114 protein-coding genes and 3 pseudogenes (1 of these 117 running past the window's edge) are annotated in these 115,343 nt (G+C 38.9%); 64 read left to right on the forward strand and 53 right to left on the reverse strand.

The annotated features are described in order from the left end of the window. Nucleotides 1-309: 309 nt before the first annotated feature. The 10 genes from POF51_RS25755 to POF51_RS25800 form a co-directional block, all read right to left on the reverse strand. A complete protein-coding gene (locus tag POF51_RS25755) occupies nucleotides 310-1,422 on the reverse strand; it encodes a hypothetical protein (protein ID WP_271756297.1) in 1,113 nt (370 codons plus the stop codon). A 90-nt stretch (nucleotides 1,423-1,512) separates the two neighbouring features. Then, entirely contained in the window at nucleotides 1,513-1,998 is a 486-nt protein-coding gene (locus tag POF51_RS25760; protein ID WP_271756298.1) for a hypothetical protein, read from the reverse strand. A 27-nt stretch (nucleotides 1,999-2,025) separates the two neighbouring features. After that, nucleotides 2,026-2,889, reverse strand: a complete 864-nt coding sequence (locus POF51_RS25765) for a hypothetical protein (protein ID WP_271756299.1) — start codon at nucleotides 2,887-2,889, stop codon at nucleotides 2,026-2,028. A 66-nt stretch (nucleotides 2,890-2,955) separates the two neighbouring features. Next, nucleotides 2,956-3,519, reverse strand: coding sequence for a hypothetical protein (locus tag POF51_RS25770; protein WP_271756300.1), 564 nt, complete (start codon nucleotides 3,517-3,519; stop codon nucleotides 2,956-2,958). 96 nt (nucleotides 3,520-3,615) lie between these two features. After that, nucleotides 3,616-3,963 carry a hypothetical protein gene (locus tag POF51_RS25775; protein ID WP_271756301.1) on the reverse strand — a complete coding sequence of 116 codons (348 nt, stop codon included), beginning with the start codon at nucleotides 3,961-3,963 and terminating at the stop codon, nucleotides 3,616-3,618. A gap of 63 nt (nucleotides 3,964-4,026) precedes the next feature. Continuing rightward, on the reverse strand, nucleotides 4,027-4,584 hold the full coding sequence (locus POF51_RS25780) for a 4Fe-4S single cluster domain-containing protein (protein WP_271756302.1): 558 nt from the start codon (nucleotides 4,582-4,584) through the stop codon (nucleotides 4,027-4,029). After that, complete coding sequence (locus POF51_RS25785) at nucleotides 4,584-4,790, reverse strand: DUF2997 domain-containing protein (RefSeq protein ID WP_271756303.1); 207 nt, start codon at nucleotides 4,788-4,790, stop codon at nucleotides 4,584-4,586. The genes POF51_RS25780 and POF51_RS25785 overlap by 1 nt, the downstream gene beginning before the upstream one ends. Nucleotides 4,791-4,808: 18 nt before the next feature. Then, nucleotides 4,809-5,513, reverse strand: a complete 705-nt coding sequence (locus tag POF51_RS25790; RefSeq protein WP_271756304.1) for a hypothetical protein — start codon at nucleotides 5,511-5,513, stop codon at nucleotides 4,809-4,811. Nucleotides 5,514-5,543: 30 nt separating this feature from the next. Further along, on the reverse strand, nucleotides 5,544-5,957 hold the full coding sequence (locus POF51_RS25795) for a DUF1257 domain-containing protein (RefSeq protein ID WP_271756305.1): 414 nt from the start codon (nucleotides 5,955-5,957) through the stop codon (nucleotides 5,544-5,546). Nucleotides 5,958-5,982: 25 nt separating this feature from the next. Further along, on the reverse strand, nucleotides 5,983-7,536 hold the full coding sequence (locus tag POF51_RS25800; RefSeq protein WP_271756307.1) for an AAA family ATPase: 1,554 nt from the start codon (nucleotides 7,534-7,536) through the stop codon (nucleotides 5,983-5,985). Between the two features lie 270 nt (nucleotides 7,537-7,806). Between POF51_RS25800 and POF51_RS25805 the strand changes: the two genes are divergently transcribed. Beyond that, entirely contained in the window at nucleotides 7,807-8,832 is a 1,026-nt protein-coding gene (locus POF51_RS25805; RefSeq protein ID WP_271756309.1) for an RES family NAD+ phosphorylase, read from the forward strand. A gap of 26 nt (nucleotides 8,833-8,858) precedes the next feature. Here POF51_RS25805 and POF51_RS25810 read toward each other — a convergent pair whose 3' ends face one another. The 3 genes from POF51_RS25810 to POF51_RS25820 all read right to left on the reverse strand — a co-directional run bounded on the left by POF51_RS25810 (nucleotide 8,859) and on the right by POF51_RS25820 (nucleotide 13,912). After that, the gene (locus tag POF51_RS25810; RefSeq protein WP_271756310.1) at nucleotides 8,859-9,977 is read right to left on the reverse strand and encodes a hypothetical protein; all 1,119 of its coding nucleotides are present in this window, start codon (nucleotides 9,975-9,977) and stop codon (nucleotides 8,859-8,861) included. A gap of 96 nt (nucleotides 9,978-10,073) precedes the next feature. Then, entirely contained in the window at nucleotides 10,074-13,100 is a 3,027-nt protein-coding gene (locus POF51_RS25815) for a helicase-related protein (RefSeq protein WP_271756311.1), read from the reverse strand. Continuing rightward, nucleotides 13,097-13,912 carry a hypothetical protein gene (locus tag POF51_RS25820; protein ID WP_271756312.1) on the reverse strand — a complete coding sequence of 272 codons (816 nt, stop codon included), beginning with the start codon at nucleotides 13,910-13,912 and terminating at the stop codon, nucleotides 13,097-13,099. The genes POF51_RS25815 and POF51_RS25820 overlap by 4 nt, the downstream gene beginning before the upstream one ends. A 1,127-nt stretch (nucleotides 13,913-15,039) precedes the next feature. On the opposite strand from POF51_RS25820, the gene POF51_RS25825 reads away from it, so the two are divergent. Continuing rightward, nucleotides 15,040-15,522, forward strand: a complete 483-nt coding sequence (locus tag POF51_RS25825) for a hypothetical protein (protein WP_271756313.1) — start codon at nucleotides 15,040-15,042, stop codon at nucleotides 15,520-15,522. A gap of 18 nt (nucleotides 15,523-15,540) precedes the next feature. Here the strand turns inward: POF51_RS25825 and POF51_RS25830 are convergent, their stop codons facing one another. The 30 genes from POF51_RS25830 to POF51_RS25975 form a co-directional block, all read right to left on the reverse strand. After that, nucleotides 15,541-16,194: a hypothetical protein gene (locus POF51_RS25830; protein WP_271756315.1), complete on the reverse strand. Its 654-nt coding sequence runs from the start codon at nucleotides 16,192-16,194 to the stop codon at nucleotides 15,541-15,543. 92 nt (nucleotides 16,195-16,286) lie between these two features. Continuing rightward, nucleotides 16,287-16,601, reverse strand: a complete 315-nt coding sequence (locus POF51_RS25835; RefSeq protein ID WP_271756317.1) for a hypothetical protein — start codon at nucleotides 16,599-16,601, stop codon at nucleotides 16,287-16,289. A 100-nt stretch (nucleotides 16,602-16,701) separates the two neighbouring features. Further along, nucleotides 16,702-17,535 (reverse strand): hypothetical protein, encoded by an 834-nt coding sequence (locus POF51_RS25840; protein WP_271756319.1) that lies wholly within the window; start codon nucleotides 17,533-17,535, stop codon nucleotides 16,702-16,704. A gap of 129 nt (nucleotides 17,536-17,664) precedes the next feature. Beyond that, nucleotides 17,665-18,312 (reverse strand): hypothetical protein, encoded by a 648-nt coding sequence (locus tag POF51_RS25845; protein ID WP_271756320.1) that lies wholly within the window; start codon nucleotides 18,310-18,312, stop codon nucleotides 17,665-17,667. Between the two features lie 216 nt (nucleotides 18,313-18,528). Beyond that, nucleotides 18,529-19,884, reverse strand: coding sequence for a tetratricopeptide repeat protein (locus POF51_RS25850; RefSeq protein WP_271756321.1), 1,356 nt, complete (start codon nucleotides 19,882-19,884; stop codon nucleotides 18,529-18,531). Between the two features lie 60 nt (nucleotides 19,885-19,944). Further along, the gene (locus POF51_RS25855; RefSeq protein WP_271756322.1) at nucleotides 19,945-20,310 is read right to left on the reverse strand and encodes a hypothetical protein; all 366 of its coding nucleotides are present in this window, start codon (nucleotides 20,308-20,310) and stop codon (nucleotides 19,945-19,947) included. After that, a complete protein-coding gene (locus POF51_RS25860) occupies nucleotides 20,307-20,879 on the reverse strand; it encodes a hypothetical protein (protein WP_271756324.1) in 573 nt (190 codons plus the stop codon). Before POF51_RS25860 ends, POF51_RS25855 begins: the two co-directional genes overlap by 4 nt. A 207-nt stretch (nucleotides 20,880-21,086) precedes the next feature. After that, nucleotides 21,087-22,091 (reverse strand): hypothetical protein, encoded by a 1,005-nt coding sequence (locus POF51_RS25865; RefSeq protein ID WP_271756325.1) that lies wholly within the window; start codon nucleotides 22,089-22,091, stop codon nucleotides 21,087-21,089. Between the two features lie 1,058 nt (nucleotides 22,092-23,149). Beyond that, a complete protein-coding gene (locus POF51_RS25870) occupies nucleotides 23,150-24,697 on the reverse strand; it encodes a DNA sulfur modification protein DndB (RefSeq protein ID WP_271756326.1) in 1,548 nt (515 codons plus the stop codon). 327 nt (nucleotides 24,698-25,024) lie between these two features. Next, nucleotides 25,025-26,260 (reverse strand): hypothetical protein, encoded by a 1,236-nt coding sequence (locus POF51_RS25875; protein WP_271756328.1) that lies wholly within the window; start codon nucleotides 26,258-26,260, stop codon nucleotides 25,025-25,027. A 191-nt stretch (nucleotides 26,261-26,451) separates the two neighbouring features. Continuing rightward, nucleotides 26,452-27,999: a DNA cytosine methyltransferase gene (locus tag POF51_RS25880; RefSeq protein ID WP_271756329.1), complete on the reverse strand. Its 1,548-nt coding sequence runs from the start codon at nucleotides 27,997-27,999 to the stop codon at nucleotides 26,452-26,454. Between the two features lie 100 nt (nucleotides 28,000-28,099). Next, a protein-coding gene (locus POF51_RS25885) for an IS3 family transposase (RefSeq protein ID WP_271756330.1) occupies nucleotides 28,100-29,448 on the reverse strand; the annotation gives its coding sequence in 2 pieces (ribosomal slippage) (nucleotides 28,100-29,004 and nucleotides 29,004-29,448; 1,350 coding nt in all). Nucleotides 29,449-29,656: 208 nt separating this feature from the next. Continuing rightward, entirely contained in the window at nucleotides 29,657-31,078 is a 1,422-nt protein-coding gene (locus POF51_RS25890) for a hypothetical protein (RefSeq protein WP_271756331.1), read from the reverse strand. Between the two features lie 201 nt (nucleotides 31,079-31,279). Continuing rightward, nucleotides 31,280-31,885 carry a hypothetical protein gene (locus tag POF51_RS25895; protein WP_271756332.1) on the reverse strand — a complete coding sequence of 202 codons (606 nt, stop codon included), beginning with the start codon at nucleotides 31,883-31,885 and terminating at the stop codon, nucleotides 31,280-31,282. Nucleotides 31,886-31,993: 108 nt separating this feature from the next. Continuing rightward, nucleotides 31,994-32,293, reverse strand: a complete 300-nt coding sequence (locus POF51_RS25900) for a hypothetical protein (RefSeq protein WP_271756333.1) — start codon at nucleotides 32,291-32,293, stop codon at nucleotides 31,994-31,996. A gap of 39 nt (nucleotides 32,294-32,332) precedes the next feature. After that, nucleotides 32,333-32,608 (reverse strand): LysM peptidoglycan-binding domain-containing protein, encoded by a 276-nt coding sequence (locus tag POF51_RS25905; RefSeq protein WP_271756335.1) that lies wholly within the window; start codon nucleotides 32,606-32,608, stop codon nucleotides 32,333-32,335. Nucleotides 32,609-32,978: 370 nt separating this feature from the next. Continuing rightward, a complete protein-coding gene (locus POF51_RS25910) occupies nucleotides 32,979-33,365 on the reverse strand; it encodes a hypothetical protein (RefSeq protein ID WP_271756336.1) in 387 nt (128 codons plus the stop codon). Beyond that, nucleotides 33,340-34,290, reverse strand: a complete 951-nt coding sequence (locus tag POF51_RS25915; protein ID WP_271756337.1) for a S16 family serine protease — start codon at nucleotides 34,288-34,290, stop codon at nucleotides 33,340-33,342. Before POF51_RS25915 ends, POF51_RS25910 begins: the two co-directional genes overlap by 26 nt. A gap of 296 nt (nucleotides 34,291-34,586) precedes the next feature. Beyond that, entirely contained in the window at nucleotides 34,587-35,153 is a 567-nt protein-coding gene (locus tag POF51_RS25920) for a ribonuclease HI family protein (RefSeq protein WP_271756338.1), read from the reverse strand. Between the two features lie 25 nt (nucleotides 35,154-35,178). Next, nucleotides 35,179-36,192, reverse strand: a complete 1,014-nt coding sequence (locus tag POF51_RS25925; protein WP_271756339.1) for a hypothetical protein — start codon at nucleotides 36,190-36,192, stop codon at nucleotides 35,179-35,181. A 136-nt stretch (nucleotides 36,193-36,328) separates the two neighbouring features. Continuing rightward, complete coding sequence (locus POF51_RS25930; protein ID WP_271756340.1) at nucleotides 36,329-36,793, reverse strand: hypothetical protein; 465 nt, start codon at nucleotides 36,791-36,793, stop codon at nucleotides 36,329-36,331. Nucleotides 36,794-36,854: 61 nt separating this feature from the next. Further along, nucleotides 36,855-37,466, reverse strand: a complete 612-nt coding sequence (locus tag POF51_RS25935) for a hypothetical protein (protein ID WP_271756342.1) — start codon at nucleotides 37,464-37,466, stop codon at nucleotides 36,855-36,857. A gap of 347 nt (nucleotides 37,467-37,813) precedes the next feature. Beyond that, nucleotides 37,814-38,413 carry a hypothetical protein gene (locus tag POF51_RS25940; protein ID WP_271756343.1) on the reverse strand — a complete coding sequence of 200 codons (600 nt, stop codon included), beginning with the start codon at nucleotides 38,411-38,413 and terminating at the stop codon, nucleotides 37,814-37,816. A gap of 52 nt (nucleotides 38,414-38,465) precedes the next feature. Next, nucleotides 38,466-39,944, reverse strand: coding sequence for a M23 family metallopeptidase (locus POF51_RS25945; RefSeq protein ID WP_271756345.1), 1,479 nt, complete (start codon nucleotides 39,942-39,944; stop codon nucleotides 38,466-38,468). Then, the gene (locus POF51_RS25950; protein ID WP_271756346.1) at nucleotides 39,944-41,974 is read right to left on the reverse strand and encodes a type IV secretion system protein; all 2,031 of its coding nucleotides are present in this window, start codon (nucleotides 41,972-41,974) and stop codon (nucleotides 39,944-39,946) included. Before POF51_RS25950 ends, POF51_RS25945 begins: the two co-directional genes overlap by 1 nt. 20 nt (nucleotides 41,975-41,994) lie before the next feature. After that, a complete protein-coding gene (locus tag POF51_RS25955) occupies nucleotides 41,995-44,118 on the reverse strand; it encodes a VirB4 family type IV secretion system protein (RefSeq protein ID WP_271756348.1) in 2,124 nt (707 codons plus the stop codon). Continuing rightward, nucleotides 44,087-45,007, reverse strand: coding sequence for a hypothetical protein (locus POF51_RS25960; RefSeq protein WP_271756349.1), 921 nt, complete (start codon nucleotides 45,005-45,007; stop codon nucleotides 44,087-44,089). Before POF51_RS25960 ends, POF51_RS25955 begins: the two co-directional genes overlap by 32 nt. Then, nucleotides 45,007-45,336, reverse strand: a complete 330-nt coding sequence (locus POF51_RS25965) for a PrgI family mobile element protein (RefSeq protein ID WP_271756351.1) — start codon at nucleotides 45,334-45,336, stop codon at nucleotides 45,007-45,009. Before POF51_RS25965 ends, POF51_RS25960 begins: the two co-directional genes overlap by 1 nt. A 14-nt stretch (nucleotides 45,337-45,350) precedes the next feature. Then, on the reverse strand, nucleotides 45,351-45,815 hold the full coding sequence (locus tag POF51_RS25970) for a thermonuclease family protein (protein WP_271756352.1): 465 nt from the start codon (nucleotides 45,813-45,815) through the stop codon (nucleotides 45,351-45,353). A 155-nt stretch (nucleotides 45,816-45,970) separates the two neighbouring features. Further along, nucleotides 45,971-46,357 carry a hypothetical protein gene (locus POF51_RS25975; RefSeq protein ID WP_271756467.1) on the reverse strand — a complete coding sequence of 129 codons (387 nt, stop codon included), beginning with the start codon at nucleotides 46,355-46,357 and terminating at the stop codon, nucleotides 45,971-45,973. Nucleotides 46,358-46,602: 245 nt separating this feature from the next. Here POF51_RS25975 and POF51_RS25980 point away from each other — a divergent pair, with 245 nt between their 5' ends. Continuing rightward, nucleotides 46,603-47,046, forward strand: a complete 444-nt coding sequence (locus POF51_RS25980; protein ID WP_271756353.1) for a hypothetical protein — start codon at nucleotides 46,603-46,605, stop codon at nucleotides 47,044-47,046. 53 nt (nucleotides 47,047-47,099) lie between these two features. Here POF51_RS25980 and POF51_RS25985 read toward each other — a convergent pair whose 3' ends face one another. Next, the gene (locus tag POF51_RS25985) at nucleotides 47,100-47,828 is read right to left on the reverse strand and encodes a hypothetical protein (protein WP_271756355.1); all 729 of its coding nucleotides are present in this window, start codon (nucleotides 47,826-47,828) and stop codon (nucleotides 47,100-47,102) included. A gap of 1,407 nt (nucleotides 47,829-49,235) precedes the next feature. On the opposite strand from POF51_RS25985, the gene POF51_RS25990 reads away from it, so the two are divergent. Then, nucleotides 49,236-49,652, forward strand: coding sequence for a GNAT family N-acetyltransferase (locus tag POF51_RS25990; RefSeq protein WP_271756468.1), 417 nt, complete (start codon nucleotides 49,236-49,238; stop codon nucleotides 49,650-49,652). A gap of 217 nt (nucleotides 49,653-49,869) precedes the next feature. After that, a complete protein-coding gene (locus POF51_RS25995) occupies nucleotides 49,870-50,349 on the forward strand; it encodes a GNAT family N-acetyltransferase (RefSeq protein ID WP_271756357.1) in 480 nt (159 codons plus the stop codon). A 503-nt stretch (nucleotides 50,350-50,852) separates the two neighbouring features. On the opposite strand, the gene POF51_RS26000 is transcribed toward POF51_RS25995, so the two are convergent. Beyond that, entirely contained in the window at nucleotides 50,853-51,470 is a 618-nt protein-coding gene (locus POF51_RS26000) for a hypothetical protein (protein WP_271756358.1), read from the reverse strand. 28 nt (nucleotides 51,471-51,498) lie between these two features. Then, complete coding sequence (locus tag POF51_RS26005; protein WP_271756359.1) at nucleotides 51,499-52,839, reverse strand: hypothetical protein; 1,341 nt, start codon at nucleotides 52,837-52,839, stop codon at nucleotides 51,499-51,501. 924 nt (nucleotides 52,840-53,763) lie between these two features. Between POF51_RS26005 and POF51_RS26010 the strand changes: the two genes are divergently transcribed. From POF51_RS26010 to POF51_RS26030, 5 genes are all read left to right on the forward strand, one after another. Beyond that, on the forward strand, nucleotides 53,764-55,068 hold the full coding sequence (locus tag POF51_RS26010) for a replication-relaxation family protein (RefSeq protein ID WP_271756360.1): 1,305 nt from the start codon (nucleotides 53,764-53,766) through the stop codon (nucleotides 55,066-55,068). After that, nucleotides 55,065-58,397, forward strand: coding sequence for a type IV secretory system conjugative DNA transfer family protein (locus tag POF51_RS26015; RefSeq protein ID WP_271756361.1), 3,333 nt, complete (start codon nucleotides 55,065-55,067; stop codon nucleotides 58,395-58,397). The genes POF51_RS26010 and POF51_RS26015 overlap by 4 nt, the downstream gene beginning before the upstream one ends. Then, nucleotides 58,394-59,338, forward strand: coding sequence for a hypothetical protein (locus POF51_RS26020; RefSeq protein ID WP_271756362.1), 945 nt, complete (start codon nucleotides 58,394-58,396; stop codon nucleotides 59,336-59,338). Before POF51_RS26015 ends, POF51_RS26020 begins: the two co-directional genes overlap by 4 nt. Before the next feature lie 43 nt (nucleotides 59,339-59,381). After that, nucleotides 59,382-60,347, forward strand: a complete 966-nt coding sequence (locus POF51_RS26025) for a MarR family winged helix-turn-helix transcriptional regulator (protein WP_271756363.1) — start codon at nucleotides 59,382-59,384, stop codon at nucleotides 60,345-60,347. Between the two features lie 373 nt (nucleotides 60,348-60,720). Then, complete coding sequence (locus tag POF51_RS26030; RefSeq protein ID WP_271756364.1) at nucleotides 60,721-62,238, forward strand: hypothetical protein; 1,518 nt, start codon at nucleotides 60,721-60,723, stop codon at nucleotides 62,236-62,238. A 345-nt stretch (nucleotides 62,239-62,583) separates the two neighbouring features. Here the strand turns inward: POF51_RS26030 and POF51_RS26035 are convergent, their stop codons facing one another. Continuing rightward, the gene (locus POF51_RS26035) at nucleotides 62,584-62,955 is read right to left on the reverse strand and encodes a hypothetical protein (RefSeq protein ID WP_271756365.1); all 372 of its coding nucleotides are present in this window, start codon (nucleotides 62,953-62,955) and stop codon (nucleotides 62,584-62,586) included. A 72-nt stretch (nucleotides 62,956-63,027) separates the two neighbouring features. Between POF51_RS26035 and POF51_RS26040 the strand changes: the two genes are divergently transcribed. The 8 genes from POF51_RS26040 (at nucleotide 63,028) to POF51_RS26075 (ending at nucleotide 71,791) form a co-directional block, all read left to right on the forward strand. Further along, nucleotides 63,028-63,246, forward strand: a complete 219-nt coding sequence (locus POF51_RS26040) for a hypothetical protein (protein WP_271756366.1) — start codon at nucleotides 63,028-63,030, stop codon at nucleotides 63,244-63,246. An 830-nt stretch (nucleotides 63,247-64,076) separates the two neighbouring features. Next, the gene (locus tag POF51_RS26045; protein ID WP_271756367.1) at nucleotides 64,077-64,706 is read left to right on the forward strand and encodes a hypothetical protein; all 630 of its coding nucleotides are present in this window, start codon (nucleotides 64,077-64,079) and stop codon (nucleotides 64,704-64,706) included. Between the two features lie 85 nt (nucleotides 64,707-64,791). Further along, entirely contained in the window at nucleotides 64,792-66,207 is a 1,416-nt protein-coding gene (locus POF51_RS26050; RefSeq protein WP_271756368.1) for a fused MFS/spermidine synthase, read from the forward strand. Between the two features lie 117 nt (nucleotides 66,208-66,324). Further along, nucleotides 66,325-67,146: a hypothetical protein gene (locus tag POF51_RS26055; protein WP_271756369.1), complete on the forward strand. Its 822-nt coding sequence runs from the start codon at nucleotides 66,325-66,327 to the stop codon at nucleotides 67,144-67,146. Between the two features lie 156 nt (nucleotides 67,147-67,302). Beyond that, the gene (locus POF51_RS26060) at nucleotides 67,303-68,139 is read left to right on the forward strand and encodes a hypothetical protein (RefSeq protein WP_271756370.1); all 837 of its coding nucleotides are present in this window, start codon (nucleotides 67,303-67,305) and stop codon (nucleotides 68,137-68,139) included. A 122-nt stretch (nucleotides 68,140-68,261) separates the two neighbouring features. Next, a complete protein-coding gene (locus POF51_RS26065) occupies nucleotides 68,262-69,467 on the forward strand; it encodes a hypothetical protein (protein ID WP_271756371.1) in 1,206 nt (401 codons plus the stop codon). 195 nt (nucleotides 69,468-69,662) lie between these two features. Next, the gene (locus POF51_RS26070; protein ID WP_271756372.1) at nucleotides 69,663-70,667 is read left to right on the forward strand and encodes a hypothetical protein; all 1,005 of its coding nucleotides are present in this window, start codon (nucleotides 69,663-69,665) and stop codon (nucleotides 70,665-70,667) included. Nucleotides 70,668-70,879: 212 nt separating this feature from the next. Continuing rightward, nucleotides 70,880-71,791 (forward strand): hypothetical protein, encoded by a 912-nt coding sequence (locus tag POF51_RS26075; protein ID WP_271756373.1) that lies wholly within the window; start codon nucleotides 70,880-70,882, stop codon nucleotides 71,789-71,791. A gap of 1,090 nt (nucleotides 71,792-72,881) precedes the next feature. Here the strand turns inward: POF51_RS26075 and POF51_RS32225 are convergent. Beyond that, nucleotides 72,882-72,971 carry a putative holin-like toxin gene (locus POF51_RS32225; protein WP_442869617.1) on the reverse strand — a complete coding sequence of 30 codons (90 nt, stop codon included), beginning with the start codon at nucleotides 72,969-72,971 and terminating at the stop codon, nucleotides 72,882-72,884. Nucleotides 72,972-73,534: 563 nt separating this feature from the next. On the opposite strand from POF51_RS32225, the gene POF51_RS26080 reads away from it, so the two are divergent. Together POF51_RS26080 and POF51_RS26085 are read left to right on the forward strand one after the other, a co-directional pair. Next, nucleotides 73,535-73,813 carry a hypothetical protein gene (locus tag POF51_RS26080; RefSeq protein WP_271756374.1) on the forward strand — a complete coding sequence of 93 codons (279 nt, stop codon included), beginning with the start codon at nucleotides 73,535-73,537 and terminating at the stop codon, nucleotides 73,811-73,813. A gap of 320 nt (nucleotides 73,814-74,133) precedes the next feature. Continuing rightward, on the forward strand, nucleotides 74,134-74,706 hold the full coding sequence (locus tag POF51_RS26085) for a hypothetical protein (RefSeq protein ID WP_271756375.1): 573 nt from the start codon (nucleotides 74,134-74,136) through the stop codon (nucleotides 74,704-74,706). A gap of 70 nt (nucleotides 74,707-74,776) precedes the next feature. On the opposite strand, the gene POF51_RS26090 is transcribed toward POF51_RS26085, so the two are convergent. Next, a complete protein-coding gene (locus tag POF51_RS26090) occupies nucleotides 74,777-75,292 on the reverse strand; it encodes an SOS response-associated peptidase (RefSeq protein WP_334312681.1) in 516 nt (171 codons plus the stop codon). Further along, nucleotides 75,274-75,444, reverse strand: coding sequence for a hypothetical protein (locus POF51_RS32125; RefSeq protein WP_334312682.1), 171 nt, complete (start codon nucleotides 75,442-75,444; stop codon nucleotides 75,274-75,276). The genes POF51_RS26090 and POF51_RS32125 overlap by 19 nt, the downstream gene beginning before the upstream one ends. Before the next feature lie 321 nt (nucleotides 75,445-75,765). On the opposite strand from POF51_RS32125, the gene POF51_RS26095 reads away from it, so the two are divergent. The 7 genes from POF51_RS26095 to POF51_RS26125 all read left to right on the forward strand — a co-directional run bounded on the left by POF51_RS26095 (nucleotide 75,766) and on the right by POF51_RS26125 (nucleotide 80,514). After that, nucleotides 75,766-76,047 (forward strand): hypothetical protein, encoded by a 282-nt coding sequence (locus tag POF51_RS26095; RefSeq protein ID WP_271756376.1) that lies wholly within the window; start codon nucleotides 75,766-75,768, stop codon nucleotides 76,045-76,047. 488 nt (nucleotides 76,048-76,535) lie between these two features. After that, nucleotides 76,536-77,744, forward strand: coding sequence for a replication initiator protein A (locus tag POF51_RS26100; protein WP_271756377.1), 1,209 nt, complete (start codon nucleotides 76,536-76,538; stop codon nucleotides 77,742-77,744). Between the two features lie 271 nt (nucleotides 77,745-78,015). Further along, complete coding sequence (locus POF51_RS26105; protein ID WP_271756378.1) at nucleotides 78,016-78,594, forward strand: protein kinase domain-containing protein; 579 nt, start codon at nucleotides 78,016-78,018, stop codon at nucleotides 78,592-78,594. A gap of 588 nt (nucleotides 78,595-79,182) precedes the next feature. After that, a complete protein-coding gene (locus POF51_RS26110; RefSeq protein ID WP_271756379.1) occupies nucleotides 79,183-79,443 on the forward strand; it encodes a hypothetical protein in 261 nt (86 codons plus the stop codon). Between the two features lie 86 nt (nucleotides 79,444-79,529). Then, nucleotides 79,530-79,910, forward strand: a complete 381-nt coding sequence (locus POF51_RS26115; RefSeq protein ID WP_271756380.1) for a hypothetical protein — start codon at nucleotides 79,530-79,532, stop codon at nucleotides 79,908-79,910. A gap of 39 nt (nucleotides 79,911-79,949) precedes the next feature. Next, nucleotides 79,950-80,171, forward strand: a complete 222-nt coding sequence (locus POF51_RS26120) for a hypothetical protein (RefSeq protein ID WP_271756381.1) — start codon at nucleotides 79,950-79,952, stop codon at nucleotides 80,169-80,171. A gap of 22 nt (nucleotides 80,172-80,193) precedes the next feature. Further along, a complete protein-coding gene (locus POF51_RS26125) occupies nucleotides 80,194-80,514 on the forward strand; it encodes a hypothetical protein (RefSeq protein WP_271756382.1) in 321 nt (106 codons plus the stop codon). A 67-nt stretch (nucleotides 80,515-80,581) separates the two neighbouring features. Here POF51_RS26125 and POF51_RS26130 read toward each other — a convergent pair whose 3' ends face one another. Then, nucleotides 80,582-80,989: a DUF7674 family protein gene (locus POF51_RS26130; RefSeq protein ID WP_271756383.1), complete on the reverse strand. Its 408-nt coding sequence runs from the start codon at nucleotides 80,987-80,989 to the stop codon at nucleotides 80,582-80,584. A gap of 284 nt (nucleotides 80,990-81,273) precedes the next feature. On the opposite strand from POF51_RS26130, the gene POF51_RS26135 reads away from it, so the two are divergent. The 7 genes from POF51_RS26135 to POF51_RS26165 all read left to right on the forward strand — a co-directional run bounded on the left by POF51_RS26135 (nucleotide 81,274) and on the right by POF51_RS26165 (nucleotide 89,019). Then, nucleotides 81,274-81,528 (forward strand): hypothetical protein, encoded by a 255-nt coding sequence (locus POF51_RS26135; protein ID WP_271756384.1) that lies wholly within the window; start codon nucleotides 81,274-81,276, stop codon nucleotides 81,526-81,528. A gap of 98 nt (nucleotides 81,529-81,626) precedes the next feature. After that, nucleotides 81,627-82,757, forward strand: coding sequence for a putative phage abortive infection protein (locus tag POF51_RS26140; protein ID WP_271756385.1), 1,131 nt, complete (start codon nucleotides 81,627-81,629; stop codon nucleotides 82,755-82,757). 1,166 nt (nucleotides 82,758-83,923) lie between these two features. Next, nucleotides 83,924-85,450: a hypothetical protein gene (locus tag POF51_RS26145; RefSeq protein WP_271756386.1), complete on the forward strand. Its 1,527-nt coding sequence runs from the start codon at nucleotides 83,924-83,926 to the stop codon at nucleotides 85,448-85,450. Nucleotides 85,451-86,215: 765 nt separating this feature from the next. Then, complete coding sequence (locus POF51_RS26150; protein ID WP_271756387.1) at nucleotides 86,216-86,677, forward strand: hypothetical protein; 462 nt, start codon at nucleotides 86,216-86,218, stop codon at nucleotides 86,675-86,677. Between the two features lie 30 nt (nucleotides 86,678-86,707). Further along, the gene (locus POF51_RS26155) at nucleotides 86,708-87,265 is read left to right on the forward strand and encodes a hypothetical protein (protein WP_271756388.1); all 558 of its coding nucleotides are present in this window, start codon (nucleotides 86,708-86,710) and stop codon (nucleotides 87,263-87,265) included. 27 nt (nucleotides 87,266-87,292) lie between these two features. Continuing rightward, on the forward strand, nucleotides 87,293-88,495 hold the full coding sequence (locus POF51_RS26160) for a hypothetical protein (protein ID WP_271756389.1): 1,203 nt from the start codon (nucleotides 87,293-87,295) through the stop codon (nucleotides 88,493-88,495). A gap of 281 nt (nucleotides 88,496-88,776) precedes the next feature. Continuing rightward, on the forward strand, nucleotides 88,777-89,019 hold the full coding sequence (locus POF51_RS26165) for a hypothetical protein (protein WP_271756390.1): 243 nt from the start codon (nucleotides 88,777-88,779) through the stop codon (nucleotides 89,017-89,019). A 132-nt stretch (nucleotides 89,020-89,151) separates the two neighbouring features. Here POF51_RS26165 and POF51_RS26170 read toward each other — a convergent pair whose 3' ends face one another. Then, nucleotides 89,152-89,355, reverse strand: a complete 204-nt coding sequence (locus tag POF51_RS26170) for an alpha/beta-type small acid-soluble spore protein (protein WP_271756391.1) — start codon at nucleotides 89,353-89,355, stop codon at nucleotides 89,152-89,154. 292 nt (nucleotides 89,356-89,647) lie between these two features. On the opposite strand from POF51_RS26170, the gene POF51_RS26175 reads away from it, so the two are divergent. The 4 genes from POF51_RS26175 to POF51_RS26190 all read left to right on the forward strand — a co-directional run bounded on the left by POF51_RS26175 (nucleotide 89,648) and on the right by POF51_RS26190 (nucleotide 93,464). Further along, nucleotides 89,648-90,304: a hypothetical protein gene (locus tag POF51_RS26175; protein ID WP_271756392.1), complete on the forward strand. Its 657-nt coding sequence runs from the start codon at nucleotides 89,648-89,650 to the stop codon at nucleotides 90,302-90,304. A 421-nt stretch (nucleotides 90,305-90,725) separates the two neighbouring features. Beyond that, nucleotides 90,726-91,979 carry a helix-turn-helix domain-containing protein gene (locus POF51_RS26180; RefSeq protein WP_271756393.1) on the forward strand — a complete coding sequence of 418 codons (1,254 nt, stop codon included), beginning with the start codon at nucleotides 90,726-90,728 and terminating at the stop codon, nucleotides 91,977-91,979. A 442-nt stretch (nucleotides 91,980-92,421) separates the two neighbouring features. Beyond that, nucleotides 92,422-92,829 (forward strand): hypothetical protein, encoded by a 408-nt coding sequence (locus POF51_RS26185; RefSeq protein WP_271756394.1) that lies wholly within the window; start codon nucleotides 92,422-92,424, stop codon nucleotides 92,827-92,829. A 119-nt stretch (nucleotides 92,830-92,948) separates the two neighbouring features. Beyond that, nucleotides 92,949-93,464 carry a GrpB family protein gene (locus tag POF51_RS26190; RefSeq protein ID WP_271756395.1) on the forward strand — a complete coding sequence of 172 codons (516 nt, stop codon included), beginning with the start codon at nucleotides 92,949-92,951 and terminating at the stop codon, nucleotides 93,462-93,464. A gap of 312 nt (nucleotides 93,465-93,776) precedes the next feature. Here the strand turns inward: POF51_RS26190 and POF51_RS32230 are convergent. After that, nucleotides 93,777-93,953 (reverse strand): annotated as a pseudogene (locus POF51_RS32230) (DUF4097 family beta strand repeat-containing protein); the annotation flags it as partial. Nucleotides 93,954-94,243: 290 nt separating this feature from the next. Here POF51_RS32230 and POF51_RS26195 point away from each other — a divergent pair. The 26 genes and pseudogenes from POF51_RS26195 to POF51_RS26315 all read left to right on the forward strand — a co-directional run. Then, nucleotides 94,244-94,711, forward strand: a complete 468-nt coding sequence (locus POF51_RS26195; protein WP_271756396.1) for a MarR family winged helix-turn-helix transcriptional regulator — start codon at nucleotides 94,244-94,246, stop codon at nucleotides 94,709-94,711. A 16-nt stretch (nucleotides 94,712-94,727) separates the two neighbouring features. Continuing rightward, nucleotides 94,728-95,699 carry an acetyl-CoA carboxylase carboxyltransferase subunit alpha gene (locus POF51_RS26200; RefSeq protein ID WP_271756397.1) on the forward strand — a complete coding sequence of 324 codons (972 nt, stop codon included), beginning with the start codon at nucleotides 94,728-94,730 and terminating at the stop codon, nucleotides 95,697-95,699. A gap of 628 nt (nucleotides 95,700-96,327) precedes the next feature. Further along, nucleotides 96,328-97,812 (forward strand): hypothetical protein, encoded by a 1,485-nt coding sequence (locus POF51_RS26205; protein ID WP_271756398.1) that lies wholly within the window; start codon nucleotides 96,328-96,330, stop codon nucleotides 97,810-97,812. A gap of 17 nt (nucleotides 97,813-97,829) precedes the next feature. Next, nucleotides 97,830-98,366: a helix-turn-helix domain-containing protein gene (locus POF51_RS26210; protein ID WP_271756399.1), complete on the forward strand. Its 537-nt coding sequence runs from the start codon at nucleotides 97,830-97,832 to the stop codon at nucleotides 98,364-98,366. 138 nt (nucleotides 98,367-98,504) lie between these two features. Next, nucleotides 98,505-99,062 (forward strand): HD-GYP domain-containing protein, encoded by a 558-nt coding sequence (locus POF51_RS26215; RefSeq protein ID WP_271756469.1) that lies wholly within the window; start codon nucleotides 98,505-98,507, stop codon nucleotides 99,060-99,062. Nucleotides 99,063-99,231: 169 nt separating this feature from the next. Then, nucleotides 99,232-99,495, forward strand: a complete 264-nt coding sequence (locus tag POF51_RS26220; RefSeq protein ID WP_271756400.1) for a hypothetical protein — start codon at nucleotides 99,232-99,234, stop codon at nucleotides 99,493-99,495. 149 nt (nucleotides 99,496-99,644) lie between these two features. Next, nucleotides 99,645-100,005: pseudogene (gene tnpA, locus POF51_RS26225) on the forward strand (IS200/IS605 family transposase). A 4-nt stretch (nucleotides 100,006-100,009) separates the two neighbouring features. After that, a complete protein-coding gene (locus POF51_RS26230; protein ID WP_271756401.1) occupies nucleotides 100,010-101,065 on the forward strand; it encodes an RNA-guided endonuclease InsQ/TnpB family protein in 1,056 nt (351 codons plus the stop codon). A 647-nt stretch (nucleotides 101,066-101,712) separates the two neighbouring features. Continuing rightward, nucleotides 101,713-102,309, forward strand: coding sequence for a hypothetical protein (locus POF51_RS26235; protein ID WP_271756402.1), 597 nt, complete (start codon nucleotides 101,713-101,715; stop codon nucleotides 102,307-102,309). Nucleotides 102,310-103,029: 720 nt separating this feature from the next. Beyond that, nucleotides 103,030-103,335: a hypothetical protein gene (locus POF51_RS26240; RefSeq protein ID WP_271756403.1), complete on the forward strand. Its 306-nt coding sequence runs from the start codon at nucleotides 103,030-103,032 to the stop codon at nucleotides 103,333-103,335. A 73-nt stretch (nucleotides 103,336-103,408) separates the two neighbouring features. Then, complete coding sequence (locus POF51_RS26245) at nucleotides 103,409-103,852, forward strand: hypothetical protein (RefSeq protein WP_271756404.1); 444 nt, start codon at nucleotides 103,409-103,411, stop codon at nucleotides 103,850-103,852. 431 nt (nucleotides 103,853-104,283) lie between these two features. After that, nucleotides 104,284-104,472: a hypothetical protein gene (locus POF51_RS26250; RefSeq protein ID WP_271756405.1), complete on the forward strand. Its 189-nt coding sequence runs from the start codon at nucleotides 104,284-104,286 to the stop codon at nucleotides 104,470-104,472. Beyond that, nucleotides 104,444-104,740 (forward strand): hypothetical protein, encoded by a 297-nt coding sequence (locus POF51_RS26255; RefSeq protein ID WP_271756406.1) that lies wholly within the window; start codon nucleotides 104,444-104,446, stop codon nucleotides 104,738-104,740. The genes POF51_RS26250 and POF51_RS26255 overlap by 29 nt, the downstream gene beginning before the upstream one ends. A 57-nt stretch (nucleotides 104,741-104,797) precedes the next feature. Continuing rightward, nucleotides 104,798-104,867 (forward strand): annotated as a pseudogene (locus tag POF51_RS32235) (IS200/IS605 family transposase); the annotation flags it as partial. Nucleotides 104,868-105,003: 136 nt separating this feature from the next. Further along, the gene (locus POF51_RS26260) at nucleotides 105,004-105,462 is read left to right on the forward strand and encodes a hypothetical protein (protein WP_271756407.1); all 459 of its coding nucleotides are present in this window, start codon (nucleotides 105,004-105,006) and stop codon (nucleotides 105,460-105,462) included. 72 nt (nucleotides 105,463-105,534) lie between these two features. Then, complete coding sequence (locus POF51_RS26265; RefSeq protein ID WP_271756408.1) at nucleotides 105,535-106,740, forward strand: MBL fold metallo-hydrolase; 1,206 nt, start codon at nucleotides 105,535-105,537, stop codon at nucleotides 106,738-106,740. A gap of 13 nt (nucleotides 106,741-106,753) precedes the next feature. Then, nucleotides 106,754-106,966, forward strand: coding sequence for a DUF3006 domain-containing protein (locus tag POF51_RS26270; RefSeq protein ID WP_271756409.1), 213 nt, complete (start codon nucleotides 106,754-106,756; stop codon nucleotides 106,964-106,966). A gap of 98 nt (nucleotides 106,967-107,064) precedes the next feature. Then, nucleotides 107,065-107,526, forward strand: coding sequence for a hypothetical protein (locus POF51_RS26275; RefSeq protein WP_271756410.1), 462 nt, complete (start codon nucleotides 107,065-107,067; stop codon nucleotides 107,524-107,526). Between the two features lie 197 nt (nucleotides 107,527-107,723). Further along, on the forward strand, nucleotides 107,724-107,981 hold the full coding sequence (locus tag POF51_RS26280; RefSeq protein ID WP_271756411.1) for a hypothetical protein: 258 nt from the start codon (nucleotides 107,724-107,726) through the stop codon (nucleotides 107,979-107,981). A 79-nt stretch (nucleotides 107,982-108,060) separates the two neighbouring features. Then, on the forward strand, nucleotides 108,061-108,543 hold the full coding sequence (locus POF51_RS26285) for a hypothetical protein (protein WP_271756412.1): 483 nt from the start codon (nucleotides 108,061-108,063) through the stop codon (nucleotides 108,541-108,543). A 546-nt stretch (nucleotides 108,544-109,089) separates the two neighbouring features. Further along, nucleotides 109,090-109,992, forward strand: coding sequence for an SAF domain-containing protein (locus POF51_RS26290; protein WP_271756413.1), 903 nt, complete (start codon nucleotides 109,090-109,092; stop codon nucleotides 109,990-109,992). A gap of 31 nt (nucleotides 109,993-110,023) precedes the next feature. Further along, nucleotides 110,024-111,262, forward strand: a complete 1,239-nt coding sequence (locus POF51_RS26295) for a hypothetical protein (RefSeq protein ID WP_271756414.1) — start codon at nucleotides 110,024-110,026, stop codon at nucleotides 111,260-111,262. A gap of 247 nt (nucleotides 111,263-111,509) precedes the next feature. Further along, complete coding sequence (locus POF51_RS26300; RefSeq protein ID WP_271756415.1) at nucleotides 111,510-112,865, forward strand: ATPase, T2SS/T4P/T4SS family; 1,356 nt, start codon at nucleotides 111,510-111,512, stop codon at nucleotides 112,863-112,865. Nucleotides 112,866-112,867: 2 nt separating this feature from the next. Then, nucleotides 112,868-113,848: a hypothetical protein gene (locus POF51_RS26305; protein WP_271756416.1), complete on the forward strand. Its 981-nt coding sequence runs from the start codon at nucleotides 112,868-112,870 to the stop codon at nucleotides 113,846-113,848. Then, on the forward strand, nucleotides 113,848-114,804 hold the full coding sequence (locus POF51_RS26310) for a hypothetical protein (protein WP_271756417.1): 957 nt from the start codon (nucleotides 113,848-113,850) through the stop codon (nucleotides 114,802-114,804). The genes POF51_RS26305 and POF51_RS26310 overlap by 1 nt, the downstream gene beginning before the upstream one ends. A 492-nt stretch (nucleotides 114,805-115,296) precedes the next feature. Next, nucleotides 115,297-115,343 carry the start of a hypothetical protein gene (locus POF51_RS26315; RefSeq protein ID WP_271756418.1) on the forward strand. Its footprint extends 124 nt past the window's final position, so 47 of the gene's 171 nt are visible here — the first part of the coding sequence; it begins with the start codon at nucleotides 115,297-115,299; its stop codon lies off the right edge, out of view.

Here is a 115,343-nt window from a genome sequence, read left to right on the forward strand (position 1 = left end):
CACAACACTCCTATTTTAGATTCGGCGTAATTTTGACCGGTCATCATTTCGCCTTCACTATCTAGGTAAAAAAAAGAAGGGTTTGCTCACCCTTCTAAAAAGATTTTTGGATTCAAATTAATTATTCTAACTTTGAAATTGGTTATTGGTTTACGCATTCAATTCTAGAAAAACAATTGGGTATTGCGTTATGCAGCAAAAATGAAGCCACTATCATTTGAAAATTTCAATAATAATTTTATCAAAAGGATAAGAAAGCCAGTGCAAAAAATAAGATCTTCTATATATAAACCTCTAAAAAATTCATCGTTACACTCCCTCCGATTTAGGTATAGCAGCTGCTCGTAAAATTGAACCCAAACCATCTTTGTGCACACGAGTAAAAGGTACTTTAAGATTTTTGCATATATTAGGTGTAAATTCTCCTGTCCTAGTTCGGATCGCACAAATGACAATAACCACAACGTCCGCTTTTGCAACTTGGGTACGAACTTTATCTGGGGTGGAATCTCCTTTTAATCCAATGAAGTTTGCACCTTGTGAAGCGAATGCATCGCGATAATCTGCATGTCGATCATCTCCCCCAACTACAAGTACTGTTTTATCCCTTAGTTCCTTATAGTATTCCGGAAGTATTCTTTCTGTTGCAGTAGGTAATGACGACCTTTTATAAGATGACGCAGGGAGCGGGGGTGTTTGCGGTATCACATCCGTAGCGTGTTTCCAAATGACCTGTATGTAATGTGGTTGTTGTTCCAAATATGCCAGGTCAACTATGTCACCCGGACGAATTTCTTTTTTTCTAATTTCGTCTTCAGAGATCACAAATTCACCAATAGGGAGAGGCACAAGGTCAAATCCTTCGCGATGGTGCCTGATTAAAAGCACTCCCTTCTCCTCTTCAACATAACAAAATTTAAATTCTACACGATCCGCTCTTGGGATTCCTGGGCCTTTCTTGATGAGCTTAACATGGAAGTTATCATTGTTGCTTGTGACTTTAACTATGTCATGGTGCTCTAAATTTAATACTCTGATAAGCTTCTCACTAATGTACTTGTCATCTGCCTTTGCGCCTTGGATTTCACGAATAAGTAATTCTCCCTGATCCTCTCCTAAATCAGATTGAATTGCCAGAGGTTTCAAAGGTATGGTCTCATTCGTTGTATCTTCACGGGAGTCTGGACAATCTGAAGGTATGTCCGACAAATTAAGTTGATCAACAGTTGAATAATCATGGTCTGTACCATCAACTATTTGATGATGAGCGTCACTTAAATTCGGTATTTCTTCTAGCATACGAATAGCTGCTTTCATAATTGATAGGCGGTCTTTAAGGTTATGTACGGATAGATCCTTCAACTGAATCTGAAGCTCCTTGCTTAGCTCCGCGATGATTTTATTTTGAGTATCTATATTCACGCGATCAACTCCAATTTAATGAGTAATGTGCTGATCATATAGAGAGATGCATGTTGCAAACAATAGCGATATCCAACTCTGTCGACCTGTTTAATTATTCTCCCAATAGAAGCAAAGAACTTTACCTTGCTTTACTTCTTTGACATTTGGAAGGTTCTTTGCCACTTTCTTGATCGTAATATACGGGTTAGATAACCTTATATTCAGTTTTTCTTCTACTGACTTTTGAATATCTTTTAATGAAACTGGTTTGGGAGCCTGAAACATTAACAGCGACAGTTCGCTTTCTATTTCCTGATAGTTAATCCGCGATCGATTTTGTTTTCTGATCTGCTCAACCTCATCCTTTATTATCGGAGGATGCTCATTATCTCCAGGTAATCCCTGATTCATGATATTCAAATCGCTCGGACTCGTTTGATCTAACAATCGTACTTGTCTAATCACTTCATTGATATCTGAAGCAATTACTTTTTCGCGCTCTACAAATTCAGTTCGAAGATCAAATCTCAATTTTAATAATGATTCCAGTTGCATTTGTAGAGCCTTCCGTTCGTTAAAGAGAGTATTGCTCATCTACCTCTTCCTTTCAATTGATGACTGTCAATATACTTCTAAGGTTGTATAATCATGAGGCAGCTGGTATGGCAGCAGTTTCTTTTCAAATTGTATTTTTTCATATTTCGAACTGTTATTATTATACCACTCTACTAAATATTTATATCTTTCTTCCTTTTCTTTAACCACCTCCACTACATTATTGAAACGTCTTTCATCATTGCTACCCCAGTTACTTGGATCTCCAGTATTTCGAGTTTTGAGAACTTTCACTTCGTTTACTAATTTTACAACTTCTTCCGCAATTGTTCTCGCTTCTACGTAAACATTACGAAAATCCCCCATCACTCTCGAATTGAATAAGAAATCGGTCACTTGAGATTGATATTCGACACGTTTCTTCTCTTCTGTTTCATCAACTTTCCCGGTTACCATCAAACCAGTTTTGTTATCGATTTCATAAGGTTTTCCTGAGACGTGGTACTCTCCATTGAACTGATGATACTCTCCATTTGGAGTAAACCAGTACACGTAATCACTCGTTAATTGATAGGTTCTTAATTCATTAGGGAGATCCCCACTATTATCCTCAAAATTAGCTGTTGCCACTTTATCACTGGTCATTACATTCCCTGCTACTGGAAAACGAGCCATGATTCTACCGTTCGATTCTAAGTATATCCACATAATGTTTGTGGGTTCATTTGTAAGATACATTCGTTCTGTAACCAGGATTCTATCTAAGCTCTTAAACAGCTTAGGTCCATCATTGGTGCTATTGCTCACGAAAGCGCTATGACTATTCCCAGTTGTTGAAAATGAAGGAGCATCATTTAAGTTGATATCGCCACAGCCAGAACTGATCAGGATAAAGAAACCTGCTGTAACAGGATAAAGCACGCGTTTCATAATCATTAACCACCTCTGATGGAGTTTTAGCAATCAAGATTGAATTCTTTCCAGTACTGGAATAACCTAAAGACGAATAATGCGTTTGGATGACTCTTCTTTATTTTTTGACGGAATGTTACTTGTTTCATCCCGTATTACACGATTTTTTGGTGGGTCAGCAATTACTTTTACTTGTTGGCTCTCATTCTTTTGAGAGTTTGAATGATTCATTGTTTCAGAAGTTTCACGTCTCGGTGGGAGGCTATTGATTTGTTCTTCCATTCTCTCTTGAAGAGTTTGAACAGACGATTCTCTCCCTCGGCTCTCTCGCCTGAGAGTAGTGAAGATCATATTTACGAGCGTTAAACCGAAGATAATAGAAATACATATTGTAAGGAGCCAATGTAGTTGGTTTCTTATATTATCAGTAGATCCTTCGAAATTAGTTTCTTTGAGAATGTGCTCTTGATTCTCTAGTTGTTTACTTTCATTTTTGGAAGACTCGTCACTGGAATGGCTCTCCTGTCTTTTGCTATCACTCAAGACATCTGATATGACTTTTGGAACCTCCACGTGTGCATAGCTTACAGAAGAGAGAAGAAGCATACATCCTAAGAAAAAAACCATCGAGGCACTATGTTTTCTCAAACTTCCTTCACCCTCATCAACAATTTTGAAAGCTAGACGCTATGTTTGATTTAAACCACTTTCACATCATCTCTATACCTGTTAGGTCTTTTCATTTCAATTTCCCTGTAATGTAGTTCTCAATTTACCCCATGTCTTGAATTGCAGAGACAAGACCAATTCAATTGGTACATCGAATTCTTGATTGTCACTCCTGATGAAACGTTCTAAGAGCTGAGCATTAACTTGTGTTGTGATATGTTCAGAATTAGGGAATTCTTTTATGAGGGTGCACTCCTGGTATCTATCCTCACCTTTTTTCCTGATTGAAAAATGTCCAGATGCAATTGGTTTTATACGACCAAGGTTATTGTGCTGCATATCATCTGAGAATAAATAACTAACTGTAAATTGTAGGTCAACCTCCCCCCAACTTTCCTGTTCCTGAATGATAATACTTTTCATGAATTCATCTCCAAATCATTGGGAGAATTTCTTCGATCTCCCTACTGATACAACAACTTACCTTTATTTCACCTTACTTAATGTGCTGTTGGCAGGAAACCCTGTTATCTGTATGTCTCCATTGAGATCTATTGTAAATTCCACTTCGCGTTTATTAAAATCGCTTCGCTTATATCGATTGGTAAGTAAATGGATGTTTTGATTATCTGATCCATGAAGCGATGATTGCGAAATCCTTTCCTCGTCAAACCGCCCGTCGATCAGTACATCGACGTATGACAGAATATCTAGGCCATATTCTAATTTTTGGATCTCGCGTAGATAGTAGCCACTGAAAACAACAACTGTATAGCCCTTTTCTTTGATCGAAGAAACCAGCTGCAAAAGTGCTTCTCGTTGCAGAAAAGGTTCACCTCCGCTTATCGTGACCCCTTCCACATCTACTGGAATCCAGTTGAGCACACTATCAATGCTTACAACTCGTCCTTGATCCAGCGCGTGCGTTTCGGGATTAAAGCACCCGGCACACGAAAAACGGCATCCCTGAAAATGAAGGACCGAGCGTTCACCCGGTCCATTTACGCTTGAATAAGGAGTAAAGGCATGAATACGCATGTCCATTAGAATCTACTCCTAATTCTATTTTCCTCAGCAGTCAACTCCTCGTTGTAAAACTCTGGTTTGCGTTCTCGACTTTCAACAGTTCCGAGTGCATCTTCAAAGGGAGCGGTTGCACTTTCGCATGTATTTCCCTGAAAACCAATTGCCTCTATTAATGCATTTCCCTTTATGTCTATCTGTATTTCAATGTATTTGCCGTTACTCATTGATATCTACCTCCACCTTTAAGTTCTTTCTCCTCCAGTAGCATCTATATCTTCTACATTGAATTTGAATTGCGGTTTTGGAAGCTCCTCTTGTTTGAGATCCACAAAGACTTTCTTAACGTATGATTGTATCGCCTCGTTAATCGGAACACCTGAATGGATAAGGATACCTACAGCAAGAGTCCATGTGCCAACTGTTTTTATTACATCATAAATGGCGCTTTGAATAATTGGATTTTTTTTAATGCTGTTCGCATCTTCTTTCGACTCTTTAAGACTATTGATTATTTCGTCATATCGTTGTAAGGATAGATCAAGCTGTTCTTGGATCTTCAAAAGATCACCCTTCGTAGGTGGAAGCATCTGATTACGGAGGGATTCGGGCATTTGAGTAATCATTAGATTTGCGATGTCAGAAAATCCATCTTCAGGAATATGAACAATAACAGAAAGTGGCACCGTAATTGAGCTCGCCAGGTCTGCATGTCCAGTTTTCAGCTGTACCTGTTCCGGCTCCGTAGGTGGAAAATACATACCTAGTCCCTGAAGGGCCTCTGTAATTGAGTTAAGTCCCAGTTTAAAGCCCTCTGAAAATATGATTTTTGCATTCTCTATCAGATCTCTACTATTCAGCTGCTCATCCCAATATTGAATTAAGCCTCCTAATTCCTCGATAGAAAGCTGTGCACTTGTTGGTCCTTCGTTCAAAGTGTGGGTGTTCATTTGTCGTATCCTCCCTATTCGTTCTTAAGCTTAATACCGCAATCTTTCGTATTGCCCTTCATCCTCTTGATAGAGACGAAATCGTAATTTTCCATCTTGCATGACTGTCTCTTCCACCTTCATACCTTGTCGTTCCGCTTCCAAATGTACGATAGACGCACCGTACATTTGAAGTAAACGCCCCCCGTTTGGGCCTATTTCTCTTTCTATATTGGTTCCCATCGACCAATCTGCTACGAGGTCAAACGTTCCGTCTGCATTTTTTTCGAGAGCAACGTCGTAGGCTCCCTTTAATTTGATCACATAGGGTGCTTTTAATCGGTTTCCCATCCAGCCACGAGCGATTCCATTTGGTACAAGGTCAACCCCTAAGCGATCGCATGCCATTTTGATTGCCTGTACATCTTTTAATTGTGCCGGTACTTTTGTATAATGCGACATCATTACTTTCTCCCTTCACTACTGGATATTAAGAATGAATGACTCGATTACCTGATACCGTGTCAGGAATGGGAACAAGCACTTGCTGACCACTTGCATTTCTTGCTCTTTCTTCTGCCCATTTTCTTAAGTTCTCGATCTGTTCCTTTCTACTAGTGGAGAGCGGGATAGACTCATTGAATGCTTGTACAATGTCCTCAGTCGTTAATTCACGCATGTCCTGGTCAAAGGCATTTGATAGGGCACTCTCGATTGCCTCTTCTATTTCTGCACCACTGTAACCCTGACTTTCTCTCACAAGTTCCGGTAGATCAAAATAATCTGGTTTTTTCTTCCTTTTTGTCAAGTGAATTTCAACAATTGCTTTTCTCTCATCATCATTAGGCAGATCTACGAAGAAAACTTCATCGAATCTTCCCTTACGCGTGAACTCAGGAGGCATTGCTTCGATATTATTGGCTGTAGCAAACAAGAATACAGGGTGTTCTTTCTCTTGCATCCAGGTTAAAAAGAAACCAAACACACGTTGTGTAACCCCTGAGTCTCCGTTATTACCTCCTCCAACCCCTGCGAACATCTTTTCGATCTCATCGAACCACAAAATGCAAGGGCTGATTGCTTCAGCTGTTTTTAGTGCCATCCTCATTTGTTCTTCTGATTCTCCAACAAGCGAACCAAAGATTCTACCGATATCAAAACGAAGCAATGGCATTTGCCATGCAGCAGCAAGTGCTTTTGCAGTTAACGACTTCCCGCAACCAGGAACACCTGTTACTAATACCCCTTTAGGAGGACGGAGACCAAAATTGCTTGCGATCGGAAGGAAGTGATTTTTCCTTTTCAAAGCCCACTCTTTCAAATAGTTTAATCCCCCGATATCTTCCAGTTGAAACTTAGGAGGGATAAATTCCAATATTCCTGTGTTATTGACAAACTGCGCTTTCAGTTTTTGAACCGTCTCTATCGCTGCGTGATTAAACTCTTTATGTTTGACGTACGCAAGCGCAAATGCATTTTCCGCTTCAGCTAAAGTTAACCCTAAAGTTGATTGAAGCAGTTTATCACGATCAAGAATTGCTGGCTTCGATCCAATCGAAATTAAGACTGAATCAAGGACCTTATCTAATTCCTCAACATTTGGCAATCCAAATTCCAGTAGTGTTATATCTTTTTGAAGTTCGATGGGGAGTTTTACGATTGGAGATACAAAAATGAGGTGACGCTCATTTCCCTTAGCAATAGGAATCAACTCTTTGATTTTCTGGATGATATGAAAATCTTCGAACCATTGCTTCTTATGAAAATTTTGAAAGATGTATACACACGGCTCATCTATTTTCTCCTTTCCGTTATACTCACTTTCTACGAAATTCAAGGCAGCGTAGGGATCTGCTGTCTTCTCAAAAACCTTTTTTGTATCAGGATCAACGAAACCTCTGGTGCAGCTCCATATTCTCTTTTTTGTTTTTGTCTTCCCTTTTTGTACCCGTTTTAATTCATTTACAACTCGATCTACTTCCCAATCTTTTATCCAAAGAGCGGGGTATCCTGCATTGAGGTACTCCATGATATGGCTAATCACACACGTTCCTCCTCTTACCCAGTTCTTTCGCACACATATACTGCTTGCGTCATCTATTTCCATACGCGCAAGAAAGTGGATATGTAACATTTACCATTTAACTTTACTATATATTTAAGAGATAGTAAATGTTAAATGACTTATTCATCCTTGTAGCTTGGTTGTTGCACTTTTACTTTACGCGCATTCTTCTATTTCAAATGGTAGAATATTGGTATTCTTATATAATGGTAGAATATTGGTATTCTTATATTTTTGGGGGAGAATCGATTGAGGGATGTAGATCCGGATTGGTGGAAAGAAGGATTATCTAGAGAAGAGTTACTACAGGCATTTGAAGAATTATTCTATCGGGCTTTAGAGAAATGGTATAACGTGGATTCTTTCTATTGTGGCAGCTGTGTCGGTAATTTCATTAAAAGCTGGCCAGGTATATACAATCGGGATATGGATTTCCAATGTAGCGCTATCCCACTTGACGTATTTTATGCTGGTTCCATTGTTCAAGATATGTTTTCACAAGAGGAATTCGCTGATTTGACTAAAGAAATGAAGTGTCCCAATTGCGGAGACAGGGCAACCGCTGACGGCTTTATATGGCCATATGAATTGAAATTTGATAAACCGGATTTCTTCGATGATTATCTTATTGAAATAGCATCGATCGCAGAGAAAACTCCATTCTTGATGTTAAGTCATGAATTTGCCCAACGAGTTTATCACGAAATACACTCTATCTCAGCTTCAATAAGCAATTCTAGTGTTCCTACCCCTCTTTTTAGAGCTAGAACATACGATGCTGATCACAAACCATACGAACCAAAAGATTTTAAAGCAAACAAAAAGGAAAAAATTCGTGAAGGTAGGTACAATCATGCAGGCAATCAGGTTCTCTATTTATCAGAGGAAGACATCACCGTTTTTTACGAAGTGAGGTTGCCTGAAGACGGAATTATGATTGCTCAAATTGAGATTCCAAACGAGCTAAAAGTTCTCGACTTAATGGATGAGAGATTTGAAGAGAATAGTATAATTCAAGCTATTCAATGGTCCTCTTTACTTAGTGCTCCTGCTATAGGTGATGGCTGGCATAGGCCTCAATATGTTTTTACTCGATTTGTAGCTGATGTTGCAAAATCTGCTGGTTTTGATGCCATTCGCTACCCCAGCGTTCAATTCAATAAAGGATACAATATCGCTGTTCTTAATTATGAAAAAGTCGAACAAACTCTACGGGTAATCGACTTTAAGTATTTATCCAAAGACAAGATCCTCTCTAAAGAAAAAGCGCTATAGTCTGAATATTAATCATTAAAAAAACGTTACCCCAAAAGGGTAACGTTTTTATTATCATTTTCGCGAGAAGCAGCAATCTGTCTCTTATGGGCTTTATCGTATAGCCTAGCTGTAACTTGTATATGGTCCTCAATGCTCATACGTCTTTGCCCTGGAGTCCAGTTATCATCCATCGAGGCTTTTAATATGCTTTGCATTACGGCGAAGTCCGTTACCTCACCTTCATACGTACCTGATTTACGTTTTATGTTCTCATCTTCCAAAGCAGGTCGTAACATGCGCTGCATAATTTCCACCCCTTCACTTAATAAATCTGGAACTCGTAAGTCTGCACCATAAGTGTACTTCCCTGGTAGTATAAACATACCATCATTACTAGCCATATTCAAGGAAATGCGGTAGTCTTCAACCAAACACTCCTTCAACAACCAAAGCTTTTGCTCATCAGTAAAGGCATCTTTAAAGCCTGGAATACGACCTTCAAGCGATTGAGCATACCCATTATGAAGAAACCAATGGTAGGCTTCGCCTTCGTTATAAAATGGGTCAAACCGATCAAATATCCTCCAATGTAGGATATGGCCAAATTCGTGTATGAGTGTCTGTGCACAACGCTCATGTAGATTCAGCATTCTTAAATTCTCGAATATATAGCTTACATCTTCATCTGAAGTAATTTTACCGCTCTCCCTATACAATCTCGTGATATCTTGATATCGCTTTATCTCAAGATTGATCGTTTGCGCTGTATCATCTGGTAGCAATACAATCCATTCCTGATTTGTTTTCTTGGGCCTATACATAAATGCCAAAGCTTCGGAAGTATCGAATCTAGAGTTTCGAAAACGAACGACTAAATTAAACACATTGACCTCATCTAGACGAGCACCTTTGCTTCTAGCAATTTTATAACCGCCTTCTACTTCCACCCGTCTTCTAAATGGATGACCATAAATATACTCAGTATCAGGATCAAAAAGTTCAGCAAACAAGCTTGCATTTGCTCTAACTTTTTGTACCATTTTACGTTCCATCTCAATATGTTGTAAGTCTTCGAAACTAGGAGAATCATGCTCGTCGAAGAATTCTATCTGTAATTCTCCTGAATCTGGTTCATATTTTTCAACGATTCGATGTAGGTACACTTTTACCTCCAGCTTTCTGAACATTTCATTCCTATTAACACATTCAATATTTTTTAGCATTTCCCTTTCAGTGAGCAGCCTTTTATCTGGTAAACATTAACTTACATGCTGCTGACCCCAAGTTATTTTCACGTTTCCTTCGCTATCAATCTCCTTCTCCATGATGTTTTCAAAGATGTCGAGATCAATGCCATAATCCTCGAAGATTTCTGCTTCCTCTTTAAACTCTCTTGTTTTAATAAATTCATTTACCCTCTCTTTAACCATTAATAAGGCAAGCAAGTTTTGTTCGATCGTATAGTCATACGTGACAAAATGAACTTCCTTAAAATCCTTACTGTTGTACCGAATGAAGCGGAAATAGTATTGTTCAATCTTTGGAATATTCCACTGCATAGACTCAATGATTACCTTGTTGCAACTTGGGATATTCACACTACTTTTCAAGCTTTGTTGCGTGCTCACCAGGACACCGTTTCTGGTCTCTTCAAATTCTCGGATGATCCCTTTGCGTTCTTCAAACGGAATTTGCCCATGAATTAAGAAAACTGGTCGATCGGGAAACTCTTTCTTTAAAAATTGTTGGTATGCAAACGCAGCCGGACGAAAGACTGTTCCAATCGCCACTTTTTCACTTGAAAAGGTATGGACCATTTCTGCTATTTTGTAAAACTTAGCAGGCAACACATCTTCTGTGTACTCATTCAAGAGCTGGGGAACTGAGGTCGCTTTTATCAATAATTGAATCTGGCGTATGATTCTCAACATAGATTCTTTTCTCTCGTTACCCGTATGTTGATAGTAGCCCCTTACAATTTGGTAGAAGTCTTTGATGATCGTGTTGTACACTCTAACTTCTTCAGCGTTCTGAAGTATACGATGAGTGGACACTTTATACTTGTCCTCCCCAACTATTTCAGCAAACTTCCTTGTGATGATAGTCTTATCAATTAAACTACGCAGGGCTTCGATATTATAGATATCCTGATTGTGCTTTGCAATACCAAACACTGTTGCTTTATGTGGTGAAAAGCATTCTTTGAATAGGGTTAACCCTCGAAAAGCGGGGAATGGCTTGAAATAAAACGGGTTTTCAACTTTTTGCAACTCACCATCTTTGTTTCGTTTGTGTATAAAACTACACTCGCAAAGCATGTTAACTGAATTGTTATAAAGCAGCTCTAATTGCGGGTAAAGTTCGGAAATGTTATTCCTGGTTGTCGTCCCTGTTGTTAGTAGCTTGTACTTTGCTTTACGAAAACAGTTCAATGCAGCTCTTGTGCGCTTCGAATAGTTTGTCATCTCATCTGATTCATCATAAAGGAGGGCAATCTTCTGACCCTGCTTTCTCACGTGCTTTTTGATGTGTCTTTGTAACTTAATGAGGAAGTCGCTCGTAATGATTACAATTTGACCGTCCCGAATGGATTCAATATCCTTAATGGATGTTATTCTGATAAAATCCTCGTTAAAGTCTCTCAGAACCGGCTCCCACGTTAAATTAATGGCAAGAGCTGCACTAACGACAAACACATTCCGGACCTTCTTTTCTTTCAGCAACATGTTGTACCAAAACATACCCGCGATGGTTTTTCCGCTTCCTTGTTGCCAATTCAATATGCCGTATCGTTTTCGGAAGAGTCTCCGTAGGTCCTCTTTTTGCATTTTATTTAGTGATACGACCTCAAAAAGCAATCCATTAGCTGAGTTATAGTTGGTTAGGGTATGAGCATCACAATAACGATCGACTTTCTGATCTGCACTCATCAATTCTAGTTGCTGCGATTGAAGCAGATAGTCTTTTTTCTTTCTATTAAAAAGACCTAAGTATCGAGTATCTTCGAAAGGGTACTGATCATTTACGATCATATCCGTAAAAGTGATTTCTTTCGTACCTTTATATTTTGATAACTGTAACTTCATTTTTTGACTGTATACCTTCAACCGAAGGCCATAGTTTGTCTTCACAAGGCGTATAGCGTGTTCTTGTTGCTCTTGTTGCTTTCTTAGTGTTCTACGCAAAGTGAAAAGCACTTTATTCTTCGTTAATCGTTTCTTTTCCCATTCTTCCAACTTCATTTCTGGAGGTTTCGTTTGTGTAAGATACTGTTCTACTAATTGAGAGCATTTTGCGTAATGCTGACGTAGTTTTGGGTGACGTTGAATATCAAATAACAACTTCTTTACGTCATAGGCAAAGTTATCAGTATCCTTTTGATGTAGTCCATCTAGAAACAACTTAGCCTTCAGATCATATTTTTCGTTTTTAGCCGGTTGAATATATTCGGTGTATAACATATGGGAGTACTCCTCGGTTATCGAAATAACCGTGTAATGATCAACTTTGTAATCACGAGGTGTTAAATGCTCACTTTTCTTACGGAAGAACATGAGCTTAGTCGGAAACGATTCAACACCGATATCTCTAAACGCTTTTTCAGGTAAATGACATTGTGTGATGAAATCAAAACGTTCGTTAACCTCTATTATGTAGCCAGCATGCATAAACTCATCTGCAAGAAAACTACTCGGTACAATTAAAGCCAGTAGTCCTCCGGGCTTTAATAGGCTGTGAGCCTTCACACAATAATACATCTGGCTTAAATACTCTTCTTTCCCCACCTTCCATTTAAGATTAAAAGGGGGATTCCCTAAAATGAGATCAAAAGTAATTTTCGGATCATAGAGCCGAATATCTTCACTTTGTAAATTCGCATTAGGATAAAGGTACTTTGCAACCTTGTAGGCTTTAATATCAATTTCGTTCCCATAGACAAGTTCTTGCGTTGGAAGATAGTTAAAAAAGTTTCCCATGCCACACGTTAGATCCGCTACGAGTTCCTGACTATTCGGTCGAATGCAATCGATAACAAATTTACATAGTTGATGGGGAGTAAAAAACTGGCCAACTTCAATTTCCTTTTTGGCCTCAGAGTATTCATGGAAGTTGTTATAGTCTTTCATTGATAGCCCATGAAGCCCTCCATCACCAGTGTAAGCATTAAAAACATCGGACCTGGAGATATTACTCTCCAGGCCCGCATCGATTAAGTATAGTATTTTCTCATTAATCTCTTTACGTTGTTCTTGTGGTATCGCTACAGATTGGATAGGGTAAATCATGCTACACCCTCCATAATACCGCAGTATTCTCTAACGAATTTCATAGCAAGATCATTAGTTGCAAATTCAATTTCTATTTTCCGATTCTTAAATGCTTTAAAAGATTTTACCTTATTTAAATGGTCCAGCTCATATCGTTCAAACTGATCAAAATTGTACGAATTATATGTTTTAGCTATCGAATCAAAAGTGTTCAATACGCTAATCTCCCCACATTCAATATGGGATAATACAGAAAAGAGACAAATTAAACTTTCTCTATAATCGAAACTCATACTATACTTAGTTTTTCCCCCATAGCTCCAATCTTGCCAGGATATATATTTAGGAATATGTACCTTTTTATTCTTAACTACAATCTCAGATCTCCAATTTATATTGTTTTGAAATTTTGCTTTCAATTGATTGACAGCTACTTGCTTAAAAGAAAAACCATCCATCTGTGTATAGATCTCCGTAATAATATCATCATAAGTAACGCTCAGATCGTACTTGTTACAAATATTTTCACTATCAATACTAACCTCGTATTTTTTCTCAAAATAGTACACTGTTTTCCGAATGAATTTCACCTTCAATGACTCTAACTCTTCATTCATGTTCTTAGAAAGTGATGACGAATTAAGCCATTCATTCTTAATTTTGTGACTCTCCACATATTCTATATAGCTAATCATGAATGCTTTTGTTTCATTGAATTGTTGTTCCAAGCGCTTACACTCTTGTGTATCTTCTTCAGGTAACCGATCCTCATTCGAAATAGAAATTTGAGCAAACTTATCTAGTAAATTCCCTGTCAACAAAGTATTCATTTTAACTCCACCTTCACTAGTAGTATATTCAAACGATGTTATAGGATCTAAGGTTTTCTGTATCAAGAATCTGACATTCGGCTTACAACTCCTTCAAAGTATGCTTACATCCACTGTGGCTTATTTCTAGGACTCTCCCCTGAGCTCAACGCAAAAAAGGCCAGTAAGCAAGGGTAAGTCTACAACAAGGGTAGTCTTACTCAAGCCAACTGGCCTATAAAATCGCGTCTGAGAAACTTCTCAGTTGAGAAAGGTCACGTAATTAAATGACTTAGAATAGAAATAAGTAGCAGCAAAAGTAATACCAGTATACACATTCAAAAGAAGATAATTCAAGTAAAACTATATGTAACCAATTCAAGTTACGTAACAAATATTATGTAACCTAAATTAAAAGAAAAAATAGTATTGCATTTCTTCCAGTCTTTAACCTATACTTAAATCAGAAATCCTCTTTTCTGAATTTTATCAACCATTCTTCTTGTTGGCGAGGTTGACGCTGTATACACTTACTATCCGAGAGAACTCGGTTTTTGAAAGAACGAGCCGTTCGGCTTACACATCCTTATTAGGGTGTGTGTGCCAAACGGCTTTTTTGTTTATAAAAACGGAGGTGCAAATCAGATGAATCGGAATCAATTTATCGTGGCCCTTTCTAAAATTCAGCGAATGCAAGCATTCAAAAACAAGTACGCCTATGGAAAACTCATTCTCAAATAGTAAAACAAGGAGTTGGCTACAAAATGGTCCTAGCTGCTAAAAAGATTCAAGAGCATAATGTAATAGAATCAAACAAGATCCGAGGCATAGTCCCCTGCCCCCCTTTTTTCCTAACTGGATAGTATTTGAGCTTTTATTGCAATGGATGATTGTTTTATACAAACATAAATCTGAAATGCTATTTTGATATCTATTCCTTTTTGTTGTAGAATGTAAATTAAGTTAATAATTTGCGCTACGGAAATACCGTGGGTAGGCCTTCTTATACGAGATGGCCTACCCTTTTATTATTTCTGAAGACCGCGCCAGGATTACTGTGATCCAGTTGGCCAACTTTTATTAGAAGACTGGAGTTAGCTTGGTCACTACTAAAGAATCGAGATACCGGTATAAGAGAGGAGCTCATTATGACACTTTGTTATGCAATGCTAATTACTCCAAGTAATTTAACTGGGCACAAAAAATCTATCTTCTTTCTAAATGATAGAAGTCTCAACGAAATGGATACGAATAATTTACGAGAATTTGCTAATTTCATCGGATTCTCAATGGGTGCTTACATTAACGGTTCAATTATTACTCAAGGTGGTTCAGTTATAACCAATAGTGCAAATGAATCAAACGGCTTCGCTGTCCCCTTTTTGTATGATGAATATTCGTACTATACAGTTGTAGTTTTTGCTTACCTTTGTTATCAAGCCAAATTAACAACTTCAGCTAAGATTCAACCTAACATCAATAGAATTGCAGCCCGTTTTAAATTGAGTAAGACCAAAGTAAAGGAAGCCTTAGCTGAAATGCTCGTGCGCAACCTAATCCATATAGAAACTCAAAATGATGTAAAAACATACTCCATAACCGGTTTAATGGATTATTATAAGAATGAATAACCACCTATCAATAGGTGGTTATTCATTTTGATCAACGTATAAAAACACATCAATCATCACAAGTAATAGATACTGTTCGAAGATTGCCAATCGACCATCTACATTCATTCCATAGTTCTCAACAAAGGTTCGGATCGATTCAATACCTCTCTCTAGATCGTTCACTACTGCAAATTTCAAACAAGAAAAGAAAGCAGCACGTTGTCCTTCTGTTAACTCATTAAGATCGATCATTAAAGAATTCACTAGACCTCCATCGGTAAACCTCTCGGGTAATTCCCCAATGTTTAAATTTTCATGCGTTATGCATGCTTTGATATTCCGTAATTTATGCAAATGTATTGGCTGCGATTCGTTCATTACTTTTAAGAGCTCAACCCGATTAGGAAAGCTGTTTCGTTTAGAATCTTCTTCTTTAATAAGCCTCAAATTCCGTTCAAGTAGACTTATTTTTTGCATTGTATATTCCCGATCATAGATATCTTTACTGGTACGTTTCAGCATTTCGATGTCCTCTTCAATAACTTGCGTGAGTGTTTCTAGGACAGATGATTTCACATTATCTCTTTTTAGTTGGTGTAAATCTTTCATTCTACTGATAACCTGGTCGAAAATCTCTTTCCATATTTTCTTGTTACTTTCGTTAGACATCCACTTCAATAACAACTGCATACGCAATCATCCTCCAGTTCAGTAAATAAAAAGGCGCAAGCTTCCCTTGTATCAAAGGAAAGCTTGCGCGGTATTTCCGAGCATTTTAACTATTAATGAGTGTTTTGGCTACTATTATTTACTAATTCTTTAAACCATTGGTCATCAAATAACGACTTCTCCTGTACATCTTTTTCATCTAGTAAGACTACAATATCAATAAGTGATGGATAGTCCTTTAGTTCCTCTTTATTGATAACTCTTCGTTCTCTTTGTACACATTTTTTGTATGGGGCCTCACCAACATCCTTAATATGAACCATTTCATCCTTAGATAAAGTGCGAAATATCATCGTTTTATCTGAGTCATTATCCATATCATGTTCTAATTGAGTAAGATAATATTTATTAGGTTTCAGAGCTGACATAAGAGCTCTCCTCCTGACAACTTGTAAAATAGATGTTCCTTGCCCCATGTTTCTAACAAACTGATTATAACACGTTCTTTGACTTATTAGTTACCGTTGCTTACTGTTCATTAATAATTGAATTTAAAACTTCACTATGTAACGGAAGAAATATTCTCAAATGCGAGCCTAACTGGGGTAAGATTTGGTCCTCGCTTATACCCGAAATTATAAGTCTCTTTAAGTAGGTCATATTTAAACTTTCAATAGATACAATAATGCCTCCCAGGTCTGAGATCAAATTCATCCACTTGAATAATACGTAGTTTTTTATCGGTTTTGATAAATCCTTAAGGGTTGTTATTATGTATGTTTCCGGATAACACTTGGTTCTCTCATAAACGATATCTTTCCATAAATCATAGTACTTTTTAATATTACTTACATCTAAAATCATAACTTCTCTATCAGATAATTTAATTAAATTATTCTTAAAATCTAATTGTTCGTCAGTAATTGTAGTGATTTCTTTTAACGATAAGCCATGAAGTGCTAACTCAATTAGTAATAAATTTCTGTACCTGGTAACGTTGTTTCCGGCAGCCATCATAATCGTTTGTAAAAATTCTAATTCATTATTGGTATAGGGCCTAATCTTAAGATCTGCATCTTCAACATTAGTAAGCCCTTTTTGTCTAAGGAATTCCTTAAATGAATTTATAGCTGATTTCTTCTTCTGATAAACAGAGTGAGTGTGTTTTGCTTCAATATATCTGTCATAATCCTCTATGTGAGACATCTCTATTTTATCTATGTTATTCTCTGTAGCCCATAGGATGACTTTTCTCGCTTCTGCTATGTAAAAATTAGATGTTTCTTTACTTAACTTCTTTAAATTCATCAAATATGTTTTATATAACTCTAATCTGTCATCGCTCAAGGGCTTTACTGGCATTTTAACATTTACTCCCATCCCATCGGATTCATCTAAAATACTACCATGCTTTTGTAATTATAGGCAAACATTACAACCTGACGAGATTCGACTCTACAATAAAAAAAGAACCATGTAGGTTCCTTTTTATTAGTTTTGAAAGCTTCTTTGAAAAGGTAACTCAATTGGGTTATCCAACGATCCCTCATCACTTACATAAATATGGTATCGTGCCCCATGCTTAATTTTTGTCAGTAGATGAGTAGTTAAAACATAGCTGTTCATCTGAATGTTTAACTGGTCTTCCTCGCTTTCTGTGGCCCTCCGAAAATCAACTAATTTTATCGAACCAGCAAAGTCAGTGGAATTCGGATCAGCCATACGCCCAAGAGGTCCAATCTTTACCTCTACCATACCATTTCTGTTTGGTACAATTTGCTTAAGTATTCGATTCGTAGAATTTCTGTACTGGTGACGTGATTTAAACCCAGCTATAAATTCATGAGACATTTTCTGTAGCTGTCCATTTTCATCAAAATCAAACCATGTAATCGTGTGTTCATCTTTGCATGTAGGTAATAACGATACCTCTTTAATTGCATCTATGATTTGATCCAAATTGCTTCGAATAACACCACCAGTTATTGCAGCTTCCCGTTCCGTCTTTTTGCTAAACGGCTGTAGATTATACCTGGAGCGGGTACTGAATGGTTGAACCTGTATTGTAATACGAGAATTTCGTATTAAGTGAGATTCTTCAACATGCATTTTCTGTAATGCGGTTAGTATTTCACTCATATCTTCCACACCTCTGCCACATGTATGATTCGCTATTTAGTTACAAAATTCTACCTTTTCTATTATGTAATTTGTACTAGTAATACATAATATTTAGTAGAACTTTATAACTATTTCATAAGTAATAATAGCACAGGTTGCCTAAATTCCTGGACTGAGGAAAAGTGACAACCATCAAATCTTTTTCGACATACGTCGACACCAATGTACATATTTTTATAGCCCTTTGCTTGCTGTTATACATAATTCATTAAATTTTGATAACTGAATTGGACAAGCGTGCTGGCTGAATGTACTAAATTTACATACAGCTTGTGCAAATAGCTTATGGGACTTTAGGATTACAGCTATATTCAAAGCCTGTATCATTTCTTCAAGCCCCCGGTTCACATTGCCTATCAAGAAAGAGTAATCGCCTCTTGCAAGTAAAAAGGAAAAAGCATGCTTCAGATCGTTCCTATTATCTTGCACCAATAAACTGCTTATTTCACTTTCATAATTCTCAAGAAAAGTGGGTATTCGTTCCAGCTGCCCTTGCTTTATGTACGCTTTGAGTATCACGGGTAGAGCATAAATCTGGGCATATTCGGGGCGATACGGTGATCTTTCTTTAAATGGATGATCTTTTATCCATTTCAATGCCTGTGGCACCACAGAAGTATCACCCATTTCAATATATACAATGATTCTGTTGATAGTTGCCCACTGACTATTCTTACTCTCATTCGTCATTTCATACTCATCGATCAACTCTAATGCTTTTTTAAAATCTTGTTTTCGTCTTGCTGCGTAGCTCTTGTAAACGAGGGCAATTGCATAGAAATCACGGTTATCATTCTTAGAAAGTTTGATTTGTTCATCGCAATAAAAGTACACTTTATCCCAGTTTTCTACCAAATAATAAGCAGAAATCAATAATTTGTATGCTTTTTGCTTCGCTACCTTATCCATATAAACAACGTAGACACCTAGCTCAATAGCGCTTTCGTATGCTTTTTCCATACCGAGTTTACTCTGTACAGCAAACTTTTTTAGAAAGATGGCTGCATTCTCTCCAATTTTTTGATCGATCAATCTTGTCATCGTTTCATAAATATAATGAGCCTCGTGTAATCGTCCTTGTTTTTCAAATTTATCAGCTAAACCCTCCATAAATCCTGTTGGAGGATCATCAAGCTTTTTTAACTTATCCACGACAAGTGTGCAGTACTCGTACAATCCCTTCTCAAGACAAAGATTGATAAACTTCTTAAGCCGGGAATAATTAATCTGGTACTTAGACGAATCTTTTGCGTTTGGTACAAAGATGTACTGATCAATGTACTCTGGAAATAACTCACCTTCCGCGAAACCAAGAACCTTACAGGCATAGTTCATGAATTTTAAACTAATCGGACGATTTTTATTTAGAATCTTGTTTATAGAGCCTTTGTGATAAGTATTCTCTGATCCTGTTTCTTCAAATAAAATCTCGTTTATTCTTTTTGTCAGATGCGCTTGTATACAACCCAGTTTCTCCATGCGCTCACAGATAATATCAACCAGATCTTTTTGATTACCAGGATCTCTCATTGTCTACCTCCTTAGAAAAAAAGGAAACTTCCTATTAAATCGAAGTTTCCTTTTTCTTTTCTACATGCCATATATGACAATGGGTGCCATTCGAATAATAATAAATCCCATTACCGTCCCGCCTATAAGTAACCGGGACCATTTGGTATACCCAGGGTGTTGAATGACTTTCCCAAATAATTGAATGAGCAAAGCACAAAAGAAAACGAGAGCGCAAAACTTCGTTGCGAATTCCGCTATCGCAATTGCGGAGTCCATAGCTGCTTCGTCTCCTACACCGTTGAGATCCATTTGACCAGGTTTTTGGCCTGACACTTTCTGTATGAGCTCGTCATTTTCAACCTTTGTTGCACCAAAGGCCATTGTTGTAAAGGAGAATAAAGAGATCACCATAAACATAAGAATCAAAGCCTTCTTGGGGGTCATTGGATATCATCTCCTATGGCTACTGTTGCGAAACCCGTTATTTCTCCAGACAACACATCGATATAATACCTTTTGTTCGTGTCAAAATGATTTGGAAGATAGCTGAATAGCATGAACTTGTTATGCAAACAAAGGTCTTCATTGTTAGCGATTGCTATATACCTAGACGGCAGAATTATCTTTCCAACAAAAGATATCCCCTTTCTATTTACGGTGACTTGTATTTGCGAGTTGCTTTCCAAAAGGTGTGTTAACCGGGCAATTACAAGCTTGTACTCCTCCAAGGAATCAAAGCTGGCTTCAATCGTAATCTTTTTGATTAAATCTACATTTGCTAAATCAACTTCTAATCCATACATTACTTTTGGGAACTTAATCACTTCGTTTAACTCTTCCACCAATGAAAGAAGTACTTGAAATTGTGCCGAGTTTAATAAAGTATGATCCTGGGTATTGTCAAACAAATTGACGCCGGTTGACCCTACTCCGATATTGGATACCTTGACCTGATAGAACTCTGGTTGAGGAAAGAAATACAACAGCTGGTTGCTAATGCTCTCTTTTAACATGTGGCACTCTCCCGTTTTATCAAATTAAGCAGTGCGCCTACTTTAATATAACAAAAAGTAGGTAATATGGTCAAAATAAAAGTGATTTTCTTACCTGTTAATTACATTCCCCCTTAACCTTTTATGAGAAGTTCTCTCCCTCTCAAATCGATCCATAATCATAATCAAGGACCCATTTGAAAGGGGGATTTTGTCCCCTTTTTTGTTTTAATTCATTGCAGATACCGATAACGCTCTAAATTTGCTTCCTTCCTTAATTGTATGTACTGACAATTTTTGACCTGTTGAGAATAGATCTATATCGATTCCTTCAGGCAAGCGCACCCAGCGCATTTCACCGAGTTCATCAGCAAAACGTGCAACTCCTTCTTGCGAGAAAAGATAGTTTAATTTAAGTGTGATCGGTTCCTTGTTAACAGAATCAAATCCATCGGTATTAAGGAACCTCTCTGTATTAAGGGCTTCCCCCTTAATATGCGTGATGTTTACTACACGCTCCTTACGTTCAAGAACCCTTGAGCGAAGTGATTTCAGATATTCGTCAATGTGATCTGGCGCTTTTGCCTCCAATGTTTTAGCGGGTCCATCCGTTATGTGCCCAGCAATATTGGTATCATTACTGACTATCTCATTAGGCAGAACAACACCATCATTAGAATGTAACTGATGATTCATTCTTAATGAACCGGCATAGGCAAGGTTTTGCCGTTCATTATTGTTACGTGATTTCACTCCGTTTTTTCGAGATTCCTGAGGATTACGACTTCCTATTCTCTCTTCAATAGAAACAGACAATCCTTTTTTGATTTCATTTGACTTTTTATCTATTACCTCCTCATTTGTACTTTTAGCTTTATGGGCATTAGCTAATTTCTCGATCTTTCTAGCGTTCTGTTTTTGTCTAGAGGGGTTACTACCAGAAGTGCCTTTAGGTCTTGATCTTTTTCTCTTTTGTTTTTCATGATCGTTCACTACTTTTCGATGATGACTCTTAGTCTTCTTAGTCTCTTTGTTTTTTGTTTTACTCTTTTGAACCGGCAGAAAAATGGCCATGACCAATACAGTCACAATAAAAAGGGATTTCACGACCACGCTATTTTGTGAAAAAACTGCAAATAATAGAATTGCAATCATCATCAAGGAGTAAACTGTTGAGTATATCGCATAGAAACTCTGTCGTGATGGTATCTTTCGTTTCAACCATTTAATCATGTTAACACCTCCAAAATTTTAACTATGAAAAAAGCAGATACCCTGTTCATGCTCTTTAGCATTCAGGATATCTGCTTTTATTTACTACATAGAAAGATAGATACTGTCTCTTGGGATCAGGTAAAGACACTTGCCAATCATCTTAGATATGGCAATCGTCTTTTACCTATTAAGTACTTGCGATCTCTTCTGTGAAACCTCGGAGCTCTGTACGAACCACAGTCAGTGTATTCGTAACAAAACAACGACTGTACCACATAAAGTCTTGCAAGCATTTCCAATCGAGTAACTACCCAGTTTTCAGTCATCGGTAGTAACTTCTCTCGTCAGCGTCCTGGGATCAAACCTACCTCGCGAGAGTAGATTTAAAACCAGAAAAGTATACCTTCATCTCAACTCGCATTGAGGAAATGTAGGTTACAGACGATCGAATATGTGGTATTACTGTGCATCACTTACCGATTCTATGGCAAGCGATGATCGTAAGTACCAAAAATGGAGCTTCTCGGCATGTATTATTCATACACACGAGAAGTCGGGGCCCAAGAGCTGGACATTTTCTCTCCCTACTGTTTGTAGGTGATGCAATCATTGCTGATTGCATCTACGCTTTGGGAAGCGTTAAGAAAATGTCACTACGTCACGTCCAAGCGGACCACACGCGCTACCTCCCGAGTTATTTTAACCTCCAATTACTACCTTAATTACGACTCAAATTCAATCAAACGTCTTCTATTCGGCATTCGTACTTTCAAGGCCAAGACAATCACTTCCTTTCGGCTAGGCTGATCAAATATAAAAAAGCCCGCCGACTACTCGATTAAAACAATACCACTTCGACAAAGTATAAACTTGGTCAAAGAGGTATTGTTCAAAATCTAAGCAGCCAGCAGGCTGATATCTTATAGTTCGTCAACGGACGAGTAGGATTGGCTAAAGATTTAGCCATTTTAACAAAGAAATAAGAAAAGTAAATTATGGATATATCTTAACGCATAATATCAGTTCTTGTAAAGCAAAAAAAAGGAAGGTATCATGCAACCTTCCTTTTTTAGTGACTACAATAATGAGAGTATTTTTTGTTCGTTTTCTACTTCTATACTTATCAGTTTTTTATTCTCTAGCTTCCGTATTGAGTCTGTTACAGTCGATCTAGCTAAATTAAACGTTTTTGCAAATTGTGTATATGAGCCTCGTATACTGTTGTCCTCTGCAAGCTTAAGAGCGTTAATAATAGTGCTTTCTGATCCAGATAAATCGTTTTCAGAGTCAAGATTCTGGCTTGGTTGTGTTCCTGCTTCCTCCTGCATTTCTTTCAATTCTTCTGTTCTTTCTTGTGCCTTTTCTTCTGAGACAATTATGACTGGCTCTTGCTTTTGAATGCTCTCATAAGCTGTTAGAACCTCGTTCCCGTCTTCGTCCAATAGTTGTGCCGATGCTAATAACGTTTTAAAGACGGCCGAAGTGGCACCATTAGAACCTGAAAAACGGACAGTTTGATCTGCATTAACAGCAGCTCCTCCAAACCTTACAAACTGCGTATTCTTGTTATGAAATGGAACGGTTTCTAAGACCTTGATTAATGTATTTCTCCAAGAAACACCATTTGCTTCTTTGAGTTTCCTTACAAACAATGCGATACCAGGTAATGTTCCTGCATGTTTTAATATACTGCCATCTTCTTCAATAATACTGTTGGTTACAATATTAAAGAAGTCTTCCAGATCAGTAATCATCTCTCCATGATTGATGTCATTCGGTTTGACGGAACCATAGAATGTTGCAACCGTTGAATAAACTGTGGAAAAGAGAAACAAGTACTCATCCTTCAGTTTTGAACCAGCAGCAATTGGTTGTACATAGTTTTTTACACTATCCCAATGGCATACTACTTGTGATAGGTTAACCATTGGATCGCTATGATTAAACGATATAGCTAGTGCTTTTGCTACCTTTTTACCTTTCTGATTAAAATCATGAAAAGCTTGTTGTTCTTGTTGAATAGACAAACCTACGTACACTACGATAGGAATTACCGAGTTTAGGATGATCTCACTATGTTCTACTAACTTATCCTTATGTCGTTCTAATACTCGAACGACATCTTCATCCGATATTTCGGATGTCGTACCGTTTTCTTGAATTTCTTTCTTTATAAGATCTGTAAGTTCCGATACCTTTCCCTTGAGCTTCACATCATGTATCTGTTCACTAGGATTTGTAATTTGGTGTCGGACAACCGAACAAAAGGGAGTCTTTCCTTTGCCTTCGTCCTTTAGTATTGTATCAATTACTTCTATCTCCTGTGCTATTTGTTTAACCGCTTCCCAAGCTCCAAAGAATCGATGTTGTCCATCTAAAATGGCTTCGACACCGTTTTCTCTTCTAGAAGCAGTGAGAGCTGGAAAGTAGGCACCATACGTTTTCCCTTCCAACGCTTGTCTAAGATAAGCCGCTATCTCTTTCATATGAGCCTTAGATAACTTCCGTTGGGCTTCTGGGTCAATAATTATCTTATTTGATTCAAACAACGAAATTAAAGTAGATACTCTCTTAGCAACGCAATCTATCTCAGTAGTTAAAAATTTGACTTCTTTCTTCTCCATTAAGGTTCATCTCCTCACATGTATTTCGCGGAAATTTTCGATCAATTAGTAATGATAAGATTATACTATTTTCTAACAATCCCTCCTAACAGAAAAAGCCAATCCGTGGTAAGAAATTACCGGATTGGCTTCAAGTGTGATTTTCAATTTAGTGCATGCGAAAAGAATACAAAGTGTAGCCAGCTGGCTAATAACGACGAAAAATCCTGCTCCTAATTAGGATGCATTAAATAGAAAAATAGAGAAAATGTAAATACAGGTTAATTTTAGCCTATATTATCACCATTCTCAATAGTCTACTTGAAGTTTTGCTTAGGATTCATCTCATTAAAAATCGAAATCCATTTGTGCTGTGGGTTCTACTATTACCTTGGGAAAGGAGACCGGTATTTCTAATTGAAATACACCATCATAGGATTCTTCCAAGGCAGATAGTACCTTTACATTATATGCAATGCATTCTACACTTGACCACTCACGCTTATTATTGAATCCATTCGGGGTAATGATTGTTCCATCGTTCATCATTCTTGGAATGAGATGTGAGGTTGAGTCTGATGAAAAGAAAGGAAATTCAAATAGAAGCTTACTACTTCCACCCAACCAATGAAAGCAAACACCAGGGTATCTTGAAAAAATTCTCTGAAAAAACGCTCTCTTATTCTCTTCCCCATGTAATTTAACGGTCCCCCCTAACGCGATAAAAGGATGATCTTCTTGGACAAGGTCATCTAAATCTGAAATGGGTGAATCCCAGTGGTGAACTGGTACAGGACGGACGCCAACCAACCTCTCAAGCTGTTGCTGGTTATACTTCGTTTGTTCGCTATCACCGAACACATCTAGGTTTACATAATGATGTATGACGCCCATCTTCAGGTAGGTAATGACGAATTCTGAGTACTCTTCTAATGTGATTGGCTTAATCATTGTACTTCCTGACTCTTTATCACAATCGGCATCCAAAAATAAGGAGAGCTGCTCTAACTCCTTTTTCTGTATTTCCTCTTTGTTCTTCAATTTCTCTGATGCCTTATATAAACTATAAGCACCTGAATCTAATAAGACCTTACATCCTGATGCTATGATATCAGGTACCCAACTATTGGGATTTATATCCCGTAGATGATAGAAAGACAGACATATTCCTGTTGCTCCGTTATTAATCACGAGTTTACGATCAGAAGGACTTTTGGCCATTCCACTAAAGAAAAATCGAATTCCTTTTAAGACAAGTCGCAAATTGCCTCTAGGAGAGCGGTATTTATATGAAATATCCTGAAAAACCAATGAAAGAAGCCCAAACAATGCACTATTGTAATTGCTGAATTGAGATAATTCCTTCCTCCATATGGTCCGAACATGAAAAGTATAATTGATCGCTCTTCTAATATCTTTTCTTGAAATGGAAACGATCTTTTGAGTACTTATCGCTCTGATAAACATATGGTCCTTTGTGATACTCATAATTTTATGATCCTTCCCTAGTCCTGTTTTATATCTGGAGAATTTCTTGAAGAAAAGCTTCTCTTGTTTTTTTGTACGAAACCAATATCTATCCATTCTATATTCCTCCAAGTCCTCCCGGGTAGCGGGAGGACAATTTTTAATGAATTGTCGTGTTTACTCCCGATACCGTTATCACGGTTAAACTATATGGATTTATGGATGAACATTAGTGTTCATTGGTAACTAAAACGCCCAATTTCTGAAAAGCAGACTTCCACCATTAATAAGCATGAAAAATGACACCTTTAAACTGGTGCCACTTGTCTCCACTTAATATTCCAGTTCTTGATAGCACTTTTGATAACCCTTGCGATCGCTTTGCCTAGTTCCATTGGTACCGCATTTGCGATCATTTGTTGCTTAGAACTAAGTGATCCTAAAAAGGAAAATGTGTCCGGAACACCAAATAACCGACCACACTCACGCACCGATAGTATACGATCTTCTTCAGGATGCAGAATCATTGCCTTCCTTGGGTTAACGATAGTAATAGCCGGTTCATCCCATTTCAATCTCTTGTATTGATTCGAATGAACTCCCTTTGGACGTATGCCTTCAGGAATGTTTTTTATATTCCCCCCAGGCGGGATATGTCGAATGAGTTCCATGGTCGTTTCTTCATGCTTAGAAATATCACATTGATTAGGAATGCTACTATGTAGCCCTGTAAATGCCTCTCGAACAGTCTTGTATTGATGTGGCATATGAGTAGGCGACGGTAATGTAACTTTCCCCACTTTTGAACCAATCATGATTGCTCTTTCGCGTAATTGAGCAGAGCCGAAATCAGCTGCACAAAGTACATCTGACACAACTTCAAACTCACGTAACGCTTCTTTTATCTCATTTGCAAATTTGCCATTTCCAGCTGTTAAGAGTTGCGGTACATTTTCAATGACCCAGATTTTACAATTATCATTAGCTAATACTGCCTCAATGAATTTCTTTATAAGTAGATTGTTTGGATTGTCTAAAAAGTTCGTGTAACGATTTGAGTTTGATAGTCCTTGGCATGGGGACCCGGCTATCATGATGGGAGATTTCTTGATCCTATCAAGATCAAAGTCATTGATATCGGTTTGGGTTACTTTTTTCTTGAAGTTGTATTCATAAGTCCTACACGCATCGATCTCTTTTTCTAATGCGAAACAAATCTCAAACCCTTCTGCTTCAAAAGCAGCGTCAAAAATTCCAGATGCCGAAAAAAGACTGGTAATCTTTAATGGAATTGACAAATGCTCAATAGCTGACTGAATTTCAATCACTTTGGCTGTTTTTACACCGGATGTATCCACTTCCGTAAACAGATCAAAGGATAGCTGTTCAATAGATGCCCCAACTACTTTTCTCAGCTCAGTTTTGGAGAGTACAGCTGAAGCAATTTGTTTCACCTTTAAAAGATTGCGAATGTCTGTTATCGTTCCTGTTTTAGAATAAAGCTCCTTTGTTTCTCCTTTTGTTGCCTTTATAAGCGCTTCTTCAATAAACCCTTCAACAATGACCTGCTCTTCATAAATTGAGACTTGAAGATACTCGCAACCTTTAAAAGCAGATAATGTTTCTTTGCATCGAATATCAAGAACGGGTTTTAGCATTCCTTCTTTAGTTGCTCTTTTCGATACCGTGTTATCACATGAATCCACCGATGATAATATGATCAACTTGCGATTCTTAACATCCATGATGTATTTGTAATTGGTACCTGGTGTAAACACTGTTTGAAGCAACTCTTTGTCTTGCAAGTAAATACCTCGATCAGATGTTTTCGCATTCCTTCTTTTAATTAGGTCCATTCTCGATCTCTCCTTAAGCTTTTTTGGACAGCAAAAAAGCCAGTCGGATTGAGACGTACCTAAAATGAAGTGACCCCAAAAAGTTGGACACGTATTTTATTTAAGCAATCTGAAGGGTTTGAGTTCGGTATTGTACTGGACTCAAGCCTTTTAATTTTGTCTTGATTCGCTTGCAGTTATAGTAGTCGATGTATTTTGCTAATTCGCGTTTAAAATGTTCGACACTTTCAAACTGCTGTGTATATAAAAATTCCGATTTTAAAATACCAAAGAAACTCTCCATCACAGCATTGTCATAACAGTTTCCTTTTCTCGACATGCTCTGCGTGATGTTCTTTTCCTTTAATACATGTTGGTACGTGCCCATTTGGTAATGCCATCCTTGATCCGTATGGATCAAGAGGTTGTCTTTATCGGTTAGGCGTTTAAAGGCATCTTCCAGCATATTAGAAACAAGGGAGTATCTTGGTCTTGAATCAATTGTATAAGCGATAATCTCTCCGTTAAACAAATCCAGCATCGGTGATAAATATAGCTTTTCACCAAATAATTTAAACTCTGTTATATCCGTTAACCACTTCTCATTTGGTTTTTCTGCTTTGAAGTTACGATCTAAAATATTCGGGGCAATCCTGCCTACTGACCCCTTGTAGGAGCGATATTTTTTCATCCGGACAATACTTTTTAGGCCCAATTCGTTCATTAATCGTTGTACTTTTTTGTGGTTGACCTGGTGCCCGAGATTTCTCAGCTCGTCCCGTATACGACGATATCCGTAGCGTCCTTTATGTTCATGATAAATAGCTTGAATCATTGACTTTACTTCTGCATGCTTGTCTGGAGAACCGAAGGTTTTTACATAGTAATAATAAGTGCTGCGTGGGATACGAGCGAATTTGAGTAACGTTTTTACAGGAAATTCAGTCCTTAGTTCAAATACTACTTGCGCCTTGTCTTGTTTTGTAACTTTTCCTTGTTTTGAACTAAGGTATTCAACTTTTTTAAGTAAGCATTCTCCATACGTAGACGCTCTACTTCTGCCTGTAATGCCTCAACTGATCCTTCCACGGGTGTTACTTTCTTATTTTCCTTCTTCACTGCTGGACGCCTCTTTTTCTTTGGTTTAAGGGCGTCTATTCCTTGTGATTGAAATTCTGACCTCCATTTTCGAATTAAACGAGGCGAGGAGATTTGAAAAATGGCGGCAGTTTCATTCGGAGACGTCCCATGATTCTTCATGTAATTGAGTACGTCTAGTTTAAACTGTGTGGAGTGCCTTGTATATGATGTTATAAACGCATCTGCACCGTGTTTCTCGTATTGCATCACCCATACTCCAACCATGCTTTTGTGTGTGCCGATAGACTCAGCAATAGAAGCATGAGTCTCTGCGCCGTACAAATAGCGAAGAACCGCTGATAATTTATCTGTTGCAGTAAACTTAGACAAAAAAACTGCACCCCCAACTGTTAAGTGTGTCTAACAATTGGGGTGCAGTTCAAAAAGGTGTAATCTCAGCCAACTGGCTTTTTAATAGGAATTCCCCACTGGGAATAAAGTGAACCTTATGGGCTCGTAAACAGAAACAAGAATACTTTAACTCATAACGATTGTATCAGCTTCTCGTCGTTATGAGAAGACTTCTACTCCTTTTCAATTAAAATAGGCTTCCTTGTTCGTAAGTAATAGTCTCTCCATCTTGCAGATTATCTTCATCAACTAGATCCGGAACAATAATATGCCTAAGGGTACTAGCCTTTGCTTTTTTAACGGGCCAGTCGAACTGATCAAGTTGGTTTTCATTACTATGAATTAAAAAATTCCTTATTGGAGAACCCAAGTAAGTTGAAAATTCCGGGAAGTGATAGTGTTCTCCTAACCACTCAAATCCACTACTATTGTAGAGGTGCTCACGCCAGTAACTTCTTTGGTAAACCGGTTGTAACTCTATCCATCGTAAGGATTCAATAACTTTCTTAAGCACTTTCTCCCTCATTTTTGAGGACAATTCAGAAAGCATACGCATAGTGTCAGAACGTTTTTTATTTGAAATGAAATATCTTTTTACCTCTAGTTTATTATCTAGCAGCCATTCAATGTAGTTCCTATCAACTTGAGGTTGAATCAACGTACCTATGCCAGATAAAGCTTCGTCTTCTCCTCTTTCACAAGAATGAGCGGGGAACCTATTATTGATATCCCTTAAGACTATCATCCATTCTTCAAGCGATTTACCTTTAGAAATATCTATGCACTTTGTAATAACTTTTTCGATGTTAATACCATTCGAGGTGCCAATCACAAACTCTGGCCAGCGAATATACTCACACCTTGGCCCACTTTCAAATGAGCAAATTGGATTAATATCACTTCTAAACTCATACTTATCATGATAGCCTCGATCAACAACGATTCTTCCATTGTATAATATATCCCCGTCTTTTAATTCACTCGGCTTTTTAATTTGTTTTGATGTTAAAAAGAACTTCCTGAACTCCTCTAAGTAACTTGCTATTCTCATCACATTATTCAGGCAGTAATAGTCTATTTTAGTTACCGTACGACTAAATAGATAAACGCTCCTATTATTCCATTTCTCTATTCCACATTGTTTTAGTTGAAAGTCAAACTCATCAAATTGACTTCTGGCAAACAACCTCAGAAATGCAGTTAGGTATCGTTCGTCTAAAGTCGTGCCTCCAAAACTAAGGGATGTAAAATGTTTGCGAAGATCCACCTCTAATCTAGGATATAACTCAATTATTCGTTCAACGGTCACTATTCGATATAAGTTCTCACCTTCTAAAAGTGGTAATGATTCGCTATTTTCAATGGTGGATAAGTAAGCATCGATAGACTTCTTTTTATCATTGGTTTTATAAAAAGAGTCTGGATCATAATCCCCTTCGTTTTCTAAATAATCATCTTGGAAAACAGATTCTACATCGCTATCTGCAAACAAATCGTCATTGATTTGTTTAGCTTCTTCTTGATTCGTATTACTTTCTTCATCCGTACGGAACTGCTCCTCTTTCGATTCTTGAATCGATTCAGATTCGAAATTATGCATCACGTTCATCTTCAGCCCACACTCTTTCATCTAATTTTCTTATTGATAATCTTTATTCGATTGAATAGTTTTCACTAATCCAATAAGCAGGCATCCACTTCCAACCAAGATCAGTAGAATAATAAAAGACAAAGTCATCTCAACTTCCATATCTAACATTTCTCCCTAGCATTAAATAAGGAAGGGACCCTGTTGGCCCCTTCCTCTTACTTAATCTAGTAAATTTTCTTTTGTCATCTTTGGATGACGTAATACCTTCGTCTTTTTATGCCAAAATCTCCACTCATCAAAATGCAACTTTGGTGTGAAAATCTTTGGTTCTGAGCTCTCCTTGTACTTTAAATTAGAGTAATCGATTATCTGTACTTCCATATCGACGACCTTATCCTTTCCACGTCCTTGAAATTTGGGGAGCAATCCCTCTTCAAGGAACAATTCTGTCACTTTAATCCTGCCACTTGGCGAAATCTGTATGACCTTGGCTAACATTTCTGATGTTGTGTGGTAAAAATCAGTCATAACATAACCGCTCTTCGCTAAGGCTAAGGCTGCTTCATAAGCTGTTCTGCCCTCCTTATCAACTGACGGTTCTTCCTCATCTATTCGAAGTAATTGATCAAGTAAGATTCCAGTAAATCGCCTCTTACTTTGTTGACCTTTACTATCAATTCTTGCGATATACGTAGTAGGAAAACGACCTGGTGAAATGTTTAGAATCACGAAATGACCGCTTGTCCCTTTTAACTTACAATGGTCTCCATTATTCCAAAGACTGTTCTCTCGCTGATCCTGATCAGCTAGCATTTTAGTTTTCATCTAATTTGCCTCCATATCAATTTATCTTTTATCAAGACATGACGAGTTGAAATTCACTGGTAAGTAGGAATAAGACATGAGAAAGGGACCAATAACCGGTCCCTTTTCTTAAGAGATTAATCTCCCTCTCATATCAAATTTGGATATATCCCTAAATGAGTATGAATATACGATTATTTCTCCGTCTTCATTCTTCCGACCAGACCCATGACTTAATAAGCTAAGCTTTTCATCATCGTCATCAAATATGAATTCAAGACGATACTCGCCTTCTGAAATCGTTACTGTTCTCGGTAATGTCCAAACCGTTCCACGCATCGTTTGATACAAAGTACGTTCATGATACTCGACGTTTTGAACATGCATTTTTCCTAATGGTTTTTCTTGATTTAAGAATGCTAGACTCATAGAAATTATCTCTCCTAATAAGTGAATAATGTGTTTGATTTATTTAGGAAGTGGGACAAATATGTTTTGGCCAGGATAAATTGTTCCATCGATTTCTCTTCCTCTTTCTTTATTAATCCGTATTAAAGCATCGATCGCCTCGTTAATTCCGATATCATGGGATGCCGTTATACTTTGAGCTATTTCGCTCACGGTATCGCCTGGCTGAATCGTATAGTTAGGAGTATCTGGAACTAATAACTCGGTTTCCTGTTGATTCACTGTTAAACTACCAGCATAAAATGACAATGCCATAAGAACTAAGACTGCCCACATTTTTATTCTCATAATCAACCGGATCTAATGATCCTTCCCACCTTTCGATAATGGAATGACAAATAGGCCATGTCTTAGATCATGACCAAGTACAACTTCATTTGATTGTTCTTAGTAAAACCTTCTACTATCTACCTCCTTTGGTTTTTATGAAAACGCAAAAAGCCCGTCCGCATACCAAAGAAACATAGAGTTTCAACGGTAGCCAACGGGCTAGTAAAAACAAGAGTTGAATTTCATCCAACTATACTGGCCTAACAAATAGACCTTCAAAAGATAAGTAGAAAAGACTGTATAGTCTAAATATACATCACTTTTACTTTGGACGCAAGAATCCTTCAAAGAGCTGGAGGCTCCGTTCAAGAATATTTCAGTGTACTTTCAAGAACTCAGTCAATCCTAAAAGCTCATCCGTAGTAATTGGAACTAACTTTATGTCATGTGCAAAGCATAGTTCCAACATTGCTGCTTCCTTCATTTGGTTCACAAAGAAATAGCTACGCTCTTCAACGTAAGGAGGAATATTCTCCATTTGCTCTAATTGCAGTACAAGTGAAGGAGGTAGGACTCCTACAATTGATCTTCTGATTTTACTTGCTTCAGACATAGGCTCAACTTGTACGGTAATTGTCTTTATTAATGCACCCAACGTTTGTATCTCACTGGCTGCTACACCATAAGACTCGAATACCGAATCTGACTGGTAGATAGAATATTGATCGAGATCCATTTCAGCTACCGAATTTAACTTTATCATCTTTATCCCCCGACCTTGTCTGTTCTAACAACGAAATTACTTCATGTATGTTCTTCACGAATCTGATTTCGCCACCGACCCTTTTTAACATCCCAGAGTTAAGTACCATCTCAACTTCTGTCCGATTTGATTCAGGAACCAAGAAGATATCAAATTTCTCGTCCTCAAGTGCAAGTAGTTTATATTCCAAACCACCGACTCTAGTAATCGTTCCATCTACTTGTATACTTCCTGTAGCAATAATTTTTCTATCCATAATAAGATCTTTCGTCGAGAATTGGTGGATTATTTCGATTGCTTTAGCAAGGCCGTTCGAATCACCTTGCATTTCTGAATCGTAATATGTTTGTATGGGGAGTTTTTGCACTACGTCAACTCTTGTACCCACCCTCATATTCGATGCATTTGCAGATGCTGCAAACTCTTCCGCTGTCATGGAGATCCTGACAGGTCTTCCACTTCTCTCTATTTCTAGGGTAAGGAGTGTAGGTTTCTCGTTAAGGAGATTTTGTATATCTCCAGAAGTTTTTACTACTTTATGATTTATATTTTTCAGGACATCTCCATTAATCAAGGGTCCTGGTGCTGTAGCATTTAAATAAAGGTGAACAGTCTCTTCATACTTCGGTTTCTCTCCCATGTATTCGAGTGCAGAAATAATCGGCTTTATCGATGACTCAAAAGTACTATTAGCTAAATTCTTAACTTCTTCTTGCAGCGTTGCTTCTGAATGATATCTTCTATCCCTTAATCCTGCCCCCAGGGTAGATACATACAACTCCTGCAATTTGTTTGTAACTACTTGAGACCCTACGGAAACTTGATAAACATGTGATTCTTTTGTAAAGGACATCTTAAGTATCGAATCGTCAATCGGAGATATCCCTTTGGGATAATAGGCCGTATAGGGTTCGACTCTCCACACCAGTAGAAGCCCTATCCCTAGTAATAAGAGAGCGATCGGTAACCCCATGAAAGAGCATTTCATGCGAGCGGGTGACATACTGCCCTCTATTATCCAAAGCAAAAACACTAGCAAAGGTATTATGAAACTACATGTAAGAAGAATCGATATTTGATAGGTGAACTCACGTAACCAGATTCCCCCAACGACACATGTTGCTGTGACGATACAACACCAAAACACTAGTAGTTTATCTCCCAGGTTGACATACCTCTCCCTTTTCATTAAAGCTCCTATCTCAAATTTTGATTGAATAACTATTCAATTATAACCTCGTTCCTTACCGAGATAATGTGTTTGCATGGTAATGTTGAACGATGCTTGAAAGCAGGACAGGTACAAGTTGATAAAAACAGATCAACAATGTAGTCGGTTTTCCCACTCACCTTATATTGATAATCATCAAGCTGCTCAATATGCCCGGAAAACGTTTTGGGTTTTGGATTCAATAAACCTTTACTAATCACAGCTGCTTCATTGTTGGCTTCAGGTATCCATTGGAATTGGATCGTTGTCAAAAAAGCCCTAAGATATGACACTTCTTCATGTAAGTGTAATAATTTCTTATCAGATACTTCCCAAGTACCATTGATTTGATTTATCACCAATGCATCATCTGCGAATACGATCGCTTCTTTTATTCCCATCTTTACTAAATGTTTCAGTGTAAAAATAATGGCAGAGTATTCTGCCTCATGTATAGAAGCTTTTCCGATCTTGCTTGAATATTTAATTGTGTCCTCATCTTTATTCTTAATCACGTAAGCAATGCATGAATAGCCTGATGAGCGGAGTGTATATCCATCGCAATACGCTGTATACACGAAGACTATCTCTCCTTCAACTTTTTCATTTTTTTGGTTTTTTGTTAATTAGCATACCTTTTAGTTTTAATTGCTGGTATAAATGTGGATGGTTATTTTTTATGTACAACTCAATACCACTCTCAACAAGATCTTGTTTTGTAGTATTGTCTATTTGAAGTACCTGGTTGACTATTTTCCTCTTCTCACCTGATAAGTTCGCTAAGTAGCCTTCTAAATCCGGTTCAATTGTAAAAGAATCGCTACTCCATGAGATACTACCTCCACCATTTTTTACTGCTTCAGACAGTAGGTGAAAGTGAAAATCCTCCCACTTTCCCTCAGACTTATATCGTTTCGTTTCAATTATGATTTGATCCTCTGTAAAGTTTAATTGAATATTACTCAAGCCAAAAACTTGAAATATGTAGATGAAATGATTATATAATTCGTCATTTATATCTTTAGGGTTTGTATATTTTAGTGTTACAATGCCATTCATATATTTTCTTTTTTTTGGTTCAATCCAATCAACTTGTGGAAGCCAACCTTCTTCTTTAAGTTTGTCAACTGGCTCTATTCTTCCGTTGCTAGTTTGGATAAACGGTATTGTTTTAAATTTCGTGATAGCTTTTATCTTGATGACTCTACCGGTATCACTAGGGTCTGACGAGATCCAAGGTTGAAACAAAAAAACATCTCCACTCACGAGAATTTCTGGCCCAGTTTCAACCAATTTCTCCTTGAGTTCAGTGATTACTTCAGGGTTAAATCGTAGAACATTCCTTCCCCGTCTTACGATCGTATAACTCGGAACTTCACCTGATTTTGCCTTTAACCATAAAGTTTTATGTGTAACTCCTAAAATACCAGCTGCTACTTCACAACTAATCCCCTCATACTCAGAATCACGTTCTTGACGTAGATTTTCAAGCACTGTTTCATCAATGGAGTGACTATGATTAGAGTCATTCGGTTTCATCAGATCTAACCTTCGCGAAATATACTCACCTGAAACACCTAATAGTTTTGCTGCTTCTTTTATTGTGTACGTTTTCATACATCACCCTACCATTACTCACTCGCAATTTGCTTCATTATATCATGTACAATCTATACATTACCATTTAATTTAATATACATTACAACTACATTACTACTCCAGTATTCCCTTGAAAATGAACAGACGACTCGAACTATCGAGTCGTCTGTTCATTTTCCTGAGAGCTGCTTTCAGAGCGTTCTTTCAGAATCAATATAATGGTTTTCATTTTATTTCGGTACTCCTGGCCTTGTTCTCTTGTCAATAATTGTCTTCGTACAAGTTCGTCCACATTTGGAAGTTGAATTCGAAGCGTTCTGTAGTAACTCCTAAGTCCCTCATCAGTCATTTCCTGAAAAGTATCTTGGGGTGAATTAGTAATTTCAATATATTCATTTGATAATTCTTTCATTTCTTCTTCAGTTTGTTCTTCGATTCGGCCATCTGATCCACCATGTTTATTTGACTTATTTAGTTCCTCAATTATCTTTTTCTTCTTCCTTACATTCAGCCTGTCTGTATTCTTCACAGAGTGAATAAATATATAATATGGTATTGTAAATAATAAAAGAATACCTAGTACGACCAATATTAGATAATCGTTAAACATTGTCAACATTCTTCATTATCCTCTCATAAACAATTTCTCCCTACAGCTATCGTTTCGGCGTCTTTCTGAATCAGTTGCTCACGGTATTATTCTCTGAGCGCCTAAATTCTTCTTTAGGATCGTGGAAGAAATAATCTCCATTAGAGTCTCTTGCAACTACAGGATCATTGGAAACACCCACTATCTTTCCGTTTTCATCAACTACAATGTCATAATCCTTATCAATTGCTTTCTTTCTTTGCTCAAGTTCCTTTATTCTTTCTTCATGCAAAAGCTCATTTCCATTTGGTATGGCTTTGGATTCATTGATAATTCCTTCTTTATTTTGATCCGGTTTCTTCTTGCTGGGGACATATTGATATCGCGGTTTTAGTGGACCATTTAATGGCTTAATTAAAGTCTGAACATTATTATGATTTTTCGGTTCTTTAGGTGTGATCTGGCTTGCTACTGCTGCAACCTCAGGTTTCGAAACAGATTTTATCTTTTGTTCTACTGCTTTATCAGACATTTCCTTACGAGTTCCGGTCCCTTGATTTACTACCGGTGTAAAGTTATGAGCTGTATCACTTACATCTACAATCTTACTTGCATTCTCTTCAATCTTATCTGGTTGTGTGCAACCTGAAATTACAACCATCGAAACCGTCAGCATTAATATAAGTCCTGTAACTTTACGCAATTTCTAATCCCTCCAAGTCATAAAAAAACCTAGCTAAAAGACCCCTGGAATATGAAGGTCTCTTAGCTAGGTATTTCCTAGCAACGTATTTGATTACATCTATTTTACTATTGTTGTTATAAAAGAAAAAGCCCCATCACTTTTAACTAATTATCTGAATTGATTCACTTGATGTATAGAACCAATACATTACAACCCCAATAAGAAGTACTGTTAAGCTCTTAAACAATAGGTTTTTTACATTGATAAGTACCGAGAACGCTATAGTGCTTACAAGCAGGATTACAAGTATTGTAATTAAACTCATAAAATCATCCTTCCTACGATCAAGTCATCCAATAATTCGATTATCTAATCTGGTTAATAATTTCGGTGATTGGCGTTATTACCAACCAAACTGAACTTCCGTGTTGATCTCCAAACCTTTCTACTTCAATACTTATTTCTTTTCTACTCAATCCATCATAATGTAAAGCAACGGAAACCATCACTTTCATTGCCATTGGATCAGGATTTGTTACTTTTTTGCTAAGTAATCCAATATCCTTTAGTTTTCCATCTTGAAGAATAAACTGAAGGTATTCGTTCATCTGATCTCGCATTTTTGCAGGATCTGGGAACGATTTGTACAGAGTATCGGCCGTGAAAGAATTATAGAATCCTTCCACATCGTTTGCTTTTGCAGCCGTAAACATATAGGTAATCGTATCTTCCGGGTAGGTTACTGTATCATCATGTTTTTCTTCATACGGATTTCTTTCGGTAATTTGTTCGTCATTGACGAGTTTTGTATTTTTATTTGCACTCTGATAGTCCGCCATGTATTCCTCTGCGCGCTCCTCAATATTTTGCTTTGCACCCGATACCAGGGAATTCCACACATATAATGCAATCCCCCCCAAAACTACAACACCTACGATAGCCCCAAAAAGTACCTTTCGTTTCATAAAGCCCCCTTGTACATGTAAGATAAAAGGGTGCATTCGCACCCCATTCCTTTCACGGTCGGATATAGAAGCTAGGATTTGTTCTAACCCAACTATGTGGTAAGTCGATAGAAACATGTAGATGGGGACCTGAAGAATCTCCTACCTTTCCATAACCAATCGTCGCTACAGGATCTCCCTTATTTACCCTATCTCCCTCTTTTACAAGAAGGCCATTGTACTGTAAATGCCCTAACTCGGTTGTCATTCCATCTGCATGACGGATAAACACAGCGATTCCATAACCATTCGATTTTCCGGCTTTAATAACTGTACCGCTACGTGGGGCATAGACCATATGACCAGCAGCTGAAGAACCTTTCGGAGCGATATCTATGCCTTGATGCCCCTCAAAAGTACCATTTCTAAGCCGTTTACCGAAATACGAGGTGATATTGGTAATAGTTGGAGTTGGCCAAATCCAATCCCCCGTGTTATCCAAGTTTGGTGGCCTTTGAACCACGTTCCTGTCAACTCCACCAGATCTATCCCCACCACTAATGCCGTCTCCGTAACCTTCAACATCTTCTAAGTTTCTAAAGTAGATGTCATAGCTTTCGGACACTGCCTGATTGTACATTGTTTGCAACAATGAGAAATCGAACTTCAAATACCTCTGTGACACTAATTCGTTTTTTAAAATTGTTAAATCTGGCTGAGTGACATACTTTGTTTGAAGATACGCTTTCTGATCCATTTGCTCAGTACAAGATTCAGCACCACAGCTCACGTTATTCCAGGTGCCCGAATGGTCTCGTTTTCTATTTTCTAACATCTGTAAACTAGGGTCATTAATGTTGAGCTCATCTACAGGAACTGGTTTTACCTCATACTCAAGCGCCCACGTCCCTATGAAGTTGGTTGCTCCAGTTAACACTTTAACATCCCTTTCATTTGCCTTATAAGGGCTTGAACAACGTCCATCTGGGTAGCAAGTTCGCTGTAAATCCCACTCTTTTACAAGTGAATACTTAAATGTTGGCTTAACAGCAATCAATATTCCTTGTGCCGATTGATTTGAAGACATTACACCTTTTTGAGCTGTTATGTTGCTTGCAATCATTAGCAAATGCTCATTTGTTCTAAAGAAGTATTGTTCTGGCTTGTTCATATCTACAGATGTTTTAGCAAGCTCCACATACGTCTGGTAGTGTTGTTCACCTTTCGCATCTTTTATTCCATCCCCGTCGCTATCTAGCATGATGTAAAGCGACATAGAAACAATTAGAATTACTAGGATGGCTAAAAATGCAATTAGTCCGTAGGTTCCAACAAGCCATAATATACCTTTCCATATCATTTTTCCAATGATTTTAAAGAGTACCTTTACTGCTTGCTTTGCTAATTCCTTAGCAAAGTTTTTAACAAAAGATCCGCCACGTTTTCCTGCTAGGCCAATTAGTTGACTGGCAATATCTTTTGTAGTGTTAACTGCTTTATTGGTTATCTTTGAGGTATAATTACCTTCCCCTTTCAACTTAGGGGCAGGCATTAGTTTTTACCCCCGAATGCATTATTTTGTATCCATTTTGAGTGAAGATCACGTTTAGCTCTTGTATCTCTCTGCTCCGGGTTTTTAGCACTGAAAAAATCGGTCGGTTCTACTTTTGTATATTTAGTTCTGGCATAATCCCTATCAATTGTCCCTTTTTTGCCATCTCCACTAGGAACTGTACGAATTGTCTTATCTGCTTCTCTAAATCTCATAGATGACTCATCGATATGTAGCCTTCCTCCTTTAACAAAACGCGCATCCATTTCGACTGCCTCTCCATTTCTCAATACAGGATTAGCTTCAGCTACCCTTGAAATTCTATGAAAAGTATACTTACCATCGTTACCACGTTTTTTCGCGGTTAAATAGGTACCCTCATTTGTTTGAATTACTCGCAAGTTTCTAAGCTCTTTATCGTCTACTTTAGACTTTAATTCGCTGGAAGAAGGCTTCAAAGCACCTAATGTTCTATCTGCAACTCCATAAGAGAAGTTGTAGCCTCTCTCTCCGGTGACAATACCCGCACCATGTGAAATTGCATTCCTTAGGACATTCTCAGTGCCACCTTTAATACCGATTCCAGACATGACACCTTTACCCAGCTCGCTTGTCATGGCTTGGATCTGTGCTGCACGTTTCCCTATCGGCTTTGATCCTTGGCCTGCTTGAGAAATTGCACCATTCGGTTTGAACCCCCTGTAGACCGAAGTTACTCCTCCACCCACACCTTTTGCTACAGTTTCTGCCGTCTGCCATCCTGCTCTCCCAGAAACTGCGCCAGCTGCTGACAATACGTTTGCACCCGCTGATGCACCCATAGCCATTGCCATAGGTCCTAAAGGTGCCATTGCTGTTGCACCTAAAACAGCACCAGTTGTTGCACCCAGTCTGCTCATTACTCGTCCTGCTTTCAGACCTCTATTCATTGTTCTACTATTGGTTAAAGTATGGTTGCTAAATGGATTTATAGTACCCAATGCAGGTGTGCTATTAGGAAAACTACTTGCCGCAGGTGAATATCCCCCTGCACCTGGCGCACTTACACCTCTGGAATTGCTTCCCCCTCCGAGAGGAAGCTTATTCATTAAGCTCGATACATTATTTGATCCAGCAGCTGAAGCGATGCTTCCAGTTAATGCTGCTGCCCCAGCCAAAGCTGATATACTTGATCCTGTAGCCATTTTTCCTGTATCTCCAGAAGCTCCTAATAACGATTTTATAGCTTCTGAAAGTGGGATAAATGTAGCGAGAAACACAATTTGCAATAACCATGATTGTTGTGAGTTTGACATTACAATGAATATCCAAAGCATTATGGCATGGATTGCTTGCGAAATAATATTGGAGAATAACTCTTTTCCCCATGTACTTGTCACTTGCCGTAAATGCGGATAGATAGACAATGTAATAAAGATAGGTCCCGTTATCATCAACAAGATGATCATAAGCTTACGCATTATATAGTAGAAGTTAGCCCACAAGGACAGGCCTATCATTATCAAATTAAGCACTAATGACAATATGGCACTCGTATTCTCGTCCACTCCGGATGTAAAATTTGCTCCTCCCAACTTTTGAAATGCCATTCCTCTAAACGTGTGTACAATAATGTCATTAAAGAGGAACATCATGTCATATAAGACCCACACATTACCTAATAGGAACATAGCGAATGCCATCGTGAACAACATTGACATGTTTTCACTTCGTAATCTTTCGTTGGTTCCTTGTCTAGCCAGTCTTATTCCAAAGAAAATGACACCAACCAAAAGCAATAATGCACATATTTTCATCATTCCATCGACGCCAGGTTTTATCAGCGTTTCTAGCTCAGAACTTGAGAATAATCCATACAGCAAATTAGTTGGACCAGTGCTTATTACTTCTCCAGTCCTTACATCTTTCTGGACGTCGAAATTAAATACCAATTCCATAATTGAATCAGTATGGTTTGAAATAAAGTCTAGTATCGGTTGAACTAACCCGATAATCGCCTCAACAAGGAGGTCTCCAATATTAAAGTCCATTTGTTTACCCTCCTCTCACCTTAAGAGGCTGTCCTTCTCATTTCTTGACGAACCGCTGCATTGGATTCTAAGAAAGGCATCTCTTCTGGACTTGCAACAGTAGTCATCCACACGCTAGTCTTACCGACCCTTAAGATACCCTCTCCTGGTGGAATTTCCGCACTAAGAAGGCTAATCTCACCTTCAGTTAGCTTGAAGGTTTCCGCAACCGAATCCCTACTCTTATCATCCTGTTTCATGAAAAATACCGTATGACAGTTGGATACAACCGCCCTTGCTTTCTCATTATTCGCTAAACGCTGGAAGTCTTGAGTAGCGATCGTGAGTGAACAATTCCTTTTCCTTGCTCTTCGCGCTGCTTTTTCCAAGAAATTTACAGATTGTTCATCATCTACCATCCTCCATGCCTCATCGCACAGTAAACGTTTCTTGCGGATAGGATTCCCTTTAATAAACTTTTCCCAGCACCATTTAAAAATGACGTGGTATGCAATCTCACTTAAGCGCTCATTTGATTCGAATGAGGAAAGATCAAATCCAACCAGCATTTGATCTTCCAAAGCTGTCGCAATTCCTTCCCCGAAGTAACTCTGCCCGTCAAACATTGACATAGATCCACGAATATCAAAATCTTCGTTTGTTTCGTAATCATGAGATTGTCGAGAACGTAAGCATGGTCTTATTGCAGCAATTAACTCTTGCGCTTCCTTCCTGCCACCAAAGTCTCCAACTAACTGGTTATAAATATCACTAATTGTTATTTCAGGTTTCCTTACTCTTCCCGTATGAATCTTCCCGAATCCATCTGTATGACCGTCTTCGAATAAGGAGTCAGGATGTTGAGTAAATCCTCTTTTCTTGAAAACTTTCATGATTGCATCTTCTAGGAAATCACGTTCAAATGCATTCAGGCCTGCCTTCACCTTTGATTTTGCGATCATTTCAAAGAAATCGATAACCTCGTTCATCTTCTCTTGAATGTTGACGAACCGAATGAACGTTCTACCTTCGCTATCTTTATAAATCTCACATTTTTCTGGACTAATGGTACTGAGCTCATCGTCGTCCTCGCCATCGAGCTCAATCTCAGTTGGCCAAAGAGCGCATGGATTGATTGTTATTTGGAACTCATCAGATACAACATCCTCCACAAGGGAAATGTAGATCCCACCTAATTGAAGAACCAAATCTTTGTATTCTTTTTCAGGATCAATAAAAACTGTAGCAATGTCGTCTATTAATCCTCTCGCGGCAAGTAGCTTAACAGCGAAGCTTTTTCCTGCTCCACTCGTTCCAAAGATTCCAAAATTGTAGTTCGTGTTTCTTCTTGAATAATTATCAAAGAACACTACCTTTTCACTAATTTTGTTTGTTCCTAGCGGGATACTATGGTGTCCTGTGTATTCCAGTTCATTGGTAGCAAACGGGAATATAGACGCTGCTGCATACCGGTCTAAATTTCTCCATGATTCCCGAATTTGATTTCGTCCTAAAGGTAAACCTGAGGTAAAACCCATTTTTATACGGGAGTAAGTTGTTCTTAAATTGAATCCATCACCTGCCATTTCATTGGCTAGATCTTGGGTCACCGCCTCCAAATCATCCTCAGTATCAGCATAGACATTTGCTACGACTGCAACTAAGAACTGATCGTTCAATCCAATAGCGATTTCCTGCTGTAACATCTCGCAATCTTGTATCTTCGTTTGCAGTTCAAAAACTTGGTCGTCGTTGCCACGCCTCTCTTCGAGACGAAGATTTGATTTAAGAATTGTTGCTTTCTTCTTCAGTGATTTTACAGCGTCTTTTCTTTTAGATTTTTGTAAGTAAAACATTACGTCCGTGTCCGGAGCATTTATCAGTAGATGGAAGGCAGCTGTTTTGATCTTTCTCGGCCATCCGCCTTGTGTCACGTATAAAGGTTGAAATACGCGTTCTTTACCTATTTTATCTTGTATGTATCCAATATCTCTGGCTGTCGGATCAACGCCATCTGGAAGAATAGCAGACCAAATACTTGCGTTTCCTTTACCAAATAGGTCTTTCAATTCATCTTCATTTTCTTTAAGGAAGGCATCTGCATGTTCTTCTTCCTCGGGAGTTATCTTTTCTTTATTTCGCCAGTTCCATATTTTTGCTAGCATCTCCTTGAACCTCCCGCATTAACTCTTCTACTAGATTCAACTGATGTTCATCTCTATCAGCTGTTACAAAAAGTGCATCCATCTCTCTTTTCAAGGCTTCTTCCAGCTTAAAGTGCCTTGCATCACTTCTTCTCATCGCATAATGAAGCATTTCATAGATTCTTAATGTAGTTGCTACTTGAATATTTCGCACACCTGCTCTAGACATTGTGTCCGTTAGGATTTTCCCTTTCCTAGAAAGGATGATAAAAATACGTTTATACAGCTGGTCCTCGTTTTTAAATTTCTTCTTATCCTTTTGACTCAGATCATATGGCAGTAAGAAGTACCTATGTTTGTCGTATACTTCTGTATTCGATTGCCAAACATCAACGAAGTTCAAAACGTTGTAGCAATATCCTCGTTGCACCTCATTCAGATTTCGATTGGTATTCACTTTGTCCAATTGGAACAATAAGTGATCATCAAAATCTACTCGACGACTCTGTGTGTAGATGATGATCTCTGAACCATCAAAAGCGGAAATAGCTGCCTCGAATGCTGCATCAATACCTTCTTGTTCCGCTGGGCTTTTTAAGTAGTAATTTACGCCATCTACTTTGACCACTAGTAGATAACGATCATTCTTTAATTTCATTAATCCATGCTTAACATCTTCAACCTCAAGTAGTTCGCGTATATTAACCCGTTTCTTTTTCTCATTGTCTTGATTAGTTCTTCTCTTCTCTTCTCTTACTTCATCTTCTTCATTACCTATATACGTGGTTTTTTTCTTCCTATTGGCAAATGGATTAAGCGGTTCGTTTTTTCTTGACCGGTCCCAACAGTAAAGAATACTTCCAAGCATGAGTATCATCACTATTGTGGTGAAAATACCGTTACCGTCCACTAGTCATTCACCTCATCTTCTTGGTAGATATATAGGTTGTTCTCTTTTTTTCCCAACAACCAATAAACTAACCACCGATCAAAGTACATATCCGGCTCTTCCAAGTATAAAAATCCAAGTGACCATACGATTAACGTTAGCGGGGTGAGTATGGACATGATAAGGATGACAAGAAATTCAATGGAGAAATCCTGCATTAATAGTGGCTTTGCTATGTTGTAGAAGATAATCCCCCCAATAGCGCAATATGCAAATTGTCTCCAGCTTACTAACCCCATAAAATCTTTCTCTTCACTGACAATATCTACATGGACGACATTTATCTTCATCTCATCTTTCCTTTCTATTTTTGATTCTTCCAGATACCAATCATCTTTTTCTTTGCTATGCTCTCAACTGTTTGAAGCTCTTTCTTTAATGCTTCTGTTATGTCTTTGCCTTCACGTTTGAATTCACTCATAATTCCTTCTCTTACTTGCGCTAGACCACTTCTAATCATTTCTTCGTTTGCGATTTTTCCGTTTGAGAGAATAACATATGCGATCAAAACCCCCGGATTTTTTACTTGGCTTTTTATTGCCGTATCCAGGATTAGTTTTACTTTCCCATTGGATTGCTGAATCAATGTCTCATTGTAACTCTTGGAGTGAGCATTTAGTTTTGGATCATTCCTCTTTGGTGGTTCAATCATCGCGTATCTAATCGTTTGTTCCTTTCCATTCATATCCACAACAATTGTGGAACCATCGATTATACTGATTACGTTGTATTGAACTTTTTGAGAAGACGTACTTGCAGCTTCTAGCATAGGAGGTCCTTCCGTTTTAAAAGGTGAGCATCCACTTAATACCATAATGAGCAGCATTAATATGAGAAGAACCACAAATCTGCTATGCCTCATAGACTTCTCCCCTTGTCTAATGCGAAACCGCTAGTGTAATAAACACTAGCGGTAATCATTTGTTACGTCCCGATTGATGCAAACCAACTTGCAATCATGGATGCTTGCATGATAATGAATACTCCAGCAGCAACACCAATGAGAGATAAGAATGCACCAGATCGTCTCTGCTCGTTTTTCCCTGATGTTGAAAACAAAATACCTGTAATGACGAGCATAATAAAACAAATGCCCGCTCCGACTAGCCTTACGACCCCAACAATCTTCGCAAGGCTAGATTGCAATTTTTGATCGTTAAAGTTTGCGTCTTCTGATTTAATTAATTCATTCCCCAAAATCTCACCGATACTATTACTGTTACCGGCATTACCAGATGCCGCAAAAGTCGCTCCTGCGAAGGACATTACAAGCACCATCATTGTCACCAGAACAAAAATACCACGAATCATTTTCAAAACTTCTCACCTCCCTTTCTCTTTTGGTTTACTGTAGCTCTCAGAAAAAACACAAAAAGGCGTTAAACTCTCTATAGCAATAGCTGTAGAAAGTTTAACGCCGGGTATTTCCTCGGCTACATTCTTTTGTCTTCCATAGATTAACACCAAAATCGCATTATGGAAAGATAGTTTTTGTTGTACAATTACTGGTCTGCGGTTATAATTGATTTACAAAAGTAGGTAAAGAAGGTGAAATAATGCTATCATTTTTAAACGTTATTTTTGAGTCTGGCATTGTTAGAATTCTCTCTATTGCACTCATTATCTTATTATGTTTAGCGTCCCCCTATTACCTACCATGGATTGAGTCATCATATTTTGGGCAACGCTTAATTGAAACTGGCATTTGGCCTGAGAATATGGTGTTATGGCCTCATGAAACTGGAATGAAGATAATTACTCTCGGTACTATCGGAGTCATCCTATCCGGATATCTCAGTGTTGCATTGATAATAGTGGTTGCCTTGCTATTTTTGGGTATGTTTATAGTCGTACCTCTTCTCTTGTTAAAGAGGAAAATTCTTGCATTAAAAGCTGATTGGGTTAGCAGCCAGAATGAAGTTAAAATGCAAACAGAAATTCCACCTGGACACAGACTTAAAGGTAATGGAAAGATCGTCCCAATAAAAATAAAGTATTAAGTTTCAAGACAAACTCTAAATTAAGTAAAAAAGAGAGCAAAGAGGTATTGATTTTATACCCCTTCGCTCTCTTTTTCAATTTCTTGATACTGTTTATCGAACTCTTCTTGAAAATGCTGCTCCATATATTGACGTATAAATTCACTTTTAAGACTTTCATTCTCAATTCGTTTGAAGAATACCTTTATTGTACGTTCAGCTACAGGCTTTTCATTCCATAGTTTGATTGCTTGTTCTCTTAGTTTCGTGTTTACATCAAATGTTATCCTTGCTCTTAGTTTCTCTTCTTCACGAGCTATCCGTCTAATCTCATCATGAGTTGGTGGAGCTGGTAGGTTTTGAACGCGATCCTCAAAATCCTTAAGTTCAAATAACCTTTGATCTACCTTTTGCAAATGAGCAAGAAATGGTTCAAGTTTTTCCCTAAGCTTCTGGTCCACTATGTCATCAATTACGTTTTCAGTTGATAGACTTAGACCTTCATCTTTAACAACTGGTTCTTTATGGATCGGACTTAGAATTGTCTTTCTCTCTTCGATTACTTTTACTGCACAAGTTGGAAGACTAAAGTTTAAATCTCGATATTTCTTAAAAGTCAGTAAAACTTCTAAGTCTTCCTCATTGAAGCGGTATTGCTCTTTACCGCCTACCTCATCTCTCTCAAACTCATAGCCTACTTTTGTTAATTCTTCGGCCCACCTTAAAATAGTGGAGTTTGCTGCATTTACTTGCTTCGCTATTTCATTTGTATAGAAATAAACCGATGAGGTTGAGTTATTCACTCTTCTCCCCTCCCCCATAAAACATATTAACTCTACTTTTCCATATATTATTCTGCTTGTCAATGATCTACCTCGGTGGACATCGCTATATCATGATTGATTATGCTATTTACGTTCGATGCTAATTTTGATTCAGATCGATACAGGTTAGTTGACTTCGGAAATACTTCGATCAATCTCAATCATTCCACAATAATTGACCTACCGTCACAAACAGTAAACATATATATAATTATATCTATAACATGTTCATATGTATGTTTATATATAAGTAAATTTCACTTCACAGATCGCTTCACTAACTATAATTACTTCATTTTGCTACAGCTAGATCAATCATCACCACTCAAGTTAAAGCACTTTGATTCGAAGCATATCGATTATCCTCTCAATTGTACTCGATCACTCTTCATTTCAATTCACTAGAAGTATTATATACACCCAAGCTTACCTATATATATTTATATTCATGAATAGATCATATATATAAACATATCTATATAAATGCACTTCGATCTAAATCGATGTGAATCACTTATTTCATGAATCACAATCAATCAACAGTTTCTGCCTTGAACTATTCGCGATTCAATACCACTTAGTCTACATCGATTCATTTCGATGCGCATTGGTTTTAGATGCTCATAACCCCAAGAACTTCACTATCTTTCATCACGATTCACATCGATGTACATTGATTGACTCTGAAAACAACTCGATCATAGTCAATCAATCAAATGCATAGCCCGTTGGAGCTATTACTGACATTCATTTAACCGATTTATAGCAACTTACTTCATCACCAAAAGAAAGTAGGGGAGTGGGAGGGCAATATATAGTATGATTTGGGTCAGGCCATATTTCGGAATTCTCCCATACGTAGAAAATAAAAAACGATATGATCATATCTCTCGGAAACGCAACCTGACTAATAAAGAGGGGATATTATGAAAGGCACAGTATTTGAGATGCATTATGATTAACTTAAGAACCGATTAACTGAAGATTTATTAAAACACTCCTGTATTCTACACATGAAAATAAATGCTTCTTTCTTGCAATAAATTAGAATCGAAGGTCAGTATGATGATTACATTTTTGATTTCCATGCAACTTCAGTCGTCCACATTATTACGAATCAGAAGTTCTTATAGGGATTGCAGAGTCGATGGTTGTTAATGATGTTCCGTGAAAATAAAGTATTAGACCGTAGACTGAGAAATAAAGTGTTATACTGGCGCCAGTTATTCAACTAACGGGCAGGAGAGTACAAAAAATTGCAGAATCAAATTATGACTACTCAGAAAGGTGTGTGTGTCATGAAGTACATCAAATACATTTAAATCGGCGGTAACCAAAAGTTAGCCGCTAAATCTGTAAGAAAGCAAGGTGGATTTTTTGGCGGCCATAAATTATATAATCGAGGAACGTATACCGTCTGTCTTGGAACACCAGGTGTTATGGGAAGCAGTCGGTTGGGGCAACATTAATACCGAAATGTCGAGGAGTTCTTTAAATAACTCCCTTTATGGAGTTGTTGCAACTGTAAATGAGGAGCCGGTCGGCATGGGACGCAATGTTGGTGATGGCTATATGTTTTTTTATATCCAGGACGTCGCGGTTCGTCCCTCTATGCAAGGATTAGGATTGGGTACTGAAATTCTAAATTATTTACTTGCCTACATCAAAAAACGTCGGATCGAAAACGGGATCGCGTTTGTCGGCCTATTCGCATCTGAAGGAAAAGAAACCTTTTACGAGAAATTCGATTTTAAAAACCATTCCCCACATATGACTGGAATGTTTAACGTATTCGATTCTTAGTTTCTGTACTAAAAGTAGTTGCCGGATCTCTGGAAGTCACTTATTACGTTATTGGGTATCAATAGCGGTACAAATACAAACAGAGGCTGCCAGTGTTAATACTGGCAGCCTTTGCTAAACTAACGAGCAGTTTAGAACAATGAACCATAAAAAGGGGTATTGAATATTTTACTGAATATCGAACATTTTGGGGAAACTACTTAAATGGGGTATTTTATTGGAGAACTATGAAATTAAGAGAGCGACCTTGGATGAAAAGGAAACACTCAGCAACCTTTTGCAATTCTATATTTACGATTTCTCTGAGTTTATGGATCTACAGATTGAAGATAACGGGAAATTTGGTGAATATCCGTTAAACGAATACTGGACAGATTGCTATAGGTTTCCATATTTAATATTACTAAATGAGAAAATTGCTGGATTCGTCTTGGTCAAATTGATAAATAGAGATGAAGATGACTCATACTTTTCGATTGCCGAGTTTTTTATTATGAAAAGATTTCGGAGGTCAGGGTTAGGTAAACAAGTTGCTAAAGATATATTTAATATGCATAAGGGACCATGGGAAGTATACCAAATAGATAGTAACGAGCCCGCACAACATTTTTGGAAAAAAACAATTGAGGAATACACTGGGGGCAAATTTACTGAGCGAATAGAAATTGGAAGAAAGACACAAGTGTTTGTTAGTTAATAACTCGGGTTAAAGCAGTGAGGAAAGATTACGCTAACGAGGTCGATAGCTCAATAAACCAGGCCAGTCTACCGTGATTGGACTTGTCTTTTTGTATGGAAGGATTGATTAGTCTATTACCTATTTTTCTATGCATGATTACATAAATAGTCGACTATATCCACTCGTTGATGAAGAAAGAAGACAAATCCTAGCCACTCAACAGTTTTCTTTGGAAAGGGTAGGGGGGATATAACGACTCGCAGTAACTACTACAAATCAAGTTTTTGAACGATAGGGACTCCGCCAGTAGGAATACATTATATCAGCTGAACACTAATGACCGAACACAAATACGTGTTAAAGCACTCTAACTTTACGAGAGGAAAATACTTGCAGAGGAGTCAACTGAAATAGAATAGAAAATAAAAAAGAGGAGCCAACAGCTCCTCTTTTCATGTGCATACCTTAATGGGTATGCATACATTTTATAACAGAATAATGGTAATTGAAATCTAAATTTTCTAGGGTGAAAGCGTGGATCTCTCTGAATACAATCTTGCTTTCTCAGCAGGACTCAACTTAACCTTTTTCTCCTCTTTTTCTACATTTCCGACTTGAGAGGAAAATTGATCAATTACTGGTTCATTTACTCTTACCTCAGCATTTTCACTCGTTTCCTTAATAGCATCAGTAGTATTCATAGCAGGCGCCTGATTTATTATTTTCGCAGCCGGAACAGCCACATTAATTGAAGCAGACGTGTTTTCAGATGGCTGAAATAGGTTTATCGAGTGATTTGATTTTCCATCCATCGTTAATAAAAGATTAGAAACAACCATTTGACCAGCTTGAGTATTGAGTAAATCAATTAAGTCCTGCGATAATCCTTTTGTATCAATAAACACTCTAGAGTGATACTTTTCAACTGTCTCAAGTCCAATCGTGATTAACAGCTGTACTAGACCATTTCTTGATGGCCGAGAACCCAATTCCTTAAGTAGGGGATGATCAGTATACTCAGTATTTATTTCAGTGAGCAGATCATTAAACGGTTCAACCCATTTAGCTGTCTTGTCGGGGAGTAGAGGCGAAGACTTGCCTTGAACAAAACCGGATTTTTCTTTAGTTTCCTTCGTCAACTCTCCGCCTCCTTTCTAATCATCGAAATCATTTTTTTACGGGTTTCTTCTTTAATTTCTCAACGATATCTGGATTTTTTAAGAATGATTCTACAAGATATCCACGGGAGTTAATGTAAATGCTAATATGCAGTTTATCCTCAGGCGGTAGTTCATACAATTTACTACCATTAGCCAATTGTTGCCTTTCCCGCAACACTTTATAACCAAGTATGACTCCACCACCAGCGATCATGTTATTTTGAATCGTACTAGCTTTTTGGCGGGTTAACATATTTAGGTAATAAATCATTTCTCCATACTCATCTAACACAGGTACCACAATATCTGTAAGATCCAAATTTGCTACATAACCGAAAGAACGAACAATTTTCGGTTCTTTCTCGCCCTTTACTAGGGACTCCGTGTATGGCTTTAAAACAACATCGATAAACTCAGCTCTGTCTCTGAAAAAGGAATCGTTAAAAATAGGAAGGTTATTCTCCTTATGCACATCGACAATTGCTTTATTAACCAATTCTTGTAGCGTTTCAACAACGTGATTACCGCCAACTTTTTTGCCAACATACTTTTCTAAATTTGCTTGTTCGAACTCTTTTGGTACTTCGATGTAAGTAGTAGAAAGAGTAGGATTGATCCCATTCGCTTCAAACACAGCTATATCGCACGTAACCCCACCTGGATCATTAATAATTAAAGGTTTCTCAGGATCTACAATACTTTCATCCACATCATTTTCCTCAAGTTCAAACTTCTTGATGTCAAACCCTAAACCCAAGCCAGCTTTGGTTGCTTCTGCATGAATATAGTCCCTTACCGGACGGTTCTCATCAACTTCATGTTTAATTGTAATAGTCTTGCCCTTATAAAAACCATCGATAAAGGTTATTTCAAAAGAACCTTTCATTCGATTCAAAAACGATGCACTAGCTCCGGATTTTACGAGTTCAACAGGCAATCCGTAAGAAGGGGGGGCAACTACCTTTCCTTCCAATCCATTTTCTAGGCCAGCAATTGCCTCACCAGTGATTAAAGCAATCATGTGTAGTTGAGAATCATGTTTATGAACGCTATCTTGAGCCTCAACTGGGTTTTCTGATAGCTTCGCAGCTAGCCCTACAAAATAATATCCACCCTTAATGAAGCCATCTGTGTCAATTGGTTTTAGCAGTATATGTATATTATCAGTCGGGTTAACTGCTTTTGAACTTCCCAGATCACTAATATGAGCCGGTGCATTAGCAATTATCGTTGGGATTATTAAGTCTTTTATGTTACCTGAGTTATCAAGATAACTAACTTTAATATTCGTATTACCCGCATCTCCACCTGAAAAGAGGTATTGAACGTTTTCCTCGTTTTTACTCATAGAATTCACCCTTTATAAGAAGAATATGGTATGCACAAGACTATTTTAACATTTCAAATCAGTACCATCAAGTATAAACATGAACATAGCATATATATAAATATAACATGATCATGTTTATATATATAAGTATATATTTGAATCATTGATTACTCTTACACATTCTTCTGTGCTGGTGGAGTATTCGATCTACGCTCAACTGTAATTCATACATCATTAATAATTACAGGGTTAATTACACTTCAAATATCAACAAAGTATTAGAATTGTTAACCTTTTCAGCACGCAATGAACAGCGTCAAAAATCTACGCCAAAATCCATTAAAATCCTCGTTATTGATTGGAAATATCTTCAGATTTACAAATCTATCTGATATAACACCTTCTTCATGGATGGCAGCACACATATTACCTAAGTAGAATATAACGCCACTTGTTATCAAGCATTGTGATCATATTAGTTTACCTATCATTTCAACAAAGCGTGGACCCTCTCCAATCTAAATATGCCTTCATAGGATACTAACAACGAAGTAAAAAACCGTTTTACCGACAAGCAGTTTTAATTACAGCTTTAATTACACAATTAATCTCAATTGCAAAGAGCAACAATACCTAATAAAGCCAAGCATATTCTACTGATATGAAAGTGTAATTAATTCCTTGAGGAATGTAAGTTATGTGCAGGGGGGTAAAACCCAGAAATAATATAGCTTAAAAGATTTTTCAAAAAGAGAGGAATTATTTACACTTTTTCCGCTGATCCTATTTCCTTTTTCTTGGGAACCATGGTATAGTGTTTTCGTAATATCAAACCAAATAATTCGCGTCGGACATACCGAGCATCAGTAGTAGTTGTACTTTAGTACACCTATACTTTTGCTCGGTTTTTTTGCTTTTCCGGAGAAGGGAGGGGAGCAATACGTGGCCGAAACCCTTACAAAAAAAGCCACGGAAGATTTAGATAACCTTATACTGGTCACTTTGTACGATCATCGGCATTTGACCCTTCCACAAATCTGTATTATTTGCGGATACGATGTGGAGCAGAAGTTTCGGCAAAAAATTAATCGCCGTTTGAAAGTATTAATTGAAATTGGCCTAGTGAAAAGACGGCGTTTAGCTCAAATCGGAATTGTGGGGAATCCAATTTACATGTACTACTTGACTGAGAATGGAGTAGAACGGAGTGTAACGCTTCTAGAGATTCCGTTTAATCGTTACGGTCAAAACAACAAAATAATCGAAAAGAATCACTTAGAAGCAAAAGAACTAATGATTTCTGATCGATTACTCCCTCATCACTTCCATACACAGAACTGGATAGTTGAATTCATCCAATCGTTTCGATCCATTTATGGTCAAGAAAAGTTCGCTAGTCTTGGAATCTTGTTTAAAGAGCCGAAACGCGTACCAAATTACGTTAACAAGCTTGGTCAAGTAACACATAGACCAGATTGGATAATAAGAATTGGCCGGACTAATGTAACGATTAACCTTGAATTGGATATGGGTACCGAAAACCTTAAGAAGCTTACTACAAAGTTCCGAAACTATGCAGAGTGGTTTAAGGATAATCCTCAAAGTGGGAACCATGTCATACTCTTTACTTCCCACACCGAGAAAAACATCACGCGAAGAAGACACATCAAAAACTTAGCAATAGAGTATTTGGGTGAATTCATTCGTGAAGGCAGACTTGAGGTTTGTGAAGGTTCAATCCCCATTACATCAGGGTGGATGATGAGTAACTTGTCCAGATTAATCGATCCTTTGGAACGAGATATTTTTTCAGAAACACTTAAGATGACCTATGATCCGAATTCATCTGGTCTCACAGCAGAATACACATACCTAGAAGCCTGTATGAAACTAGGTAAGGAAATTCCGCATTGCGACAAGGTCCATTTCTTGTATAGAAAGAATGCTAATTCTAAACACAAGGTTATCTTTCAGTTAAAAGTTGAACCTGGATCATGTCTTTCTGAAATTCAAAGCCGAGACTTATGCCTTCTTGCATCAAGTATGAACAACGCCGAGTACAAAGGATATGTATATGTTATCCATGACTCCCACGAGAAACGCTTAAATGATATCCCTGCCTTACAAACTTTCAATAACATTTACTCAGTAGATGTTCAGACGTTAAGTCAAAAAGGTCTTAAGCATTCATGGATATGGTCAGAAAGCAAGCGGAAGTGGCAAAGAATTGAGGTGGATCTCCTTTGAGTAAAGAAAGATCCAAAATTCCTTTACTACATCGGTCACGAAAAAGGGTAGAGGAATCCTTTCAAAAGATTGGACTTGAATCCTTTATCAGAGGTGTCCCGCTCCTACTTACTACCTTTCTTACCATTCTTACCATTCTTTCGATCATCGGATCAGTCCTACAGATAATAGTTATTTGGGAATATCCACCCGAAATGTGGACTAAAACGATTGTGTTAGAGAATGTGAAAGATGGAATGTGGAAGTCAGTCTTTATGTTAACTTACTTCAACCCAAAAGATATTGGCTTCTTATCATTTTTGTATGTGTTCCTCTTAGGGTTATCTACTTGGTTGTTTAGTACAAAAGTGAACCAACTCAAGAAACTGGTATTCCGTTATATTGTCTTCTATACAGCAATCCTTACTGTATTTTTCAAATGGGCGTCATGGGCTTCCATCCCAGTAAAAGTGATGTTTACCCCATGGATTGCTGGCATCATGGTACAGTACGTGGGCAAAACACCAGCTATGAATTTGTTTTTAGAAGATAATGTGGTCTGGTTCACGTGGGGTGTGCTATTTTTACCGCTCTACGCAGTCTATTACTTTTTAGCATGGTTTACTGGTCTGTTAATGCAACATGCAGAGCGATGGCACGAATGGTTTGGAGAATACGAATTTAAACACCATTTGATTCAGGGTGTATCTGAAATGCAGCGCTCTGGAGCATTTGCTGATATCTGTATTGGTATCTATGTTGATACAGCTGGAAAAATAAAGGCTATCATGCGTGGTCTTGATCGAGCTACACATACGATCATCGTAGGATCAATCGGAACCGGTAAGTCCGCTGCTGCTCTTTTGCCAATCATTCGGCTTGATATGAAACATCTTGTGAAGTATATCAACAACTTTCAGACCGATGACTACCAGACCTTATCTCAACGATTATCTGGTCTAACCATTATCGATCCGAGTAATGACCTATGTTCAAAGTCTTATCGATTGGCAAAAGCTCACGGTATTCCAGACGAAGCGATATTTTACTTAGACCCTGAAAACAAGGATAGTAAGAGTTACAATCCTCTCCGCGGTCCTGCCGAAACCGTAGCAGCAACCTTTGTCTTTGTGCTAGAGGGGCTCCAACCAGACCAAGAGGATTTTTACAAAAACACGCAAGCTGTTCATCTGTACTATCACATTCTTCTTGTAAAATTACTCCATGACGCAAGAGAAGAAGTGGAAAGAATTATTCGTACAGACGCTCCTACTTATCCCGACCCGATCGACCCAACTATAGGGAAGCCTATCCTTTCCTATAAGGCGATCTTCGGAAATAATGCATGTACGCTCGATACGCTCATGAAACTCTACCGAGACCCTTGGCTGGCAAAACAAGCAGCCCGTTCCCTGAAAGTACTTCTACCCGAAGACTGGGAAAATCAATTTCAGGGTGACGATCTCTCGTACTATTCGATCATTGAACAAACATCCGCTTTCGTGAATGACAAAGTAACATTTAAAACCAATTACAGAGGAGAAGTCACACTATACCCGCCAGATAGTCCTCATTTCGGGGAAGTAGAGATCGTTGATACTTACGCCGACAAGATTACAGGTTTGACCAACGTCTTGAATCAAATGTCATCAAACACATACTTCAGAAGAGTTATGTTTGGAGATAGTGGCTTGGACTTAGATGTAACCCTACGTACAGGCGGAATTCTATTAATCAACACAGCTGACGGTATCATGGGGAAATTATCGGGGTATTTCGCTCAAATCATGCTTCAATCTATGGTACAAGCTGTGTATCGTCGCGATATCTCAAAAGGACAACCACCCGGGCATCACATCGTGGTAGACGAATTTCCAAAGTATGCTTACGAATCTTACCCTGACTTCCCGGCAAATGCCCGGAAATATGGAGGATTCGTTACGATTGGTATGCAAACGATGGCTCAAATGGAGAGTAGATTCTCCAAGGCTTACTTAGAAACCATCATCGGTGTACATCGTAATCGAATGGTTTATCAAGGTGTCCCGCTACTCGATGCGGAGTACTTCTCTAAGTACTTTGGTACTAAAAAAGTATACCAAACAGCCGAAGGTCGAACATTCTCTGCTGCCACACAAGATTCACCTGGTATGACAGAAAGCGAAAAGTATCAGTTAGTTGAAGTACCACGTTTTGCTCCACATGAGATCTCACAAAGTAAGAAATACGAAGCGGTATTGCAACTGAATATCGATAATGAACAACAGATAGCCAGACGAGTTAAAGCAGACTTTGTACCAAAAAGTGAGTTTAAAAACGCCAAAGAAAAACCGGAGCCTCATGCACTTCAAGCATGGATCGAACGAATCCACTATGAAGCATCCCAAGGTCCCGTGACTAAAGGAAATTACGTTTGCGGTTTGATTGATAGGGAAGCAGAAGATTTTTTAAACGGTAAAGACATTACGTATACGTCCGAAGATTTGGAAGATGATCACCCAGGTCTGGATAACACAGAACAGGTATCATCCAGAAATCCAGTAACCCAAAAAACCGGTACAAGTGATCGTAATGAAGAAGACAACAACAAACAAATACCAGTGGTACCCATACGTAATCCAAGTAGTAATAATGTGAAACCGTTCGATTTTAGTTTACCAATGGTATCCCAAAACACTGTTCCACCAGCAGTAACCGATCTAGTTGAGGAAAGAGAACGAGAGTACCCAGTAACGAGCTCCGAGAACGAGAGAGCACTGGAAGAAACTCTTGTCTTATCTGGGGAAGAGGAAAGCTATTCAAATCTCCACGAAGTCGATAGCAAAAGGATACAGGTACAATCTCTTCGACAACAAAGGGACCAATCACAGCGGGTTCCAATGGAACAAGTGAAACGACAAGTTAATACTTCTCTAAAACCCGGTCGAGTGATGGGCCAGCATGTAACCAACAACGTCGTTCACCATGAAGCACAGCGGAGTCTCACTCTAGATAAACAAGTGCCAAAGCCTATACAAGAAGATAAGCAATACTCTAAACCGGTACTTAGAGAGCCAGCTCCCTCTCCAGCTACTTTAACGAATAAGCAAGAAGAGACTCCCTCAAATCCGTTTGCCAATGTGGACATTTCAAAGCTCATGCCGAGTCCCGCTCCACAAGGGACAAAAGTGGCAAGAAACAAGAATGAGACTCACCAAAATAATCGTGATTTTACGGCAAAGGTGATAGAAGCTGAAAATTTCCGTGAAGCACCTGAGCCGGCCGATACGCAAGAATTGTTAAAAGCTTTCGTGTCAGTTGCCCAAGAACATAAACCCCAAAAAGATAACAATGGAGGAGAAGACGAATGAGTTTTGACCAATTCAAATTGACACCTGAAAAAACAGCTGAATTTAGAGGGTTCCAACGACAACGAACCTTGCTTACAGGAGTCATTACCCACCATAAACATAGCTCGAAGCAAGTAAATGGAGAAACCCTTACCTATGAAGCAGTTGAGGTCCAATTCCCTGATGGAACCATTGGCATCTGCGAAGTGAACGATTTTGATGAGTATAAGTTCGAATCTCTCATTGGCTTTGTAGGATATGAAGAACCTTTCCTAGTTGAACGCGTCGACGAGAGAAATAGCGTCATTCTACTTAACCGTATTAAAGCATTGGAGATCTTGAAAGAGAATCTATGGAATACGATTAGAACCGAACAGATCGTACAAGCGAATTTTAGAAGTATGAACGTAGAGACCGGAAAAATCCATTTTAATGTCTTTGGTCAAAATGTGTGGATGAACAAGGAAGACTGGGACCATTCATATATTCCTCAAAGAGCTCAAGATATCAATTTGCAAGCTGGGGATGAAATTGAACTACAAGTAGTTCGTATTTGGACAGAGGAAAAGATCATTCAAGTTTCTCGGAAATCGATGTTCCCTGATCCTTGGATCGGTATTACCGATCGCATGAAAGTAGGCGAACATTATGCGGGAGAAGTTGTAAACGTATCGTTGTATGAAAACGATAAGTGGCAAGGCTACTTTGTCAAAATTCAAAATCAAAATATCGTGCTCCGTTGCACCCCACGTCATGGTCTTGTTCCCCCAGCGACTGGTGACACCGTCAATATCCGATTGGATTTCATTAATGAGACTGAGCGTAAAGGACGCGGTTCCATCGTAAAGGTGATCAATCGGAAGGAGAACGCTTTCAATGAGACAAGTAAATACAACAAGTTCGTCACCATCAGTCGACGTGAGGCAAGAAAGCAGCAAGAACAACTCGCAGACAATGAGTAAGAATAATCAACACCCTGTAGTTCCTCAACAAGGGGGACTCAGGGTGGCTGATTCTTCAAATCTGAAGGTAGCAAGAAACGCTCCTACCATCTCCTATACCTTTAGTGACGGTAGCTTAAGTAAATGGGATGTACCAACTTGGCAGGTGAAGGTCGTTGAATCTAAGTACCGCTATCCCATGGCAAAATACGCTGTTCAAGCAAAACATTCAGGCGTACTTACCAAAAACGATCATCAGATTCTACTTACAATCGCAATGGCAAAGGCGATAACCGAAGAACAGATTCGCAGGGCGTGTAAACCACTCACAAATAGCATGATCTACAAAAGAGTAGACTTACTGGAAGTATGGGGGCTTTTGGAACGAAGGAAGTTTACAGGGGAGCGCAACCCTAATGAGAAGTATCCAGGAATTATAACGCTTACGGATACCGGGAAAGATTATATTCGCCTCACTGCTCCTGGAACTCATTGCCTTGGAAGTTCAGATTACCTTCGCTATCCAAAGCTTCCAATCAATTTAATTGGATCAAATGAGATCAAATTACAACTAATAGAGGCCAACGCCCTTATTTCTTGGACAGATCACAAAGAAATCTCTTCGTTCGGAAAGGTTGCATGTTCCGCAACCATTGCACTGCCTGACGGACGCTTTCATCTTTTGATGGACCGTATTTCAGGCATGTCTAAAGTTGACCATTTCCTTCACCAGCGTATTGCAAGCTTAACCGAATTTGCTCAACGTGGTGAAAAGCTATTGGATGAAAACTTCGCCTTTGTGTTCATTGTTCCAAGCAATTCAAGCATTACCCAATTGATTCAAGCCTATGAAATTCATCATCTTGCCAATTCGTACAGAGATTATTACCCGCATATCTGGTTTATCAGTCATGAACACCTATTTAGCCCGCTTGGGTTTGAACAAGGCATTATTGCCTTAGGTAAATCGAATCTTGAAGCAGTCAGACTCCCTTATGGAAACGCCGAAGATTATGCAGACGATTATTAAGAGAAGAGAGGGGAACGCCCTCTCTTCTCACTTATTCTGTTTCTCCATAGATTGTTCTTCCCAACAAACCAGAACAATCTTAGCGTAACAGAGCAACATTGTATTAGGAGGCTTTAATGAAATCTTTCAGGTCAGGATTCATTTCTTTCCTTATTGCAATCATCAGCTGCTCACTACAATCGATTTATCAAAACGAGCTATTTTATGCACCTCTATTCATCATCTTTCTCATTCCGATCATCCTAATATTGCGTGATCCTACAATATATCCAAGGCAGTTCGCTCCACTCATCGGCCTTCTTATCGGAATACCCAGCGGATCTTTCTTACCGTTTTAACAAGTCCCCAAATTATTTTAAGAGGAGATACGAACATGGAACAGACGTTGTCCTCCGTCTTGCTGGACGGTTCCACCATTATTATCGGGGAAAGAATTCAACATGATTGTGGCCCCGCTCCCGCTCTTGTCACTCTTTCTTCCACAGACAGGAGTAGTCCCTTCATTATCGGGGGAGCAGCTGAGTCGAACATATGGAGCAATTATCTGTTGCCACTCATTCAACAAGACCTAATGAAATTGGAAAAGAAAACATCTGAACGCGAATTATCCGGAATTACGCTTTTGATACAAGATCCAAATCAATTTGAAGAGGCAAAGGAGCTCATAAGCTCATCTGTATACCGGTCAGTGCAGACCTGGCAGTCTGATGATATTCCGTGGCATCTAAATCCGTTAGAAGGTACACCTCATCAAGCAGCTGCTGTCCTCCTTAAATTGATCTCTACGCTATCTGACTCTACCAAGAAATTGCATCCATTAGCAGAAGAACATGTACTGGCCCATACCTTACTTTTAAAGTTCCTGCATCAATTTCAATCCATTATTCTGTATCTCTCAGAAAGCAATCAGAACGAAAGGGGGCATAATCGGCCAGTAATCATTGATACGTACCATTCAATATTTGAAAGCACCCAATGCACCATCGATGAATGGCTACGAATGTATGCCGATCCAGTATTAGTCGTAAAAGCTACTCGAACATTAGAGATGCTTGCCCATTATCTTGACCAAAATCATCCCAAGTACAGCGCAAACATTGGAGAAATGCGAAGCATTGTACGGTTTATGGAATCCTGTTACCAGGAGAGAACCGTATCTAGAACTACACTTTGCTATGTGACTCAACAACGCGGGACTCCGCTTCTCTATTTACAACAAACACAGGTCGAGAAGATCCTTTATCCGTCCGGACACCCTCACGAACAAGAGAGAGTTATACAGGATACCTATTCCGAGCACTTATCAGATGTGTTGAGTACCTGCATGTTCCTCAGTACCAACAAAGCTTTCCGTAACTTTTTGATAGGGAAAGATGTCCATCCTCTTATTGAACACTTTAATTCGGGAGGAGTTCTCCTTGTCTACATCAATGATCAATGGGGATCAGACACTTCCCGATCCTTACTCCAAACATTATGGTTAGCAACTCTGGAACAATATGCGCTGCATCGATCAAATCTAACTGATCACTCCATTGTTATTACCGAAGGAACAAGTTATCTCTATCGTGATTATCGGGATGGCCACCTACTCAAGCGTGGACGTAAAAGAGGTGTCTTTATCACCTGTGGAGTACGTGACTTTCGTTTGCTTCGCAATATGTGTTCTATCTCACACTTTGAAACAATCTTGGCATCGTTTCCGAATCGGATAATAGATGTCAGTTTATACGATCCACATCTGCATTTCTTTCTTAGGTCAGAAATCGATTTACTTGAGGATTTTGAGAAGATGCATCCAGACCTAACGCTTAAGACCCTTTCAGTTTTCCGGAGCTCCATTTCAGGTACTAAACCCCTGTTAATAAAAGGAATCAAGCACTTACAGTGACATGCACAATACTTCGGATGATCAAGGGAATCCCGCTCCTGAACCCCAAATTAACTTATGGGAATATAGATGAGTACAAAATTTCAGAATGTCATTAAGGAATACAACAAACGGTCTTACATATTAGGCGACGATGAAGCAATCCAAAGCATTCTTGCCAGCTGCCGTATTTCCATAGAAGAGCTACCTGAATTGGCATCATTCTTAGCTGAGGAATTTGAAAGAAGGCTCCAAGGTTACATCAAAAAAATGACTAGGCCAGAAGGTGAAGATACTGTACACAATCCGACTAGGTAGAGATAGTTATACAGCGGGAAGGTTAAACAAAATGCTCAAAGAGTCTAGCTACATGTTTTTTGATTCGAATATTGCAAGTTCCTTTACCCATTCTTGGATAAGTTTTTTCAGAAACATCGTAGAAATGCTGCATTTAAAACTATATACATGATTGTCTTCTATATTCTCAAACAGATAATTTATCACATGTGTCGTATCACTGTAAATTTCTAAGCGACAAGCATTGCCTCTACATTGTTCAAAGTTCGATAAACCTGAGATAACTCTATCTATAATATCCAGATACCAAGGCGCTGAAGATGTACTTATGTCAGAGGTAAGAAGATCCGAGATGGATTCAAAACCAGCTGGAAGCTCTATGCGTAGACATTTTATTCCGTTATCCAATACCGCTTCTTCTATAAGGTAGAACGGTTTCATAATGTGGCACAACCTTTTTTATCTAAGGATAACAAATTTCATTTTAACAAAGTAGTTATGGAGGGAAGAGAAATGAATCTGATATGTAAAGAAGACGTCATTATGAATACCGGAGAGACAGCGTTTACGAAGGGGAAGGAGTACAAAGGATACAAGTCCACATACAAAGATGGATACAACGTATTCCCTGTTATTAAAGCAAAGAATGATATGGGTAAAAGCCACATTATCAGGGACTCGACATCAAGTGAATTAGACGTATTTTTTGAGACTCATTTTACAAAACAATAGTTATCTTGACTAGTATGTCTTCTTATCGCCAGTTGTAAGTTTCATCGGATTTATTCAGATAGTAAGAAGTATGAATCTACTGAAAAGGAAGAGGTAAGAAGGGAGCGGTTCCTTTTGCTATCCATACTAGAAGAAATGGAAGCGGATATGCATGAGCATGGCCAATATATTTTGGAATATGGTACGCGTTGTGACTATCAAAAATATCTGAATGAATGCCGGCGATCAACGGTTGTTGGCTACTATTTAGCGAGAACACGCTTCTTTCACCAGGATCACCTTATGGATAGTATCTTCCTTAAAGCAATGTCTAGGAACAGCCTGTACCAGGGTGCTATCGAGTCATACTCTGCTCTTCAAAACGCAACAAAAGGGAAGCACATCATTCAAGTAAATACCAATCCAAATCCTTCGGAAGTATTTCTTGAAGAAATGGAAGCTTATCACCTTTCACTATTTGATCTCAGCGTTCTTCAGCGAATACTCACTTTTGAGGAGCAGTACTTTAATAGAGCGGATGGATCATCATACAAGCTGGTAAAATACTCGAATCCCTCGGACATCGTCTTATATCATTGCAATGCATCTGACTACATTAGTCCATCGGAAACGATCGATGGAAATTGCTTCGACTCGAATTGTGATACATATGGATCACTCTACCACTCGAAAGCACAACGAGCGTACATATTCTGGTTAGAAGATTCAAGGGAGTATGTAGTCATATACCATTCGTTTTGGTGCATGTAGTTTCTCATAGACTATGGCAATTTGCTTGTTAAATACAAACACCAACTGATACGAATTGGATGAAAAGGAGTGGGTAACCTTTGGATCTATTGCTAGAAGAATTAGAATACATGCATGATCATGGACATTACATTTTAGAGTACGGAACTCGTCAGCACTATGAAAAATATAAGAATGAATGCGGAAGGTCAGAGGTATTAGGCTCCTATTTAGCAAGAAAGAGCCTCTTTCATACAGATCACCTCATTGATAGCATCATACTTAAAGCACTTTCCAATTGCTCCATTTACGCGGGAAGTACAAATATATATACAGCCCTTCGAACAAAAACAAAAGAGAAACATAAGATTCAGGTAAATACCAGCACCACCATGGGATCGGAAGTAAGCTACAAGGACATTGAAGCCTATCACTTATCTTTATTTGATCTATACGTGCTAGAACGAATACTTGCATTCGAAGAACAGTACCGCGATAAATCAGAAGGGTCATACTACCTGATCAGATACTCGGATGCCTCCGAAATCCTCTTAAATCATTGCTATTCATCTGATTACATAGGTGCCTCCACAACAATCGTTGGCAATCGTTTTGACTCGAATTGTGATACGTACGGTACGATCTTTGGTTCTCCTGCACAAGAAGCACATATTTTCTGGTTGGCAGATTCACGAGAGTACGCAGTTGTTTACCACTCATATTGGATGTAGATTCCCGTTTTTATCACCTTGATTGAGTTTATTACACAGGCTTTGGTTCCAAACATTACATCTCACTTGGAAAGGAGGGGTCCTCTTGAATCGGATTCCGATCGTCCTATTTCTTATCAGTTTTGTTGTAATGGGTTTTGAAATGATCGCAGCACGACTCCTCACCCCGTACTTTGGTAGTACCATTTATACCTGGGGGGCCGTCATATCGATTTTTCTTCTTGGTTCGAGTGTAGGTTACAGCGTAGGGGGGAAGATGGCTGATCACCGGTCAAAAGATAGGTGGCTTCGAATCCTATTAGTAACAGGGCTGTTATGGGTCTCAATCCTTTCGTATATTTCTGGATATGTGCTTCCACTTTTCTCAACGCTTCCTGAAGAATTCGCCGTCATAGCGGGGGCCTTTACACTCTTCTTCCTTCCAAATACAGCATGGGGAGCTGTTCTTCCGATCATAATGAAAGAAGGCTTTGTACACAATTTAAGCGGTAGACGAATAGGCTATTACCACACTGTTTCAGCACTAGGAAGTGTAGGGGGAACCATACTAACCACCTTTATTCTACTGCCCAACATTTCACTCCCGATCATTCTGTCGATCTTCACAGGGTGCTTACTGCTCGCGATTGCGCTGCTTTATCGGCGATCTACCCAGACAATGTTTCTGTTGATTCCTCTCACCGCAGCCATTTTTATCCCACTCTCTTATGAAAACAATGCTTTTGCCACTGAAGAGAAGGGAAGACTTACCTACAAATGGGCAAGTCCTTACCATGATCTCTACGTGGTTGAATTGCCCGAATATGAGGGAGTCAAAGGTAATTATCGTTTCCTAATGTTCGATTCAAAATCGTTTCAGGGTGGGATTGATCTAGATAATCCCAAAAGTATCTTGCTAACCTACATTCAGGATATGGTTGCATTGGCCACTCAGTATCAACCCAATCCCGCTTCCGTTTTTATGATAGGTCATGGAGTAGGTACACTCGCGACTCATTACCAAGAAAACGGTGTGAAAACTGAAAGCGCCGAGCTCGATCCAAAGGTTTTGGAAATTAGTCGAGATTACTTCCACTATGCTGGGGAGAACGTCACGATCGGTGACGGACGACAAGTACTTAAGGGAAAGCCTTCCCGCTCCTACAACATCATTTTCGTTGATGCCTATCAAAACGACGCTATTCCATTCCACCTGACAACCAAAGAGTTCTTCCTATCAACACACGATAAATTAACGGAGGATGGCATCCTTATGTTAAACGTTGTTGGGCGTTCCAAAGGTGACCTCGTTATGAATTCGATTGTGAGGACAGTCCAGGAGTCTTATCCTTACGTAAAAGTGTTTGGGAGAAAAGAAGCGGGGGAGCAGCGACAAAATCTATTGGTTGTAGCGGGAAAGAGCCCGCTCCCTAAGGAAACTATACCAGCTCTACAAGAAGTTACTATTGAAGCGGGAGAGATCATTACCGATCAAGCAGCTACACACCCTCGGCTACAATAAGAATCGATTGGACAAGCTCTGACGAACAATAACCGTGCTGAAGATCCTTTTAGCACGTTCAGGGCATGAACATATCCCATGTGATTTTATACAAGAGAGAAAGGGAGTGAAGCACGTATGACATCATCAGAATATAAAAGACAAGCCATCAATCCTCTTCAAGGGAAGTACCTTCAGTTATCTTTTATTCTAGGCTTTTTGGCGTTGATGGTCTTAGTCTGGATGATACTATTCGATTACATGATCTTAGGTTCAACCAATATTGATTTTATGCGTGATTTCCCATCGCTTGCCTACAAGCTTACCAATTCCATTGAAATGAACACCACTATGAGATGGTTGGTAGACAGACTATTTGGTGTTACCGTTGTATGCTTTGCCCTCTATTTAGGTATCAGAATGAACCGTTCCGTAATAAATGGTAAGCCTGAATGGAAGGAAGTTGCCTTACTGGTAGGAAACTTTTTTCTAATTCACCTCTTGTTCCAAACCTATTGTTATCTAGCTTTCGCTTCAGTAAAGTTCGGAGAGCAGCTCTTTGATGTAAATCTCAGCGCATTAGTCGACAGTTTCAATTCACTAGATCTCTTTTCTTTCCCAGCTTTTCTTCTTGTTATCACTCTATCGATGACGATCGGGATTGGGATCATCAAGTTTGTTCGCTTGTTTCTTCTTTTATGCTGTTCTTTCTACTTCCCATTCACCACAAAGCCAAACGTGTCAGCCATTAGAGAAAGGCTGGTATCCCTTGCGATGGACGGGATGCGACTTGTTCTAGACTCCCTTATCGGTGTGACGTTGGTTATCGTTATGATCAAAACATTAAACAACGCATGGCATCCAGGGATACTTCTTGTGGCGATCATCACCCTGTACATCGGCAATAACGTTCTTCCTTACAAGGGGATCAAAAAAGAACAACCCTTTGTAAACGGATAGCTCTTTCCATAATTTTCTCACTATCGTATACTATCCTTAATTGGATAGTAGCGAACGGACATCCCGGTCGAAATAGCTGGTTTTATACCAGTTGTTTCGGCCTTTTCTTTTTGTCTAAGCTACTTCATCCATTCACTTGAAAGGAGAGAATGCAATATGTCTAGTCCACAGCAAGCAGGTAAGAGAGAGCCTTCATTCCAAAGCCCGCTCCCAAGCTTCATTTACAAAAAGATGAGTGGTGCTGTATTGCTTTTTAGTACCCTGCTACTTATCGGATTGTTTAGCAGCCTCGTAGTGATCGGTGGTCCTACGAAGGTTCTCACGATCATTTTCGTCCCAATCGTCTTATTGACTTACCTCTATTGGCTTATCGGTGAGCAAAAGAGATATGGCGATTTAATCGTTGCCTTTCAAAAAAGTGTCATCGCGCTCTATGAATCAGCCTCTTTTATGCTTAGAATGAATCGATTTAAGATGGCAACGTTGTACCTCATTGCTTTATGGGCAACCATCTCCATTATCCAGCACATCAATAGCTCCACTTCCTTTATCACGAGCTTTTGGGCATCTTTCCAACCAGACTTCATCTCCGTTACTTTATTCAGCATTGAGAAAGTCATCATCCTGGTCTGCATGCTTTGGCTCATAATCTTCGGTATCATGAAGGTAAAAGAAGGGGAGCGGGATGCAAATTCTACAAAACTTCATTATCTTCTAAAGCTCTGCAATGAAATTGAGGTAACACCTCACTTTTATTGGTTGGCTGGTGGAAAGTATATTCGCATCGATGAATTGATTGAGCTCCTTGACTATGAGGAACATTGCGAAAAAGAAAGCCACCAACGCGTACTCCGATTCATTTTGAGCAACTATGAAGTGTTACATTCCACCTCGTGTTACGAAGTACCAAAAGGGTATCAGAGCATCTTAGAACTTAAATTGATGGAGGACAAAGAAACTCACTCTGTCGAACAAATGCCTGTAAAACAATAAGGATAACCCCGCTACTGGCCGGAACTATGTTCCGGTTTTTCTCTGTTTTGAATTAAGTGACGAGTAGGATATAGTTGGTAGTAGTAGTAAAATCGTACAATATTTAAAGAGGTGGCGCCTTCGTGACCATTGTTGCAGCGTATAAACAAGGAGACACTGTCTCAATCGTATCTGACTTTCGGGCTTCGTTTCATGTTGAACAAGTAGATGCCATTTTGAAGTACTTTCAGGTAGACGATCGAATGGGCTTCTTTACAGCTGGCTCCGTGTTAGCATGGAAAGAAGCTGCTGATCATATTCGGTCTATTGCAAATCAAATCAATGTATCCAATGTTGCAACAGAAGACGGCCCGCTCCACTCCGGTCTCAGAAGAATTGTGGAGCGGTTTCCAGTAAGTAAGCGTGATCGGTATCCACTGTTTGGTGGTATCGGTGTCTACTGGGACAAAGATACACAACAAACCGTGTATTTTGAATTAAGAGGAGAACTTAGTCAAGGGTTACTCATACGCCCGCTACAGGATGGTATTACGGTTCTTGGGAGCGGATCGGGCATCCCTGGTATTCAAGAACTTCTCACCCAAAAAATTCAATACCATCTGATTCGCAACCAAGGTTTTTATCCAAAAGATGCAGCTGAGTACCTTAGAAATGTACTGAAAGGGGCTATGAAAGCTTGTGGTCCCTCTTCATTTGAGAAATTTGGAATCTCCCCCATTTTCTCCATTGCTGGAATGAATCCAAGCGGATTCCGGATGGAAGGAGAAGAACTAATCGGCCATCTTTATTCCGGAGGCGTGAAAGGTCACCCTTATCACTATTCGTTTGAGAGGGTAGAGAATCAAATCATACTCAATAATCACCTTTCCAATACGACTATCCCGCTTCAGGACGTTTCATCCTTTCAACATAATGGGACAATCGGGTTAGAATTTGATCCGGAAGGGCTGACCACCGGTTTTGATCCAATGAATTATGTATCTGGTGACGTTATCTATATCCTATCTCAAGATGTTGGACCCACTTACGTAGAGAGAAGAGTGTGTAAGACACATCCTGTAGCTTGTATGGATAACCGCTTCTCAGTAGCTGATCCCCAATACCAGGATATCGGATACCGTGTCGTACATAACCTGCCTCAAAAAGAGAAGGACTCTTTTCAGCAAACGTTAACCATTGGCATGATTGTGAAGCCAGAGAATCGAGCTGCATTCGAACAAGGCATCCACGAGAATATCATGAATCATGAGTGGCTGTGCCAATTTGTAGAGAACTATGCCGATATATTTGGGAGTAACGTCTCTGAATGCAAGGAGAGCGGGGAGTGACTCTCAGTGTACAGAGAAAACAAGGTTGTAAATATGCATTCTACTTTAAACTTACAGGAAGTAAGTTTAAAGCACTTCTGGCTTAACCATCTGGTGTATTATCTGAAGAGGGTAAGAATGTGGTCCGCCTTTTTCTGAACACTTTTCTCTCCCGCTATACAATCTGTTCAAAATTGTTTGAAACTAGGAGATCCCATGAGAACAACATTGAAGCTTAAAATAATGATCCTCTGTATTGTAGTTTACATTTTCCCTGCATGCATGAACGCAAATGCAGCAACTGAACCCACATTTATTACTGACGATCAATTACAAAGAAGTTTAGAAAAGCTCAAGATGGACCTGGCCACAAAGGAAGAACTTCAAACATTGGTTCAACAGCAAGGGCGCACCCTTACGAAAGAAGAAATCACCCAGCAACTAATAGATACACAGAAAACGAGAATTGCAATGCTTGAAGGAAATATTAATGCCCTTTTGTCATTACTCGCGGTTATCGTAGCTGTACTTACATTATTCGGCGGTATTTTCGTTTATGTTTCCAGAATAGCTTTTTCCTCCAAGGTAGAAGAAGTAGAGAAACGGCTCGATGAAATGAAGCAGCTCAAAAATGAAGCAATAACGAAAATGGAAACCGTTAAGGAACTTAGCAGTAATCTAAATGTCGTAATTCGAGAAGTGCAAGATTTGCAGATTAGCTTAAACAAAAGTGAGATTGCCTTCGAAAAAGGAACTGAAAGAATGAATCAATTAGGGAAGTATGTGGGATTTGTAGAGCTCACAGTCTCGCGATTAGAGATTCTACGTACATTTGAAAACCATGTAAACGAGTCCAAAAGATTGCATTCTGAACTTGAAAGCTGGCTTGCAGATACACTTCTGGACTATGATGTTGCTCTCGAAAACGTTACAGAAATTTTGGGAGCGAACGTCATTGATAACGGACCTGATGAAACGATCCAAGATAAACTTAGTTACACTTCAAATTCATTAAAAGAAATGGAAAACGCCTTTTGGGAACAGGCAAAACGACCATTAAATTGGGTAAATTATGCGGATCTGACATTAGACGATTTTACCGATCCGCTTGCTGACATACTCGAAGAGTGGGAAAGCTATTTTGAGGATTTAAAAAAGGTACATTGGATTATCAAGGCTCAATTAGCAATTAACACAGCTAAGTTTAAACAAAAGACATAACTAAGGAATTCATAGGATTCAAAAGGAGGAGCGGATGTACTTGCCTCACTCCACTTTTTTCTTTGCAAAGTACCTTATCCACACAAAATGCCTAACCAGCGTCCCGGTTAGGCATTTTGTGACATCATCCTTTTTGGATTATTTTCTATACTATTCTATTCACAGAATACAAGTTTATGACTAACCAATAAATCCATCATGAGGAGGTACTCATGGAGAAGTACAAAATAGAAAAGGATGAGGCAAAAAAACTTCTCGCATTTTGTGGATACGGTCATTATCCAACAGCTAAAATTGCCTTTATGGGCAACGAAGAGGGGCTGGATGGTTATGAACACAAATATGGGATCAAAGCACGAGTTGCTGTCTTTGGAGATCATTCTGAAACATATCTGGGGGAGTCGTGGACGGATGGATACTATGAACATATAGAGAGAGTAGCCCCGCTCTTTAAAACGAAAGTAGAGGGGTTAGGCGGTGTCAAGAGAGAATCAAAACGTGTTTCCCCAATGGTAGAGTTTCAGGCAAGAATCATGCTTTCCATAGAACAGGGGTGTACGAAAGACTGGTTCCTCAAGAAAGGAGAGGACACAGATACCTATGAGAAAATAACCGATTATCATAATAACCGTGAAACTGGGCTTTATACACGTAATGCATCTGTAGGTTCGGCTCTTCTCGATTTACGTCCACTCCCTCGCAGAATGGAAGGCATGAGACAGAACAAATGGCCTTATGACAATATCACCGAGACACAATACATGAAGGCGATGTCTTTTGAACCCTACAAACTCGAAGCAGAGTATCAAAAACTACGAGATACACGAGCCGAATATTTGACTCGGGCCATTCAGTTCAGTTCATTCTCCTTTTTAATAGGTATTGGAGATAAGAATGCAAAAACGCGATTCTTTGAACAATACTTTGGGGCGAAATTTTACCCCGATAAAAAGATCCCGCTAACCAAAGATAGGGTAGAAGTACATATTTCTGAACCATTAGACAATGGGATGGTAATTATTCTATCGGATTTCTTTCAGCATGGGCGAGGTATAGGGCTGAAAGGTTTGCGAAAACTGAGAACAGACATTATTCAACCTTACTTGAGTTTAAACCATTCCTAATCTTCATTGATGTTCCTTCTAGCCAAGTGAATGTTTGGTTTCTGTTAGGTAGAGGGTAAATATCTGTGTACCAAATTGGGAATACGTGGAAAAAGAGGAGGCATCGCTATTGGCACAAACCATATGGCCAGACGTGAAGCATGAAATTAAATACTATCTCCCATTTATCGGCATAAAAATAGGATTCATTTTCGTCGTTCTTATGTTCTCAGTACCCGCAAATACTCAGGGGGAATTAGGAGGGTTTATTATTGGGGGAGTTTTACTAATTGGAATTAATTTAATAGCGTTTAGCACCTTATTGAATTTGAATAAGAGTCGAAAGTCACTGAAACATAGTGTTATCAAACTCATTATCATTTACCTATGCGGATCGCTGCTTTCGGGTGTCTGTGTTGTGTTTATCCTGATCGCTTCATTCGAACTCATTGGAGGACCACAGTTAGGTCGATCTATACCATACATCTTTGCTGTGTCCGTCTCCCTTGCACTCGTATATTATCATCGGTCCTATATCAACAGTCATCGAGCCAAACAACAGTATAATGAGCTCAAAGTGGTTACCTTGACATTAATCGGGTGCTACACGATCTTAGGGGAGATCTCGTCATCTCAAACTTTAAAAAACTATTACCTCACATTCTTCCCTGAAGATTATCGCTTTCTGTTCGATTTAATTGTCTTCCCCCTTGTTTCCTTCCTGTTCCTATACATTGCATTCTTAGAATACAAAACACATCAGGAATAGATAGAGAGCGATTAAAGGATAGATTAGTTCTTAAATTAGCCTAAATCAAGAAGATGAACAGGAACTGTTTCATTCTCCTCAGACCAGAATATTCAGGCCCCTATTCAAGCCGTTTTCCCCCGTTTAAAGCTTAATCACCACATTGGGGCTTTGAAGGGGGTTTATTCTTGTGTTATTATATAGGCAGAAAAAACGCCGATCATGATATCTTCATAAACTGGGAATAATAAAGCCGTAGGTGTTCCAGCACCCACGGCTGCTTCAACAGACGTTCCTCTAACGGATCGGCTCAATATGTGTTATAGCGAAAAGACCGCCCGGCCTCGTAACCTCAAGGGCGGTCTAATTCTTTTTGAGGTAAGTCAGTAACGCAATAATGAACATGCCAAACATAAACATGAGCGTCAGCGCTTGATAAACCTCCACCAGCATCACCCCCTTGCTGTAAGACGTGAGAGAGTGAGCCGACCACCTTAATACAGATCCGGTCTGATTGAATTATAGTAATCATACGAAAACCGTTAAGAATTGGCAACAATACTAATAGTATCGCACGCTATTTTCAAAATTCATTTCAAGTTTCTTTCTACCGAACTCCTTATCTAGTAAGAGAGGAGGGGTGTAGAATGATCAGAAAGATTCTTAAACTTTTAATCTTTATTGTCGTGATTAAGCTAATGATTTGGATTTGGGTACAAACACTTTTGTTCCAATTATTCAATTAGTATCTCTCTATCCAAGAAAGTAGTATCTCTCTATCCAAGAAAGTAGTATCTCTCTATCCAAGAAAGCTCTGTTTACGAGGGCTTTCTTTTTTACATTAACACAGTGGTACGTGAGATTTTCTATTGTAGAATTACAGGTCAACAACTCAAAATATATTGATGTATCCGTTGTTGAACGTATGTTGATGGGGATGATATGATTGCAATGAGTTGGCATTTCAAAATTGTGGTAATCAACACTATATTTACTCTAAGGTGAGGAGTAATAACATGCATAAAGTCAAAAGATTTTCATACGTCATTATTTTACCTTTGTTGTTATCTCTCGGAACTTATGCATTTTATATGGCGAGCCATGTGAGTCCCACTGGAATAGTTATTCCGGAATCATCATTTGACCCACTAAAGCCAATGAACATGTTCGAAATCTATGAGTATTGGAAGCAAAAAGGAACTCAGTATAGTATTAATGTAGGGGTATTATCAACAATTGCTGCTGTGATTATTGGTTGTTTTGATTTTTACATTTACAGCAAAAAAGAAAGGTAATACATTTGAAGAAAGAATGTTAATTCGGCCGACTACATGCGGAGGAATTGACTAAATGGGGAATGATGAGGTAATAAAAAAGGGTCGGTTATTTATGAAAAAACAGCGGTAGTCTAAGAGTCAATGACTACCGCTGTTTTGTATTTTAGGGCAGTCAAATAACCTGCTGATATTAACACTCTAACACTAGGTAGGATCAAAATTTCCAGTTTTTTCTGTTATAGTAAAGCTGGAGCCACTTACAAAGCAGTTATCTTATAGATTAAACATTGAAAGAGGGAACAAGCATATTCTCCAGCACTATTACAGGAGGTTCAGTATTGAAAAGAGTAGAGAATGGTATCATTTTATTTGGGGTAGGAGTAATTCTTCTGGGTCTCTGGCTGCAACATGAAGAGGAGCAACAAGTGACCAATAGCTCTCAACAAGTATCTGTCCAACAAGACAAAGTGAATTCGTCTGTTCAACACCAGGAGACTTCTACCGAGGAGTTCACTCGTATAATAAAAGGCGCGGTTATCACATATGAGGGTATTAGAGAAGAGGCAGCTAATGTATTACTAAATGAGAATATGACGAAAGAGGAAAAAGAAGAGACGTACAAGAATATCATGGCGGATGTGGTAGATGCAAGAAATGCGGTTATCAACATGCAACTGTCCGTTGACCACAGCAAAGAACTGGCCCAAAAATCAGCAGATATGCTCTTTAGCTTTTACCATGCACTAAATGAATCTAGATCACTCATAGATTTGAACCACTATTACAAACTAGTAGAAGATAAAAAGGCCTTCGAGGAAACGATTAATGCAAAGAATAAAATCATATCTGAACATAGTTCAACAGCTGAAAAGCTTCGGGAAGAACTGAGAAACAGTTCCTTATTTAAATAAATGATTTCTTTTCATTCTGAAAAGACCAGTTCTCAAATCTACTGGGCTGGTCTTTTCTGCTAATTCAATATTAAAGAAGCGGAGCTATGCACTCTGCATGATCATTTTTGACATTCCCAATCATGTTCGATATTTGATACGACTTCATTTCATTAGCATCGTAGGGGACCAATAAAGAGGTAAGATAACTCTGATCTGTGATATCTCGATCTAACCAATCTAATTCTTTGTCCGGGTGAAGGATCACCGGCATCCGATCATGGATCGACTTTACGAATTCATTCGGAGTAGTCGTGATGATGGTACACGTACTTACTTTCTCTCCATTTTCGTTTTCCCACGTATCATATAAGCCAGCGAGTGAAAAGATTCGCTCATCTCTCATTAAAATCCGCAATGGTGTTTTCTTTTTTTCTTCGTCCGTTCGCCATTCTATGAACCCATCCGCAGGTATAATAACCCGCTTCCGTACTAATAACTGTCGGAAGGAGCGTTTAAGTGTAATGGTCTCACTTCGCGCATTTATTATTTTCGAAGCAAGCTTATCATCTGCTGAAAATGAGGGGATTAATCCCCATTGCAACAAGCCAACGCGATTTTGATCGTTCTCAATATAGCAGGAATGTATTGTCGAGGAGCAGCGTTGAACCGAGAGACGAATGGAAAGGGGATGTCCAGCAAATTATATCGATCTATCAATACTTGTCCATCTACCGCAAGCGTAAACCGTCCACACATGTATAAAACACTCCTCTTCACTAAGTAGACCCATCCTATAGCCTAGTTTACCACCGCTAGATACTTCTTTCATTAAGAAGCGCGTTGTTAGAATTCCCCGCTCCCACTGTAGTAAGCAAACTCTTTTCATCCCCTCTCACCGAACTTTCTATGAGACGAGTCTAGAAACAGAACTGCCTTCAGTCACCAAATTATGCCTAACCATGTTCATTCCATAACTTAACAATGATCTACTATTCTATGATAGAATAGCTTTGAAGAGAGTACAGCAATGCCATTAAGTATGTAGAACACTAGCCGTAAGGGGTGATTTTCATAGATATGGATTTCATTCAATCAATCCTTTATCAGTTCGGCACAGCCAATTATTTTATCTTGTCGCTGATCGCGTTTTGCTTTTTACCGGTGGTGTTTATCGAAGTTCGTAAAAAGCTTAGATTACGAAGGCTTTATCGAAAATTCGAGGTCTTGTCTGATCTACATCCTAACAGGATGTATGTTGAACAAGCTGTACAAACTGGTATCTTTACTGTCGAGCTCGACAACGAACAGATTCAATATCGCTTTGAAGGCTTGAAACCATACCGGATTGAAGCAATGTAAGTTAGCGATACATTTGCTTCTGTGGTATACTTGCTGGTAATTACATGTAACCGTCACGGAAATACCGGGACAATAAACTCCTTACAAAGGGGTTTATTGTCCTTTTTCTTTTTTCTAGCCTTAGTGAATCTCACCAGATGCTCTTAACCTGTAGATACTCTAGGAAACAGAAAACAGTATTTCCAATAAGGATCTCCATCACTCCCACCCCTGTACAAAGCGGCCCTAGAAACAATAGTCATTTGTGACATATTGAACTGTTAAGAGCCTGATTTCTCTCGTTATGGAATGGTCTGGAGGCTCGTTTAAAGTTCATTCCCTAAGGAGCGGGGGTAGAGCACTTAGTTGCCTATCGTTAGAGCATGCCCGTTCTAGTTCGGGCCAATGCTCATCTATCAAATCAACTAGAGGTGATTTACATGCGGAAAAAACCCTTGAATCCAGAGGGAAAGTCAAGCAGAATAAAGGGTAGGGGGAGTGTGATTGGAATGGCAACTTCTACCAAGCAGACCAAAATAAAAAAAGACCTTGATAAATTCATCAAAGAACTCAATGCAATTGAGATGAAAGTATCTGAAGAAGAAAAAGCAAGATTGAGCCAGGAGCTAATCGAAAAAACTGCGTCCTCGCTGCAATCAAAACATACCTTTGTAGAATTGATTACGAAAGAGAACGAATTGGTTCGTGAAAGAGACTCAATGACGGTTGTCGAGCTCGATCGTCTGAAAGTGTTAGATCATAGCATTAAACTCGTCCGATTGGCGCAAGAAAAACGGAAGAATGGCTATCACCAAAATGATGTCACTATTTCCAAAGCGATTCTAGAGTCTGGTGCCATTATGTTTGCAAGCTCAAGTAAAAGGAACGAAAAGAAGAAGACTGTTCCAGTACCTATGCCGATTGAGAAACATGCAAATGGTCAGAGGGTCCTAACCTACTATAACCCACTGGGTAAAGCTTCACGTTTTGACTCACGGGTGTTTATCGCACTCCATAAATTGTGGGAGGATAAAGGCAGGAATCAACAGTTCTCCTTTACCTTATACGAGATTTGCAAAGTGCTGAATCTAGGAACTAGCGGGAAGAACTATCAAAACATCGAAAATTCTTTGGAAGTCCTGTTCAACATGTCCGTTGAAATGCGGTACTACATAAAGCATAAAGATGAGATTATTGTTACCCGTTTTCACATGTTATCCGCTGATACTCAGATCACGAAAGTAGCTCCAGGGACTGACAAAAAATTGTCCATTCAACGATCGATTATTTTTAGTGATTTGCTCCAGCTCTCCCTTTTAGAAGGGTATGTAAGCTATATTAGCTTAGTATTACTAGAAGATATCCAAAAGGACACTGCTCATCATTTGTATTTGTTACTCAGCAGCAGTAGTGTTCAAGAGTTTGGCCGGTGTGAGTTTGAATTCGATGATCTTTGCGACATTATCGGCATTCGTAAAGAGCATCCAAAGTATAAGAAGAAACAGCTCCTAAACGAAGCCATTAACGAGTTGATCGATGTGAAGGTTCTGGAGAAGGTTCAATATCCAGCAAAGACATCAAAAGTCTTTCTATACCCTTCAGAATGGTTTGCAACGATCATATCGAAAGAAGGGGAAGTCTTGGAGGAGAAATCCCACGAAATCCCACTATTACTCGAACGCATAGAAAAGAAACATGCAAATGTCTTGCTTGGCTAGACACATTAAAGGCCCTTACTCATAGGGCCTTTTTCTTTTTCTTTTTCCTTTTTTTCCTTTCCCCAGCCCCATAGAATAGAAAAGGAAGATACTCTTTTTCGTGACTTATACTCGTTAGTACGATGGTTTATCCATTCGTTCGATGACACATGATTTATACTCGTTGGTACGATAGTAGGAGCAATAAGCAGATTGATTTTTGCAGGTTTTATACTCTCTAGTACGATATACCTTGAGGCATGTAGTGATAATTAGGAAGGATAGATACCATATGGAGATTACAAATAAATTTACTGAGCTCCCCGAATCCATTCAAAAATTACTTCAACATATCAATTTGGATGTCCTCGTTTCAAATCCAACATTCACTCCAATATCCGGTGAACAATCTCGCGGGCTGTTGTTTGAGATCGACAATTCTTCCCTCGTGATTAAGTGGTTTACCCAGAAAGCAAGGGCTGATAATGACATTGAAGCGCTCCTGGACTTAGCTGAGATTGAGTACATACCGAAGCTTTATAGCTATGAAAAACGCTCCTATTTGGTTATGGAGAAAGCTTCAGGATCGGCAGTGTCCTTGCTATTAGATCACGGCCAACTAAGTGAAGTTGAGCTGAAGGAGATTAAGAAACAGTATCTTCACGCAGTGCATCTCTGCTATGCGGCCGGTAGATTTGACTGGGATTTCAAACTTGATCATATTTTCTGGGACCGATCTAGAAATAGAATAATGCTGATTGATTTTGGGGAGTACTCATGTGTATCGGAAGCGATAACTACTTCCGATATCGAAGAACGTTCGTTCGAATTTGATGAGGATGTTAAAGAAATCCTACTCAGCTCTAAGTAGATTACTTTAAAAGTTCATTCTAAGTGTAATTATACTCTTTGGTACGATACATTTCTCACAGCCCCACACATAACCACTTCATCCCCATACAGGTAGCCATATTGTGAATCCAAGCTTTGTACACATTCTCATTGTGCATAGTGAACATTAGAACAGACAATTCAGTTACCATGCGTAATTACAGTAATATAAAATTTGGGTATAATTAAGTTACTTAATAAGAAGCAGCCAATGACAATGTTTCATGTATCGACGAGGGTAGCTCTAAAGAGTTAGTAAACGTTCTCTATAATTGCCTTGAGTGGATACATGAACGGTTAACCGATAGGTAGTTTTACAACTGGTGAGTGGTGGTGAATAACGCTGAAAAAGAAACGATTATTTGAATGGTCCTGTTTGCTGTCGGCTCTGATCGTGATACCGACGTTAATCGTTACCAAGCCGCAATACTACGAGTCGGGAGTCTTGATTCTTTTGCTCCTGTGGTTGGCTGCTTATCTGATCTTCTTTAAAAGAATGGAATAGGAAAACCTGTTCTACCGTGTATCTGGATATTCAATGCTCATTATGTGAAAGGCGCGTGATCACATGGAATTCTTAGTTGATAGTCTGCGTCATACAAAAAATTTGGCAGAAGGTTACAAAACGGGAACTTTATTTTATGAAGATGGATATGCTTTTATTTCGGTGAAGAAAGATAAATCTGAGTTTGTGGATTATGAGCTTTGTGATAAGGATGATATCCAGGAATATGTAGGCGGTCAGTATGTCCCGATTTCATTTAATGATCTTTTTCATAAAAAAGAAGTTCTTGCAGGTGTTGAAATTCGTGTCAAATTTGGAGTTTAACACTATGTGTATTGTGACAACCAGCAATGCAACTGCGATACCGATCCGATTTATTGGCTGATCATATGTTAGGAAGGGAGACCACTATGGATGACGTTAAATTTGTCTGCTATTTAGGCAAGAATGCTTTACCTAAGATCGAGGTAGTATATAAAGAACGGGTTTGGGAAACCGCGTATCGTTATTCGAAAGAATATTCATATTACGAAATGCACAGAAAGAATGTCGAGGGAGATTGGATTCTGGAGTTTAAAGTAATCGACGGTAAACCCGAACATCAATCTGCTAGATTATCGTCTAACACAAATGTAACGCCTCCAGTAAGTATTGCGGATACTTTTAATAGATTGGCAACTATGCATCCTTCCCGTACTAACACCATGCTTAACACGTTGAACGGGCTTTCCCTAACGGAAAAGGAAGCAGCCAAGCCAAAATTGAAGGTAATTAAAGGCGGATCAAGGTAATTATACAGAAAGCTCACACTGATAAATTGGAGGATCATCATGCAACTACAAAGTGGAACAACATATTGGGGTTATAATGGCACTCAAGAAGTGCATCGAAGGGTCAACCTGATCGAAACAAGAAATTCTGGCAAACAATACGTCAATTGGACCCAAAAGAAAAAGGACGGAACAGAAGGCCAAAGTCGTTGGACTGAGCTGGGTAAGTTTAAAGAATGGGTAAAAGGCATATTTGAAGTTGGAGATGCAAGAAATGTGTAAATTGACAAATGGGGGAAACCGAATGTATAAAAAATTGCTAGATAAGGGATTTCGTAAAACAGTCTATATTGAACAAGAAGGAACGCCTGTTTTCTACTCAAAAAAAATCTCCGATACAGATTTAGTCATAAAGTTGCTAATCCTTATTGAAGAGATTAGTAAAGACGATGACTCTACTTTCGATGGAATCACTGGAACCATTGAAGTAACTGAGGACTTAACAATTGCTCAATATTCATTCATTAGCAATACTTCCGCTGATTTATGGGAATTTGGACAAGTAACTGAAGGGCAGTTTGAGCTAATACTTGAAGCTTTACCTGATGAAATTAATCGAGCTTAACCAAATAGTTATCTTGTATCCAGCAGCGCAGATCGATCGCACCTGGGTACACACTGCGTTAGTGAAATTAGTCTTCCACAACAACACTATTACTTTTTCCTGACCAAAAACGATTCAATGCTTCCCAGCATTGTAATGAAACAGGATTTAAAAAACGGACGAATACTTCAGGATCAAGATCATAATTTGATGACACATTTTGCAATGCCTCAAGAAAGCCAATAGTAGCTGCTTCCTTCACATAGCTATCACCATTTATATGAAGGTGCTCCGCGACTGTAAATAAATTTGAGAATTCCTCAAGCTGGTTTAATTGATACAGATCAACTACGTGATGAGCAAAATCTCCAAGATCGACATAAAGTAGGCTCTCTTCATCATCTTCGTAAGATTCACTAACGTATTGGAGCCATCGATCTGCATAGGAGGGACAGACAGATAAGAATAAGTTAATAACCTCATGTTTTTGTATCACCTCGATAATCACTCCAGTAATGGTATACCGCAATTTTATCACATTGGTGTGGGTATTTAACTCAATAGCATTGTTGTAGAAAGTGTGGTGGACGTCTTGGCAAAAGTAAAAATTGAAGGTGCAAAGGTAACTCTGATTTGTCAGTGCTGTAGAGAAATCATTGTTTGTATGGGACTTGAAGAATATTACCAAACCGATCCGAACAAAGATGTTGTGTGTAATAAGTGCGAGATTTAACAAGTTACTCTTATTGACGAACAAAGAAAATTCGGGGAGAAATGTTCATGGAACCTATTTTATTCATGGGAATTGTTATCGGAAATGGAGAGTTTAACAGCATCTATGAGTTTGAAGAGACACATATTAATGTGCAATTTAGTGACGAAGGATTGAAGCAATTTGATGGTCAATGTCTGGTAATAAGACATTCTGATCAAAGCATACAAATCTATGATAATAAAGGTGAGAATTTATTTGAATCAGAGATTATAAACATTCCATTTTTCAGAAGAGAGCTCCTGAAAAAATTGACAGACTAAATCTAATATGTCAAATAGCACTACCCGATGTTCTTGGCGAAAGACGTCGGGACTTTTAATGTCAAACCCAATCTTCACTATCAATGAAGGGTGATTTCATGAAGGAACGGACATGGTTAAAGATAATCATTTCATTAGGTGTACTAGGAATATTAAGCTTATCAACGTTCTATTTGATTCCTTTCGTCTTTATCAAGTTAATTTCTTTGGACAGCATTCGATCATTCCTTTTTGGGAACGATCCGAAAGTTCTTGCGAATCTGAGTAACTCAGATGTAATCGGAGCTTTGGGGACTGTCGGAGATTGGTTTGGTGGTACAACTATGCCACTATTAACATTCCTCAGTTATGTTGCAGTAATTATTGCACTCATTATGCAAAGAGAAGAACTGGGGCTACAGAGGAAAGAACTACGCGAAACAAGAGATGTGTTTATCATCCAAAGATTCGAAACCACTTTCTTTAATATGATTACGTTACATAATGACATCGTACAAAACATTAAATTTGAAACTGTACAGTCTGGGAAAGAAGCGCAAATTGAAATCTATACTGGTAGGGCTGCATTTGAATTCTTATATAACAAACTCGATATTCCCTTAACTCAAGGCCCAAGACTTAGTTCGATCATTGAAGGTTATAATGACTTCTTCGAGGAATACCAAGATATGGTTGGTCATTATTTTAGGAATTTATACCGTATTACAAAGTTTATCCATGAAAACGATAACCTTTCAATGACGGAAAAGAAGAATTATATTGGAATATTAAGAGCCCAATTATCTACCTACGAATTACTTCTCATCTTCTATAATGGACTAAGCGACTTCGGTTCAGAGAAATTCCTTCCACTAATCAAAAAGTACGATCTTTTAGACAACATGAATGAAACGTTATTAAAAGGTCTGAATGGACAAGATCGTCCGGTTTTTTACAATTTTGAACCCGAAAGATTGTATTTACTAAACGTTCAATTTAAGTCTTTAATTGTAGACATGTATCTCTTAGAGGAAGACTATGAGAGATTAAATGAAGTTACTAAACTGATTACAGAACTCTTAATACGTAAATCTTTGGAAACAAGAGTACCTCTTATATCTATAATCCTTAAGAAAATAGATAATGCTAAAGATGATACTGGAATAAATAAGTCCTTAGACCTTTTAGCTGCATATTTAGTGAACTACCTTGATCAATTGTTATTTGAGTTAGAAAAGGAAAACAATTAAGTGAGATAATGTTTGATCCACTTCAAGGCTGCTACTGTTCTTGCGAGCAGTCTTTTTCCTTTTATTGCATATAGAAACAAACGACACAAGAATTGCTCTATTCATACTTATCTTGCAAATGTCGTATTATGTCGATAATTTTTTTTAGGTTCCATTTATACTCGTTAGTACGATAGTTAAAACAACCAGTGCAACTGTATATACTCGTTAGTACGATATCATTGCCCTCTACAATTATACTCGTTAGTACGATATCTCGTACTTTCATTGTCTGCCGAATATACTCGTTAGTACGATATAAACTCCACTACATATAATTTTAAATAGCTACTTGCCTCCAATTGGAAGCATATGAAATTAACAACCGACCCTACTGTATCTCTTGGATACAATATACTCGTTAGTACGATAGTTTCTCAGAATGATCGAAAATGCTCGATATACTCGTTAGTACGATATATATTGAAAATCCATTAGGCAAATTATTCCTCTAAATCAAGCACCCGCTTCAAATTATACTCGTTGGTACGATATAAAAAAGATAGCAAGGTATTTTTGAATATACTCGTTAGTACAATACCGACTTTTTCTACCAAGGATAAAGAGATCCATACGATTATACTCGTTAGTACGATACTAATGCTGCCCCCTAGAAAGAAACCCCTGATCATACACATCATTTCATTATACTCGTTGGTACGATAGTTCCTCTTTTCTCATATACTTTTCAGTACGATAAAAAGCGATTCTACATCAAGGGTAACTATATACTCGTTAGTACAATAATCCGAATGGCCTTCCCGCTAAAATATACTCGTTAGTACGATACTTTTCCTCGGTTTGGGTCATATTGCAAGATTAGAAAAGGAAAGATATAGTCGTACTCAGAAGGATTGCTTCCAATATTCTCTACCAAAGAATAGGAGAGCAATAAAAAGACTCCCGTTGTAGCGGGAGCCCTTAGATAAGGTGTTACCAGCACCTTACCAATTACTTTTGCCGTTTACGAAATCGGTTACCAGCCGATCCCTGAAAACAATACGCCTAATTATCGCCTGACAACCTTTTTTGAAAAAGGGGAGTCCTGGGTCCAATTAAGGTTTGCCTTTTTTCATACTATACCAAAATATGGCTTTCTGATCAATGTAAGAAAGGGGGGAAAAGCGTTGATATTAGCGAATAAGAGGGGCATTGCTGGAAGAAGAACACAACCTGTTGCCATGAGTGCTGCTTTCTTACGCGCGCTCTATAATATTGAGCGAGAATTCGATGATAAAACCATCAAATACTCGATCAACGAAGGTGGGCGGAAACGTCATCTTAATCATGTAACCGAAGCTGATTTGTATGTAGCGACGGTTTTATTTGCTTTGTGCAACACGAATGGTCAGATCCATCGTGTGTCTCGTCATGCCATTTATCAACGCCTGGAGGAGCTGTATGAGAATCCGATCTCTTCCCCCCAATTTTACGAAGCTCTTGAGAAGTTCAAGCTGCATCGCCTCATAAAAGAAGAGCAGCACCAATACGGTGTTGTCAGCTATAAACTGAACTATTTTTTACAGGATCAAGATGAGGACGAACTACCATGGTTAAAAACAGAACGACCGAAGGCAGCACGGTATTTCCTTCTGCATCCGGTTGTTTTTAGCGTTGCGTTTACTTCTTTATCCTTATCTAGTAAAAAGCTGTTCTATTCCGTTGCAGCTCAACAAGGGATTGAGAAAGATAAGCCGGTGGAGCGTCTCTTTACGAATCGGAACAAAGACGTGCAATTCATGGGCCTGTACAAGCTTCTCCATAAAGCTCATCCTTATCAGGTGCGGAAAGTGCTTGATGAGCTCTCTAGCCCAACCTTATTTACCCAAACACCTCTGTTTTCACGTGCAGAGATTCAGAAAACCTCTGGGCAATATAAAGCAACCATGTCTATCCATCCCGATTTTATCCTCGCTGCTCGAAAAGGAGAGGAGTATCGGGAAACCATTCATCCAAGAAAAGTATATCGTAGGACAGCAGCCTTTATCGAAAAGGTACTTGCTAGCATGTCTCTCAAAGAAATGGTGACCGAAAATGAAATCAACGACCTCGTTCGCTTTTTCAAAGGGAAAGGGTACCGTGTCATTCGGCCGGCATTAGAGATCCTCAAACAGTTTTATCAGAAACACCGGAATCTCCCGAACAATCTCATTGGTTACCTAACCAAAACCATTCGCTCCATGACTGAGTTCACTTTCCGCAACCTGTTAGAACGCACTCAACTTCTTGACTTTGTTGCTCCTCACGGAAATGACGACGAAGAGCAACGATGGAGCCAATTCCTAAACGCGATTAGCCACTATAAACCGCGGATTGTAGAGCAAGCTTGCAAGGTTGCTGCACCGCTGCTGTTCAAACAATTCCGCAGAACAGCCACATATGATGCTACCGAGTACCAAGGAAATGCAGCCGCGAAGATTAAAGGGATCGAGCTCGTTCGTCGTAAGGCATTCCATCTACAAAAACAGGTAGATGCCTACTGCCGAATGGAGCGTACTGTTCTAGCCCAACAAGGAAAGCTTACGGACAACCAGGTAATTGAATACCTCTTGTCCCAAGTGGAGCTGCTGCCAGACGCGGAAAAGGTGATTATTGTCCCTCCAACGTTCACACTGGAAACCTACTTGCGTACTCATATTCTTCCCCAGTCTTAAGCTCTCTTTTTTCGTACGAAAGAGGGCTATTTGCCGTGATCAAATGGCCAGACATGATCTGGTTTTTGCTTTTTCCATCGAGGATACTGATACAGCCAGTTTCTAACCTATCACGATTATTCAATCTCCATCTTGTCCGAAATCCTTCGAGCACGAATAATTTGGAGCAAAACCCGATAAAAACTAGAATTAGTCGTAGAGTATTGTGGATAGCGTGAGTAGATGTGAGTTATAAAGCTACCTATAATCCACATATCACATAAAAGTTAAAAGCTAGATGTTAAAAAGCTTAGTAATGTGGATGAATAAATAAATTTGTTTATAAAATCCGGAGCACTCCGGAGAGAGGTTACGTATTCAAAGCATGCATCAAAATCATCTAACTTTTTTCTGATATTAAAAATGAGCTTCTCGTTTTTCATTGTGTTTTCAGAGGGTGCTTCTAGTTTCCGTTTATAAAAATATGGCCCCGCTCCTTGAGAGAGTAAAGGACTCGGCTCCTATAGTAGTTCTTTGTCTCTTTAATAGTCTATTGATAGTTATAGTAGTATGTTTATGTTAGTCTCCCTCAATTAGAACAAATATTTCCTTTTTAAACTGGATTCATACTGTTTTCTGAAATAGATATATGATACACTCAAAACAAAGAAAAACTGGTCACGGAAATACCGAGACAGGATATCCCATACTAATTGGGTAGCCTGTCTCTTTTTTATTTCTTCGAAGAACTCATCCAGTTAGAAATTCAAAGTGGTGGTGCAATTCGTGAAGAGGTATGCCTTAATTCAAATGAAAGAGACGGAACAATACCATATTTGGGATCGATACAAACAGGTAATCAGCTGTGATTATATTTCAGAAGAGCTCCTAATCGATGACGATGGCTTCTTTCTACGTGGTATCCCATATGATGTATCTTCCATTCAACAATGGCGTCAATGGGTGTCTTCTACTGAAGACTATTTCTTTCGAAGGATCTGGGGACCACTGCCACCAGTCGGTACTCAGAAAGTCATTCCGATTGATGATATATCACTCTCGAAGCGAAAGAATATCCCCCGATACAAAGACAGCGATTTAGCTCCAATACGTTTTCACGTAGAACTATTCGGACAATTAGACCAACCTGTCTTACTAAAACCCAATCACAGTCTAATAGGAAATCTGAAACATTATCAGGTTGCTATGGAAGCGGGCTTGAAACTGGTTCCCGTTGCATTCGAATAACTGGAAAGATATCTTAAGGAGGTTATTTCTTTGGAAAACCTATCGTTTGCTTATGACAATACCTTTAACATCCACAAAGACGATGAGCGTGTAGTGTTTCATACTTGTTATCGCAAAGAATACCAATTAGTAACAGGTAAAATTTACTCCAATGTCGAAGATCAAAATACCGTTATTGGAGAGGTTGAGATGTACCTTATCGATGAAAATTGGCTAGAATCGAATGTATTTCATCTAGCCGAAAAGGTTGATCCACGTCTGTTGAAAGCAATTCGCTCTGTACGTTTCCAGAATCCATCAAACAGACTTCATCGTGATCCTAATACATGCCTAGTGTACGGTCGTATCGCTGTACTTACCCAATTACGAATCTTTGAACAATATCAAAGTAAGGGTTTAGAAAACCATTCGCTGGAGCAAGTTGTCGAGTATTTATCTCAGGTGCTGCATGTGTCATTTATTATCGCTCCTTCAGTGAAAGAGGACTGTCGGGAAGAACCAGATTCATACAGCCAATTGTTATTAGAAGCAGGCTTTGAGTACACTTGCGGAGATAAGATTCCGCATCTATGCAAGAAAGTGCATTAGTTATGATGAAGTAAAGGGATTGAGAAAATGAGGCTGAAATGCAAAGACGTCATCTATGATTTGACCAAATTAACAGAAGAGGCACGGACAAAGCAATTTGCCATTTGGCATCAACTGAATAAAAAAGAGAAGCTAGAAATCTTCTGCTGCTGCAATGAGATGGCAAACATCTATCCTCCTATGCATGTTCGATACTTGTCGCAAACAGATAAGTACATCATCGCCAACCACAGCTTAAAACAAGAAGACGATCGAGAATTGCATGATAGCTCGTGTCCATATAACAACACCTTTAGAAAAACACTCAATCAAATAGGAATCAATTATGACGAAGAGAAAGACATGTTTTCCGTCAATCTTTCTACCAAAAGAAAAAAGGCAGCAAATACGTCTGAATCGAGTAGTACATCGAGTTATCGAACCGGTACCCGTGCTACACGTAACATGGCGTCTACCGATCCAATGAATCGATTATACTACTTGTTCTTAACCATGTTGGAGTATCGCCGCGTAGAAAAGTATACTCCTGAAGGTAGTCGAAATCTGAAGGGGAGGATCTGGTCAGCAGCAGAACATGTACAAGTTAATCGTAAACTGCTAAAAGACATGCTGTATATTGCAGGAACTGATGAGAAAAAAATCAATAAAAAGATACAACTAATCGTGGGTTGGGGAAACAAAGTTACACATGAACCAGATCCAGATATAAAGTTCCCTCATCTTATGCGGATTCCTTTACTTGCACTGGATAAGAGAGACCAACTCTCAATTGAGGTAACGATTTCGAAATCTGTTTACAACAAGGGAATTTGTTTTGACCATCTTGATGTGAAGACAGGGTATTGGCTGATTTGGAAAGAAGCAGAATCACCCGATGATTGGCCAAAGGAGAAAGAGATTGTCTTCGTTCCTGCTGATGAAAAGACAGGGATTCCGGTTGAATCCGGTTTAGAACTAAAAATGCTTGCCCATCTCGTCCAAAAACAGAAGTCCTTTAAAAAACCGCTTATACAAAATGTCATCGAATTGGACCTCGATCTTCGTCCGGATATGGTCGTGTATGGTGAAAATGAGAAGATTGCAATCATAGAAGTTGCTGGTTTTGAAGATGACGCGTACCGTGAAAAACTGGAATGGAAACGCAAGAAGTACCTGGAGAAGGGTTATCAGTATCTTCAATGGGAAGGTAAGTCATCTCTAGAGGAATGGGATGAGCTAAACAACCTATAATGGCCTAAATGGATAAGGCCGTCTCCACAAGGTTCTCAGCTCCCTTCTTTATGTTTTGACGAGATGGAAATATTTGCTTTGTGGTGTAACCTGAAAGGATTCGGATTGAAATGAGTAAAGGCCAGTTGGCTTAGAATGTGGCTCATTGCTATATTCCAACCAACTGGTCTACTATTTTTAACCATGCGAGTGAAACACGAAGTAAGAGCAGCATTTGTTACTCGAAGGGAATGGTTAAAGATAGGAGATCTCGGTAGAATAGGGAGGTGAGGTGGTATTCAATGAGGCAGTTTGCATTGGTCATGTTGCGCGAGCACTTTGGCTTGTACATGATCTACGATCGAAAGAAAAAGCTGGTAAGTAATCCGTTTACGGAGGAATTTATAAAGAAAGAAATTGGACTAAAGATTGATGATGTTCAGAATTTAACGGTGACGAAGTGGTCAAAAAACATGGAGCAGTTAATTGATGATAACAATGAGGAGAAATATGTAGTGATCTATCAATGGGGACCTACTCTGTAAGGGTATCAACGTTCCTGGAGCGGGAATTGCTTAATTGTAAGTGGCGACATGAGAAACAAGGTGACCAGAACATGGAGAGTCACCTTGTCGCTACACCCGAGCTCAACTTGGTTATGAGTTCAATAAATTCCCCTAAAGTCCTCTGGAAATAGATTGCTCCGCCAAAGATACCAGACGTTTGGTGATTTCACCACCAACTGAACCGTTTTGACGCGAGCTGGTATCTGGGCCGAGTTGTACGCCAAATTCAGCAGCGATCTCGTATTTGAGTTGATCCAGGACGTTTCTTGCAGATGGGTTTAAAATGCGATTGTTGTTGTTTCTGCTTGTGTTCATGAACGATCACCTCCTTGTTGAGGATAATATTTACAGTGAAAACGATCTTTATACTCGTCGAGATAGCAATTAGTTTAAGATCAAGCGCGGGGAAACGTATCAAAAGTAACGGCAAGCCTTTCGGAAAATCCCGAAGCGGGATTGGCAATCAATATCAAGAAAGATTCAAATAGAATAGAAGTATTCCTAAGCAAAGTAAGCATCAGATGACAGGATGGGGTTGAAGCAAATGGAAAAAGAGCTCGTTGCCTTAGCGTGCGGGGTATGCAAAGGCGTATCAGAGCCCATAAGGATGGAAAGTGAGCTGTTTGATATTGCTGGCTTCGAAAATGATATTATAGAATGGTCAGATTATGAAAACGAAGTTCCCCTGTTGGATGAGCGCCATTGGCTGCGTTCTAATCGCCCGCCTGAGCGAGGGCAGGTTAGAACGGTGAAGGTCTCCCATCCTTTCCATATGAGGATTGGAGAACCCTTTTGGATCATGTACACTCCAGTACACTCCAGTATTAATGGATGGGATTCGCATCCCGAAGAGATTGAACAATCTTCTTTTATACAGTGTTCCATAGAACGTGTCATTGATCGGAATGAGTTTAAAGCTTGGTTGTGCGTAAAGATTTTAGATGTATGGATGATTGAGGAGTACAATGAGAGATTTCCAGAAAGAGATGGAAGCACAGGTTATTTAGAAGGTTTTGAGATGTTCGGAGATCCTTACATTTTCAACTATCGGAACTGGCTATTTATCAGTGCTGGTGCAGAGGGAGATCTCGGGGAATGGGGACTCGTAAAACGAATAGATAGCCAGTACCATATGCTCGTATATGGAGATTGGGGCTTACATAGGAATAATGCTTATGGAGGAAACATCCTGCTTCCTAAGGATCGGATCGATGGATGGCTCAAGCAGGCTATGGAAAATAATCGTTATGAAACGATAGAGTAGCATGGTGAGAGCGTGAAAGGCGTAGGGTACTTGGGGGTACCGAAATAATGATCGAATATTCAAGGAAGGAGCTGACCACCACAGCTCCTTTCTTATTTTTTACAGATGGTCTAGAGATTGTCTGTGATTTTCTTGATATGATAAGTATTAGATTCTGAATGCGGTTCGGATTTGAAAGATCAGTAATGGCACATTTCCTTTTGCGACATATAAACTCAACACGCGAATGAAGGGGCGACATACCGATTTCAAAAACAGACTTGATAATTTGGGAGAGAAGCTGTTTTCGGATGCAATTCTATCACAGTATGCAGGATTATAGTTGTTTACAAATCTTGCAAAGGAAACTATTACCAAATCTTGAAGTGTGTGATATTATAAAAAAATTAAATACGATAAATATTTTTTTAGGGGGCATCCAATGTTTATGGAAATCGGAGATTTACTCCATGCCTACCGACAACGGGAAAATATATCGTTGAGTGAGCTTGCAGAGCGTACAGACATTAGCAAGGCAGCACTTTCCAAAATGGAATCAGGGGAAACCAAACGGCCAGGGTTTTCACAATGGAAAAAGATAGCGAGTGCTCTCAAAATTCCGGATGTCGATGTAATCACAGCATATTTGGACAACACGGAAAGACCTGCGACACTTCAAATACTGCTGAAAGAGGCGATTGAGCTTAATTACCCGCCAGTGGTTCAACAGGTGGCTTTAAAGCTACTGGAAACGCCGAAAATGGATACTTTTCTAGCGCTGGATTATCTACTACAGGCGACAAACGACGCGAAGGATCGAGCCGTCATACTGGCCCTGCATGAGGTGATTATTGATTACGCGAGGAAGCGTGGCGTCCCGTTATATCTAGGAAAGAGCCTCTACGATCGCTACATGCTCGAAAGGGATGACTTTTCGCGGTTTGAGGAGACCTACCGTAGAGGAAAGGAATTGCTGCACTACATCGATATGCTACTGCCGATTGAGCGCATTACCTTTTACTATCGATTGGGGACGCACGCGTATATCTTAGGCTACTACGGGGAGAGTATCGAATTTTGCGGGAAAGGGATTCGCGAAGACGATACAGACAACAAGCCCAAAGCCTCGGCTCTCATTTCAATAGTCAATTCATACTTGAGTTTGGGCGATCTGATCCTAGCTGAACTGTATCTAAAAGAGTATGAAAAGAGCGAATACGCAGACTATCGAAAGATTCATCTGCGAGCGCTTTTGCACGCGAAACAGGGTCAGCACGAGGATGCAATGAGATTATACGAGCAATGCCTCGCAGAAGCAGGGAAGGACAGCCGCGTGACCATTGTCAGCGATCTTCTGGAGGTCTATTTAGAGAGTGGCAATGATACCCTAATAAAAGAGCTGATCGACTCTGAAGATCAGTTTCTACCCTCAGACATTCTCGCTCACCCGTACCGGATCAAACAGGCTGCGAGATACTACAAGAGAAAAGGCGTGAGTCAACTCGCGATTGGGCACATTGAGGACGGATTCGAGAGCCTACTACACAGTATCAGCTACTATCGACAGCTAGGCGCGTCAGACAAAGTTATCGAGGGCGTAGGACTCTTTCTAAAACATCATCGGCTGCATCAAAGGGCTTTTTCGTTCGAAAACATGGAAATAATTGAGAGATTCTGCCATAATGAAGTTATATAGAAATAAGGGAGGGATAGCCTGTGAAAAAGAAACTACTTGTACTCACTTTTGCTTTCCTTTTCACCGTAACGCCGCTGTTAACACCGAATCTTAGCGAAAACAAAGTAATACTTAACAGTGCCGAACCTGATTGGTAGAGCGCAACTAGTAGTCGTCTGCCCCCGCAATGAATTGTTGCGGGGGTTTAGTTTAAAAGTCGATATAGGGGGAAATGGTATATTATACCTATTGGGCGTGTATTGCTAGAATTGCTGCTCTTTTAACGGTATTAGGCACTATCGCTTTATCTACATCAATAGCAATTGTTCAAAGAAAATAATTTTTTAGACTGAGAAAATATAGTATTTGACTGATTATCAGACATTACGTTAACGGGCAGGTTACTTAAATAACTGCTATTATGTTACGTAATCTTACAATTATTTGTAATTGGAGTTATATCATGATTAATTCGCCTGAAGAGTTTGTTAGATTAAGATTAAGCGAAAATATGGATGAATACTTAATGGCTGCTTGGGATGAAGCACCTTTAGAGGTTTGGTTAGAAGTTGTTGAAAAGTATCCTGATATGCGTGAATGGGTGGCACACAATAAAACTATTCCTGTTGAGATAATGGAAATTCTTGCTGATGATACAGATGAAAATGTTAGATTTACTGTTGCAATGAAAAACAGATTACCTGAAAATCTACAGTTGAAACTTGCCAGAGACCCGGATAGTTCCGTAAGGAATAGAATTGTTTATAACAAAAAAGCTACACTTAGAGCATTAATGGTGTTGATAAACGATGATGAAGAAGACATAAGGAAATTAGCAAGAAAGAGAATTGATGAAGGAAGATACAAATGAATGAGTATTTAACTATCGAGATCCAAAATTCAATAGTAAACATATATGAATCCAAAGTGACAGACTGACGCTGCGTCATTACGCTAACGGGTAGTATAACGGAATGGATGGTGAGGAAAATGAGGAAAGTAGAGGTTCAGTCCTATAACCCTCTCTGGGTTTCAAAATTTGAGAATGAAGCTGAAAACCTTCGAATAATTCTTGGTACGGAAATTATTGAAATACATCATATAGGGAGTACATCTGTCCCAGGGTTAAATGCTAAGCCTATAATTGACGTTATGCCAGTTGTCAAAGATATCTATCGAGTAGATGAATATAATGAGCAATTTGTTCATCGAGGTTATGAGTCAAGAGGAGAGAATGGAATAGCTGGAAGACGTTATTTTACTATTGGCGGCACAGACCGAACTCATCACATTCACATTTATGCTCTTGGAAATCCACAAATTCAGCGACACCTTGCTTTTCGAGATTATTTAAGAACTCATCCGAAAGTAGCCAAAAGTTACGGAGACCTCAAAGTAGAACTGGCAGTTCAATTCCCCTATGATGTATCGTCATATATCAAGGGAAAGGAAAAGCTAGGACTTGAAATTGACAGGCAGGCAACTGAATGGGCTATGGGTAGATAGTATCGTTGTGCTAAAGGGTATCGATAGCGTAATAAAACAGTGGCGAGTCTAAGACTTTTTTTCAGGTCCTGGGTCGCTGCTGTTGTTCTGTAAAAATAAAGTTTTAGACTGTAAAATAAAGTATTAGACCGAAAAATAAAGTACTAGACTGAGAAATAAAGTGTTAGACTGGCGCCAGTTATTCAACTAACAGGCAGGATAATACAACAGCCGTGTATGTCTATGCGTCTGAAGCATTAATGTATTAAATGTTTCTGTCCGTTGAACTAATAATGGTTGCTAACAATACCAGGCCTGGTACGATGATGACACTTAATTTTTGAACAGAAATTCGCCCACCTGTGTGGAAATGTTGAGCGTTGTACTCTCGGATTGAGCCTCACCCACATATCCATGGAGTTCTTTGGAAACAACCGATGTGGTATTTGTTGTTTTTTCAAGAGGAACCTGATTATCGATATTTCCTAGTTTTGTTGATAGATTTACATATTTGCTGAAATAAAAATGCACCCCCTAAGGTTTTCAACGGGTAAACCGCAGGGGTTTTTCCAATGTCTACATTCGGGGGTGCACTTCAACCGAAACACACTGGCTGCTTAGGCTTTTTATTTCCGTCTACTTGACAGGGGTAAGAGACGGTCGACTGGTAATCCAAAATGGTTTTCTTTGGATGTGAAATAAGGCGGTAACTTGTTATTACATCAATTTCATGTATAATGAAATTGATGTATTGTACATATTATGCATAACACACTAGTTAAGGGGGTAATTAATTTCTTATGAATAGAGAAGAAGCCTTGAAACTAAGAACAGATATTAAAAAATTTATTAGAATAACTGGAATTCTCGAACCAGAAAGAATTCCAAAAGATCTGTTTGAAAAACCTTTATCGGTTTCCCAAATGATGGCGTTAGAAGAACTAGAGCTCAAGAAATTAACTATTTGGGAATTAGCTAACATGCTTAAATTAGAACAATCATCGGTAAGTAGATTAGTAGACAAGTTGGTAAAAAATGAGCTTATTTGCCGTGAAGTAAATGAAAATAACAGAAGGGAGGTTTATCTACACCTTACAGAAAAAGGTAAAATAACCGTTGCTTCTTTACGGGAACAATCGATTAATTTTTATCAAGGAATTCTCAATGATTTATCAGAATCTGAACGGAAAACAGTTGTCAATGGCTTTGAACTCTTAATCGATTCGATATCTAAATCCGCTTCCTTAAAAAGGAATGGAAAATCGTAATTTAAGGAGGCCATGAATGAGTTTGGATTTTGAAGGGCCAATTATAGAATTAAAAGAAAAAATCGATGAATTACAGAAGTATATGGAAAAAAATGATATCGATTTATCTTCAGAAATTCATGCATTAAACGAACGATTAAAAGTAATGCAATGTGAAATTTATACTAATATTTCACCATTTCAACGAGTTCAAATTGCTCGTCTTCGTAACCGGCCTACAACATTGGACTATATTCCGTTATTGTTTACAGATTTTATCGAACTTCATGGCGATCGATTATATGGAGATGATAAAGCAATAATGGGTGGAATTGCGAAATATAAAGGCATGCCTGTAACGATTATTGGTCACCAAAGAGGTAGAAACACAAAGGAAAGCATAGATAGAAATTTTGGAATGGCACACCCAGAAGGTTATAGAAAAGCTTTACGACTTATGAAGCAAGCTGAAAAATTTAATCGCCCTATTATTACATTCATTGATACATCAGGTGCTTATCCAGGGAGAGAATCTGAAGAACGTGGAATTTCTGAGGCAATAGCTCGTAATTTATTTGAAATGGTAACACTTAGAGTACCGATTGTTTGTATTGTAATAGGAGAAGCATCAAGTGGTGGAGCCCTTGGCATTAGTATCGGTAATCATATTCATATGCTAGATAACTCGTGGTACTCGGTTATTTCTCCGGAAGGAGCGGCATCGATATTATGGAAAGATGCTAAGTATGCTCCAAAAGCGGCAGAATACATGAAAATTACAGCAAAAGAATTGAAGCACTTAGGAATAATTGATCAAATCATTCCTGAAGTGAAAGGTGGAGCACAAAATGATATAAAATGGCAGGCGGGAATGGTTGAATCTGTAATCGAATCATCTCTAAAAGAATTGCTACTAATGTCTCCAGAAGAGCTTACACAACAGCGATATGAAAAGTATAGAGAGATGGGGAAAATTGGAATCATAAACGGAACTGATGAGGAAAAATAGAGAAGAATTAAAGGAAAGGTAAATGCGCTTTCTGTGGGGTGAAAGCCCCGAGTATAGTCTACCGATAACCAAGAAGCTGGTTGAGTTTTATCCAGTCTTCTCATTTTTTGTTAAATTACTTCGCTATCGGGATACGATAGCTCAATATACCAGGCCAGTCTAACACTTTATTTTTGTGTTTTGACTGGCCTATTTGTATGGAAGGATTGAATAGTCTAATAACTATTTTTCTAAGGTAAAGAGCTTTCTTATACAGTAATAGCATCAAATAAACAACATCAGTCTATTACTTTATTTTCTCTGAACAGCTGTTTTATTATTCGGGTTCAGTCTAAAACTAATTTTTCTGAGTTTGGAGATTTTTTTATCCAAGAACTACATAGGGTCAACAACTCCAGTCTATTACATTATTTTCAACGAACAGCAATAGCTTTTGTTACATTTTTCTTAGGCAAACTTGTTAATATAAGACAAATGGCTTATAATTGGTGGGAAAGTACAGAATAGTATAAACAACACAATATGTGCACTGGACATACCAGAGCGAGTCACTTTGTCTTTATTGGGCAAGGTGAGTCGCTCTTTTTATTTTTCAGAGATTGTGACACGAGATAGGTGGTTACTAAACGTGAAAAAGGTAATGATAGCGCTCAATGCCTCCAAGGGTCTTTACGATTACATTGTTAAGGTAACGAATGACTCAAACTATACGCCGATCCTAGATGATGCTATCAATGTCAGAAGCTTAGTGCTGACACACGTTGAACAATACAGCCCTGACATTGTTGTCATGAGTGACAGACTTCTAGGTGACGACACGCGTGAGCTCCCACAGGAGCGGGATGCAGCCCTGCTACAAATTATGAAAGTCCTTAGGCAATTACAAATTCGTGTGATCTTCATTTCACTCACCCATCCCCCACGTAAAGAAGGGGATGGGTTCCTCGGGGAATTAGTCCACCTCGGTATTTATGATATTTGGTACCAGAAAACAATCGATCAGGATAAGTTTGCTTTTCACTTTTTAGAAGAGAATCGTTTGGATTACAGAGATGTCGACTATCTTAGCGATATGAGTCGAGGGTTTTCGTGGACCCCGCTTCCCCCATCTGCTTCAGATCCGAATCAGCCAGATCAGGAACACGCTGAAGATTCACCAGTAAAACAAGATGATGAACGTGGATTCACTACATCAAACCACGAGCCCAAAATTGTATACAAAAAAGAGAAAGTCGTTGTAGAGAAAGTCGTCAGAGAAGTCGTTCGTGTGAATGAGAGTGTCACGTTAAAGCCTTTATTGGTCGTAGTAGGTAGTTTGAATGCTACAGGCGGATCGGGAGCTTCTACGGTTTGTCATTCACTTGCTACTGCATTAACACAAATAGGACCTTACACAGCTGTCATAGAAGCGTACACAAAAGGCCGTGCTCCTCAGATGTTGGAATATTTGGGGCAGAATAATCGTCCTCAAGGGAGCAACGGAGAGGGCTGGCAGAGCTGGATCAGCCAAACTTTGAATAATGGATCTATTCATTCCCATTGGGAGCAATATGGAATCAAGTGGGCGCCACTTGATCTTGATCATGAGCTGGAGTTTTCGGAAGAAGACAACTTGAGAGTAATAAGTAACAGTCGTCAACACCCCTTTGTCATTGTAGACATCGGCCGGGGCTGGCGATCTCGATACGCTGAGCATTGGCTACTTCAAGCGGATGCGATTGTAGGAGTCACAGAATGCTCCAATAGCCGATTGTGGTCTGCTGTCCCGAATGTTCAATATCTGACCAAAAAGTATACTGAGCGTTTCTCTGTCTGCTTGAATCGCTATGATGATGCCTTCAGGGAAATCAAAGATCATGTCTTTGTTTACTTGGAAACAGTTGAGCAAAATCCCAATCGCGAACAGGTACATGTACCAGTTTCCATGCGCTTCCCAGATCGGGGGACCTACTTTGCAGAATTGGAATGGAATCATCAACCTATTGATGATCCTGAAATCGTAAACATTGCACAGGAGTTTCTTACACAGTTCATGGATAAGAAAGCCTTTATTCAAAAAGAGGGCCTTGGAAAACGTGTGGCTCTATCCCTTCGAGGTCTATTTCGTAAATAAAATCTGAGGTGATTCATATGAATCCAATGACAAGCATCCTAACCAGTATTCAAGAGGATAGTAAACAGCAATACAAAATCATTATTATCGAACCTGTTCACGGAAATGAAACTTCAGTAGACAAAGGAATTTTGGAAGAAACGAAAAGTGAGCCGGTAGCAGATATTGATTGGAATGCTCTTTCGAATCGAGAGAGGACCGTACTTCTACGTAAATTGCAAGGAACGGAAAATAATGAAATAGCGAATCAATTATGGATGGATGAAAAGGTTATAGAAGCGGATGTAGCGAGTATTCACCAGAAGAAGAGCAAGGCGCAAGTAAGACTAAATCAAGTAAGCAATATTGATTGGAGTCATCTCACTGAACGAGAAGATGCTGTTTTTCGTTTGATTCTGGAAGGAAATGAAAACAAGGAAATTGCCGGGATCTTAATGATTAGTGAAAAGACTGTAAAAAATCATGTATCTAGTATATTAAGCAAATTGAAAGTAAAAAACCGAACAAAAGCCGTAGTACTTGCCTTTCAAACCCATTACGCAGCAATCATGTAAGGACTCGTGGAATGAACAGAATGGTAGAGAGAGGGGAATAGGGGGCGTTTGGGTTTGATAAAGAAGATACTAGAGACTCTACTTCGTAGTGATCTCTTTCCACATAACAGAACCATTGAGACGGTTCATTCATTGATAATGACTGTTCACGCAAGGGATGAATACACTTATCGACATTCAATGAATGTAGGGCACTATGCGTGGAGGATCGCGAAGCATATGGGCTTAGAGGATGAGCGTTCCTCGAACATCTTCGTTGGTGGACTCTTACATGATATCGGGAAGATTGGTACGCCTGATTGCATTTTATTAAAGAATAGTAATTTAACCCCTGAAGAATACCTTATCATGAAACAGCACGCTCTAATCGGTTATGAAATCGTTCGTTTGGTAACACCGTTGAGGAAGCGGGGGATCGATCAAATCGTTTTATATCACCACGAAAGAATGGATGGTAAGGGTTATCCTGAAGGGTTGTACGCAAAGGATATCCCACTGGAGGCGTTAATTGTTGCCGTGGCGGATTCTTATGATGCCATGACAACTGCAAGGAATTATCGGCCAGCTCTTACACATAATCAAGCGGTAGAGCAATTGCTATTAGGAAAAGGTACTCAATATGATGCTGCAATTGTAGATGTGTTCTTGGAGTCAATGTCTAGTATGAGGTTGGTACCTAACTATGCGGTCAATTGATCTAATTTAAATACGATTTATGGATGAGTATCGGGTTAGTTCCAAAATAGAATCTATTGGATAATTCTACTTTTGATGTACAAAAAATGGTTTGCAAATGGATATATTTGTATGCTAAGATTTAGGTAATAGCAAACCAGTAATTGTATAGGAGAAAGGGGATCATATAATGGTGACCACCATATTTACTATCTTGTTTGGTGTTATGACGCTGTTGTCATTGGTTTTTGCACTTTATCACGGTTTGAAAAAGTTAGGGATATCCTTGGCTACATTCAATGTTTCCATGCTAGTACTTATTCAAGGGATAGGCATCTCCTCGGATTACTTCCTATGGAGCTGCATCATGTATGTCTTGGTTACTATCATGACGATGCGAATGATCCACGCACGAATCAATGTTGAAGATGGTGTTACAGTAATTGCCGACTGAAAGCCCACGGTTTTAATCGTGGGATGAAAGACGGCTTTGTCCGAACATCCCTTGATGGATGGGCAGGCAAACACATAGCACATATGCGAGTGCTTTTCTTTTTGTATAAATCGTTACAGTTCGGCTTTTATACTGATACGATGAATCATATGGGACAAGAATATAGACGAACTGCTACAACAGTATCTCTCATCAACTATCATTATGTTTTCTGTCTTCGCTGTCGAAGAAAAGTATTAGTTAAACAGGTGGAAATTCGAATTTAAGGAGCTATTGACTGAAATATTCAGGATAACTGGATGATTGTGGCAATGGAAGTGATGCCAGATCATGTCCATCTCTTCCTGAACTGTCTTTCCACCAACTCTCCAGCAGACGTATTGGTAAAAGTTTCAGCATCTTGCTCATTTGCCCAGTCTGTGGACCCGCTCTTTTTTCGTAAGTACAGCAGGAAACCTATCAAGCGAAACAGTAAAGCGTTATGTGGAAGAACAAAAGAAAAGGGGGTGAACACATGCAAGCATTAACAGTTAAGCTTCGCCTATTTCCTGATCAACCAGACGTTCTTCATCCATTAGGAAAAGAGTATATTCGGGTAGTCAATCAACTAACCGAACAGGCTGAACAACACGGAACATTTCCGAAAATGACGACAAAAGATGTAGATACCATTCTTCCATCTGCCGTTTGCAATCAAGCAATTCGTGATGCCAAAAGTGTTTTCCGTAAAATCAAGAAACTTGGTGTTCGCCCAATTCTTAAAAAATCTGTCTATTTCGTCAACAATCAAAACTACACGATATCTGACAATACCATTGCATTCCCCATCGTTGTAGATGGAAAGACGAAGAAAACAGCGTTTCGTACTACGATGACTAGCCGAGATAGGAAACTGTTAAGCAAAGGAAAATCTGGGTTGATACGCATCATCGAAAAGTCAGGGAAGTGGTACGCTCACATTTCGGTAGAAGTGCCTACAAGCGTATCAAACAACGAAAATATCATGGGTATCGACCTCGGTTTGAAAGTTCCTGCTGTTGCTGTAACTTCTACAGATAAAACCCTATTTTTTGGAAACGGCAGGCAGAACAAGTACATACGAAGAAAGTACCAACAACGTAGACGTAAATTAGGTAAACTTAAAAAGTTGTCTGCTATTCGTAAGTTAGGCAATAAAGAGCAACGTTGGATGAAAGATCAAAACCATAAGATTAGTCGTCAAATAGTCAATATGGCCATGAAAGAAGGTGTATCGATAATCAAGCTTGAGCGACTAGAGAATATTCGAAAGACGGCAAGAACAAGCCGTAAAAACGCAAAGAATCTGCATAGTTGGACTTTCTATCAGCTTCAACAATTCATCTCCTACAAAGCAAACCTTGTCGGCATAAAGGTTGTCGAGGTTCATCCTGCCTACACTTCTCAATCTTGTCCTGCCTGCTGGGAGAAGAACAAAGCGAGAGACAGAAAGTACGAATGTTTATGCGGATTCAACGCTCATCGTGATCGGGTTGGTGCCATCAATATCATGCGTCAACCTGTGGCAGATAGTAACAGTCTGTCAGCCTAGTTAGCTATATGCTCTGAACTAGGACGGGCTGATGAGACAGCCCTGAACTTGGGGGAACTACGGATAGCAGAAATGCACGTCCGACTACCACCCAAGAATCCCACTGGTGCCGAAGGTATTAGCTTGCCCCTTTAGGAGTGGGAATCTCAATGCCTAATGACATGGAAAACACACCTTGTTTTAAGAGTTGATGCGGGATATTTTACGTATCCTTCTTAGAAAGGGTTTCTCGTCGGCTCTACCATGGCATTACTTCCAGATATTGATAAAGCAAAAAGTAAAAGCCGGGAAATGGATATGGCCGATATCATGGCTGGTGGAAAAAGGGATTGGACACCGGACCTTGACACACTCTTGGGTCATGCTCCTTCTCCCGGCTTTACTTAACGGTGATAAACTCGTAGCTCTTGCTGCTTTATATGGGTTGCTTTCACACTTAATTAGCGACGCGGTCGTAGGGCGCATTCAACTATTCTGGGGGGGTGGCATCCCGTTTCCTCGCTTCCTTTATGGACTTGTTGATCAAGCAACCCTAATTGGCGTATGGGTGTACATCATGTACTCATGTACTGGGGCTAGGATTTATCTTAGCCATTCCTCTATACTAGAACTCGAAGAATTGTTTTCCTATGGAGGGAATGAGTTTTATGGCGGACAACACCATCGAGTCAAATCATCACGATAAAATTTTCATGGATCTCCTGGTATATGACCAGCTCTTAGACGAACAAAAGGCCGTAATGGTCATTTTCTTAGCACTTCAGTACTTTCGCTGCGTGAATGGAACCAACTCAGAAGGCTGGTTTAAAGTTAGTTATACAGAACTCAAGCAAAAGCTTGGTGCGAGTAGCGATACGGTCACGTACGGTATACGACGATTGATCGATGGTTCGATTCTTGAATTAACACAAACTAAGACAAACGAAAACTACTATCTTTTTAGTGAACGATCGTATGAGAAGATACGATACATAACCTTACGTCCGCAGGTAGTGGAAAAGCTATTTACTGTACCAAAATCAGCATTACGGATGTATCTTGCTTTACATTTTTTTCGAATCGAACAACAACTTGAGGGTTCATCCCCCATATTAGTGAAGCGTGAGGACTTTAAATTGTTTGTTGGCATTGCGAATAATACAATCTCTTCATCGCGAGAGGCGTTGTTTTCCCAAGGCTTAATAGATTTTGAGAGAAGCCAGAGCGGGAAAGCTCCGATGTGTTATTACATTCTGGAAGAATGATCACAGGTTTGTAATTGTGATCTGAACGGAATTCGATGGAAGGAGGGTATTTATCGTATTTTGGAATCGATGTAGAAAGGGAGCTAAATGATGAGGAAAATGATTCTGGTCTTTCTTATACTGATATATCCGATCTATTACTATCTAGCAACTGGAGTGGTCTCCAGCCTTTTAGATCAGTATTCATTAGAGGAGGTCCAAGCATTTTTAATAAAAGCCCTTGTGTATTTATTGCCTGTTTCTATCGGCGTGATCTTTTCGAAACGATTACTTACAGGCAGATGGTAACTTGTTGTGCGGGAGTGCATTCGACGGTATAGCGGAGTTGATAGCCTTGGTAATTCCGTATAACAGCATCTTTTTTAGAGGAAGAAGTTGGGAGAATAATGCGGATCGAAAAGATAATTGCGGGGTTAATCTCACTAACAATTATGAGCATTTTCATTTTCTATGTTAGCAAGATTTTCTTTGATATCAAAAAGATGACAAATCTGATGACTGTTATTTATATCTTAGGAGCAATAACTTTATGTATCCTATGGAGCTTTACTTCTAATGATTCAGAGGGGAAGAGAAGAAAGAGGACGATGCTAACCGGTTTCCTCATCATGACTGTTTCCTACGGTTCTTTATATATTATTACCCCATTTTTGCTGAATAAGTAATTCTGTTTGTAGTTTAAATATTACTTTCATTTGGTGGTTTTATGGAGGGGAAGGTATGTTTGATAAAAGCCAGTTAAACGACCAAATAGATCATATACGTGAGGGCTCATCAATTGAAGAAATAAGAAGTGCTGTAACGGCAGCTCTATCAGTGTTAGAGCGACAAGAATTTAATTTGCAAGAGAAAGCGACTTCTCATGATTTGTTTAATGCATGTAATTCAGTTTTCAATAACAATTATGCTCTGGGTTTGACCCATTTTAGTGATTATTTAGCTCGATGTAATGATTCTGAACGAATGAGTCTGGAAGAGATACAAATATGTAGTGCATTATTAAAAGTGATAAAGGCAAATGTGTAATGTGTGGTGATTACTCATATTTTGAGTGGAATAGCGAGAATTTCAATGAACAATAAAGGAGGTATAGACGCTATTGGTTGGGTCTACAAAGATAAAATACTATCCTGTACTTAGCACAGAAATGAGTAGAGATCAGCGTAGATATGTGGTTAATTTTCTTAAGGTTAAGGAAAAGTGTCTGATATATGATGTTATGCAAGCTGAAAGTAGCCATGCGTACAAACGTGAATGGTTTGAGTCTATAGGAATTCGCCATATGCTTCTTGAACAAAAATTTATTGATAACTCTTTGAGTTTGATACAAAGAATTGAATGGATGATAATTGACCGTTCCTTTTTTCATCATGAACAGGAAAAGAAAATTATTCAAAACAACGTAGCATTAATCGAATTAATAAAACAGATGAAAATGAAAGTCACTCTTTTCATGTTAGAAGAAGATGACTTAATAGAGCTGAATAAGCTGCTTGATAAAAGTCAGTATAAGATGAAAAAACCATGGTGGCGTCTGTTTTAACTGTCGAACCCCAGGAGGTTTGAATAACTAATTCATGTGGATTAACACAGTAGTTTCTGAATAGCCTTGGGGATCACTTGCCTGAATACTTGATACGAGAGTAGATAATGGTGCGTATCGATGCAAGGGCAAAACTCCATGAGCGACATACAATCGGTTGAATTTTAACAAGGAGGTTTCCAATGAATATTGATATCTTCTTCGGAATGATACTGATGTACGCATATATTTTAGTCATGGCCATTAGCCTTTATACGATCTTAATTTCTAAGAAACGGCAGCATCGTCATATCTCTATAATCTGCATTATAGGTTTTGTTACATTACTTGCGTTTTATCAAACGTATTAAAGGGCCGAGGCCAAGCGCTTGCAACTGAGAGGCATAAGCCGTTTTTGTCACTACACAATAATGTATAAGAGGTGAATGATAATGCAAACATTATTGGTCAGTATTCGCCCTTTTTTTAGGGTAACGATGATTCTATGTGTGTTTGGCATAGTATTAAATCACTTCGTTAATGCAGATAGCCTTTCAGGATATATGGTCATGCTAATTGGAATGGCAATGGCAACTTTCGGATTGTATTTCGTTGGTACTGGTGAAGTGGAAGAAGAGTAGTTTATCAAAACCGTGTAAGGAGGAAAGAAATGATAAACACAATCAAAATTACACGGATGAACTGAAGCCATTCACAAAAGAGCTAAAATTAGATGGTTGGCAATCGGCCCATTATTACACTCGCCGAGGAGTCAATGTAGACCGTCTTAGAGATTTAGCAAAGAAAGGCGATATTGGAGCTAAGGTTTTGAACATTGAGGGCTACCAGACATCTTGGTATTACCATGAAACAACGGTTAATGAACTTCGTGAAAAATCGCTGATTTAACCTATTAGTTGTTTAAACATAGGAGGGAGCTGGTTAAAATCACATTTGTCTCAAACGTATCGTAAAAAGGTTTTGAAAGAGCTAGTAGACATTCGATTAAAAGAGTTGTTTCTTGAAAAGGCTATCTATGTCTTTGATAAGATTGCAAGTAAACAAAGACCTGACAGAGTTCCAAATTTAGAAAAGTATAAAGTAAGGTTGGAAAAAGTTAAAAAACTAATGCGCTAAAAAGGTACTTTAATCTAGAAAGAGGGGTAATCACAATGAGAAATGATTCAATAAAAGACTTAGATTCCAACAATTCAATGTTTATATCTAATGATAGTAGTGTAATTGTAAAGAGTATAAATCAGTATCTGTATCCGTTTGACGACCTAGCGAAAGACTTTCCCCAATTTAAAGAGTTAATCCCAGTTGGAATAGAAAATGTTGATTCTGTCGTAGCTTCTCTACTGATAACTATCCGTGATACTCCTGAGATTCTAGATAAAGTTACGCTTGTTAAGGGATTTGGCGGAGATGCGCTACATATTTTAGTTCGACTTGATCAATTCGCTGTACTTCATGACAGCTTTGATTACAAGACTGATAACTTCAACCCAGAAACTCCTGAGGAGTTGACCGCAATTTGCGAGAAGTTCGAAAGTATTGATTTATGTCTTGATAATCGTACAACAGACTGGGTGTTAATGGAAATGAAAGAGAAGGGCTTTGAGTTCTAAAGTTAACGTTCAATCAAAATGTAAAAAATCTCGTTGTAGTGCAGAATAGATGATAAACAATCGGAGGATTTTATGTTTCACACTAAAATGTATAAACTTTTCTTTTCAGCACTGCTATGTGTGCTCATGCTCAATGGTTGTGCAAGTAGTAATGCGTCTACTGAAGCCACTCCAGCAGTAAACGCAACAAACGCAAAAACAACTACTTCAAACACCACAGACACCACTTCCACAACTGCAAGTTCATCTGACCAGAAACCCAACCAAGACCAGTCAAACAATTCAACCGTCACAACTACATCAACTACGAACGGGATACTAACTGTCCACTTTATAGATGTGGGTCAAGGTGGATCGCAACTAATCATTAGCCCAACAGGTAAAACGATCCTTATTGATGCTGGTAATAACGATAAAGAACAGGTAGTTACAGACTATCTTAAGAAAGAAAACGTCAAAAAGGTTGATATTCTCATTGGGACACACCCAGATGCAGATCATACAGGAGGTATGGATGCCGTCATTCGAAATTTTGAAATAGGCAAGGTATATATGCCTAAAGTTCAATCAAATACGAAGACATTTGAGAGTGTAATTACAGAGATTGCTAAGAAGGGCTTAAAAGTCTCCACTGCAAAAGCAGGTTTGAAATTAGAATGGGAACCAAATGCATCAGTTGAGATGATAGCTCCTATTGGTACATATCAGGACGCAAATGAAATGAGTGCTGTCATTCATCTAACATACGGTAACAATTCGTTTTTGTTCATGGGTGATGCGGAAGGAGAAAGTGAGTCTGACTTGCTAAAGTCTCAGGTAAATATAAAATCGGACGTACTCCTAGTTGGTCACCATGGCTCTAAGACATCGACTAGTCAAGAATTTCTAGATAAAGTGAATCCATCATATGCTGTTATTCAAAGTGGAAAAGGGAACAAGTATGGTCATCCCACAGACGCAGTGTTGAATCGACTTTCAGAAAAAGGGATTAAGATCTATCGGAATGACGAACAGGGGAATATTGTCTTCACATCCAATGGAACTGATATCAGTGTTTCGGGTAATGACTGGAAGCCCATTGAAACTAAGAATAGTAGCGACACTAGTACGCTAACAGGTACAACACCAAGTGTAGTCTCTCCAAAGCAAGTTGATTCTGTTTATTATAAGAATTGCAGTGAAGCAAAGGCAGCTGGAGCTGCACCACTCCACAAAGGAGATCCCGGCTACCGAAGCGGCTTAGACAGAGATAATGATGGTGTAGCATGCGAGAAGTAAAGGAGGGCTTTATATGAAAGGAATTGTTGATCGCTTTGAAGGTGATTACGTAGTAATTGAGGTCAATGGAGAAACTCAAGATGTGGAGAAAGGTAAAGTTGAAAACGGTGTAATTGCTGGAGATACAGTTGAACTAATTGATGGGATTTGGACTAAGGATGAAGAAGGAACAAAAACAAGAAGTGCTGAAATCAAAAAGTTAATGGATAGTATTTGGGAAGATTGAGAATGAAACAGCGATTTGATTCAGTGATATTTATCCGCGATGCTCATTAAGAAAATGGAAGATTTCATTGTGCTTGGCGGAAGAAAGAAGGGTTATGTATGCAAATTATCAACGAACTGATCGATAAACATGATTGGGCAATGCTTAGTTGGCGCGAGAGATACGGAGATGGTATTTGGGTGGCTCTGGCTCCTGCTGTATCCATGCTTGATAATATCGAGTTTATCAGTACAGGTAATGATATCCAAAGCATCGAACTAGCTTTGTATTTAAATGGGCAAGGCTTATGGTTACCAGTCGTTCAAGGCGAAACAATAATAGATGCTTTACGTGAGCTTGATCTCAAAACATCTTCTGTCCCTGAAGAATTCTTAGATAAATGGATGCGTGCCACTTATGACGCTTACGAAAGACTCTATGAATTAGGGCGTAGGGATGGATATAAACTAAAGGCTGCAATTACTGCCAAGGACAAAACCTTATTAGTCCCTGAAGAGTTGCAAGAGTTCATGGAATTAATGAAAGCGCATTGTTTTCCTGGGATAAGTAAGGAAGTATGAAAGCTTTGTTTCTATTGAGAACTGGGGAGTTAATTATAGGGATCGGTACTTAGGAAAAAACTATGACTACCGAGGAAGTTAAATCAGTACAGTTGTCGTAAACGATCGGAGAATGTAGTGGAATCATCGACTAAACCAGAACATGTAATAGATCAGTATATTTGTAGGGAATTGAATTCTCAAAAGGGGCTGGAAAAATGGATGATAAGTTTATTGAGCAGCTGATAAAGCAAATGGATGGAAAGATAATAATGATTAATCCAGATGTCAGTACATCTACATCATTTAACCCATTAAAAATAAGTGAAGATAGTCCCGACATAACAATGGAAGACTTATTTCATGAACGAGGACAACTACTATCTTTCAAACAGTTTACCCAAAAACATAGTGTTGATCGTGAGTACTGGGAACGAGTAACAAGCTTGATTAAATTAACCAAAGCTGCATTATAGTAGTCGAAACTGGAAACACTCCATCACCTATGATCATTCTTGTAAGCTATCGCTTGATTCACGAGAAAGGGGAACTAACATGTCCGCTGACATAGTGTTAGGGATAGGTGGGTTAACGGTAGTAGTTTTTGTTTCGCTTATTATTGTCTGGAAGCGGAGACTCGTACATACTAATCCTATCAATCACAATGATCCGTATCAGTCAATTAATGTAGACGGATTGGATGCAGATACAAAGGGGTACCTGGAAATAATAAAGAAACGAAGAGAACAAGGTAGCAGATTTGAGCCCTATAAGCGAGAAGATAGCTGGTTGCAGCCGAACAGTTGCGGAACAATCCCATATTACGGGAAACAAAGAGTATTTTTGCAGTTTGGTAAATCAGAAAGCACTGAAAGGTTATCTAGTATTGATAAGAAAACTTCATTTGTATCTCAAAACGAGGATCTCCAGAGTGCTGTGGCTTTTGAATCGTATCATTCTAATCATGTCTCATCGAATGAAATGAATATAGACCGCTATGAACAGACTCAAGATGAAGATAGAACATACTTGTATTAATTATAGGAAGCTGGCCTAGATTAATTTGACCGATAACTGGATAAGGTCATAAACTCCATACCATCTGATGAAGCACTGCGTGTTAATCATGAATTGTCAAAAGAAAGTGCTACTCCAAAGTATGAAAAAACGTTAGGTGTATTAGAGCGGGAAATGCTAAAACGAGGATTCACTATAGAATCGAATCCATTAGATATAGGGTTATGTAGTGAAGTGAAGTGATCAATTAATCTGACGATTGTAAAGGATGAAAGACTGCGATTTTACTCCCTCATTAACCATTCAGATATGCCCTGAAATGGATAATCTTACTTGCGGTAAAAATAGTAACATGATATAATTCAAATCGAACAAAAGTCTCATACAGTTAGGTAAAAAGACTAAATACTTCGCCTGGACATCCCAAGCGTACCTTTAAACTAGTTAGCTACGGCTAATTAGTTTAACGGGTACGCTTTTATTTTTTTCATTGATTTTTTCAAGGATCGTAGACCTTGTAACGGATATTAAATGCACGGATATCCCAAGAAAAATGGAGGAGTAGGCGTGAATGTAAACAAGAAGAAAGTCATCACATTAGGGGTAATCTCATTCATAGCAGCAGGTTTAGCGGGAAATCTGCTTTTTACAAAATCCCAGCAGTTTTTTCGTGATGAAAACTATGAGGAAATCCTCGTATTACGAAAGGGTAAAATACTGAACCAGTATACTCCGATAGTTGAATCAGACTTGGAAACTATGCGAGTTGAAAACTCGGCATTAATAGATGGAATGATTGCTTCAACGAATCTCCCCAAGATAATCGGCAAGATGACATGGATACCGGTTGCGAATGGGGAACCGCTACTGGATTGGAAGTTAGTGGATGCAAAGAAAATGCTGCCGAATTTGGACCAAGCAAGGTACGAGATCCCGATAAATGAATTTTCACCTATGACTGAAATTCGGAAAGGTGACTTCGTTAAAGTATGGGTCAAATATTCAGCAAAGAAACAAGAGCAAATGATTGAGCAATTAGGACCTCCCATTGAGTTTAAGCAAACACCTGGCGCAGCTTCAGATTTCCTATTTACCAGCCAAGTAGCAGGGGTAAAAGGATCACAAGGTGAGGAAATTTTTAGTTTGCAAGCACCAGCATCTGACGCTACCCAAGCTGTAGGGGAGTTTATTGATAATAAACCGGAAACCTCTTCTGATACGCAAAGAAGACTACAGAAGACGTATCGCGGAGCGCCGTCCGCTATTCCTAGTAGGATCATCTTTAACTGGACCGATCAACAGTACAAGATATTTGCGGAAGCATTGAAATATGGAGACGTACAGATCGGTGTTTATATGCCTCAAGCGGAGAAGTTGACTCTTACTAACAAGGGTGAAGTGGAGCCAGCAGGATTCCCGCTTCAACAAGAAAGCAGTAAGACTCAGTCAACGCAGCAAGTAAAACCATAACTGCACAAGGCTATGAAAGGAGTGTTACACAATGATTGCACTTGTTCTATCATCCCGTCCTCTTCAAGCAAAAGAGTATTTGCCTGAAACAGCATCTATTCGAAATGCGATTCCAGAGAAAGTAGATGCAATGAACGTTTCCACCTACGAGCTAATGCTAGAGAGATTACGCGAGTATGAACCTAAAATCGTACTCGTCGTCACTTCTGATATGTCTGAATCAGCATATAAATGGATTCCCGAAGTAATGGGATGTCTGTCGAAAAGTGATCAAACCTTATTTATCATACCGAAGTCAGAAAAAGACCAGTATCATCTTCAGGTGGTAATTGGCGAGCTTGTTCAAGTTTCAAACTGGAGAGGGCAGGTTAGCTTACTTGGATTTAACCTTACCTACCAAGAAGTTGCAGATCAACTTTCTGGGTATGGGCAATCTGATGGAGAAATCCAAGGGAATACTTCAGAGGAAAATGAGAGCGATGAAATCGACGAGCTTACCGTACTGTTGGGGGCAACTGAGAAAGCGAAGGGAAGAGATGGATATGTTATTGCATTAACAGGTCCAGGATCAGCAGGGGCGACAACATTTGCTTTATACCACTTCCCTTATCTAGCCAAATTAAATCCAGAGAAAGAGTTCCTTTTAGTTGATTTGAACGAAGATAAGAAGGATTTAGTAGTTGCTACAAATTCAGAGAATTATCGTCTTGATTACTTCATAACGGCGTTTCAAAAGAAAAAACTAGAGAAAACAAGTTTTAAATACAATACACCGTACAAATCCATTCCCAACTTGAAAGTCATAAACGCTGTTCAGGATCAGCATAAATGGACGTCTAACGAAATTGTGATGTTCTTAGATAAAGTCCGAGATGAATTTGATGTTATCGCGTTTGATGCAGGGCAATTGCGGACTTCATCGAATGCGCAAATTCGCTTGTTGAGAGAAGCGGATAAGGTTTCTGTATTTGTTCGACCTGATAGTTTTTCACTAAATCGCACACTGAGCTTCAAGAATATTCTTGATAAGTTACCAAGTGAAGTCATCATTACTCATTTCGACTCGGCATACGTTTCGAAAAGTGAAATTGAGAAGTATATTGGATTGCCAGTCATGGGAGTAGTCTCTTATGAGCGAGGGCTCATTCCGAAACTGAGCTCAACTGACATTATGGAACCACCAAAAGCGATAGTTAAGGATTTTGTTTCTTACAATTGGGGCATTGAGTTGACCGTTGTGATCAAGAGAAAGAGGCTGCTGTTTAATTAAGGAATCGATGCAGATTGCTTAACCAATGCGGAGAAGCTCTGTAAGTGAACGAAAGAATGCAGTAGTCGTATTCGAGGAGTTCGGGTCACTTTTTGAAGCCATAAAAAATGGTCGAATCGTGACGTCTATAGGTGAAGCTAACCACGTACGAGCTACACTGAAGGCGAGTAGTAAGGGAGCTATCACCACTTAGACTAACCGCTTCCCCATGGCCGAATTGAATAAGTCATAGACGGAGTGATGCTTGATGAGCAACCGTAAATCGCTAGATGAAGTGATCGATATTATCACGGATTACTACAAAGAAATGCGAGAAATTAATAGTGCTGATAAAAAAGAACTAGTTCAAAACTGGATCGCGAATATTCAAAAGAAAGATGACCGGGTAGCAAAACAGAATCTCATTTCAGACTTAGCTTCTATGTTAAAAGAGAAAAATATTGTTCTCGGCGATGAACATAAAATCTATCCGAATGTACCACCTGAAGATGGCCTTGTCTATCGAATATATGGACTTTGTGTATACGATGCAATTAATAGCTTGTCTCCGTCCGTTGAGTCCGTTTGGATCAGTGCAAATCAAATAGCACGGTACGTGGAAAGTGGTGTCATTAAAAACTATTACAACTATATGCCAGATGCTTCAGAGATGGAATCAATTCAATCGCGGTTGGAAGAGATCTGTCAGAAACCCCACAATAAGTCCCACCCTATTTTACGAGGATTTATCGAATCAAGTGAGACACGTATCCAATCGTATATTCCGCCTCGTGCATTTTCGCGATCACTTCGAACTAGGAGGTTGGTAACACCATCATTTTCCTTAGATGACATGAAGGAAATGGACGAAAAATCGCGCGAGCTATCAAAACAAAGTGTGAAAGGTCGCCTAAATATTATGGTAGGTGGGGGGCAAAATGTAGGCAAAACAACTCGACAAATCGGCTTGTTGCTCCTTAAAGATCCAGAGACAGAGAATATTACGATCTATGAATCAGAGCATGAGATGAGATTTCAATTGAAGTGGCCAGGATCAGTTGTTGAGCTTCAAGATATAGATGATATGGGCTTTTCAGCAGTACAACGAGATGTTTTCCGTAATGGATCTCATACAATCGTTTTTGCTGAGCCACGAGAAGGAATTGAAGCGCATTATGCATTATTGAGTTGTTCTAGGGGTAGTGACCAAACTGTCATGACATATCATTTACGTGTTCCGGACCTCGATGATCCCGTATCTGCTATCCGAGAATTCGCAGTCCTTGTGAATGATTACAGAAAAACGAATGTAGTTGATGTCTACCGTAGTATAGCTTCAGGCCTTGATATCATATGGGTCCTGGAGAATATCGGTGGAAAACGAATCGATTACAGTATTTTCTTACCAGAAATGCAGGAAGGACATTTCTCGCCTAGAGGGGATTACATTCAGCCAGAACCAAGAGCGAGAGTACTAGCAAAATATGATTACACGAGTAAAAAGCTAGAGTGGACGGGAGAAATGTTACCAGATCTAATGGTACGTTTTATGACTAATAAAGGCAAATCGGATCTTGAAATACTCCGTAGCTTAGGGCTGACAGATTTAAAAAGGGAGGTATAAACATGATACCTTCACTTCTGGCAAATGTTAATTGGGGGGCTTTCCTTCTTAGTGTCACGGTTGCCTTATTTGTTGCAGGTGGATTATTCACTTTGTTGTTGTTTCTTGGGTCAAGACTCGGTCCAAATAACCGCACCAACGGTTTCTACGACAATCTGAGAAAAAGTAGTCTAAAAAACATTAATCGATGGCAGAAAGAGTGGAAAGTAGAATGGTTCGATAATCTTGAAATGTGGCTCATGATTATTGGAGACGGGTTGAAACCGAAATACGATCCTTTTTCTTTTCTCGTCACTTCTGTTGCCTTAGGGGTGTTTTGTTTCATCTATTTTCTTAAGGTTACGGCCTCTTTCATATTAGCTGGGGTGACTGGAATCGTCGGTTTTATTTTCCCAATCATTATCATCTATATTAGTTTCTTGAGTGTGGCTTCAGATACAAGGAAAGTTTTTCTACCATTTGTAGATGGATATACGCAAACCTATTTAGATTATAACCGAGTTGTGACACTTGCTTTTAAAGAGCTAGGTGATCGCTGTCCAGAAGAAATGCGATCGGTAGTTAATTACTTGAATCTTTGTATTGCAGATTCAACGGAACCCTTCGAAAAATCAATGAACAAGTTTGCTGAAATCCTCAATTTTGGATGGGCACATGATTTTGCAGCTATCATTATCAGCGGTAAAACGGGAGAGTATAAGCAGATAGAAGGGGCACTAAATAATTTGTCGTTGTCTCTTTGGGCTGCTAAATCTGTCGACCTGGATAGAAACGCGACAATCAAAGTTGTCTTCGCGCTGATGACAATATTAGCAATTTTCGCATTAGGCCTAATGCAGCTAAACATGTCACTACTCCCAGAATCAAAGCAAATTTACTTTGCAACACCCGAAGGAATCAATTTTATCACAATCAGCATCGTCATTCTGGTTGTATCCTTTATTGGAGCGCTTATCTGGGCTAAAAAAGGAGATCGTTTATAATGGGTGATTTGTTGGATGCCATAAAGGATACCATACTTGGATTTCAGTATGTAGTTGGGTTTGGTGGAGAAGGACATCTTCTTTTACGCCTTGGCCTCATTTTAATGGTAGCCATACCATTTGGTCTTTTCCTGATGTCCATGTTAACACTAGCTAGTAATCGGTTAGATAAACCCACTCCTACAAAACAGCAGCAAATCGAAACATTACGAAAAGCTGCCAATAATATTGGAAGCCGTGTTGAACGAACTTTTCTTGGTAAAACCAAGACGTATCGGCAATTTGAGCGTCTGGTGAAAATGGCAGATTCCCCACTAGGTTTAAATGCAAGAGAATGGTTCTTACTATTAGTAGGTACTGGTCTTGTTGTTTCCATCATGGTAATGATGCAATCCGTGATTGATTGGATGATTTATAAAATCTATTCAATCCCGCTCTTCAGCCTATTTTTTTATCCAACAGGGGCAATGGCGATCTTGTATTTCTACATAAACTCAAAGGCGAAGAAACGTTCTTACATTCTCCAATACGATTTTATACGTGCATTCAATCGGCTTGGAGACCTGCATAACGAAACTTCATATCGAATGCTCGAAGTATCGCTGGCTGGTACACGCTTATTAAAGAACTACCTACCGCGTGTTGATCTGTTTAAAAAAGATCCGAAAGAAGCGATGGAGAGATTCGTTAACGAAATCGGTATGGAAGAGGCAATCCTATTTAAGAATACCATTCTCAATATTATTAATAATCCTGAGAACAAAGATAATCAAATCTTAAGGGCCGAAATGGGCATTCAAAAGAAACGCTCTGCCGATGAACAGAAGGGTGTAAAGATGCTCGAAATGGGGTTTAATACTTTCGCTTTCGGTCCATTTGCAGTATGTGTCGGGGCTATTTTCTTACCATGGTATCAATTTTTGAAGCAACAGTTAAGTAACTTGATTGGGTGGTAAAGTGCCCATTGTACACCCGCTAAAACAGGGGGCTTAAATAAGGCAAATAAGAAATAGGAGGTTGTGTTTGGATGTTTAGATCACGGAAAAGTAAATTAGCAGGATTAATTATTGGGGTACTTGGTTTTCTCATGACCTACTACTTATATTTTGGGGGTGAACCCATTTAGTAATCTGATGAGGAGATCCATGTATTTAACATTACCACTGGTAAAGTTGTCGTTCTAGTAGTTACGTTAGGGTTCATTACCTATGTATTTCCGATTTTACTCCTGCATTTGCAGGTGATCCGAACGATGCAAATAAGAAAAGTCTGAAGAAGGAAGTAACCGACAACATGCGTGTATCACGACAAGGGGAGGAAAATCGGTGTCTGATTATAAGCTTGAAAAAATAGCCGGAGCAATCGTTGGTTTGGTAGTTATTATCCTAACGTTGTACTTAATAGAAGGGAGGTGAACCTGTTTAAGTAATGAATAGGAGGAGCTTTGCATGTTTAGCATGACCTTCGGAAAAGTTGTGGCTATCGTATTTTCTTT

Source organism: Brevibacillus sp. AG (assembly GCF_028369215.1).
Classification (GTDB): domain Bacteria; phylum Bacillota; class Bacilli; order Brevibacillales; family Brevibacillaceae; genus Brevibacillus; species Brevibacillus porteri.

Excerpts from the sequence above, each read along its gene's own strand:
- POF51_RS25760 (WP_271756298.1), bottom strand. The coding sequence starts at position 1,998 with ATGAGCAATACTCTCTTTAACGAACGGAAGGCTCTACAAATGCAACTG.
- POF51_RS25765 (WP_271756299.1), bottom strand. The coding sequence starts at position 2,889 with ATGAAACGCGTGCTTTATCCTGTTACAGCAGGTTTCTTTATCCTGATC.
- POF51_RS25775 (WP_271756301.1), bottom strand. The coding sequence starts at position 3,963 with ATGAAAAGTATTATCATTCAGGAACAGGAAAGTTGGGGGGAGGTTGAC.
- POF51_RS25780 (WP_271756302.1), bottom strand. The coding sequence starts at position 4,584 with ATGGACATGCGTATTCATGCCTTTACTCCTTATTCAAGCGTAAATGGA.
- POF51_RS25785 (WP_271756303.1), bottom strand. The coding sequence starts at position 4,790 with ATGAGTAACGGCAAATACATTGAAATACAGATAGACATAAAGGGAAAT.
- POF51_RS25790 (WP_271756304.1), bottom strand. The coding sequence starts at position 5,513 with ATGAACACCCACACTTTGAACGAAGGACCAACAAGTGCACAGCTTTCT.
- POF51_RS25795 (WP_271756305.1), bottom strand. The coding sequence starts at position 5,957 with ATGATGTCGCATTATACAAAAGTACCGGCACAATTAAAAGATGTACAG.
- POF51_RS25815 (WP_271756311.1), bottom strand. The coding sequence starts at position 13,100 with ATGATTTACCCTATCCAATCTGTAGCGATACCACAAGAACAACGTAAA.
- POF51_RS25820 (WP_271756312.1), bottom strand. The coding sequence starts at position 13,912 with ATGAATACTTTGTTGACAGGGAATTTACTAGATAAGTTTGCTCAAATT.
- POF51_RS25825 (WP_271756313.1), top strand. The coding sequence starts at position 15,040 with ATGACACTTTGTTATGCAATGCTAATTACTCCAAGTAATTTAACTGGG.
- POF51_RS25830 (WP_271756315.1), bottom strand. The coding sequence starts at position 16,194 with ATGCAGTTGTTATTGAAGTGGATGTCTAACGAAAGTAACAAGAAAATA.
- POF51_RS25835 (WP_271756317.1), bottom strand. The coding sequence starts at position 16,601 with ATGTCAGCTCTGAAACCTAATAAATATTATCTTACTCAATTAGAACAT.
- POF51_RS25840 (WP_271756319.1), bottom strand. The coding sequence starts at position 17,535 with ATGCCAGTAAAGCCCTTGAGCGATGACAGATTAGAGTTATATAAAACA.
- POF51_RS25845 (WP_271756320.1), bottom strand. The coding sequence starts at position 18,312 with ATGAGTGAAATACTAACCGCATTACAGAAAATGCATGTTGAAGAATCT.
- POF51_RS25850 (WP_271756321.1), bottom strand. The coding sequence starts at position 19,884 with ATGAGAGATCCTGGTAATCAAAAAGATCTGGTTGATATTATCTGTGAG.
- POF51_RS25855 (WP_271756322.1), bottom strand. The coding sequence starts at position 20,310 with ATGACCCCCAAGAAGGCTTTGATTCTTATGTTTATGGTGATCTCTTTA.
- POF51_RS25860 (WP_271756324.1), bottom strand. The coding sequence starts at position 20,879 with ATGTTAAAAGAGAGCATTAGCAACCAGCTGTTGTATTTCTTTCCTCAA.
- POF51_RS25865 (WP_271756325.1), bottom strand. The coding sequence starts at position 22,091 with ATGATTAAATGGTTGAAACGAAAGATACCATCACGACAGAGTTTCTAT.
- POF51_RS25870 (WP_271756326.1), bottom strand. The coding sequence starts at position 24,697 with ATGGAGAAGAAAGAAGTCAAATTTTTAACTACTGAGATAGATTGCGTT.
- POF51_RS25875 (WP_271756328.1), bottom strand. The coding sequence starts at position 26,260 with ATGGATAGATATTGGTTTCGTACAAAAAAACAAGAGAAGCTTTTCTTC.
- POF51_RS25880 (WP_271756329.1), bottom strand. The coding sequence starts at position 27,999 with ATGGACCTAATTAAAAGAAGGAATGCGAAAACATCTGATCGAGGTATT.
- POF51_RS25890 (WP_271756331.1), bottom strand. The coding sequence starts at position 31,078 with ATGAACGTGATGCATAATTTCGAATCTGAATCGATTCAAGAATCGAAA.
- POF51_RS25895 (WP_271756332.1), bottom strand. The coding sequence starts at position 31,885 with ATGAAAACTAAAATGCTAGCTGATCAGGATCAGCGAGAGAACAGTCTT.
- POF51_RS25900 (WP_271756333.1), bottom strand. The coding sequence starts at position 32,293 with ATGAGTCTAGCATTCTTAAATCAAGAAAAACCATTAGGAAAAATGCAT.
- POF51_RS25905 (WP_271756335.1), bottom strand. The coding sequence starts at position 32,608 with ATGTGGGCAGTCTTAGTTCTTATGGCATTGTCATTTTATGCTGGTAGT.
- POF51_RS25910 (WP_271756336.1), bottom strand. The coding sequence starts at position 33,365 with ATGATAAAGTTAAATTCGGTAGCTGAAATGGATCTCGATCAATATTCT.
- POF51_RS25925 (WP_271756339.1), bottom strand. The coding sequence starts at position 36,192 with ATGAAAACGTACACAATAAAAGAAGCAGCAAAACTATTAGGTGTTTCA.
- POF51_RS25930 (WP_271756340.1), bottom strand. The coding sequence starts at position 36,793 with ATGTTGACAATGTTTAACGATTATCTAATATTGGTCGTACTAGGTATT.
- POF51_RS25940 (WP_271756343.1), bottom strand. The coding sequence starts at position 38,413 with ATGAAACGAAAGGTACTTTTTGGGGCTATCGTAGGTGTTGTAGTTTTG.
- POF51_RS25945 (WP_271756345.1), bottom strand. The coding sequence starts at position 39,944 with ATGCCTGCCCCTAAGTTGAAAGGGGAAGGTAATTATACCTCAAAGATA.
- POF51_RS25950 (WP_271756346.1), bottom strand. The coding sequence starts at position 41,974 with ATGGACTTTAATATTGGAGACCTCCTTGTTGAGGCGATTATCGGGTTA.
- POF51_RS25955 (WP_271756348.1), bottom strand. The coding sequence starts at position 44,118 with ATGCTAGCAAAAATATGGAACTGGCGAAATAAAGAAAAGATAACTCCC.
- POF51_RS25965 (WP_271756351.1), bottom strand. The coding sequence starts at position 45,336 with ATGAAGATAAATGTCGTCCATGTAGATATTGTCAGTGAAGAGAAAGAT.
- POF51_RS25970 (WP_271756352.1), bottom strand. The coding sequence starts at position 45,815 with ATGCTAGAAGCTGCAAGTACGTCTTCTCAAAAAGTTCAATACAACGTA.
- POF51_RS25975 (WP_271756467.1), bottom strand. The coding sequence starts at position 46,357 with ATGATTCGTGGTATTTTTGTTCTGGTGACAATGATGGTGCTTGTAATG.
- POF51_RS25980 (WP_271756353.1), top strand. The coding sequence starts at position 46,603 with ATGCTATCATTTTTAAACGTTATTTTTGAGTCTGGCATTGTTAGAATT.
- POF51_RS26005 (WP_271756359.1), bottom strand. The coding sequence starts at position 52,839 with ATGAGTAAAAACGAGGAAAACGTTCAATACCTCTTTTCAGGTGGAGAT.
- POF51_RS26020 (WP_271756362.1), top strand. The coding sequence starts at position 58,394 with ATGAGTTTTGACCAATTCAAATTGACACCTGAAAAAACAGCTGAATTT.
- POF51_RS26030 (WP_271756364.1), top strand. The coding sequence starts at position 60,721 with ATGGAACAGACGTTGTCCTCCGTCTTGCTGGACGGTTCCACCATTATT.
- POF51_RS26035 (WP_271756365.1), bottom strand. The coding sequence starts at position 62,955 with ATGAAACCGTTCTACCTTATAGAAGAAGCGGTATTGGATAACGGAATA.
- POF51_RS26040 (WP_271756366.1), top strand. The coding sequence starts at position 63,028 with ATGAATCTGATATGTAAAGAAGACGTCATTATGAATACCGGAGAGACA.
- POF51_RS26055 (WP_271756369.1), top strand. The coding sequence starts at position 66,325 with ATGACATCATCAGAATATAAAAGACAAGCCATCAATCCTCTTCAAGGG.
- POF51_RS26060 (WP_271756370.1), top strand. The coding sequence starts at position 67,303 with ATGTCTAGTCCACAGCAAGCAGGTAAGAGAGAGCCTTCATTCCAAAGC.
- POF51_RS26070 (WP_271756372.1), top strand. The coding sequence starts at position 69,663 with ATGAGAACAACATTGAAGCTTAAAATAATGATCCTCTGTATTGTAGTT.
- POF51_RS26075 (WP_271756373.1), top strand. The coding sequence starts at position 70,880 with ATGGAGAAGTACAAAATAGAAAAGGATGAGGCAAAAAAACTTCTCGCA.
- POF51_RS32225 (WP_442869617.1), bottom strand. The coding sequence starts at position 72,971 with ATGCTGGTGGAGGTTTATCAAGCGCTGACGCTCATGTTTATGTTTGGC.
- POF51_RS26080 (WP_271756374.1), top strand. The coding sequence starts at position 73,535 with ATGCATAAAGTCAAAAGATTTTCATACGTCATTATTTTACCTTTGTTG.
- POF51_RS32125 (WP_334312682.1), bottom strand. The coding sequence starts at position 75,444 with ATGTGTGGACGGTTTACGCTTGCGGTAGATGGACAAGTATTGATAGAT.
- POF51_RS26095 (WP_271756376.1), top strand. The coding sequence starts at position 75,766 with ATGGATTTCATTCAATCAATCCTTTATCAGTTCGGCACAGCCAATTAT.
- POF51_RS26100 (WP_271756377.1), top strand. The coding sequence starts at position 76,536 with ATGGCAACTTCTACCAAGCAGACCAAAATAAAAAAAGACCTTGATAAA.
- POF51_RS26105 (WP_271756378.1), top strand. The coding sequence starts at position 78,016 with ATGGAGATTACAAATAAATTTACTGAGCTCCCCGAATCCATTCAAAAA.
- POF51_RS26110 (WP_271756379.1), top strand. The coding sequence starts at position 79,183 with ATGGAATTCTTAGTTGATAGTCTGCGTCATACAAAAAATTTGGCAGAA.
- POF51_RS26115 (WP_271756380.1), top strand. The coding sequence starts at position 79,530 with ATGGATGACGTTAAATTTGTCTGCTATTTAGGCAAGAATGCTTTACCT.
- POF51_RS26120 (WP_271756381.1), top strand. The coding sequence starts at position 79,950 with ATGCAACTACAAAGTGGAACAACATATTGGGGTTATAATGGCACTCAA.
- POF51_RS26125 (WP_271756382.1), top strand. The coding sequence starts at position 80,194 with ATGTATAAAAAATTGCTAGATAAGGGATTTCGTAAAACAGTCTATATT.
- POF51_RS26135 (WP_271756384.1), top strand. The coding sequence starts at position 81,274 with ATGGAACCTATTTTATTCATGGGAATTGTTATCGGAAATGGAGAGTTT.
- POF51_RS26140 (WP_271756385.1), top strand. The coding sequence starts at position 81,627 with ATGAAGGAACGGACATGGTTAAAGATAATCATTTCATTAGGTGTACTA.
- POF51_RS26160 (WP_271756389.1), top strand. The coding sequence starts at position 87,293 with ATGAGGCTGAAATGCAAAGACGTCATCTATGATTTGACCAAATTAACA.
- POF51_RS26165 (WP_271756390.1), top strand. The coding sequence starts at position 88,777 with ATGAGGCAGTTTGCATTGGTCATGTTGCGCGAGCACTTTGGCTTGTAC.
- POF51_RS26170 (WP_271756391.1), bottom strand. The coding sequence starts at position 89,355 with ATGAACACAAGCAGAAACAACAACAATCGCATTTTAAACCCATCTGCA.
- POF51_RS26175 (WP_271756392.1), top strand. The coding sequence starts at position 89,648 with ATGGAAAGTGAGCTGTTTGATATTGCTGGCTTCGAAAATGATATTATA.
- POF51_RS26180 (WP_271756393.1), top strand. The coding sequence starts at position 90,726 with ATGTTTATGGAAATCGGAGATTTACTCCATGCCTACCGACAACGGGAA.
- POF51_RS26185 (WP_271756394.1), top strand. The coding sequence starts at position 92,422 with ATGATTAATTCGCCTGAAGAGTTTGTTAGATTAAGATTAAGCGAAAAT.
- POF51_RS26190 (WP_271756395.1), top strand. The coding sequence starts at position 92,949 with ATGAGGAAAGTAGAGGTTCAGTCCTATAACCCTCTCTGGGTTTCAAAA.
- POF51_RS26195 (WP_271756396.1), top strand. The coding sequence starts at position 94,244 with ATGAATAGAGAAGAAGCCTTGAAACTAAGAACAGATATTAAAAAATTT.
- POF51_RS26200 (WP_271756397.1), top strand. The coding sequence starts at position 94,728 with ATGAGTTTGGATTTTGAAGGGCCAATTATAGAATTAAAAGAAAAAATC.
- POF51_RS26210 (WP_271756399.1), top strand. The coding sequence starts at position 97,830 with ATGAATCCAATGACAAGCATCCTAACCAGTATTCAAGAGGATAGTAAA.
- POF51_RS26215 (WP_271756469.1), top strand. The coding sequence starts at position 98,505 with ATGACTGTTCACGCAAGGGATGAATACACTTATCGACATTCAATGAAT.
- POF51_RS26220 (WP_271756400.1), top strand. The coding sequence starts at position 99,232 with ATGGTGACCACCATATTTACTATCTTGTTTGGTGTTATGACGCTGTTG.
- POF51_RS26230 (WP_271756401.1), top strand. The coding sequence starts at position 100,010 with ATGCAAGCATTAACAGTTAAGCTTCGCCTATTTCCTGATCAACCAGAC.
- POF51_RS26235 (WP_271756402.1), top strand. The coding sequence starts at position 101,713 with ATGGCGGACAACACCATCGAGTCAAATCATCACGATAAAATTTTCATG.
- POF51_RS26240 (WP_271756403.1), top strand. The coding sequence starts at position 103,030 with ATGTTTGATAAAAGCCAGTTAAACGACCAAATAGATCATATACGTGAG.
- POF51_RS26250 (WP_271756405.1), top strand. The coding sequence starts at position 104,284 with ATGCAAACATTATTGGTCAGTATTCGCCCTTTTTTTAGGGTAACGATG.
- POF51_RS26260 (WP_271756407.1), top strand. The coding sequence starts at position 105,004 with ATGAGAAATGATTCAATAAAAGACTTAGATTCCAACAATTCAATGTTT.
- POF51_RS26265 (WP_271756408.1), top strand. The coding sequence starts at position 105,535 with ATGTTTCACACTAAAATGTATAAACTTTTCTTTTCAGCACTGCTATGT.
- POF51_RS26270 (WP_271756409.1), top strand. The coding sequence starts at position 106,754 with ATGAAAGGAATTGTTGATCGCTTTGAAGGTGATTACGTAGTAATTGAG.
- POF51_RS26275 (WP_271756410.1), top strand. The coding sequence starts at position 107,065 with ATGCAAATTATCAACGAACTGATCGATAAACATGATTGGGCAATGCTT.
- POF51_RS26280 (WP_271756411.1), top strand. The coding sequence starts at position 107,724 with ATGGATGATAAGTTTATTGAGCAGCTGATAAAGCAAATGGATGGAAAG.
- POF51_RS26285 (WP_271756412.1), top strand. The coding sequence starts at position 108,061 with ATGTCCGCTGACATAGTGTTAGGGATAGGTGGGTTAACGGTAGTAGTT.
- POF51_RS26295 (WP_271756414.1), top strand. The coding sequence starts at position 110,024 with ATGATTGCACTTGTTCTATCATCCCGTCCTCTTCAAGCAAAAGAGTAT.
- POF51_RS26300 (WP_271756415.1), top strand. The coding sequence starts at position 111,510 with ATGAGCAACCGTAAATCGCTAGATGAAGTGATCGATATTATCACGGAT.
- POF51_RS26305 (WP_271756416.1), top strand. The coding sequence starts at position 112,868 with ATGATACCTTCACTTCTGGCAAATGTTAATTGGGGGGCTTTCCTTCTT.
- POF51_RS26310 (WP_271756417.1), top strand. The coding sequence starts at position 113,848 with ATGGGTGATTTGTTGGATGCCATAAAGGATACCATACTTGGATTTCAG.